Below are 108,640 nucleotides of genomic sequence, written 5' to 3' on the forward strand. Positions count from 1 at the left end.
GACATTCAAATTCGGCCACGCCTGACGAAATGCAGGGATGAGCGGTTCGATGACATGGGGTAATGCTAAGCGTTCAACAATCAGCTTCAACGTCCCCGATGGCTTTTTTGCCGATTGCGCGACATCTTCAAAACCTGCCGCGATGGCCTGTGCCGCGGGGCCAATTCTCAGTAACAGGTCTTCTCCTGCTTCTGTCAGTGCCATCTTGCGCGTCGTGCGGTGGAAAAGTAGCACGCCGAGGCGATGCTCCAGTCGCTGGAGCGACAAGCTCACCGAACCCGGCGTCTTGCCCAGATCGATCGCCGCTTTGCGAATGCTCAATCGCTTCGCTATCGCCAGAAATTCTGCAAGTCCATCAAAACTGTCGGATTGCCCCATCAGGGTTCCTTATCGTCATGCAATACAGGGATTATCAAACCCAATTTATGACAATTTATCACGCTAATACAACAGCATTACATCGATTTTTTAAACAACGCATTCCGTTTTTACCACCTATTTTCAATCAGTTATCCCAGATATAGTCGGCAAACACCACCTGCTGAAGGAATTTGCTATGTCAATAATAAAGCGTTGTACGGGTCTTATCGCCGCGATTGCTGTGTTTGCCGCAGCCTCCCCTGTTTTTGCCCAGGACAATCAGAAAGAAGAGAAAGTATTAATTGTCGTCTCCAGTCTGGATAAAAAGACGCCAGAACTTGTTGGCGGCTTCTGGTTTCCAGAACTCACCCATCCGGTCGAAGTCTTCGATAAAGCAGGGCTGGATTACGATATTGCCAGCCCCAAAGGAGGATTACCGCCCTTCGACGGGTTCGATCTCAAAGATCGGGCGAGTCTGGATTTTTGGACTAACCCAGAACACCGCAACAAACTGGCCAATTCAATCCCACTAGCCAAGGTTGATCCTGCTAAGTACACCGCGATCCTGCTCGTCGGCGGACACGGGCCAATGTGGGATTTCGCCAACAATCCTCAGTTGATCAACCTTGTACGTACGATGTATGAGAACAATAAGATCATCAGCGCAGTCTGCCACGGTCCAGCTGGTCTGTTGAATGTGAAACTCAGCAATGGCGAGTTGTTAATTAAAGGGCGTCACCTCACTGGATTTACCGCAGAAGAAGAGGCGTTTCGCCATTACGATAAGATTGTGCCTTTTGAACTTGAAGCCGCGCTGAAAAAGGATGGCGCAACGTTCGAAGAAGCGCCAATCTTTGAAAATAAAGTCGTCGTTGACGGACGACTGATCACCGGCCAAAACCCAGCATCCGCTAAAGCACTCGGTGAAGCTGTCGTCAGCGCGCTGAAAGCGAAAGCATAATCACCACATCATAAGTTGCGTTAGGTGGTAAAACACCTAACGCTGGCAACAACACATGACACCAGAAGAGATGTCGTGACCGAAGTCACATAACCAGACAGGGGCGTTGCCGCAGAGATTCAGGATTGTATAGTGAGCTAATAAGACGTTACCGCCAATGGCGGGCGAGACTTGGGCAGAAGTGAGTAGTGATACTCTCCTCTGCCCAAGTTTTTTTTTGCCTGTTATCCGGCGGTTCACAGCGTAGAGCCACAGGCCAGCGCAGCGTAATGATGTAGAAAACGATAAGGAGAAATACCATGAAAGCATTCCCCGAAGGATTTTTATGGGGTGGTTCAGTCGCAGCAAACCAGGTTGAAGGGGCATGGAATGAAGACGGTAAAGGTGTGTCAACCTCCGATCTTCAGCTAAAAGGCGTCCATGGCCCGGTGACGGAACGCGATGACAGCATTAGCTGTATCAAAGATCGGGCAATCGACTTTTATCATCAGTATCCGCAGGATATCCAGCTGTTTGCCGAAATGGGGTTCAAGGTCTTGCGTACCTCCATCGCCTGGACCCGCATTTACCCCGAAGGCGATGATGCGGAACCTTGTGAAGCCGGTCTGGCCTTCTACGATCGCCTATTTGACGAAATGGCGAAACATCAGATTCAGCCGCTGATTACGCTGTCGCATTATGAAATGCCGTACGGTCTGGTGAAAAAACTGGGAGGTTGGGGCAATCGCGCCGTCATCGATCATTTTGAGAAATATGCGCGTACCGTTTTCAGCCGCTATCAAGACAAGGTAAAGCACTGGCTGACCTTCAATGAAATCAACATGGCACTGCACTCGCCCTTTACGGGCATCGGGCTGAGCGGCGAACCCTCGAAGCAGGATATTTATCAGGCAATCCACCACCAACTGGTTGCCAGCGCGCGTGCGGTAAAAGCCTGCCACGAGATTATCCCGGATGCTAAAATCGGCAACATGCTGCTGGGCGCGGTACGCTACCCCATGACCTGCCACCCGAAAGATGTACTGGAAGCACAGAACAAGAACCGTGAATGGCTGTTCTTCGGTGATGTTCAGGTTCGCGGCACCTATCCAGCTTGGATTCAGCGCTATTTCCGGGAAAATGACGTCGAACTCACCATTACCGCACAGGACAAAGACGATCTGAGTCACACCGTAGACTTTGTTTCATTCAGCTATTACATGAGCGGCTGTGCAACCTTCGAGCCGGAAAAATACCAGTCTTCACGCGGCAACATCATCCGCCTGATTCCCAACCCGCACCTTGAGGCGTCCGAATGGGGCTGGCAGATCGACCCCGAAGGCCTGCGTTTCCTGCTGAACGAACTGTATGACCGCTATCAGAAGCCACTGTTCATCGTGGAAAACGGATTAGGCGCGCGTGACGTGGTGGAAGAGGATGGCAGCATTCACGACGGCTACCGCATTGATTATCTGCGTCGCCATCTGATTCAGGTACGTGAAGCCATTGATGATGGCGTCGAATTGCTGGGCTACACCAGTTGGGGGCCAATCGATCTGGTCAGCGCAGGCACGGCACAGATGTCAAAACGCTACGGTTTTATTCATGTCGATCGTGATGATGAAGGCAAAGGCACGCTGGAACGTCGGCGCAAAGACAGCTTCTACTGGTATCAAAGTGTAATTGGCAGCAACGGGGAATCGTTGTAGCTATCGAGAAAACCAGACGGCGCACAAACGCGTCGCCGTCTGGTTTATTGCAGTGGATTACTTATCCATCAGTTCTTTTAGCTGCGGCGCACTCTTCTTCACCGCTTCATTCGAGGCTTTTACCTTCGCTTCTTTGCCAACCTGATCGGGGATAAATCCGGCAAGAATATCCTCGTGGTTGTACCCTTTCAGCCATTCACGCGGGAACGGAGCGAGCTGCTCACCGGCACCTTCATGGCGATAAACCTGACCTTGCCCAGTACGTTGGTTATACGGGATCACGTTTTTCCCCTGCCGATCGCCCAGCTCTTCATACAGCTTTTTGCGCAGCGCGATTTTGGTATTGACGATCTTCTCATCGGTAGAATCGATCAGGTTGTGTTTCTCTTCCCGATCGTTCTGCATGTCGTAGAGCTCTTCTTTATCCCAGACGCCGTAGTATTGGATGTATTTGTATTCCGGCGTACGGATCGCAAACGTGGTTGGCGTCTGCGGAAAGCTGTATTCCCAGAAGTATTCATAGACGAAGTAATCTTTCCGCTTCGGCACGTTATAGCCGTCCAGCCCCAGTCGCCAGAAGCTCTGCCCATCGTAATGCTTCGGCGCATCGACACCTGCGGCTTCAAGGATAGTTGGCGCAACATCGATATTTCTGACAATGTCTTCCACTACCTTGTCTTTGGCGAAGCCCGGCCCGGAGGCGATCAATGGCACGCGAATCGATTCTTCATAAGCGTTACGCTTATCGATCAGCCCATGCTCGCCGAACATAAAGCCGTTATCCCCCATCACCATGATGATGGTGTTCTTATCCAGCCCCTGTTTTTGCAGCCAGTCACGCACGCGCCCTACACTGTCATCCACCGAGCGCAGCGTTTCATAGTAATCGCGTTGATACTGCTGAAGATCCATATCCGTGTTATAGGGATAATCCACGCCGTGCCAGCTGTTACGTTGGTTCTTCACCCACATCGGCTTGCCAACATAGTTCTCCGGCGTATCAGCATAGGTATCCGGTACGGGGAAGGTCACCTCTTTCATGCTGCCACGGTGGCGCTTGGCGGGCAGGAAGTCAGAGTGCACGCCTTTGTGCGACAGATACATCATGAACGGCTTTTTCTTATCGAGCGTGTTCAGCCAGTCTACGGCGTAGTCCGTCAGTTCATCGGTGATATATCCTTTTTGCGGCACCATCTTGCCATCGACATTGAGCATGGTCGGCTTGCCGTAGCTATCAATCGGATAATAGCTGCCTTGCCCCAGCAACCCGACCCAGCGATCGAAACCGGCGAAGCCTTTTGTGGCCGTTTTATCTGCGCCACCAAAGTGCCATTTGCCAAAGAAACCGGTTTGGTAGCCGTTGTCACGCAGCAGCTCAGGGAAGTAGTTCAAATGAGAGAGGTCGGACGGGTTATTATCCGAGACGCCATGATTATGCACGTACATCCCCGTCAGAATACTGGCACGGCTGGGCGAGCACAGCGAGGTCGTCACGAACGCATTCTTAAAATACGTCCCCTCTTTGGCGATGCTATCCATATTTGGCGTGTGAATAGCTGAATTCAGGAAGCCGAACGCATCGTAACGCTGATCGTCAAGAATGATGTAAACCACGTTAGGTTGCTTTCCATCAGCCGACTGCACCGTCGCTGAAGGGGAAGCCGCCGCTGCGGTATGCGCCCCCGCCGCTTGCATACAGGCCAGCGTAATCGCAGCCAGGAGTCTGTTTTTTTTCATATCCGTTCCTTTTTTTATGCCATCCCTCCCCAGAGCACATGGAGACTATTCGGCATCTGTTAATAGAACTCTGCTTTTATATTCCTTCTTATTTTTTTCATCGATTCCTGACGTCCCAGTTGAGAGAGCAGAGCATTCATACGAGGTAAAACATGGAATAGGTGGGTTTTAAATCCATCACAGAAATAGTTTTTATTCGGCCGCCCATCGCTGGAAATATCAAACCGATGCTTCGGGCAACCGCCGTGGCAAACCGCTTTGACTTCACAGTTAAGGCAATCTTTACTGATGTTTTTTTGTTTGCTTTCACCAAAGGCGAGGTTTTGTGGCGAATTTACCAGCGCGACCAGATCGTCCTGATTAATATTGCCGAGCTTATTTTCGGGATAAACAAAATGATCGCAGGAATACACGTCACCATTTGCTTCAACAATCAGGTTGCCGCCACAGGTTTCATTAATGACGCAGGCACTAAGCTGTCCGGTCATTTTGGTCAGCGTTTGCTCGAAGTTCATGACAAACACATTGCCCAGATCGTGTTGAACCCAATAGTCAAAAATCGTATTCAGAAAGCGACCATAGGCTTTTGCGGGTACTGACCACTCCGTCACGCTGCACTGACCCGAAAAGTCCGGCTGAATCAGCACCAGTCCGTTGTCATCCGGTTGGGCGGCACGGCGCTCCACCAGCGGAATAAACTGCATATAGCGACTGCCAATACGTTTGAGAAACTGGTAAACATCCAGCGGACGTCGCACGTTTTCCGCATTCACCACCGTCAGCGTATTAAACTCGACCTTGTGACGCTTCAGTGCCTCCAGCCCTTTCATCACGTCATCAAAGGTGCTTTTCCCCGCCCGCGTGAGGCGATGTGCATCATTGCTGATACGGTCACCGTCAATCGACAGCCCCACTAGAAACTGGTTCTCTTTTAAAAAACGCGCCCAGTCGTCATCAATGTTGGTGCCATTGGTCTGAAAGAAGTTATTGATCTGCTTTGTGCCACGGTATTGGTTCTGCAACCGCACCGCTTCGCGGAAGAAATCGATGCCCAGTAGCGTCGGTTCACCGCCTTGCCATGGGAAATCGACGACAGGTGCCTGCTGGCTGCTGATGTTCTTGCGCACATAGTTTTCCAGCGTATCGCCATCCATTTTCCAGCGACTTTTCCGTTCTGGGTAAAGGTGTTCCTTCTCAAGATAAAAACAATATGAGCAATCGATATTGCACACAGACCCTGAAGGCTTGGCCATCAACTGAAAATTAGCAATGGATTGACTCATTGGCACCTCGATTTAGCTTACCGACAACACACTATTTCCGTCCCAGAGAAAGCGAACGGATTCCCTCATTTTCACGGTTGAATGGGCAACGTACCGACCGGGCTTTCCTGCCAGCCATAGCGAATAGCCTTGAATTGCAGCTGCGATGCGCTCTTCAGCGGCGTAATACTCCCCGTGTACAGTTCCCACTCTTTGCCATCCCAGCTATAGCCGATGGACGCGTCCTGCGTGCGGTTAGCCAGATAAATTTTGTGGCTGAGCGCATCCCACTGCGCCACTGGCGTCAGCGTTGTACGCTGCTTGCCCTGCTCATCCAGCAAATCGGCAACCATCTGATCTTCCGCAATCAGATTCATATCGTTCGCACTATTTCGCCAGCGATCCATCTCCTCACGCATCCGCACCAGTACAGCGTGTTGGGCAGGATCGGCCGCCAAATTATGCAACTGCAAAGGATCGCGTTGCAGATCGTAAAGCTCTTCCGCCGGACGATCGGCAAACCAGCTTTGCTGATCCTCACTCAGTTGGTGCTGATCATGTGCCGCATTCAAATCTTTCATTGACCCGAGCGCGTTGCGGAAAGCGATACCGATGCCCCCCGGTGTAGTCGCCAAATTGCGGACATACTGATAGTCACGGTCCCGAACAAAATAGGCGCGCATATCATATTCATCCATCCGCCCGCGCACGCCGTAGACAAACTGTCGCGGCGGCGCAAAATCCTGTGCCAGGCTGATGCCGCGCATATAATCAGGCTGTTTGATGTCGGCAAACCCCAGAATGGTCGGTGCCAGATCCTCAAACGATACCAGCCGTTCATTCTGGCTCCCCTCCGTCGACCAGCCTGCCGGACGATATTTCTCTGGAATATGAACGATCAGCGGGACATGCGTACCGGAGTCATAGCCCTCACGCTTATGACGCGGAATCCCATCACCGTTATCCGCCGTAAAAATCACGATGGTGTTATCCCACAGCCCGTCCTTTTTCAGCCCATCCAACAGCTTACCAACCTGCATATCCATAATATGAATATTGTCATAATGCTGTGCCAGTTCCTGCCGCGTTTGCGGCGTATCCCGCAGATAAGGTTCCAGTTTCAGGCTTTGTGGGTCCGTTGGCGTATAGCGGTATTGCTGGCGGAAGGTATCCCACTGCTTAACAAAGCGCGACTGACCCGCTGGGTGGTTTTCCGCCGTAAAGAGCGCTGACTCGTGCGTAATCTGGGGATTGAAATTCATGAAAAATGGCTTGCCCTTCAGATCGTAATTACGCCAGGCCAGTTGAATATGCAGATCGTCCATGCTGCTGTATTCCCCATGGCGCGTCCACAGGGTAAAAGGACCGACATCGGCATGCCCTTTGGTAAACTGGTAATCCGTCTTGGTGTCGTTATAGGTAAAATAACCGCTGCGGCGTAGCAGTTCGGGATAGCCTTTCACATAGGAAGGCGGCACTCCCAGATAGCCGCCTGCGGGTCGGGTCGCCGTGCGCATGTGCTGCAACCCAGTGGTATGTTGAAATACGCCAGTAATCAGCCCTGCTCGTGACGGCGCGGATACCCCCGCCATGGTGAAAGCTTGCGTAAAGACAACGGACTCTTTTGCCAGCGCATCCAGATTCGGCGTTCGCGCTTGTGTATCGCCGTATGCGCCTAGACGCGGGTTCATGTCCTCCGCGACAATCAGCACCACGTTCGGACGCGGGCTGGCGATCTGGGCGGAAAAATCGCTACTCATTGCCTGACCGGACAGCGAGAATGCGGCCAACATGGCCGCCACCAGAGGGGTTTTCTTCATCATTTATGTTTCCTCAGACGTCTTGATCCGCATGCCGCCACGCGTTATGTGGCGGCAATGCTCTATCATTCACAGCGCTACCAGCCCTTTCATAACGCCATCAATGAAATAGTCGCGCCTAAAAACGCTCTCACTTTTCTGAAGGGACAACTGTCACAATTGCACGTCGGTAAGATGTTAATGCTGGCGATCCGCTATCTGTTCCTTCCAGAATAATGTGGAACGGTGTCGGAACCTTAACGGCTGGCGCGACAAAGCGGGTTTCTCCCCCCTCAGGCTGAGATAGCGTGATACCTGGGCCAAAGTGCACGCCCATCGCTGTAGCGGTCGGCTCTTTATATTGCCACCAGCGATAGGTCACCGCGTGACCATCGACATCACCTGAACCTTGCGCCGATAGCGTGACCGACTCACCCGCTTTCACCTGCCAGGAAACGATCTCCGTTCCCGGCTTACCATTCAGCACCAGATGCGGGTTATGATTTGTTTTCTTCACATCCCCCGTCAACGTCCAGTCCATACGCGCAGCGAAGTCGTTCTGATACGCATCACGCCACCGCCAGATAGTCGCAGGTGCGGTGCGGTATTTCTTACCATCGATGCCAACGACCTCATCTGAAGTGCTGACACGCAAACCAAGTTCACTCCCTGGAGAAATCTCGCCATAACGTCCACCCCAACTGCCATATTCTGGATGCTCAGGATCGCCAAGACCCGTACGGAGCAAATATAAGAATGATGGAGAATCGCCTTCCATGGAGTACTCCAAAGGAGGATAGACTGCGCCCAACGGACCTTTGCGCCGTATGTTTTCTGCCAGCCACTCGTTATTCACTTTACTCATGTCACCACCGGCCGCGCGTGATGAAGACATGCCAACCCACGTAGAGAGAAAATACTCATTCCAGGCATGAATACTGGTGATATAACGCAATTGTGGGAAATTGCCTCGAATCCAGGCCCCCGTATTATCTTGATCGGAAATAGCATAAACACGGATTTTACTAACGAACGCATCGACCTCTTTCGGCGTTCTCTCTGCTTTCACATCATGCAGAGCCTGAGCTAAATCCACCCCACCACCCCATAGGGTGATCCACAATGGGCGATCGTCACGTTTATCAACCGCCTGAATAATCAATTTCGATGCGTCGGTGGATTTCCCTTCGCCAACATACGCCATCCCGAAGCCTGCCCGCCCACTGCGAACAACATCACGTAACGCTTTAGCGGAAGGATAACCTTGTGCATGCTTTTGCAGATTAGGCAGAACACGCTCATAAGCATCAATACGCTCATGGATCATGGGAGTATTGACCTTGTCACGCAGCCAGGTTGAGGTTGTCGCCACAATCCCTTCAACATCAAACTCATTGCTATACAGTAAGAACCGGACCAGCGATTGTGAGTCATCCGGCTCATTACCTATGTCACTCAGAATCAAGATGCGTGTTTTCTCTGCACTGACGACGTTTTTCTGCTCAACGCGCTCTCCTGCCGTGGAAGAAGCCGCGGCAATCGCGAATACTGGAACACAAGTCGTTGCCAAACAAATGCTTAGCGAAATCGATTTAATACCTTTAGTCGATAAAAACATAGTTATTCCTCATCAGAAAACAACCTCAGCCTGGACACCAAAACTGATTTGATAATCTTTCTTATCATTAAAGCTGTGTTTATCTATTTCATTGTCCAGCGCTTTAAGATAACTGGTGTAGAAACGAATTTCTGGTCGAGATTTTAGAAGGCTGGTATCCACTTTGAGGATATGAGCCAGAGTTACCTTATAACCGGATTCATCATAGCTACTATTGTTATTGGTATTTTCCTGCACAAAATAACCAAGTTCTATCGCGGTCTGGTTCGTTCTGTCCCAAATATAGGAGGGACGGATCACCGCACGCATGGTCTCAAAATCCGTGTGCGCGCCATTATTGATCGAGTAAAGATCATTACCGCGGCCATAGACCAGAGAGTGCGCCATGATGACATTATCACGCAGGTATATCTCACCTTGGTTGATTAACCGCCAGCCAATGCCTTCACTGTGAATACCGTAATAAGCACTCTTATAGTCAAAATCGGGATTTGGGCCAGAAATATTCATAAACTGGCTAGCAAAAGAGTTATTAGCAACTTGCGCGGTTAATTCATTAAAACCGCCTAACACAGGGTGACGTAAAATGGCCTGACCTAACCAAGCGGATTTCACTTTATAGTCATTACCGGCAGATTGTGCCGCTTTTTGCTCATCAGTCTGGTTAGCAAAAGCATGTTTCGCCCCCAATTCAAGAGACAAATCTTTGCTCAATGGAATATCTTTATACCTAACTTCAGCAATATTCACATTAACTTGGGTGGTTTTATTACATGTTGCCGTTGTACAGGTCGTGCTGTAATTATCGATATCATTGCGCGTCAATGCCATGCTTAATGATCCAACAGGCATTTCCCAATTCTCAATTCCCAGACCTGCACCAGAAAGTGTCCGACTCCCTTTCCAATCCAGCATTTGGATTTCATATTGTGGCAGCGTGTGTTTACCGATCCAGAATGTCGCTTCTGGTGCAAATGGCAGGAAGCCCTTCGTTTCAACAAATAACTTGCTGAGTTTTCCCATTCCACCGCCAGCCATGCCTTTCTCAAAGGATTCATCACTCTGAGATAATCCTAAATCGCCTTCAAACTGTACGTTCGCCCAAATTGATTTATTGCCTTCCTGCCAGGCACGTTTTTTAAATGACAGGTTATACCAGCCGTCATATTCATTGCCTAAGCGCCCCAGCGAGCCTGCGGCCCAGGATTGAGGCCCACCATTAGTTGTTGATGCATAGCCAGTACGGAAATAACCCGAATATTTAAAGCCGTGTCTTCCTGAACATATTTGCTAATTTTTTTCAGTGCCGAGTCTGATAATACCGGATCGCTCTCCACTGCCGTGGATTTGGCTTGTAATGCTGCCGCTGGTTGCGCCGCGTTTTCATGCCCAGCAACCGGATTCACAGGGGAAGAACTAACTAATGAATTTTGTTTTTTTTCTTTATCTTCATAAGCCTGTAGCTTTTCCTGCGTCTGTTTTAATTGTGTTTCCAGCAACTCCATCCGTTGCTCAAGCGTTAATTTTTGTGCCATCGCATCCGGTGCCAGACCGTAACAAGATAACAACATCAACACAGCGGCTTTTTTTCTGAATGTCAGCCTTTTATTTCTCATTTTTTTATTATTCATCATATTACCCCTCATTTTTCTTGACTGTTATCACAGAGTAAACATCACCGTGATATATCCCTGGTGTGGCGAAGTAGTCACTTTCTAACTTGTTATCCTTCAAGTAGTCTGTAGGTTTTCCATTCCCCCATTTTTATTAGGCAAAAAAAAAAACCTATCCAGCCAGATGAAAAAATTCATCTAACAAGACAGGTTTCGCCTGAATTTAATCAGTTACGTCCTAATTAGAAATAAGTATAATTAGCTAAGATCATCATTTCAATTTTTACAATTTAGAAACGTGAGCAACATCACCTGAAAAATTCAGATCAATTTATTTAGGATGATGACTAAGACGATTAATGTGAATCGTTAAAAACATGATTTCATCTGTCGTTAATTTATATTCACAATGCTTCTCGACATAATAAAAAATGCGCATTGCACAAGCATAAGCCACTTGCATTAACTCTTTGATACCGTCATAAATGCTATCATCAGCATGGCTCACAGGTGTTCGATTGAATAAACGCAATGAAAAAAACTTTAAATGCGTGATAAAACGCTGATAATCAATCGCATTTTCATCATAGTTAATATTAAGGTCATATTTTACAATCGTCAAAATATCCTTAATAAGGGTAGCACTTTGCATCGTGCTTTCCATATTGCTATTGTTTGCTGCATTCGCCAAATGGAAAGCAATAAAACCTGCTTCATCTTCTGGCAAACGCACTTGCAATTTTTCTTCAATAATATCAAGCGCTCTTAATCCGACTGAAAACTCTCGCGGATAGAAAAGCTTAACTTCCCAGAGTAACTGGTTATTTATTTTGATCCCTTCATTATGACGTTTTACCGAAAAATTAATATGATCATTCAATGCCAAAAACAGCGTGTCCTGTAATTTGATATCTAGCACTTCCCGCGCAAGCATAATAATTTTCTCGGTAATACTCAGATAAACAGGCGGAATATCAGCCAGTATTTCAGCGAAGAACGCATTCAGCCCATTACTGGTTTTGAGAAATCGACTGTCTATTCGATCTTCATTTACGCTGTCACCATCCTTTTTGCCAAATCCAATACCCCGCCCCAGTGCGACGCATTCTTCCCCCTTATCAGTCACTGCCAATACCGCATTATTGCTTAATATTCTTATTATTTTCATCACTACGCCCGTATGGTTGTGCCGCCAAGGGGATGGCCAATCCGCCATTCCCTTGTTCGTTGACTGCCGCCCTCCCTGCGTATTGATACCCGATGACAGCCTCCACACTTGTCGCCTGTCATTCGTCATGCCATTCGCGTGTTACGCCAGCGCGATGATCGTGTCGCCAGCCTGCGGGTGACGAACAGAACTCAGGCCAAATACGCGATAGTCTTCAGGATTTGTTACCACCATCGGCGTCACGATGTCATAACCCGCTTTCTTGATCGCTTCCAGATCGAATTCCAGCAGCAGTTGGCCTTTCTTCACTTCATCACCTTCTTCAATACGCATTTGATAGTGCTGCCCTTCCAGTTGAACCGTATTGATACCCACATGGATCAGGATTTCCGCACCATTTTGCGAGCGAATGCCGACGGCGTGGCCACTGGCAAACGTGCTGGCAACCACGCCATCTACCGGTGAATAAATGCAACCTTCATTCGGCACAATGGCAACGCCTTGTCCAACCACACCAGAAGAGAACACCTTGTCATTTACCTCTTCCAATGGGATGAGTTCACCTTTTGCGGGCGAGCCCAGCTGTTCTGCCGTGGCAGGCGCCTCTGCCAACGGTATTGTCGATGGCATCACGTTCGCGCCAGCAGCCGGGGCTGTCGATGCACTGGATGTAGTGGATGCTGTCGTTGAAGTGGAAGGCGCTGCCGGCGCAGTGGCTGGTGCTGGCACTTTCCCGGCTGGCGGGATTGGATCATCAAACCCAACCACAATAGTCAGCACAAAACTTGCGACAAATGCGATAGCACAGCCAATGAGGAAGCCAACGAAGCCTTCACCATAGAAAATCGGCAGTGTCAGCAACCCGGGCATCCCCATGGAAATCGCCGAGCTTTTCGCATAGCCTGCGATAGCCCCGCCCATTGCCGCGGCGATCACTGCACAGATAAACGGTTTTTTCAGCTTCAGCGTTACACCGTAGACACCGGGTTCTGTGATACCAAACAGTGACGCAATGAACGAACTCCCCGCCAACGCTTTGAGTTTCTTATCTTTGGTTCGCACCATCACGCCCAATAACGCACCGGATTGAGCAAAGACAGACGGGCTAGATGCCGCTTTCAGGTAACTGTGCCCCATAACGGAAATATCATTGATAAAGACGGTCACGAAACCCCAGTGAATACCGAAAATCACTAAGATCTGCCATGAAGCCGCAATCAACGCACCAGCGATGATCGGGTTAAAGCTATAGATGCTAACAAACAGTGAAGCGACGAGTTTACTGGCCGTGATACCGATTGGGCCAATGGTCATCAGCGTTAACGGCACCATCAGCGTTAATAGGAAGAACGGCGTTAAAATGTTACGCACGCTTTCGTGAATATGACGATTCAGGAAACGTTCGAGATAGGACATCAACCATATGCTGAAAATAATCGGGAGTACCGAGGAGGTGTATTTCATCATCACGACCGGCAACCCTAAGAATGTTACAGGCTGGCCCGCCTCAAACAGCCCTTGTATTGAGGGATAAACCAGCGCGCCCGCAATCGATACTGCCACGAAAATATTGGTGTCAAACTTACGCGCGGATGTAATAGCCAACAGCATAGGCAGGAAGTAGAACAAGCTGTCAGAGGCCGCATGCAGTATCACATAAGTACTTTCTTTTGGACCTAACCACCCACAGGCAATAACAATTGCCAGCGCACCTTTCAGTACACCCGCTGCCGCCATTGCTCCTAGCAGCGGGGTGAAAATACCCGCGACCAGATCAATCAATCGTCCCATCATAGAAACCGATTTTTCATTTTCTATTGGCTTCTGTTTATTCGTGCCATCTTCCAGTAAACCAGAGATGGAACCAAAGGCACGGTACACTTCCGGCACTCGATTCCCAATAACGACCTGCAACTGCCCTGAAGCGTTCAGAACCGTAATGACACCGTCCTCTGCCTCCAGTGCTTCTATGTCCACTTTGCTGTGATCAACGATCTTAAAGCGCAAGCGTGTTGCACAATGAACCAGAGTGGAGACATTCGCCTCTCCCCCGACCAACCTCAAAATATTTTCAGCTAGCACTTTGCTATTCATAATGACTTCCCGTTTCGTCAATGGCTGCAACTGCCCAATACACGTCATCCCGCTTGTTATCCGCTGGCCAGCTGGAAAATAAGCAAAAAAAAACCTGGATAAAAACGCGTGCTATACGCGGCTTTATCCAGGTCTCGCCCAGAATATTCTGGTGACGTCCTTTGCCTGCTTTCTAACAAGTTAATGCTAAGAAAGCTATCTCTCCGTTTTATTCTGTGAAAACTGTCACTAAATTTCGTCTAATTAGCTAAAAACCTCTCAGGCTCTGCTCAAAAATTAGCAGATGGATAGCGCTACCGATCTGGCAACTCGACACATCGGTAGCGTGGTTCGGACACGAATGGATAGTGCCTGATTAAGGCTTGCCCTGCTTCTTCAGCCAGGCTTCCATTTGGTCGATCTCCGGCTGCTGGGCTTTGATAATCGCTTCCGCCAGCTTGCGCAATTCCGGGTCTTTACCGTATTGCAGCTCCGTTTTTGCCATATCAATCGCGCCGCGGTGGTGCGCAATCATCCCCTTAGCAAAGGCAATATCAGGATCGCTGGACTGCATGCCTTCCATCATCTCAGTATGCATCGCATCCATCCCTTTCGCATACGCCTGCTGGGAGGACGACACATTGTTCGTTGCACCATGGCCGCTATGGGCGCTGTCGGCCGCCAGCGAGAAAAACGGAACCAGCAAGGTCGCCGTTAATAAAAAATGGACACGCTTCATCACCACCTCTCAATCAGTCACAGTACTTTTTTGAGGGTAGACGTTCCTGTAAGGGGAAGGTCAAGAAAAGATTCAGACTCCCTCGGCCAGGCGTATGCAAACGCGGTTACGTCCCTGCGCCTTCGCCTTATACAACTGCTCGTCTGCCAGACCGATCAGATCGTAAATATTGCCGCCTTCATACTGGGAAAAAATGGCAACGCCAATGCTGGTCGTAAAATGGATTGCCCGGCCATCGGACAGCGTAAGCGGAGTTAATTCCGTAAGACGCCGTAGCACTTCGGCCATGGCCTCAGACTGCTCAACCGTGAGATCATAAGCCGCAATCACAAACTCTTCTCCGCCCCAGCGGCAAAGAATGTCGCTCGGGCGAATATTTGCGCTCAGCATACGGGCAAAGCTGGCGATCAATTCATCACCGCTGGCGTGCCCATAGGTATCGTTGACCTGCTTAAAATAATCGATATCCAGAAATAGCAGCGTTAATTGGCGCTTTTTCTTATTCATCAACATGCCCTGCCTTCCGTTCAGCATGCTGAGGAAAGCGCGGCGATTGAAGGTATTGGTCAGCGCATCCTTCAGGCTATTGCTTTCGATGATTTTAATCAGTCGCCGGTTCATCGAGACAAAATGAGAGACGCTTAACATCGCCATAATTAACATCGCAATATTCAGCCGCGCCGTGGTGAGAAACGAATTAATGTACGCTTCAGAGTTTGAATTAATGAGGATACCGACTTGATTAATATAGAGATAATTTAGTATTACCCCCGTTATCGCACAGAGTAACGACATCACCGGGAAAGAGTAGTTGAATGCACATAGCGTGAGCGGAATAACGGACAGCGTAATCAGGCTGGCATCCAGAAAAAATAGGCTAACTAATAAGAAAATAATAAAGACCAGAAAGGGAAAAACATTGTCTCTGACGTGCTTAGGACATAGCGGAATATTCCGCAGCACCCGCAGAATGTCTTTACCCCGCAGGAAAAAGAACGCGAGGATAATGCCGGTGCCCAGTTGCTCACTGAACCAGTCCATAAACTCGTCATAGCGGTTGCCCGTATCGTAGACATAGGCGTAAAAGCCATATGCAACACCGGATGAGAAGGCGCCTAAAAACGTCGAAGCGAAAATAATATAGACGTAATATTTGCTGAATTTTTCAAATGTGGACCACTTTCCGGTAAACCGACACATCAGGCAAAAGGCGCACCAGGCCGTCACGACAAAAACCATATTACACAAGCACAATAGCACCTTGGTTTTTAACGGTGAGTTATTGTCCATCAGTAACGCCGCTAGCAGCATCGCTGCATAACTCACTAAAAACCCCATGCAGATAGAGAGCGTTTTAGCTTTTATCGTCCCTTTTCTGACCCTGAAGCTAACCATGAGACAAAAAACTAAAATATTCGCGGGCCAAAACAGCGATAACTCATCCAGCACTCGAAATCGAAATCCCATACAGCTCACGATTAGGGTGGTCAGAAATAAAAACGGCATGAACTTTTTAGTTTTCAACATCAAATCGTTATTCATCTGCCCTTTGCCGCCCGCTACCCAATAAATCCACCCGCTTCATCTACGGGAGAATAGCATTAATCATTTCCCTACTCAGCACGATGCTTAAGGGAAAAAATAAAAAAACCACCGGGCTGATGTACTGCTTGTTGGCAGCCCATCAGTCCGGTGGTCTTGGCTCATTTATTTCAGGTCTAGCGCGGACTCATGAATAATGAGGTTGCTGACAAAGTCCGCAGAGCGGGGGTAACGGATAGATCGTAAAGACGCTGTAAACACGTCCTTGTGCGCTCGGCTTGCGCCATCCATGGCGCAAACGCTTTACTCTTCTATTCCGTTACGCCCGTTTTCATTCGGCAAATAGCTTTGTCAACGGTCTGATAAATAATGCGTTATTCCGCAGGCGTTGGCTTGCCATCAGGTTTTTGCGGTTGAGTCAGTCGCTTTTCAAAGCTGTCGTTGTACTGTTTCTTCTGCTCTGGCGTCAGAACGTTGTAAATTTTGTTTTTGGTTTCCAGTCCATTAAGCATTCTGGCCTTGTGTGCGGCGTCAGCTTTATCCAATTGCGCCTGCGCTTTTGCGGCATCAAAAGTCTCTGATGCGACCAGGCTATGCATCTCACGACGATCGTCCTGCATCGCTTTATGCATTTTCTCGCGTGAATCTTTCATGATGTCTTTAATTTGCTGCTTCTGCGCTTCCGTTAAATTCAGCTCCTTAAACATCGCATCCGGCCCCATCATGCCACGGTGCTCACGACCCTCTTTCATCATCATCTTGTGTTCTGATGCCGGGCCTTTCGGTGCGTCATTAGCATGCGCGAGGCCTGCCGCGCCCAATGCCAAAGAAGAAGCAACCAGCATTGCAGTGAGTTTACGCATATTCTATTCCTCTCTCTGAATTAACTTATCGACGGCGAGTGCCGTGCTACGAGAGAAAGTATAGGCTCGACACCTTCAGTTAATTAGAACAAGGGTAAATCTCTGCAAGTGTCAGCTCCACATTTGCGGCAATTGTGGAGAATGAGGAGGAATTGTGTAAGAAAGCGGAAGCATTGCGTTAATCAAACTTTGTGTTAATCAAACCCGTGTTAATAAAACCTGTGTTAACACCGCGACACGGCTTTGCTACTCTACCCTTGATGCTTTTTTACAGCACCACGGGTAATCGCTGAAAAATACCAGCCGTGAAATTATCGCAGCGAGCGCCTAAAGGCAGTGGCCTCTTGTGCCAACACATCAAGATGGGCATGAATGACTTTCATTTTCTGAATCAGCGGATTTCGCTCCGGTGAGCTATCCATCGAGCTCAACTGCGCAGAGAGCCTTTCAATCTGCGTGCAAAGGTAAGCGTCACGCTCTCTCGCCTGAAGCAGTTGCTGATGAAGGGAGTGATGTTCCTGTCGCCACGTCTGCTGCTGACGCTGAACGCTTTGCTCTAACGCCCGAAGCGCGCTATCCAGCCGATATTCCAACTCTTCCACCCGCATAACGATACCTTTGCCCAATAAACCCGCGGATTATAATGTCACACGCCCCTGACAACAAACACTCCGGCACGCGATCCCTTGCTGACTCGCGCTTCTCCCTACGATTAGCAATGACTTCACTCACAATAAACAAACATAAATTTCACAACTCACTCAATTACCGCTAGATTGAACATCATGACTCATCAGACCAGTTAACTTCACCGGAGAGTGCAATGACTGCCTACCCCATGCTGCTTACTCCACTCGATCTTGGCTTCACCACGTTAAAGAACCGCGTAGTCATGGGTTCGATGCATACGGGTTTGGAAGAACACCCGGACGGCGCAGAAAGGCTGGCAGCATTTTATCGTGAGCGGGCGCTGGGCGGCGTAGGTTTGATTGTTACAGGCGGTATTGCGCCAAACGCAAAAGGAGCCGTCGCCAAAGGAGGCGCGACCCTACATGACGAGACACAGGTGGCGCATCATCAGGTACTCACGCAGGCGGTACACGAGGCAGGCGGAAAAATTGCGCTGCAAATTCTCCACGCGGGGCGCTACAGCTATCAGCCCGATCCGGTCGCGCCCTCCGCCATTCAGGCTCCGATTAACCGCTTTGCGCCACGGGCAATGAGCACGCAGGATATTATGCAAACCATCAACGACTTTGCTCATTGCGCCGTGCTGGCGCAGCAGGCAGGTTACGATGGCGTGGAAATCATGGGCTCGGAAGGCTATCTGATTAATCAGTTTCTGGTGGCACACACGAATCATCGTGACGATGAATGGGGTGGTGATTTTCAACGCCGCTGCCGTTTTGCACTTGAGATTGTCCGCGCCGTGCGGGAGCGTACAGGGGCTGACTTCATCCTGATTTACCGTTTATCCATGCTCGACCTGATAGAAGAAGGCTCAAGCTGGCAGGAAATTGTGCAACTGGCGCAGGCTATTGAGCAGGCGGGCGCCACTCTCATCAATACCGGCATTGGCTGGCATGAAGCGCGTATTCCCACTATTGCTACACTGGTGCCGCGCGGTGCCTTCGGCTGGGTGACAAAGAAGTTGATGGGGAAAGTTCGTATCCCACTGATTACCACCAATCGTATCAACGATCCCGGCGTGGCGGAACAACTGCTGGCCGAGGGCTGTGCCGATATGGTATCGATGGCTCGCCCTTTTCTCGCCGATGCTGAACTGGTGGCAAAAGCGCAGTCGGGGCGTGCTGATGAAATCAATACCTGCATCGGCTGCAATCAGGCCTGCCTCGATCAGATTTTCGCTGGTAAGGTCACTTCTTGTCTGGTCAACCCACGCGCCTGTCACGAAACTGAACTACCTATCCAGCTTGCGCGGGTCAGTAAACGCTTTGCAGTGGTCGGCGCAGGGCCTGCTGGCATGGCCTTTGCCGTCAACGCCGCCGCACGCGGCCATCAGGTCACACTGTTTGAAGCGTCTTCCTATATTGGCGGACAGTTCAATATTGCCAAACAGATCCCTGGTAAAGCGGAATTTTATGAAACGCTGCGCTACTACCGTCGCCAGTTAGAACTGCACGGCGTCACGCTGCGCCTGAGCACGCAGGCAACGGCGACGGATTTGCTCGGTTTTGATGATGTGATACTGGCATCTGGCATTGTGCCACGTATCCCCGCGATTGCAGGCATCGATCACCCCAGTGTGCTGAGTTATCTGGACGTACTGCGCGATAAAAAACCCGTCGGTAAGCGAGTGGCCATTATCGGTGCAGGCGGCATCGGTTTTGATACTGCACACTACCTTTTAACTGAAAAGCGCATTCCCAGCAGCCATCATCACCTTAATTCCCCTTCTTCTCAGCCTGAACACAATGATTTTTATGCGGAATGGGGCATCGATAAACAGCTACAGCACCGGGGCGGCCTGCTGCCCCATCAATCTGGCGAGCTTCCCCACCTGCGGGACATTACCTTATTACAGCGGAAGGCAGGCAAACCCGGCGAAAATCTGGGCAAAACGACAGGTTGGATACACCGCACTACCCTGCTGCGCCACGGCGTGACGATGCTGGGCGGCGTGGAATATCACCGTATTGATGATGAAGGGCTGCATATTATCCATGACCAGCAAATGCGCTGCCTGCCAGTGGATAACATCATTATTTGCGCAGGTCAGGGGCCCAACCGAAAACTGTATGACCCCTTGCAGGCTGCCGGGTGCCATGTTCATCTGATTGGCGGTGCTGATGTGGCACAGGAATTAGACGCTCGCCGGGCAATCGATCAGGCTACCCGGCTGGCGTTAACGCTATAATTTAGGCAAGGTGGCTTAGCGGGACGAGCCCGTTTTAACCGCACGCAGCACGGCAAACTTGGTGTTGCTGGCAATGGTTTCACAGTTACCGAACAGGCGCTTCAGCTTGTGGAAGTAATCCAGATGGCGATTGCCCACAATACGTAGTTCACCACCAACCTGAAGGCAACGACGGGCATCCATAAACATCTGCCAGGCGATTTCGTCCGTCACCGCCTGCTGCTGGTGGAACGGCGGGTTACACAGCACCGCCTGCAACGTATCGCGCCTAACGCGGGACAATCCGTTGTTCACCGTGAAGCTACAGCGCTCGATATCCTGCGGACAGTTAACCTCAACGTTCATCTGGCTTGAGGCCACCGCCATGTAGGATTCGTCAAAGAATCCGACGGTAGCCTCCGGGTTGGCTTTCAGCGCGGCCAGCCCAATGACACCGTTGCCACAGCCGAGATCGACGATCTTGCCATCTATCTGTTCCGGCAAATGCTGCATAAAGAAACGTGCGCCGATATCCAACCCATTACGCGAATACACGTTAGCGTGGTTTTGAATACGATAGCCGTAACCATCCAGCTCCCACTCAGTAGTAAGTGACTGCTCACTGACTTTTAATTCTGCCCACTCACAGTGAACCAGACGCGCTTTTTTCCAGGCCAGCGAGGTTTTCGTCGGCCCCATCACACGCTCAAACAATTGCAGCGTAGAGGTATGAATATCCCGCGCCTTCGCCCCGGCAATAATACGCGTTTGCGGCGTGACGACCTTACGCAACATTCTCAACTGGTGTTCCAGCAGCGCGATCGTTTTGGGTATCTTCATCACCACCAGCGCAGGCGCATCGGGTAGCTCCGCCATGCTATCCAACAGCGTTACCGCATCGGCATCATAGCCGTTCAGTTCCAGATTATGTCGCGTCGCCAGTTGGCTGAGATAAGAGTCACTGATACTGACAGGTGATTGCGCCTGCAAGCCGCAGGCCAGCGCACCAAACGTATCATTGAAAATCAGGCGCGGCCCCGGCGCGATCTCCATGCTAGCCAGCTCACGCAGCAGATATTCATCTGCGGCATCCCACGCCTGTAGCGCCGAGTTTTCAGCGACCTGAGGGTAACGCACCAACGTCAGGTTGCACGTTTCCAATTCGAGTTGGCTCATTAGCCTCTCCTACATCATAAAATTTGCGCTGTTTATCCCTTAAAATAGCCCATCAGTAAATGCTTTTCTCTGCCAGAAAAGTAAATGATTGACGTTGCCTTGTCATTTCACCGTGATAATCTGCCTATTCATCACCGATGCCTCAGGATACCAAACATTTATGATTCGCTTCGCTATTGTAGGAACCAGTTGGATCACCCGTCAGTTTGTTGATGCCGCCCATGAAACCGGCAAACTGAAGCTTACCGCCATCTATTCACGCACGGCAGAAAAAGCGCAGCCGTTTCAAGCTGATTATATGGTGGATACGCGCTTTGATTCACTGGACGCCATGGCGAAATCCGATCTTATCGACGCCGTGTATCTGGCAAGCCCTAACTCACTGCATTGCGAGCAGGCTCTGCTCTTCCTGAGCCACGGCAAGCATGTCATCTGTGAAAAACCGCTGGCTTCCAACCGCTATGAAGTCGAACAGATGATCGCCTGTGCCAGAGAAAATCAGGTCGTGCTCTTTGAAGCGTTCAAAACCGCCAGCCTGCCCAATTTTAGCGTGATCCAGCAGGCGCTGCCAAAAGTCGGCCGGCTGCGTAAAGTGGTGCTGAATTACTGCCAGTATTCCTCACGCTACCCGCGCTATCTGGCAGGCGAGAACCCAAATACGTTCAATCCGGCGTTTTCCAACGGTTCCATTATGGATATCGGCTACTACTGTCTGGCCTTCGCCGTGGCACTGTGGGGAGAACCGTGTACCACGCAGGCCAGCGCAACATTGTTGGAAAGCGGCGTGGATGCACATGGCAGCATTACCCTGAATTACGGCGACTTCGATGTAACCATCATTCATTCCAAAGTCAGCCACTCCGCCATCCCCAGTGAAATTCAGGGGGAAGACGGCTCGCTGGTGATTGAAAAAGTTTCCGAATGCCATAACGTGAAATTCATCCCGCGTGAAGGCAAGCAGTTGGATCTCAGCCAGCCGCAGCATATCAACAGCATGCTGTACGAAGCCGACATCTTTGCCGCGTTGGTGAACGACGGCGATATTAACCATGCGGAATTGGCGCGCTCACGTACCGTCGCTGGGCTGCTGACAGAAATTCGCCGCCAAACAGGTGTCGTATTTCCAGCCGATGCCGCAGCGCCGGGAAGTGCAGAGTAAGATGGTGATAATTATTTGACCAAGATCATCTTTTCACCTATCTTCTGTCAGGCAAAGGGGAGTAACTTTTCCGCCAGCTAATCGTCATTACGATGCGTTCCGCATCCGGTTACTGGGCAACCTTGATGAAACAGCTTCATTAATGTTGTAAGTGAGACCTTGCCGGAAGGCGAGGTGCATTTGCAGCTTTAATTATGAGCGGCCAGCGTCCTTCCGATGTTGGCCGTTTTTGTTTCTATACCCCAAATAATTCGAGTTGCAGGAAGGCGGCGACACAGTGAATCCCCAGGAGCTTACATCAGTAAGTGACTGGGGTGAGCGAGGACAAATCGGCTTAGCCGATTTGAACGCCGCTTGCGGTGGCCCTTCAGGGCGAGGCTCAGTGATGAGCCGAGTATTGCCAACGTACATGCAGCTTGAAGTATGACGGGGATATTTAAGGATCTTGCTATGCACACCATTGGCACTCCGTGGTTATGGGGCAGCTTCGCTGCCATTGTTATTGTGATGCTGGCCATCGACCTGCTCTACCAAGGGCGCAAAGGGTCAACGGTCATGACGTTTAAACAGGCTGCCGTCTGGTCTATCATCTGGGTCACACTTTCTCTACTGTTCAATGCCGGTTTCTGGTGGTATCTGGACGGCACGTTGGGTCGCGACGTTGCCAACGCCCAGTCGTTGGCATTCTTGACCGGTTATTTGATTGAGAAAGCTCTCGCCGTTGATAACGTCTTCGTCTGGTTGATGCTCTTCGGCTACTTCGCTGTTCCGCCACAATATCAACGTCGCGTGCTGATTTATGGCGTGCTGGGTGCCATCGTTCTCAGAACGCTGATGGTGTTTGGCGGTAGTTGGCTGGTCACACAGTTCCAGTGGCTGCTCTATGTGTTTGGCGCATTTCTGCTGTTCACCGGCATTAAAATGGCGCTGGCTAAAGACGGGGATGGCGCGATCGGTGACAAGCCGCTGGTGCGCTGGCTGCGTAGCCATCTGCGTATGACGGACAGCATCGAGAATGAACGATTCTTCGTACGCCGTAACGGCCTGCTGTACGCCACACCGCTGTTTCTGGTGCTGATTATGGTTGAAATCAGCGACGTGATTTTCGCCGTCGACAGCATCCCAGCGATTTTCGCCGTCACGACCGATCCCTTCATTGTCCTAACGTCTAACCTGTTCGCTATTCTGGGCCTGCGTGCCATGTACTTCCTGCTGGCAGGCGTGGCTGAACGCTTCTCGCTGCTGAAATACGGTCTGGCCGTCATCCTGATTTTCATCGGTATCAAGATGCTGCTCATCGATATCTTCCATATTCCGGTGGCCGTTTCTCTGGGCGTCGTCGCCAGCATTCTGGTCATCACCATGCTGATCAACGTCTGGGTGAACAAACGCGCCGAGCGTTAATCCTTATCCCTCCAAAGGGTGACGGACACGGATGTCCGTCATAAAAAAACGTCAGGAACGTTTTTCAACGTTGCACAGCAACGGCCCGAAGGGTGACGGACACGGATGTCCGTCATAAAAAACGTCGGGAACGTTTTTCAACGTTGCACAGCAACGGCCCGCAGGGTGATGGACAAGGACGTCCGTCATAAAAAAGCGTCGGGAGCGTTTTTTAACGTTGCGCAGCAACGGCCCGCAGGGTGATGGGCAAGGATGTCCATCATAAAAAATCACATCACCGCTTTTCTCAAAAGTAAATTTTCATATACTGATACACGTAAACACATATCGTTACGGAAAGAAAAAGTCACCCGACACACGTCAGAGGTGCCAGATCCGTACAGACAACCACTTAGCGGAACGGTTATCCCGTCAAAATTATGGCAACTCAACACTCTCGTTTTTTGCAGTACGTTACCCACGGCAGCCTGGTTAAACAGATTCTTCTGGGGCTTGCGGCTGGTATTATTCTGGCTTCGCTGTCTACGCAGGCTGCACTGGCGGCTGGCTTATTGGGAACGCTGTTCGTCGGCGCATTGAAAGCCGTCGCCCCCATTCTGGTTTTGATGCTGGTAATGGCATCGGTTGCCAATCATCAGCAAGGGCAGAAAACCAATATTCGCCCGATCCTGTTTCTGTACCTCATCGGTACCTTCTCTGCGGCGCTGATTGCCGTTGTACTCAGTGTCCTCTTCCCTTCCACGCTGGCGCTCAACGCGCAGGCCGCCGACATCACGCCACCATCGGGTATTGTCGAAGTATTAAAAGGCCTGTTGATGAGTATTGTCGCTAACCCGATTCACGCTCTGCTCAATGCCAACTACATCGGTATTCTGGTGTGGGCTGTAGGTCTGGGATTAGCTTTCCGTCATGGATCAGCTTCCACAAAGAACCTGATCAGCGATGCATCTCACGCAGTAACGGCTATCGTGCGTGTCGTGATTCGTTTCGCACCGCTGGGGATTTTCGGTCTGGTCGCCTCAACGCTGGCAGAAACCGGCTTCGGCGCACTGTGGGGCTACGCTCATCTGCTAATGGTACTGCTCGGCGGCATGCTGCTGGTGGCATTCGTCGTTAACCCGCTGATCGTCTACTGGAAGATTCGCCGCAACCCTTATCCGCTGGTGCTACGCTGCCTGCGTGAGAGCGGCGTGACAGCCTTCTTTACCCGTAGCTCTGCCGCCAACATTCCGGTGAATATGGAACTGTGCCGCAAGCTGAATCTTAATGAAGATAGCTATTCAGTGGCTATACCGTTGGGCGCTACCATCAATATGGCGGGCGCAGCAATTACCATTACGGTACTGGCGCTGGCGGCCGTTCATACACTAGGGATTGAAGTTGATATCGCTACCGCATTATTACTGAGCGTGGTGGCAGCTATCTGTGCCTGTGGTGCATCAGGTGTGGCGGGTGGTTCACTGTTACTGATTCCACTGGCGTGCAGCATGTTCGGTATTTCCAACGATATCGCCATGCAGGTGGTCGCGGTTGGCTTCATCATCGGCGTATTGCAGGACTCCGCAGAAACGGCACTAAACTCATCAACGGACGTGATTTTTACCGCCGCCGTGTGTCAGGCAGAAGATGCCAAACTAGCGGAAAAAGAGCGTTTGAATCTGCTGTAACGGATTAGGGATTGATTATCCTCTTTCCTATAACGCCGTTCGCGTCAAAACGAACGGCGTTAGATTACGAGAAATACCTGAAGTTACGCTTTATTCTCTACGCTGAAAGGATCGATGCCGCGCTGCTGCATACGCCAGAAGCGGATGATGTTAAAGCCGTTCATCAGCAGAAAGCAGCCTTCGATCAGTGAGCCGCCAATCGACCCCAACCAGATATTGTGTACAACCCAGCAGGCGGTTGAGCACCACATCACGCAGCGCGTCGTTAACCCAGAGGTGCGGAACAGCGCCCAGGTACTGGCGACCGTCCCTGCTATCGGCAGCAGTTCCATCGCATGGTGCATACCCGACAAACCAAATCCGAGCGTTAATGCAATAAAGACAAACATCACAATGATGTTATGTGTTTTGAGTGAGATTAGCGTACGTGCCGAGTTCAACAAGGCGCTGGCACCTGCCGCATTTGCCCCCATCAAGAAGAAATGTAGGCCAATCACCGCGCTGTATGCCGAGAGCTGTATTTTAAATTTTTTATCGTTACGGTTGAAAAACATGGTGATACCGACCAGAAAAGCCAATACACCAACAGACTGGGCAACCCAATAGTGTGTCATGATCCCTGCCTCTAAAAAGTTGTGGCGAAAAAAAACGGCGCCATTATAAAAATGAAACGCCGTTTTATTTTAATTGGAATGCATGAGATTTACAACGTCACACCGCTCTTAAATATGGCTAATTCGCGGAAGTCGTTCACTTCATTCTTCGTACGCTTACCGTCAGCAATCTCGACAATCAGCTCGACGAACTGGCTCAGCAGTTCATCCATCGGCATGTCGTGGATCAGACGACCCGCATCGAAATCAATCCAGTGCGGTTTCTTCTTCGCCAGCTCACTATTGGTTGCCAGTTTTACGGTAGGAACAAATCCGCCGTAAGGGGTGCCACGTCCGGTACTGAACAGCACCATATGACAACCCGCTCCCGCCAGTGCGCTGGTTGCTACCGCATCATTTCCCGGTGCGCTGAGCAGGTTGAGCCCCGGAGTATGTAAGCGCTCACCATATTTCAGCACGTCCACCACTTTGCTCTGCCCGGCTTTTTGCGTACAGCCCAGTGATTTCTCTTCCAGCGTCGTGATCCCACCCGCTTTGTTCCCCGGCGATGGGTTCTCGTAAATCGGCTGGTTGTGCGCAATGAAGTACTGTTTGAAGTCATTCACCATGTGCACCGTTTTCTCAAACGTGGCTTCATCACGGCAACGGCTCATCAGAATACGTTCCGCACCGAACATCTCCGGCACTTCGGTCAGCACGGTGGTGCCGCCGTTGGCAATCAGATAGTCGGAGAAACGGCCTAGCAGTGGGTTGGCCGTAATACCAGACAATCCATCGGAGCCACCACATTCCAGACCAAACTTCAGTTCACTCAGCTTGCCTGGCTCACGCTTGTCATGGCGCATTGCTTCATACAGCGTGTGCAGACGCTCCAGACCCGCTTCAACTTCATCGTCCTGCTGCTGGCAGACCATGAACGTGACACGATCAGAATCAAAGCCGCCCAGCGTGCTGCGGAATGCGTCAACCTGGTTGTTCTCACAGCCCAGACCGATCACCAACACCGCGCCCGCATTCGGGTGACGCACCATGTTTTGCAGCATCGTGCGGGTGTTCTCATGATCCTGACCCAGCTGTGAACAGCCGAAGGTATGGCTGAACAGGTAAACGCCGTCGATACCTTCCGCATCGTTGGTTTCTTTCAGGAAACGCTGCTGAATCTGACGAGCAATACCATTTACACAGCCGACGGTTGGCAGAATCCATAACTCATTACGGATACCGACATCGCCATTTTTGCGGCGGTAAAGCTGCACCTCTCGGTCGCCCATCTGTGCAGGCAGTTCGAGAAACTCAGGTTGGTACTGGTATTCATCCAAATCGCTCAGATTAGTCTTCGCATTCTGGGAGTGAATATGTTCTCCGGGAGCAATGGAAACCAGCGCATGGCCGATCGGCAGGCCATACTTGGTAATCATTTCTCCCGGTGCGATGGTTTCCAGCGCGAACTTATGCCCGCGCACGACAGGTTGCTGAAGTGTCACCGTATAGCTATCCACCGACACCGTTTCACCTTGCTCCACATCACGCAAGGCGACAGCCACATTGTCCAGAGAATGAATTTTTATAATACTTTGCATGGATAACCCTTCTTGCTGATTAGCAATAACCTTCCACGGCTGCGCGCATACCGCGCTCAACGATGGTTTGTAACTGTTCTGTCACCTGCGCAGCAAGCCCAGGAACCTGCGTTAAATCCTGTTCCCAATGGTCCGCATCGCGCAGCACTACATTCACCAACTCAGCCAGGCTGACGGTGTTTTCTTTTACGCCCGCCCACAGCGAGGAATAACGCTCCAGCCAGTGTGCGTCGTCCTGCAACGGATAAGTTTGCAACGCATCGCCTTCACCGCTGCGCTCACCGCGATAGAAGGCAATCAAGGCCGCCAACGCAAACGTCAAGCGCGCAGGCAGTTCACCGTGACGTTCACGGTAAGTCAGCAACTGCGGCAGAATGCGGGTACGGAATTTGGTCATGCCATTCAGCGAGATAGACAGCAGTTGATGCTGAATGAACGGGTTACGGAAGCGGCTTAACACGGCCTGAGCAAATGAGGTCAGTTCGTCATGCGGTAAATCCAATACCGGTACAATCTCTTCGGCAATGGTCTTTTCCACGAATTTGCCAATCAGGGCATCATCCATCGATTCGCCAACGGTATCCAGACCCGCCAGAAATGCGACTGGCACCAGCGCAGTATGCGCGCCGTTGAGGATCGCCACTTTACGTTCTTTATATGGCTTGATGTCATCAACGATACGAACGTTCAGATCCAGCTTGTTCAGACGTAACTCTTCCGCCAGCCACTGTGGTCCCTGAATCACGAACAGATAGAAGTGCTCCGCCGTATCCCAGAAGGTATCCTGATAGCCCATTTCCTGCTGGAGCGCCTCAACTTCGGCACGCGGATAGCCCGTAACAATGCGGTCAACCAGCGTTGAGCAGAACGTGTTGTGATCGTTCAACCACGCGGTAAATGTTGGTGTCAGTTCCCACTGTGCAGCATAGCGCAGCACCAGTTCTTTCAACGCCACGCCGTTGTAATCAATCAATTCACACGGTAGCAACACCCAGCCTTTATCTGCCGCACCGTCAAAATGACAGAAACGCTCATACAGCAGACGCGTTAATTTCGCCGGGAAGCTGACTGGCGGCGCGTCGCTCAGGCGATCTTCCGCGTGATAGCTGATACCGGCTTCGGTGGTATTGGAGAAGACGAAACGGATGTTCGGATCGTGCGCTAACGCCAGATAGTCATCGAACTGACGGTATACGTTGATTTCACGGTTTACCGAACGGATCAGACGGGGCTCGCGAACGGCCTCACCTTGCTCATTCAGGCCACGAATAATGGTGGTGTACAACCCATCCTGAGTGTCCAGTGCGGGCGGGAAATCGGAATCGATCGGGCGAACAATGACAATACCCGCATCCAAATCGGTGTGCTCATTCAGCAAATCCAACTGCCAGTCAACAAAGGCACGCAGGAAGTTACCTTCACCAAACTGGATAACACGATCCGGGTGTTGACGACCGGGGAAATTACGACGATTTAACGTTTGCATTAACAGGCTACCTCAGGACGAATCTCACATTCAGGGCATGACCGATAAACCGTCATCCTTGCCCTATATTCATATTCACCAGCACCCAATCACCACGCGCGCTGATGACAAAAGACCGAGACGCTGAGAGCCGCGGCGTAAGCCCCTTTGGGAATCTTACTGCCGCGCCTCTCGTGCAATTCACGCGCTACGACGCGGTGGAATTACAGCTCGATGGCAAAATAGTTTTTAGCGTTATCGAAACTGATGTTTTTCACCATTTCGCCCAGCAGCGGCAGATCGGCTGGCGCTTCGCCATCTTCCACCCAGCGGCCAATCATCTGGCACAGAATGCGGCGGAAATATTCATGACGGGTATAAGACAGGAAGCTACGGCTATCGGTCAGCATACCGACAAAGCGGCTCAGCAAACCAAGCTGCGCGAGCTGTGTCATCTGGCGTTGCATACCGTCTTTCTGATCGTTGAACCACCAGCCAGAACCGAACTGCATCTTGCCCGGCATCCCTTCCCCCTGGAAGTTGCCGATCATGGTGCCGAGCACTTCGTTATCGCGCGGGTTCAGGCAATAAAGGATGGTTTTCGGCAGCAGGTTTTCTTCATTCTGCTTGCTGAGCAGGCGAGACAATTCCTGAGCCAGCGGACGGTCATTGATGGAGTCGAAACCGACATCTGGCCCCAGCAGCTTGAACTGACGCAGGTTATTGTTGCGCAGCGCACCAATGTGATACTGCTGAACCCAGCCACGACGGGCATATTCTGCACCCAGCCAAACCAGAACGCCGGTTTTGAACTGTGCCACTTCATGCTCGCTTAGCGTTTCGCCAGCCAAGCGACGCGCCAGAATGTTGTCCAGCGTTGCGTCATCCGCTTCAGCGAATAGCACCACATCCAGCGCATGGTCAGAAACTTTGCAACCGTGCGCCGCGAAGTGATCCAGACGCTTGGTCAGTGCCGTTTGCAGATCGCTGAAACGACGAATGTCGGTGTCAGAAACTTCACCCAATTTCGCCATATAGTCGTTGAAGGTCGCCAACTCGATGTTGAACGCTTTATCTGGACGCCAGCTCGGCAGCACCTTGATGGAGAAGCTTGAATCCTGAGCAACGGTTTTGTGGTGGCGCAGATCGTCAATCGGATCGTCTGTCGTACCCACCATTTTCACGTTCATCTGCTGCATGATGCCGCGCGCGGTAAAGTCATCGCGTTCCAACATCGCATTACAACGATCCCAAATATCTTTTGCCGTGTCTGGCGACAGCAGCGTACCGGTTACGCCAAACGGACGACGCAGTTCCAGATGTGTCCAGTGATAAAGCGGGTTGCCGATGGTGTGCGGCACGGTAGCGGCCCAGGCTTCAAATTTTTCCCAATCGCTGGCATCACCCGTACACAAACGCTCAGGCACACCGTTGGTGCGCATCGCACGCCACTTGTAGTGATCGCCCTTCAACCAGATGTCATACAAATTTTTAAAGCGATAGTTTTCCGCAATCTGCTCAGGCGGTAAATGGCAGTGGTAGTCAAATATCGGTTGGTCGACGGCATACTCATGATAAAGGCGGCGGGCAAATTCAGTGTCTAACAGAAAATCTTCACTCAGAAACTGGGGCATGTTTTCTTCCTTACCGTGCTTCTTGTGCACCAAATGGGTTGGTCGTTAAAAGATATCACACCAATTATGCGCAATATCTCACAGCATTTGTGAGGTCATGATCGCAAAAATGTAACAAAGCAGTACAATAACTCAGCATTCATGGCCCTGTACGACTGGCTCTTCTCTATTTAAACAAATAATTCGTTATTCCGCATAAAAATAATGGTTTTGTGATATCACTCAACTTTTAAAGTTGTATGACAAATTATTGTAGCGCTGCCTTAAGCAGGGATTCAATCGCTATCTCACAAAGAGAAGGGTTTTCCTGTTCAGCACAACAAAAAAACGTGTCGCATTACATCACAAGACACCTCACACCGTGACGCTACTCAAGAGCCACCACTGTGTTTTTTATTGACTCGGAGAGAAAGTTAAATGCGTAAAATCAAAGGATATACGCTGGTATATGATCGGCTTGGTGACCATTGGCACCGTGCTGGGATATCTGACGCGTAATGCAATTTCTGTCGCTGCCCCGACGCTACAGGATCAATTGCATATCACCACACAGCAGTATTCTTACATCGTTGCTGCCTATTCAGCTTGTTATACCATTATGCAGCCCATCGCCGGCTACGTACTGGATTTGCTCGGCACAAAAATAGGCTATGCCATGTTTGCCATTCTGTGGGCGATCTTCTGTATGGGAACGGCGCTGGCAAACAGTTGGGGTGGCCTGGCTATCGCCCGCGGCGCGGTCGGTATGGCCGAAGCGGCCATGATCCCTGCGGGTCTGAAAGCCAGTAGCGAGTGGTTCCCGGCAAAAGAGCGTTCAGTCGCGGTCGGTTACTTCAATGTGGGATCATCTATCGGCGCGATGATTGCTCCACCGCTGGTGGTGTGGGCCATTGTGGCGCACAGCTGGGAAATGGCCTTTATCATTACTGGCGCCCTGAGCATGATCTGGGCCATTTGCTGGCTCGTTTTCTATAAGCACCCGAAAGATCAGAAAAAACTTAGCGACGAAGAGCGCGACTATATTCTTAGCGGGCAGGAAGCACAGCACCAAACCAATAACGCGAAAAAAATGTCTGCCTGGCAGATCCTGCGTAACCGCCAATTCTGGGGTATCGCCCTGCCGCGTTTTCTGGCTGAACCCGCGTGGGGCACGTTCAACGCATGGATACCGCTATTCATGTTTAAGGCCTACGGCTTTAACCTGAAAGAAATTGCCATGTTCGCCTGGATGCCAATGCTGTTCGCCGATATCGGCTGCATCCTGGGTGGCTACTTGCCAATGCTGTTCCAAAAGCATTTCAAAGTGAACCTGATCGTTTCGCGTAAGCTGGTCGTTACCATGGGTGCGGTACTGATGATTGGCCCCGGTATGATCGGGCTGTTCTCCAGTCCTTATGTTGCCATCGCACTGCTGTGCGTCGGTGGCTTCGCACACCAGTCGCTGTCTGGCGCGCTGATTACCCTGTCATCCGACGTATTTGGCCGTAATGAAGTCGCAACGGCAAATGGTTTGACCGGTATGGCGGCCTGGATGGCAAGCACCATGTTTGCATTAGTGGTCGGTGCATTGGCCGATACTATGGGCTTCAGCCCGCTGTTTGCTGCACTGGCAGTCTTTGATCTGTTGGGCGCTGTCGTCATCTGGACAGTGTTGAAAAACCAACCTGCGTCAGAAGTCGCCGCCGCCGCTGAAACATTGAAAGAAGCTAACCAGCACTGATAATCCCTGCATTATCCTGACTCATCCGGTATGATCGGATACCGGGTGAGCCACCTCCCCAGTCACACATTGTAATAACTGTGACCACAATATTGGTTACTGCCATTATTAAGTGGTATAACAAATCATCCCTCAAAGATTAACGAGATAGACACTCAGGCCCTGACGTGGCACATGGACCGTCATCTATCGAGAGTAGACATCATCATGGCACTCACTGAACCCAGACGGCTATACCAGCAGTTAGCCGCAGAATTAAAACAGCGTATCGAAAGCGGTATGTATCAGGTCGGCGAAAAATTACCGGCAGAACGTTATATTTCTGAAGAAATGAACGTCAGTCGCACCGTAGTGCGTGAAGCTATCATCATGCTGGAAGTCGAAGGGTACGTTGAAGTACGCAAGGGTTCAGGTATTCACGTTATTTCCAACCAGCAGAAGAATCCATTCATTAATAGTGGCGATATTGAATTCGTTGCGGCTGGTCCATTTGAGCTACTTCAGGCTCGTCAGCTCATTGAAAGTAACATTGCTGAATTTGCGGCCACGCAGGTGACCCGTCAGGACATCATTCAACTGATGGAGATTCAGGAATATGCGCGTCAGGAAGATCGCTTCCGTGATTCTCAGTGGGATCTCAAATTCCACGTTCAGGTTGCGCTGGCGACGCAAAACTCCGCGATGGCAACCATCGTCGAGAAAATGTGGAGCCAGCGGATTCACAATCCCTACTGGCGTAAGCTGCATGAGCACATCGACGACAAATCCATTGAAAGCTGGTGCGAAGAGCACGATCGCATCCTTAAAGCGCTGATTCGCAAAGATCCATACGCGGCAAAACTGGCAATGTGGCAACATCTGGAAAATACCAAACAGATGCTATTTCGCGCCACAACGGATGATTTCGAGTTTAATGTCGATCGCTACATGTTCGCCGAAAATCCTGTCGTTCACCTCGACCAGATACACACAGGTAAACCCTAAAACGCTTTCCGCCCCTTGTTTTAAACGAGGGGTCATATTTTTGAACCCGCGAGAAAAGGTCAGAAAACGTTGATTTCTGTCAGCGAGTGTAAAATATCGTAGAAACCCCAACTCTTCCTCGAAAAATCCCCCTAAATCGCCTCGGTTGTCGTAATATTTCCCTGTCTCAGTAACACCTATTTTGTTACAGTTAACGCGTCTTTCTTACGCTTAATCCATCGCTTCGGGCGTAAAGTCTGCCAAGGCCAAACAATCCCTAAGCCACCTGTTTATCAGGTTCGCAGCGAGAAGCGAGCATCAAGTCAGACACCAGCGTCACTATCGGCGGAAGCAAACAGAGATCATCAAAAAAACTATAATCCTGTGCCCCGATATACCCTAAATAACGTGAAATATGACGGGTATAAAACTGTATTCACTCTTGTCATGTCCAGAAGCGTGATTGTCGCCAAGGCTAAAATGAAACAGCAGTATTAGGAATACCGGATGGAATTAATCAAAGAACTGTTAAACGCGCTCTGGCATCAGGATTTCGATATTTTAGCCGACCCGAAGCTGGTGTGGACCATCTACATCTTGTTGTTTTTAATTATATTTCTGGAAAATGGTCTGCTTCCCGCCGCGTTCTTGCCCGGTGATAGCTTACTCATTTTGGTCGGCGTCCTCGTCGCCAAAGGTACGATGAATTACCCTTTTACGATATTTCTACTGACGACGGCCGCCAGCCTCGGCTGCTGGGCTAGCTATGTACAAGGGAAATGGCTTGGTAACACAGGAGTTGTGCAAGGCTGGCTATCACACTTACCCGCACACTATCACCAACGTGCCCATCAACTCTTCCACCGTCATGGCCTGTCCGCACTTTTAGTTGGCCGTTTTCTGGCTTTTGTGAGAACGCTGCTACCGACCATTGCAGGTTTGTCTGGCTTGAACAACGCGCGCTTTCAGTTCTTCAACTGGATGAGCGGGTTCCTGTGGGTGTTTATTCTGGTTACGCTGGGCTTTGCCTTGGGGAAAACGACGATCTTCCAAAAGTACGAAGACGAACTGATGTTTTTCCTTATGATGCTGCCCCTCGCACTACTGTTTATCGGCCTATTTGGATCGCTCTTTGTACTTTGGCGTAAAAAACGTGATGCTAACGCCAATAATGCAGAAAAAGGAAGCTAACTGTGTCAATTCATTGGCTATTCCCTAAGCTTTCCCCCAAGAAAGTAGGACGCATACTGCTCTTACTTGCCCTGCCACTTATTGCCTTAACGCAGTCCCAATCGCTACGTCTTTCCCAAGACGATGCTATGCTACACATCAAGCCTTATGAAGGTGCCGCATTGCCAGATGGCTTTTACGTGTATCAGCGTCTTAATGAAAAAGGGATTGCGATCAAAAGTATTACGCCAGAACAAGATAGCCTGATCGTCCGTCTTGCTTCACCAGAGCAAAGTATCGCTGCCAGAGATGTTCTGCGTTTGTCCCTGCCTAAGGTCACCATTACTGCACAGCAAGCGACAACCCCAACACCATTCTGGCAGCAGAAACTGACACAGAAACAATCCAAACTGGGGTGACGAATATGAAATTGTCTCCATCCATAATTGCATTATCTGTCCTGTTTTCCGGCCATACGCTGGCCAACACCGCCAATCAAGTAGAAACTTGTCAACAGAAAGCGCAGGATATTCAGCGCCAAATCGATGAAGCGCACAAGCACGGTAACCAGAACCGCATCAATGGGTTAGAGAAGGCGCTGGACGGCGTAAGAACCCATTGTACGGACGCCGGGCTAGCAGAGAAACGTCAAGAAGCTATTGAGGAAAAACGCAAAGACGTCGCTGAACGGCAGCAGGAACTGAATGAAAGCCGTCAGAAACGGGATGACGCAGAAAAGATCCTTAAACGTGAAAGAAAACTAGCTGAAGCCGAGCAGGAGTTGCGCGCGGCGGAAAGCGGCTCATCGCACTAACACCTCACCACACGGCTCCGATAAAATAGTGCCCATACAAAACGCCGACAATTGTTCATTTTGTATTCAAAAACCAAATCACTAAAATTTACAGCGAGTTATCAGAATTGTCCGTACCCGTTTGGGGCGGCATAAATCTCAGCTTCAGCTATAGTTAACGTTCAGGTTTATAACATGAAGGGTTATTAATATGGCTAAAGATCAAAATTCTGAGTACCTACGCGCCGAATTGAAATCACTGGCGGACACGCTGGAAGAAGTATTAAGCACCTCTAGCGATAAGTCTAAAGCGGAACTGGACAAGCTGCGCAATAAGGCAGAGAGCGCGCTGAAAGAAACCCGCAGCCGCCTGAGCGATACCGGTGAGCGCATCGCATCCCAAACCAAAGAAGCGGTTGAATCAGCGGATGACTATGTGCGTCAGAATCCGTGGACGGGTGTCGGCATTGGTGCCGCAGTCGGCGTCGTGCTTGGCGTCCTGCTGTCTCGCCGCTAATTAGCAGATTGTTATGACAGATAAACTACAACAAGGCCCCGCAAGCGGGGTCATGGCTTCTGCTCAGCGCATCATCTCCATTATTGTCAGCATGGTGGAAAGCCGTGTCCGATTGGCTGTGATTGAATTAGAGGAAGAGAAAGCCAATCTCATTCAGTTGCTGATTATGGTCGGTTTGACGCTGCTTTTTGCCGCTTTTGGCATTATGAGCCTGATTGCGCTGATCATCTGGGGCATTGACCCACAATATCGTCTCTTTGCGCTGGGGTGTATTACTGCCACATTACTTGGGCTGGCGCTGATAGGCGGCATATGGACACTTCTGAAAGTACGTCGTTCTACCTTGCTCAAAGCGACACGCAAGGAGCTGGCGACCGACAGATCGCTGTTGGAGGAGGAAACTAAGTGAACCAGCGCCAACAGCGAGACAGAGAAAAAGCCCAGCTACTGCGCCGGATACAGCAACAGCGGCTGGATTTATCGGCCGGTAAGAAACACTGGCTGGATACCACAGCCCGTTACGATCGCGGCTGGCAAAGCCTGATGCAGTGGCGTAAATACTGGATCGTGGGCTCCAGCCTCGTGGCACTCTATGGCGTGCGCCATCCCAGCCGCATGATTCGTTGGGGACGCCGCCTCGTCGGGCTTTGGGGGACATTCCGACTCGTGCGCAAGACATTTGACCAACGTCCATGATTCTCTCTGTTTTATCGATTATTTGCCTTCCCCACATTAGACACTTTTCATCTCACTTTTTGCCTAACGCGCTCACGTTATTACAGCGCGTTCTTGACAATTTAACCGAACATCAATTTTTCTGAAATAAAACAACAATTATACTCGCTGGTAGCGTAAATCATCTCCCTATACTATCTGCCCATAACCTGATGGCGGGCCAAATTTTCAGACAACACCTGCTGCAACAAACACAACAGGGCCATATAGCCCACAACAAAATTAATTGGAGAGATGATGAAAAATTTAGAAAGCACTGCACTGCTGGTTGCACGTATCTTAATGCCAATTCTGTTTATCGTTGCAGGTTACGGTAAGCTGGGTGATGCCTATGCAGGCACACAGCAATATATGCAGGCAATGGGTGTACCGACCTTCCTGCTGCCGCTGACGATTCTGCTGGAACTGGGTGGTGGTCTGGCAGTTCTGTTCGGGCTGCTGACACGTACTGTCGCGCTGTTCACTGCTGGCTTTACGCTGCTGACCGCACTGATTTTCCACTCTAACTTTGCAGAAGGCATGAACCAACTGATGTTCATGAAAAACCTGACCATCGCGGGTGGTTACCTCCTGCTGGCTGTAACTGGCCCAGGCGCATTCAGCATCGACCGTCTGCTGGGCAAAAAGTGGTAAGACGAGCCTTTTCCGGCCTGTACTACACTTAATCATCGAATAATGAATTAGACGGCAAGCTCACAAAGCTTGCCGTCGTCTTATCATCACTCACTAACGGGAGGATTTATGGGACAACTGGTTGATGGCGTATGGCACGATACCTGGTATGAAACCAAATCTACCGGCGGTCACTTTAAACGTTCAGAATCCGTATTCCGCAATTGGGTAACGCCTGATGGTTCCCCTGGCCTCACCGGTAAAGGTGGTTTTCCCGCTCAATCTGGCCGTTATCATCTGTATGTTTCACTCGCCTGTCCGTGGGCACATCGCACTCTGCTAATGCGACAGTTGAAAGGATTGGAAAATCACATCGCGGTTTCGGTAGTTCATCCACTCATGCTCGATCACGGTTGGACGTTCGGTACAGATTTTGAGGCCGCGACGGGCGACTTGCTCTATCAGCACGAATTTCTCTACCAACTCTACCTTCACGCCAAACCGGGCTACAGCGGTCGTGTAACGGTTCCTGTCCTGTGGGACACCGAGCAGCACACTATCGTCAGTAATGAATCTGCAGATATCATCCGTATGCTGAACAGCGCTTTTGATGGTGTGGGCGCAACAGCCGGAGACTACTACCCGGAAGCGCTACGAACTCAGATTGACGAATTGAACGGCTGGATTTACGACAAGGTCAACAACGGTGTTTACAAAGCGGGTTTTGCGACGAGCCAATCAGCCTACGATGAGTCTGCCACCACCGTTTTCGCCGCGCTATCCGATCTGGAAACCATTCTGGCAAAACAGCGTTATCTGACTGGTGAGCAGTTAACCGAGGCCGATTTGCGGCTGTGGACGACATTGATCCGTTTCGATCCTGTCTATCATACGCATTTTAAATGCGATAAATATCGCCTGAGCGATTATCCCAATCTGTTCGGTTTTTTACGTGATATTTATCAGATGCCTGGCATCGCTGATACCGTCGATATGGCGCATATTCGCCACCATTACTATCGTAGCCACGGCACGATTAATCCACATGGTGTGATTTCTCTGGGCCCAGAGCAAGATCTGAACCAGCCTCACCAGCGTGATAAGACGTTTGTCAGTTTATACTGAAGTAATAAATGTAGCGGCAAGGTGTGATACCACACCTTGCCGCAGAAAAGCGTAAAATTTAAGGCTGGTTCAGCAGTTTGGGAATTTCCCGCAGGAACCAGGATTTCGCTTCGCCCATGCTGTCTCGCCGCCACGCCATAATAATCTGGCTTTCCATCTGATGTTCCGGCCCAATCACCAGTAAGCGCCCTTCGGCAATATCCTGCGCTACCATTGGATAAGGCATGGTTGCGACACCTAATCCAGCCAGCAGTGCACGCCGTTTATCATCTAGCGAACTCACCGTCAGACGCTGCTGCTTATCCAATAGTTGCACCGTCAGCACCGGGCGTTCACGCGCGGTATCCGCGACTGCAATCCCGCGATATTTCACACGGGTCGCATCTGACAGCGGCTCAGGCTCCTGATGGATGGGGTGCTCTGGGCTAGCGACGTAAACGTTATTCATCGTATACAGTTTGCGGGTATTCATTTCGGACGACGCACGAAAATGCATGTCCGGCGCAATCACGATATCGGCACGCCCTTGTTCAAGACGCTCCCACGCCCCTGCCAGCACTTCAGTCAGAATCGATACCTGCGTATTCGCTTTGAGCGCCAGTTTATCGATTAGGGGAAAAATCCGCTGAGTTGGAATCAGGGCTTCCGTCACAATCGTCAGGTGCGTTTCCCAACCGCGAGCCAGCGCCTCCGCATCCGTGGTGAGTTTATCTGCGGCTTCCAGCAGAATACGCCCGCGTTCCAACAACATTCGTCCAACATTCGTGAATTTAGTACGATGCCCGGAACGATCGAACAGCACCACATCTAACTCTTCTTCCAGTTTCTGCATGGTATAGCTCAGTGCCGAAGGCACCCTACCCAATTCGTCTGCCGCAGCGGCAAAGCTGCCACGACGATCGATCGCATCCATCACCCTCAGGGCTTCCAGCGTCAATGCTCGTTCTCTCGCCATCTTCGTACTCATTCAGGAATTTTGAATATACCGACCAGATTAACTAGCTAACAATCCAACGTCCACACAATTACTATCGGTTTAAGAAATAATTATCTGGGGGATAAAAATTATGATCACACGAAGAGCAGCCGGGCAATGCGGCCAGGCCGATTATGGCTGGTTGCAGGCACGCTATACTTTCTCTTTCGGTCACTATTTTGACCCACAGTTACTGGGCTATGCTTCTCTTCGCGTGCTCAATCAGGAAGTACTGGCACCGGGGGCATCATTCCAGCCGCGAACTTACCCACGGGTTGATATCCTGAACATTATTCTTCAGGGCGAAGCAGAATACCGTGACAGCAACGGCGGCCATATTCAGGCTAAAGCTGGCGATGTTTTGTTGCTTGCCACTCAACCAAACGTCAGCTATAGCGAACATAATACCAACCCCAGCAGCCCGTTGACGCGCCTACAATTATGGTTGAATGCCTGCCAAACCAGAGAGAACAGCCCGCTGCAACGCATGGGGCTCAATTCATCAAGTCATACTCTGCTCGCGTCACCGGAAGGCGAGCAGGATAGTCTACAACTGCGCCAACAGGTCTGGATTCACCATGTCGATCTCCAGCCGAATGAACAAAGCACGATAGTGCTACAAGGGAATCAGGCATATCTCCAACTGATTCACGGTTCAATGACGGTGAAAAGCGATCGGCACAGTGAAACATTACACTGCGGCGATGGTGCTTTCATCAAGGAAGAAACAGCGTTGACGCTACAGGCAGAATCTCCTTTGCGAGCGCTGCTCATCGATCTGGTCGTGTAGTTCCTCTTCCCATCGTCTTCGCAGGAAAGCGCCACTCGCTCGGCGTTTTTATTCAGCCGTGGTAAGATATCTGTCTTGTTCCTCAATGTGTCAGGGTGATATGACAATGGATTCAACCAAACAGGACAAACTTCTTGCCCAGGCTGAACAGATTTGTCAGCAGCGCGCTGTGCGTCTAACGCCACAGCGGTTGGAGGTTCTACGCCTTATGGCACAGCAAACGGGAGCTATCAGCGCTTATGACCTGCTGGATCTTCTACGACTCACAGAACCTCAGGCTAAACCGCCCACTGTATATCGCGCACTGGACTTCCTGCTGGAACAGGGCTTTATCCACCGCGTTGAATCAAACAACAGCTATGTGCTGTGTCACCATATCGAAGATCACAGTCATACGTCTGCCCTTTTCATCTGCGACCGCTGCGGGCAAGTCACTGAACGTCAAACCGAAGGTGTAGAAGAAACGCTACGCAGTCTGGCGCAGCAGTCAGGGTTTACGCTGCGTCACAGCGTTGTGGAAGCACATGGGTTGTGTGGAGACTGTCAGGAAGTGGCATCATGCAAACAGCCGGATCATTGCGATCACGACCATACTATTCCTATTAAAAAACGATAGCCCTTGGGCTATCGTTTTTTACGAACGGCTAGCTCCAGTCGCTGTTACGAATAACGCCAACCGCTAAACCTTCTATCGAAAAACTTTGCTGACGCAGGTCGACAACGATAGGGGCGAACTCTTCATTTTCAGCGAGAAGATGCACTGTATTACCCTGCTTCTTCAGACGTTTCACCGTTACTTCATCGTCAATACGCGCCACCACAATCTGACCGTTGCGCACATCTTCTGTTTTATGTACGGCCAGCAAATCGCCATCCATAATACCAATATTTTTCATCGACATACCGCTAACACGCAACAAAAAGTCGGCGCTAGGTTTAAACATAGCGGGGTCAACCTGATAGCGGCATTCGATATGTTCCTGTGCCAACAGAGGTTCACCTGCGGCGACACGACCAACCAGAGGAATTCCCGTCTCTTCTTCCATGAGCAGACGAATACCACGAGACGCGCCCGAAACAATTTCAATCACGCCTTTACGCGCCAGCGCTTTCAAATGTTCTTCAGCCGCATTTGGAGAGCGGAACCCCAGCTGTTGGGCAATTTCCGCCCGCGTTGGCGGCATTCCGGTTTGCGCAATATGATCGCGGATCAGGTCATAAACCTGCTGCTGCCTTGCTGTTAATACTTTCATTCCGCCCCCTGGTTGTTTATACAGTCTTGCTGTGAGTATATACAGGTAAGGCACAATTGGGAATCGAGATATAGGCAAAGCCCCTGACTTTTATTCATTTATGCGGAGCGTCAGGCAAAATGTTGCCAGAGGATACTGCCCCATACGACAGCAGCTAACAAGATGGCAACAAAGACGGCCGCTGACCCAATATCTTTCGCCCGACCGGACAATTCGTGGTGCTCTAAACCAATGCGATCGACGACGGCTTCAATGGCGCTGTTAGCCAGTTCAAACAGCATAATCAACACAACAGATCCGATAAGCAGCAGTTTTTCAACCAGCGTCACCGGTAGTAAACACGCAATAATAATACCGACAACCGTCAGTATCGTTTCCTGACGAAACGCCGCCTCGTGCTGCCAGGCCTGCTTCAGCCCCTTAAAGGAATAACCGGTAGCCTTAATAATCCGGGTCATCCCCGTTGCTTTATTCATTTATCCTCCATTTTTAGACTCTAAATAATTCGAGTTTCAGGCAGGCGGCAAGAGAGGGAGTCCCGATGAGCTTACTCAAGTAAGTGATTCGGGTGACTGAACGCTGCCAACGCACATGCAACTTGAAGTATGACGAGTATATGCAAAATAGTTCGCATTTTAACGCGCTTACGTTGTCTCATCACCACAGATCTCTGGCGCAGTTTCTGGTATCCTTGCGGCGCGTTGCTAACAAGAGGCTCCATGTTGTTATGTCAGGTTGGCGTAAAATTTACTATAAACTATTGAATCTCCCACTGAAACTGTTGGTGAAAAGCAAAGTTATTCCCGCAGATCCGGTGGTCGAGTTGGGGTTAGATCCCTCACGTCCTATACTCTATGTTCTGCCTTATAACTCTCAGGCGGACCTATTGACGCTACGTGCGAAATGTCTGGCATTGGGGTTACCCGATCCCTCGCAGCCGTTCGAATTCAATGGCGTCGAACTCCCCAGCCATGTCTTTATTAATGACGGGCCGCGCGTTTTCCGCTACTACGTTCCCAAGCAGAAATCCGTCAAACTGTTCCACGACTATCTGGACTTGCACCGTGCCAATCCAGATTTAGATGTGCAGATGGTGCCGGTTTCCGTGATGTTTGGGCGTTCTCCAGGTCGGGAAGGCCATTCTCAGGCCACACCACACCTGCGATTGCTCAACGGCATCGAGAAATTCTTCGCCGTACTGTGGCTAGGCCGTGACAGCTTTGTCCGCTTCTCCAGCCCGGTGTCGCTGCGCTATATGGCGACCGAGCATGGTACTGACAAAACCATAGCCCACAAACTGGCGCGTGTCGCGCGTATGCATTTCTCCCGTCAGCGTTTGGCGGCAGTTGGCCCACGCTTACCCGTACGTCAGGAGCTATTTAACAAGCTGCTGGACTCCAAAGCGATCAAGAAAGCCGTAGACGATGAGGCGCGCAGTAAGAAGATTTCCCACGAGAAAGCGCAGCAAAATGCAATCGCGCTGATGGAGGAAATCGCTGCCGACTTCTCTTACGAAGCGGTGCGTCTGTCAGATCGCGTATTGAGCTGGACGTGGAACCGTCTTTATCAGGGGATTAACGTCCATAACGCCGAACGCGTGCGACAACTGGCGCAGGATGGTCATGGTATTGTCTATGTGCCCTGCCACCGCAGCCATATGGATTACCTGCTGCTGTCCTACGTTCTGTATCATCAAGGCTTAGTTCCGCCGCACATCGCCGCAGGTATCAATCTTAATTTCTGGCCGGCGGGTCCCATCTTCCGCCGTCTTGGTGCGTTCTTTATTCGCCGGACCTTCAAAGGTAACAAGCTCTATTCCACAATTTTCCGCGAGTACTTGGGCGAGCTATTTGCCCGTGGTTATTCCGTTGAATACTTCATGGAAGGCGGGCGTTCGCGCACGGGACGTCTGTTAGAGCCCAAAACCGGTACGCTGGCGATGACCATTCAGGCTATGCTAAGAGGCGGCACGCGCCCTATCACACTGGTGCCGATTTATGTCGGCTACGAGCACGTGATGGAAGTCGGCACCTATGCGAAAGAGCTGCGCGGCGCGGTGAAGGAAAAAGAAGGCTTTATGCAGATGGTGCGCGGTTTGCGCAAGCTGCGTAATCTGGGTCAGGGCTATGTGAACTTCGGCGAACCTCTGCCGCTGACCACCTATCTGAACCAGCATGTGCCGCAATGGCGTGACGCGATTGACCCGATTGAGGCACAGCGCCCAAGCTGGCTAACGCCGACAGTGCAGGATATCTCCATGGATATCATGGTGCGCATCAATAACTCTGCGGCAGCGAACGCAATGAACCTGTGCTCTACCGCCCTGTTAGCATCGCGCCAGCGTTCTCTGACCCGTGAGCAAATGCATGAACAGCTAGACTGCTACCTGCAACTACTGCGCCAAGTGCCTTACCACAAAGATATTACAGCGCCTAAGAAGACAGCGGATGAACTGTTGGAACACGCGCTGGGCATGAACAAGTTTGAAGTAGAGAAGGACAGTATTGGTGACATCATCATTCTGCCGCGCGAGCAAGCGGTTCTGATGACGTATTATCGCAATAATATCCAGCACCTGTTGGTCTTGCCGTCGCTGATCGCCAGTATCGTCATTCATCATCGTCGGATTACTCTCGCCGACGTCGTGCAACAAATCACGCTAATCTATCCGCTGCTGCAAGCCGAGTTGTTCCTGCATTATTCCAAAGAGCAATTACCGGGCGTGCTGGAAACACTAGCTAATGAACTGGTTCGACAACAGTTGCTGTGTAGCCGTGGCGGCGAACTCGCCATTAATCCACCACGCATCCGTACGCTGCAACTGTTATCAGCCGGTGTGCGTGAGACGCTGCAACGTTATGCGATTACGCTGTCTTTGCTGTGCGCGAACCCAGAAATCAACCGTGGCACGCTGGAGAAAGAAAGCCGAAATATGGCACAGCGTCTGTCTGTTCTGCACGGTATTAATGCGCCGGAGTTTTTCGATAAAGCGGTGTTCTCAACGCTGGTCGCGACGTTACGCACAGCCGGATATATCACCGACAGTGCGGAAGCAGCGCAAGGTGATATCGTGGCAATCTACAACATCCTTGGCGATTTGATCACCCCGGAAGTTAGGTTGACTATCGAAAGTGCCAGTTCGTCTGCCGAAATGGAAACAGCCGGTCAGACGGTGGAAGAGGTAAAGCAGGAATAGTCAGGCAGGAACCACGGTAAAATGGTGGATAACACGCCGCCATCAAGCCGTGGACGCATTTAGCGTGACGAGCCGTCAATAAAAAAAGCAGCGAGAAATCGCTGCTTTTTTGTCTCTACTTCTACCTTACAGCCCAAACAGTACGCCAATAAATATCGCCATACCCGCATATTTATTATTGTGGAATGCCTTAAAACAGGCATCGCGCTCGCGCCCGGCAGTCAGTATTTGCTGATAGATAAACATCCCGCCAGCGACCAACAGCGAGATATAGTAGGGGGTTCCCAGCCCGGTGATCTTTCCTAAAATCAGCAGCAAGGCCAGCATACTCAACTGCAATAGCCCGATAATGAGATTATCAAAACGACCAAATAAGATCGCAGTAGACTTCACACCGATCTTCAGATCGTCATCACGATCCACCATCGCATATTGCGTATCGTAAGCCACCGTCCAGCAAATATACGCCAAAAACATCATCCAGCAGGTCACGGGCAAGCTTTCACTGACCGCGGCGTAGGCCATCGGAATCGACCAGCCAAACGCCGCCCCCAGCACGAACTGAGGCAGATGGCTAATTCGTTTCATAAACGGATAAACCCATGCCAGCGCCAGCCCGGCGACAGACAATAGAATAGTCATCTTATTCAGCGTCAACACCAGACCAAACGCCAACAAGACCAGAACCACGAACAGAATTTTGGCTGATTGCTCGCTCACCTCGCCGCTGGGCAAGGGGCGAGAAGCCGTACGTTTTACATGGCCGTCAAAATGCCTGTCGGCATAATCATTGATAACGCAACCCGCCGCACGCATAAGGAAAACGCCAGCGACAAAAACAAAGAGCGTCCACGGTGCAGGTGTTCCCCCTCCCGCCAGCCACAGCGCCCATAGCGTTGGCCACAGCAGTAACAGAGAACCTATCGGTTTATCAATTCGCATCAAGCGACAATAAGCCAGCCATTTCCCTGCTGTAACACTTCTTTCCAAGGATTTATCTCCTCAAATTACCTGCCAACCTTCATCACCAGGTGTGTAATAAACGGGTGATTCCGGTAAGAAAAGCTCAGTCAACAGTAACGGATACCCCGAAAGACACAGGCGGGAACGCCGCGCCCATAAACCTTCGCAACATCCGGTATGAATATAATCACGCGTCAGCGATTTTTGCTCAAACAGATAACGGCCTAACGGCTGATTGCCTATTTTGGTCAACGCTGAGCCTGAACCATCGAGCGTCTGTTGTGGGACAATCGTTCTGCCGAAAAGCCAAGGGCGATCGTCACCATACAGCACGACTTCACGCAGCCAGTAACGTTCATCAAGAGGGAGTTGATCGCGCTCTTCGCCCAATACCTGTGGCGTAATGAAACCCTCACGACAAAGCGTGACCCTCAGTTGGGCACAGTATTTTTCAAGCCGCTGCGTCATGGAACTGGTTTCCATCAACCAGTCACCAATGTGTTCAGGCAATACCGAAGGGGGTTCAGTAAACCAGGATATGGTGCGCAAAAGCGTTGACGCATCGTCAGACATTGTCCCTACTCCAGACAGGGTTGCTTATCGATAAAGCATTCGTAAATAAAGTAAGCGCCCCTATTGTAGCGCAGAATGCTTCCCCCGATAACACGCTATAAACCAATTCATCCCCGATGTGGCAACATTTTGGCAATGTGGCTGGTTACGCGCCAGCCATCGCGATACCTCTTTAGTCATTCACACAGCAGTTTGGTGGGAAATCAACAAGCACAAGTATGCTTATCTCAATAATGCATTGAATTGATTGATAGAAAAGAGGCGCATAAAAAAAGCACCACCCGGTATCGCGACCGGATAGTGCTCTTTAAAGGACAGAAAGACGAGCTTCTGTAACCTGACCGCCAGTCACCGGAAAATGGCTTCCGGTGGCAGGAGTGTCACATGTCGGGTAGCAGCGGCGCATTACTGCGCCGCCGCCCCCTAAGAACCGTACGTGCGAGTTTCCCCGCATACGGCTCAAGCCTTTATAAGCCCGCACTAATGTTTGGGCCGACAACGTTTTGTTTGCTGTTAAATAGAGTATAAATCAGCACAACGAGCGGTTTACCTTAACTACCGGTATAACCGTTACGTTGTGCATTTGCTACGCAGTCAACACGATTTACATAACCCTGACTTGATGCTCCAACGATACGACCGTTGGAAGCAGTGCGACGCCAGCGCCATTCATTTGAGCTATCTTTGTAGATTTCCCATGTATCATTCATATTATTTCTCCAGAGTAACTCCCACTTATTAACGCACTATCCCCGGGAGTCGCAGGAGACTTAGCTGTCTAGTGTATCTCCCATTGAGCTGGAGACATTCATAACATGGTGACACATGGTTATATTTCAACCCCATTCATAAGAAATTTTACTGTGAATTTTTCGATGGCAATTAGGATGTAACATCATTAAATTTTCGATTTCGTCACCACCGCCGTCTACCCGTCTGATTATGTGATGGAGATCCCAATCATCATTATCTCTGAATATCTGGTGGCAGATCGGACACCGATGGCCTTGCCGCTCCCAAATCAATCTCAGTTTTCCACGCTGCATTTTACCTTCTTTCCAGCGCTTAACTTGCCGCTGTTCGAAGTACAACTCGTCAACCGGATCGTATGGATTAGCCTCAGACCTGATTTTAATGTGACGTTTAATCGGGATATCTTTGCAAGACACCAACCTTTGCAGGCCGTTATCCGCATCGATACTCTGGAATACCCAGTTCTCGCTCCCAACCGAGTGAAAATACTTCTGCTTCACCCAGTACTTGTTGCGATTACCGTGTCGACGGCATGACCAGCGCCAGAGCAACTTCCAGACGCGATAGTCGATATAGCTAAACGTTTCTTTGGCAACAATATGACGATGATAATTTGCCCAACCCCGTAGTACCGGATTAAGTTGCCTTATCAGGTCACCCTGTTTTGACGCCGCATTACGCTTCACTATTTGCCGGACTTTCTGGAGGTGATTGCGCAATCCCTTAGCCGCAGGCTTTATCAGCATTTTGCCGTGGTACTTGCGCACGTTCTGCCCCAGAAAATCAAACCCTTCGGAAATATGCGTCAACACCGTTTTTTCTGGTGATAATTGCAGTCCTCGTTCCGCCATAAAGGCCTCGACAAGGGGTTTGACTTCATTTTCCAGCAACTCCTGAGAAATGCCAGTGATGATGAAATCATCTGCATAACGCACATAATTGACCTTGGTTTTGTAACTGGCTTTGGTGTTTTTCTTCCCAAAATGGGTTTCTAACACCGCTTCCAGCCCATCCAGTGCCATATTCGCCAGTACGGGGGAAATAATGCCTCCCTGTGGTGTACCAGCCTCCGTCGGGTGTAACCGACCGGATTCCATAAATCCCGCTTTCAGCCATTTTCCGAGTACCTGTTTATCCAACGGAATGTTGGCAAGTAACCAGTCATGGCTGATATTGTCAAAACACCCTTTTATATCGCCTTCCAGTACCCATTCAGCAGAGCTTTTACGACTGAGATTAACAAAACATTGCTCAATCGCATCTGCCGCCGAACGTGCCGGACGGAATCCATAGCTGTTGCGGTCTGCCGTTGTTTCCGAGACGGGGTCAAGTGCCAGCAGATATAATGCCTGCATCGCTCTGTCTTTCATCGTCGGTATACCCAGAGGACGGAGTTTGCCGTTGCTCTTGGGAATGTAAACACGCCTTAACGGATAGGGTTTGTAACCTGTCCGTTTTAGCTGGTCGATCGCCTGCCACTTACTTCCGGGAGTGTCCCACAACTGGCGATCCACTCCGGCTGTTTTTTTGCCTCGATTTTCGGTAACTCGCCTGACAGCCAATGCTTTAGCTGCAAACGAGCGCGTCAGCATCCTTTGCAGGGCTTTCACCCTACGCCAGCGCTTCTGCTCCGTTGCCTTTGCGATTCGTATCTGTAGCCCTCTGACCTGACGGTGTATCTGATGCCAGTTAATCTGGTGCCAGTCTTCCGCCCTGCCGGAAAGCGCAGATACTTTTATTAACGTACTCATCTTGCTACTCTCCTCAGTGCTTTTGGTTAGAAAGCCCCGAGCGAAAGCAGACGGACAGCCCCCTTGCAGGAGTTATCTTTTGCTCCCGCAAGGGTCTGGTTAAGGTGGGTATGAACCACCTTAACCAACTTTCTGTCACGTTAGATTTGCTTTACAGTACTGCACACAATTAAAGACCAGCCAGAAGTCTGCCCCGTTTCCGGTAGGGGAACATTTAACCCCTTATCCACTCGATTAAAGAATGGCATTCGCTTCTTCCAACCTCCTCTACCCGCACTCTCAACAGTTTGTCTTACGACTCCCCTGCCACAAGGGCAAAAATACGGGCTTACCGAGTTCCGTACTCATGACACGAATCACTTAGGTTCTGCCTATACACCGAAGGTCTGATGGCAACGTATTCCCAGATGTAAAAGGAATAACCGACCCTGTACCTTTTGGTCACAGCATATCAGTAGCTTTTGCTGCTTGCGGCTGACGGTGCTTACAACAGTTCACTTAACGTTAACCCTATGATCCAGCCTAGCCTCTCATCCGCCTGCTACTGGCAAAATCCATTGCTTACCTCACGGTAACGCAATGCCCACACATCGAGGAGTACATTGTCAGAACGCTCTCACACCTCACCATTACTGGTAACGCGCTGCTCCTAGGCTACTGTTAGTTACATAACAGGTCTGGCTCTGCATCAAACAGCGATACAGTCAGACAATCATCAGTACAGCTTCACACCGGTAGGCGCTAGTACACATAGTGTTGATAAAGACGATAGTTACCCCGCTACATCACAAGTCAAACCTCAACTTACTTCAGCGTGAATCTTTTGGACGTTACAATAGTTATAATCGTTACTATATTTGATAAATTTCAAATAGTTATAACAGTTAATACATTTGTAAGTTTTAGGGGATTCTGACTTTAAAGCCATATCCAGAAGTTAGTTCTTCGCTTAGCGAAGAGCCGATGTTCCGGAGGCACTTAAAGTCCGGAACATCGGACATTTATCATATTTGTGCTAATTTAGCGGGAAATAGTGAGCATAACATCCGTTAATACTCACTATGGAAGTAGTCCGCCAGGCTAGCTACCTACACGACTCTCGTCGCACTACATCATGCCGCCCATACCACCCATACCGCCCATGCCACCAGCAGCACCTAAATCAGGCGCATCGCCTTTCGGCAGGTCGGTGACCATACATTCGGTGGTGATCATCAGACCAGCAACGGAAGCGGCAAATTGCAGCGCAGAACGGGTAACTTTGGTCGGGTCCAGGATACCGAAATCGATCATGTTGCCGTATTCTTCAGTTGCTGCGTTGTAACCGTAGTTACCTTCGCCCGCTTTAACAGAATTCGCAACCACAGACGGCTCTTCACCGGCATTGGAAACGATCTGACGCAGTGGAGCTTCCATCGCGCGCAGCGCAACTTTGATACCCACGTTCTGATCTTCGTTCTGAGCAGTCAGAGAAGCCAGTTTAGCGGCAACGCGAACCAGCGCCACGCCACCACCCGCAACCACGCCTTCTTCTACCGCGGCGCGAGTCGCAGCCAGGGCATCTTCAACACGTGCTTTCTTCTCTTTCATTTCAACTTCAGTTGCTGCGCCAACTTTGATAACGGCTACGCCGCCAGCCAGTTTAGCCACACGCTCTTGCAGTTTTTCTTTGTCGTAATCTGAGGTCGCTTCTTCAACCTGCTGACGGATCTGAGCAACACGGCCCTGGATCGCAGCTTCTTCACCCGTACCATCGATGATAGTAGTCGTGTCTTTGTTGATAACAACGCGTTTTGCCTGACCCAGATCTTCCAACGTCGCTTTTTCCAGCTCTAGACCGATCTCTTCAGAGATAACGGTACCGCCAGTCAGCGTAGCGATGTCTTGCAGCATTGCTTTACGACGGTCGCCGAAGCCAGGTGCTTTCACCGCAGCCACTTTCACGATGCCGCGCATGGTGTTAACTACCAGCGTTGCCAGCGCTTCACCTTCAACGTCTTCAGCAACGATAACCAGTGGTTTGCCCGCTTTCGCTACGGCTTCCAGAACTGGCAGCATTTCGCGGATGTTGGAGATTTTTTTGTCAGCCAGCAGGATGAACGGGCTTTCCAGTTCTACCGCACCGGTTTCTGGCTTGTTGATGAAGTACGGAGACAGGTAGCCACGGTCGAACTGCATACCTTCAACCACGTCCAGCTCGTCTTGCAGACCAGTACCTTCTTCAACGGTGATAACACCTTCTTTACCGACTTTGTCCATTGCTTCGGCAATCATTTTGCCTACGGTTTCGTCGGAGTTAGCAGAGATGGTACCCACCTGAGCAATAGCTTTAGAGTCAGAGCACGGTACAGACAGTGCTTTCAGCTCTTCAACAGCAGCGATAACAGCTTTATCGATACCGCGCTTCAGATCCATCGGGTTCATGCCCGCTGCAACAGCTTTCAGGCCTTCAGTGATGATAGCCTGCGCCAATACGGTTGCGGTCGTGGTGCCGTCGCCTGCTGCGTCATTCGCTTTAGAGGCAACTTCTTTCACCATCTGTGCGCCCATGTTTTCGAACTTGTCTTCCAGCTCGATTTCGCGCGCAACAGATACGCCGTCTTTAGTAATGGTCGGTGCACCGAAGGATTTATCCAAAACTACGTTACGGCCTTTCGGGCCCAGGGTAACCTTCACTGCATCAGCCAGTACATTCACGCCGCGCAGCATTTTTACGCGAGCGTCATTACCGAATTTTACGTCTTTAGCTGCCATGGTGTATTTCCCTTAAATTCGTTCAGTTCAGATGATTACGCGCAATTACGCTTCAACAATTGCCAGAATGTCGCTTTCAGACATGATCAACACTTCTTCGTTATCGATCTTCTCTGCTTTCACGCCATAGCCATCATTGAAAATAACGATGTCGCCCACTTTCACATCCAGCGGCTTCACTTCGCCATTTTCCAGGATACGTCCGTGACCTACGGCCAGAACTTCACCACGGGTAGATTTACCAGCAGCGGAACCAGTCAGTACGATACCGCCAGCAGATTTTGACTCAACTTCTTTGCGCTTGACGATCACGCGGTCATGCAATGGACGAATATTCATTGATAGCTCTCCTTTGAGAAAGTCCATATCGGTTTAGGATAAACGCCGACGATGTCTTCATAACAACTATGTTTTCATAACGATTATGCTTTTCATAATCGGCCTTGTGGTTTTCTAAGTGGGGGCGTTTAATCGCCCTTCAAGGGAGACAATTCATTTTTTTTGCGTTAGGCGGCTATGTATTACCGATAGCAGATAAAAAATAAGGATTATCAACATGATAATCCTTAGCGATTTTTCAAACTGTCGCAACGTTAGCGGTCATCTCGATCGTCGCGATGTTCAATATTTCCGCGCCCACCGTCCTTACGCTGGTATTCACCTTCAAAGGTGTTCCCGCCAGAAGACGACGCACCGGGGCCTGCTCCAGGACCAGAACGCCAGATGTGTAAGTGAGGCATCAGCTTGAGCGTCAGGCTTTTCTGTACTGGCGGCAGTAACAGCAACAGCCCCAGAAAGTCGGTCAGGAAGCCCGGAATCAGCAGCAGGAAGCCAGCCAGCACCAGTGAAACGCTTTTTACCATTTCAGCCGCAGGGCTTTCACCTGCCGCCATTTTCTGCTGCATCTGCACCAGCGTTTTCATCCCCTGATTGCGCACCAGTGAGACGCCCACGCAGGACGTGAAGACCACCAGCAGCAGGGTCATGGCGACGCCCAGCACTTCAGCCACTTGAATAAACAGCGATATCTCGATGTAAGCTAAAAGAAAAATCAGTAATAACGGTAACCAGCGCACCCGGTTCTCCTGTGTTTTTTAACGCGTACTGTCGTTAATAAGAACGTGTGTTAATGAAAACGTGTTAAGCCATCGCGATTGAAAATCCAGATACGCTTTACTCCTAATGGATTAGGTAAGGCACACGCTCTGCTCTGCGATCTGGCACATCATGATTTAGTTAAATGGGTACGCCTTTGCACGTTTTCAAGCCGCCACTCCACGATTATTGTTCTAAAATAATGACTCGTGACTACAATCACAGTTCATTTACCGTAACGGTAGAGAACGCCAGTATAGTGATCTAAACACCTATTTTTCACTGTCACAACGACATATCCTCACGGCAATGGATATATGGTTGGTCAAACATCCCAATACTATTGCCGAGAGAAGACGGTTTATCCGTAGTCGCGCTATTTTCCGAAGTAAGGCCATCTGAAAAACCAGCCCACAACGTCTAGCCACCTCACTAGTCGTACAACAGGATAGGAATTTTCATGTCAGAAAACATCCGTATTGAAGAAGACCTGTTAGGCACCCGAGAAGTTCCCGCAGACGCGTATTATGGCGTTCATACTCTGCGCGCCGTCGAAAACTTCTATATCAGTAACAATAAAGTCAGCGACATTCCTGAGTTCGTGCGCGGCATGGTCATGGTGAAAAAAGCCGCCGCGCTGGCGAACAGAGAGCTGCAAACTATCCCGAAAAAAATTGCCGATGTCATCATCCGCGCCTGTGATGAAGTACTGAATAACGGCAAATGCATGGATCAGTTTCCGGTGGATGTGTATCAGGGGGGCGCTGGCACGTCGGTCAACATGAATACCAACGAAGTATTAGCCAATATTGGTCTGGAACTGATGGGCCACCAGAAAGGCGAATACCAGTATCTGAACCCCAACGATCACCTGAATAAATGCCAATCCACCAATGACGCCTACCCTACCGGATTCCGTATCGCAGTCTACGCAGCCATACTCAAATTGACGGATGCGATAGCGAAGTTGAGCGCTGGCTTCGAGCGTAAAGCCAGCGAGTTCGAAGACGTTCTGAAGATGGGGCGGACCCAGTTGCAGGACGCCGTACCAATGACGCTCGGCCAGGAATTTCATGCATTTCACGTACTGCTGCAAGAGGAAATCAAAAACCTACTGCGCACGGCGGAACTGCTGCTTGAGGTCAATCTAGGGGCTACCGCAATCGGTACGCGTCTGAACACGCCGGACGGCTACCAACAGCTGGCGGTGCAGCGTCTGGCAGAAGTCAGTGGCCTGCCGTGCGTACCAGCAGAAGACTTGATCGAAGCCACGTCAGACTGCGGTGCCTATGTCATGGTCCACAGTTCTCTGAAGCGTCTGGCGGTGAAACTATCGAAGATCTGCAATGACTTACGTCTGCTCTCTTCAGGTCCTCGCGCTGGCCTGAATGAAATCAACCTGCCGGAATTACAGGCGGGCTCTTCGATCATGCCCGCAAAAGTGAATCCCGTGGTGCCGGAGGTCGTCAATCAGGTGTGCTTCAAGGTCATCGGTAACGACACCTGCGTCACCATGGCATCAGAAGCCGGGCAATTACAGTTGAACGTGATGGAGCCGGTTATCGGTCAGGCGATGTTTGAATCGACTCATATCCTGACCAACGCCTGCTACAACCTGCTGGAGAAATGCGTCAACGGCATCACCGCCAATAAGGACGTTTGCGAAGCCTATGTTTTCAACTCTATCGGAATCGTGACGTATCTGAACCCGTTCATCGGCCACCACAACGGCGATATCGTCGGCAGAATCTGTGCGGAAACGGGCAAGAGCGTGCGTGAAGTCGTACTGGAGCGAGGTCTGCTAACAGAAGCGGAGCTGGATGACATTTTCTCCATCCAGAACCTGATGCATCCGGCTTACAAAGCCAAACGCTATACCGATGAAAACGAGCTTCCTTAACACCAACGTTTAATTTTTATCAGGCACGTCCGTTCACGAAGAACCGCGTGCCTTTATTTTTTGCTGCATACAGCCATAAGAATAAGTTATGAAATTTTTGTTATTAATTAAGGAGCATAGTCATGCTTGGTCTTGAGTTACTGATCGTTCTGCTCGCCATCTATTTGGGGGCACGACTGGGAGGTATCGGCATTGGTTTCGCCGGTGGCCTGGGAGTGCTTGTTCTTACGCTGGGGTTTCAGATAAAACCTGGCGTAATCCCTTTTGATGTCATTGAAATTATCATGGCCGTTATCGCCGCCATCGCCGCAATGCAGGTGGCGGGCGGAATGGATTATCTGGTCAGTCTGGCGGAGAAACTGCTGCGTAAGCACCCGAAATACGTCACCTTTCTCGCGCCGCTGGTCACCTACTTTATGACGATTCTGGCTGGAACCGGGCACACCGCGTTTTCCACCCTGCCGGTTATCGCCGAAGTCGCCAAAGAGCAGGGAATTCGCCCTTCTCGCCCGCTTTCGATTGCCGTTGTCGCCTCGCAAATCGCGATTACCGCGTCGCCAATCTCAGCGGCGGTGGTGTTTGTCGCCGGTATTCTTGAACCACACGGGGTTAGCTACCTGCTGCTGCTGGGGATCTGTATTCCTACCACGCTGGCTGCGATCATGCTGACGGCGATAGTGACTAACTTCTTGGGTAAAGAGCTGAAAGACGACCCAATTTATCAGGAACGTCTGAAAAAAGGTGAAACCACGCTACGCGGTAATAGCCAGCATGAGATCAAACCGGGCGCCAAACTTTCCGTGGTGCTATTTCTGATCGGCATCGTTGCGGTCGTTCTGTATGCGACAGCGATCAGCGGCACGGTTGGGCTGATTCAAAACCCCGTTCTGCCACGTAATGAAGCGATCGTGGTCTTCATGCTGACCATCGCTACGCTGATTTGCATCACCTGCAAAATCGACACCGCGCGTATCCTCTCTGCCAGCACATTTAAATCCGGCATGAGCGCCTGTATCTGCGTAATGGGTGTTGCCTGGCTAGGCGATACCTTTGTTAAAGCGCATATTTCCGATATTCAGGACACCGCAGGCGCACTGCTGCAAAGCTACCCGTGGATGCTGGCCGTTGTACTGTTCTTCGCTGCCACGCTGCTTTATTCGCAGGCGGCAACAGCGAAAGCGCTGATGCCTGCGGCGTTGCTGCTGGGCGTATCACCAGTCACGGCGGTGGCGTCTTTTGCTGCTGTTTCCGCCCTATTCGTTCTGCCAACCTATCCAACCCTGCTGGCAGCGGTGGAGATGGACGATACCGGCTCAACGCGCATCGGCAAGTTTGTGTTTAACCACTCCTTCCTGATTCCCGGCGTAATGGCGATTACACTGTCGGTGATATTTGGCTTTATCCTCGGCAGCATCCTGATCTAAAAATTATCCTTCGAATAGCCCCTCGCGGATCGGCCTGACAGGTCGATCCGTATCATTTCCTCGCGCAAATAAAGCAAGGTATAGTGTGGCTCTGGTTGTCTGGAATTTGTTCATCTGACACGGAGGATATGATGTCTGACCGCCCGCTTTGCGATGCCGTCGTCATATTATGTACCGCACCTGACGAGGCCTGTGCACAACAGCTTGCCCATTCGCTGCTGGAAACGCGGCTTGCCGCCTGCGTCACCTTGCTGCCCGGTGCTCGTTCGCTCTACTATTGGGACGGCAAGCTTGAGCAGCAATCAGAAGTACAAATACTGATAAAAAGCGATATCTCACATCAGCAAGCCCTGCTGACTCATCTGAAACAACAACACCCTTATGATACGCCAGAGCTATTAGCCCTGCCGGTATCTGGGGGCGATGGCGATTATCTGACATGGCTCAACGCATCTTTACGCTGATTTTCCTGTTATGGACAGCTGTCGGCACATCCAATGTGGCCGCCTCTTCTTTCGGTCAGAAACTGTTTGGCAACAGCGCGACGTCGCGCTTTCTGCCGGTCGATGGGGCTTTCGCCTTTGAGTTTCAGCAGCAGGGGAACCAGCTTAATCTGCGCTGGGATATCCATCCCGATTACTACCTGTACCGTGCACAAATCAAGATCGAAGGAAACGGTGCCGCACTCGGCAAGATAGCGTTGCCACAAGGCGAAAGCCATAACGACGAGTTTTTCGGTCAGGTCTTTATTCTGCGGGATCGCTTGGCGCTAGCGGTTCCCATTGAACAGGCAGAGAGCGGTGCAACCGTCAAAGTGACCTATCAAGGTTGCGCCGATGCAGGTTTCTGCTATCCGCCAGAAACGCGAACCGTACCGCTCAATCAGGTGCTGGCTAACGCAGGCGCGGATACATCGAATACCGCATCAGCCCAGACGCCGCAGGCCACGCCGATGCCGTTCTCGCCGTGGTGGGCGCTGCTGATTGGCATCGGCGTCGCCTTTACCCCCTGCGTCCTGCCAATGTACCCGCTAATTGCCAGTCTGGTACTGGGCAGAAAAGAACAGCTAACACCGCGCCGCACGCTGCTACTATCGATGACTTATGTTCAGGGTATGGCGCTAACCTACACGCTACTTGGGCTGGTTGTTGCCGCGGCCGGATTGCGTTTTCAGGCTGCGCTCCAGCATCCGTACATTCTGATTGGCCTGTCGGTGATGTTTGCCGCGTTGGCGCTCTCTATGTTTGGCCTGTATACGCTCCAACTCCCATCATCGGTACAAACCCGGCTGACAGAGTGGAGTAACCGTCAGCAAGGCGGCTCCGTTACGAGCGTATTCTGCATGGGCGCGCTGGCAGGTCTGATTTGTTCCCCCTGCACCACCGCGCCGCTCAGCGCCATCCTGCTTTATATCGCCCAGAGCGGCAACATGCTGGCAGGCGGTGGCACGCTTTATCTCTACGCGCTCGGGATGGGCTTACCGCTCATTCTGGTCACGCTGTTCGGCAATAAACTGCTGCCACGCAGCGGCCCGTGGATGCAGTACGTTAAGGAAGCGTTTGGTTTCATTATTTTGGCACTGCCCGTCTTCCTGCTGGAACGCATTCTCGGTGAGACGTGGGGAGTGCGACTGTGGGGCGCACTGGGTATCGCCTTCTTCGGCTGGGCACTTATGCTGACGCTGCGCAGCAACAAAGGCTGGATGCGTGGCGCACAGCTACTGCTGCTGGCAGGCGTGGTGATCAGCGCCAAGCCGCTGCAAGACTGGGTATTTCCTCCGGCTGGCGTGGCACAAGCCCACACATCAGCACTGAACTTCGCCCCTGTCGCCAATATTGCCGATCTCAACAGCGCGCTGGCAAAGAGCGCTCAGCCTGTTATGCTCGATCTTTACGCTGACTGGTGCGTTGCCTGCAAAGAGTTCGAGAAATACACGTTCAGCGACCCGGCTGTGCAAAACCATCTGTCGCGCATCACGCTGCTACAGGCGGACGTCACCGCTAACCGCGAAGAACAAAATGCGCTGCTGAAAAAGCTACAGGTTTTAGGGCTGCCGACCATCGTATTCTTTGACGCTCAGGGGAAAGAAATCCCCGGCTCGCGCGTCACCGGTTTTATGAATGCTGAACAATTTCAGGCACATTTACAGAAGTTCAGCCCATAAACGACTATATACTCTAAATAATTCGAGTTTCAGGCAGGCGGCAAGCGAAGGCATCCCGATGAGCTTACATCGGTAAGTGATTCGGGTGACAAATCTGCCGGGAGCAGATTTGAACGCTGCTTGCAGCGGCCCTTCAGGGCGAGGCCCACGACGGGCCGAGTATTTGAGCGAAGCCAACGCACATGCAACTTGAAGTATGACGGGTATACCTATATGTGCTTCTGGAGGAGACCTAATGCAACGGGAAGATGTTCTTGAACATGCGCTTACTCTGCTGGAGCAGCACGGCTTTGCCATGACGACGCTGGATATGCTGGCGGAGAGACTAGGCGTTCCGGTAGAGGAACTGACGCCATTCTGGCCAGATCGTGAAGCACTGCTGTACGACGGCCTGCGTCACCACAGCCAGCAAGTCGATACCTGGCGGCGTCAGCTACTATTGGATGACGAGAAAAGCATTGAGCAAAAGCTACTGGCACGCTATCAGGTGTTACACGAATCGGTGAACAAACAGCGTTATCCGGGCTGCTTGTTTATTGCGGCGTGCAGCTTTTTCCCTGATATCAATCACCCTATCCACCAGATTGCGGAACAGCAGAAGCTAGCGTCTTACCAGTACACTCGCGATTTGCTGGAAGAACTGGAAACCGACGATCCCGAAATGGTGGCACAGCAGATGGAACTGATTCTGGAAGGCTGCCTGAGCAACCTGCTGGTCAAGCATCAGGCCGCCAGCATCGCCACCGCTCAACGCTTAGCAGAGGATGTACTACGCTTTGCACTGTGCCGCAAAAACGGTGCACTCACCTGATTTCAGGCACAAAATGCGGTAAAGCCCGCATTTTGGCTGAAAAGTCGGCAGTCAGTAGGGTTTTCCATGCTTTCATTGATAAACCCGTTGACGACACGCGGCCAATACGGTTTAATGCGCCCCGTTGCCCGGATAGCTCAGTCGGTAGAGCAGAGGATTGAAAATCCTCGTGTCCTTGGTTCGATTCCGAGTCCGGGCACCACCTTTCCTTTTTTATGCTTCCTTATAAATCCCTATATTGTTGTGATTCAATAAGTTGGCGTGAAAATCTTTTCCGATGCGCTTTGATTTATCCCTTCGTATCGGGGAATTTGTGGGTCAGATTGTGGGTCATTCAGTTCGATGAACGGGAGTGACCCTCACATGTTAACTGACAGCAAAGTCCGATCCGCGAAACCTCTCGCAAAATCTTACAAACTCACTGACTCGCAAGGCCTGTACCTCACGGTATCCACCAGCGGCGCTAAGCTATGGTATTTCCGCTATCGCTTCGGCGGTAAAGAAAGCCGTCTGGCCTTTGGCCCCTACCCTCAAATCACACTGGCAGAAGCTCGCGAAAAGCGCGATGCAGCACGTAAGTTGCTGGCGTCTGGACTCAGCCCTTCTCAGCTTCGTAAATCGAACAACCCCGCCGTTGATGAATCCCACACTTTTCAGTATGTCGCGACAGCATGGCACACCAGCAACCTCAAGCTCTGGTCAGACGCGCACGCCGATAAAATCCTCATCTGCATGAAACGCTACGTTTTCCCCGCGATTGGCACGATGGATATCACGCAGGTTGAAACCCGCCATCTTGCGCAGTTGGTTAAGGCGATTGACGATAAAGGCGTGCATGACGTCGCCGGACGGGTGCGCCAGCATCTGACTAAAATCATGCGCCACGCCGTGCAGCAGGGCGTCATCAAATACAATCCGGCTTACGATTTAGATGGCGTCGTGACCCCGGTCGTGACCCAACATCACCCCGCCCTGCCGCTAAAACGCCTGCCTGAACTGCTGGAGAAGATGGAGAACTACAAAGGCCGGATGCTGACCCGTCTTGCGCTGGAGCTGAATCTGCATGTTTTTCTGCGCTCCAGTGAACTCCGCTTTGCCCGCTGGGATGAATTCAATCTGAAAGCGCATATCTGGAGCGTACCCGCCCAGCGTGAAGCGGTAGACGGCGTGCGATTCTCAGGGCGTGGCGCAAAAATGAAGGATGAACATCTGGTGCCACTGTCACGGCAGGCGGTCGCCCTGCTGAAACAGATTCAGGCGCATTCCGGCGAATCGGTCTTCGTTTTTCCCGGCGCACATACGCTAAACAAGCCGATGAGTGAAAACACCATCAACAAAGCGCTGCGCGTGATTGGCTATGACACAAAAACTGAGGTGTGCGGCCACGGTTTCAGAACCATGGCTTGTAGCGCCCTGAACGAGTCCGGACGCTGGTCAAAGGATGCGATTGAGCGACAGATGAGCCACAAAGAGCGCAACGGCGTGCGGGCGGCTTATGTGCATAAAGCCGAACATCTGGAAGCCAGAATCGAAATGATGCAATGGTGGTCGGATTATCTGGACGTAAACCGCGAGGGCTACGTCGCGCCGTATATTTATGCGCGAAGTTATACGGTTGGCTAACGCGCTGCGCTTGTTGGCTCCTGACGGGCTTTCTATGTGATAGAAAACCCGTCAGGAGCGTTGTCATAAAACCATTCGAGCATTCTGCTAAACGTATCTTACACGTTAGGATTTGCTACATCGACTGGCTCAAACCACCGTTCAGCCTTTTGGTTCAATACCGCGAGTCTGGAGTTCCTTACGCAGAACACGCTTGATCCACGTAGCCAATGTCTTATCGCCATCCTTACGGGCTTGTTCTTCTAACTGCGCACGAAACTCGTGGGACAGCCGAATTTGATACTGGTCTGTTTTTGATTTTTCACTTGACATTGTAATTACAAATTCCATAGCATGGTATAGTTGTAATTACACCGCAATTACATGGCGTTTTGCAACAGTAAAGAACGAAGCCCGGCAGTGCTAGGAACACTAACCGGGCCTCTGACCACAACATTATGAGGACTAATGCTATGGCTGACACCAATAGTAACACGGGCTCGTCTTATCAATCACTGCCGGATTATGAGAACCGTTACTCCGCCATGAGTGCCGCTCTGGCGCGTCTGGACTTTTCAAACATGGACAATGACGAACTCTCGCAGGTGACAGAGTATTGCGCCGAAACACAGGCCGGGCTTTGCCATTGCCTGAATTTCATTGGCGATGCGCTGATTACCTTTGCCGATAATGACGTGTGCGAATCGACGCCGGAAAGCTTGTGCCAGTTGGGTCATGGGTTAACCGCAATCAGTTTACTCATCCCTGCCCTTACCACGATGCACAAACGCGCACACTCACTCACCGCCAGATAACCATCTGAATATGTTCTGCCTGATTAAAGCTCTGCCGTGGGTGACTCACGGTCAGGGCTTTTTTACTGCCATAACTGAGCACCCATAATTCTTGATATTAAATATTGAGTTGTTTGCAGGCAACACCGCCCTTTCCCGATAGCCTTCCCTACTGGCTGGTTCCAGCGGGGGGAAGACATGCCAGCACGTTTTATTTTCACAACGCTGACAGCGCTCAACAGGCCATTCAGCCACGACGCAGAACGCGACTGGGCTAGGCGGTTGAATGCCTGCGCCTCGCAGGCATTCAACCGTGGCGTGAGGCGAGTAAATTCAATTTCGCAGAAATTGCTAATTTGCGTCGCCCGAGCCCACCAGCGAGCGTTTCCCCCAAGGGAAACCGAGCAGGCCGGGGGGAGCCGAATAAATTTTGTCGCCCCAGCGAGCAAAAAGACGCGCCCACGCGTCGGTTTATTTGGGGGGCTTCAGCCCCGCACACCGTCGTGGCTAAGTCTCCGGCCACAAGCCGGTAGCGAGGCGCGACTACCCACTTTGAAGGCGTTTTCCCATTTTTTCGCTGACCGGAACGGGCAAAAGAAAAAGTGGGCTAAAAACGGCGTCTCAAAGGGGGTAGTCGCGCGTAGCGTGCGACGGTGTGCCGCCGTTGACTGATGCTAGGCGCGATAAATGAAGACAAAAAAGCGCGATAAATTCACCGCGCTTTTTTTTCAATATGTGAAAAGGAATTACACATATGAGATGTTACCCAATACTGAAACCAGCTTTCTTCGCCTCAGTTAGTAATTCATCTGCACGCTGATTCAATTCTTCCAGTTCAGTATTAATCACTGAGATACGCGCCACTGCTTCTTCAGCAGAGATGCTACTTTTAGGCTTCCACTCATCATCGGGCAGGCCATTAATGATTTCTGTTGCTACTTCCTTCAACTTTTCATGAGCAAAAAGAAAAGCAAATTGAAAAGCGTTATCAAATCCAAAACTACCCAGTGCTCTTGTAACCCACGATATGTTGGAGTCGTTACTGGATAATGAGTAGTAAAAATTATCAATTTTCGCACCATTTCTATCTTTTCTAACCGTCTCATATCCTAGATAGGAAAAGCATTCTTTTGAGCGTTCAATCGCCTCACAATGAGCCCGATCAATATTTAACAAAACGATCTTAAGCACATCGTCCTTACTCAAATGGTAGGAAAATAGTTTATCCCTTTCGTTTTCCAACTGTTCGGTTTTCTTGCGTATATCAGCAAGCTCTTTCTTCATGCTTGTTTTGATATCACCCAATTGTGACATCACTTTACTCAGGTTAAATATTCCCGGCATTTTCATGTTAATCACCTTTATAAAAAATAAACCATTACACTTCGGGGAGGTAAAGCAATTTGCCGCGCCACATAAACGCCTGCTTTGTTGAACCATCTGGCTGAGGAACAGCAAAAGAAGCGGATGTGTCACAGTCGTTGATACCAGCGAAACAAACCGGTGTGGATGTGCTGGCAAAATCAGCGCATCCAGAACCCTGTACAGACGCTGCGAAATTGAGTGGGGATAACCCTGTCACTGCTGGCGGTACAGAACCCAAAAAGCCGATATGCCTTAAATAGAGTCTGCCCGGCGTTGGGTTGCCCGGACTATCTGGCATGTAAAAGGATGCTGACCTGTTCTTATAGCTGCCAGATTTTATCCCCTCCAGCAGAGGCTCTGCGAACTCGGCTTCAACATGGAGGCTACGATTACGCATGTAGACAACCTTAGTATCGCCAAGATGGGGCTGATTATCGCGGGGATGTCCGATTGTCAGCGGTGCAGACCATAGCGCGGGGTTATACGTTTGAGCCACTTCATTAAGCATTGACTCTGTGAACGTGATTGCACGTCCATCCATTGCGGTAAACGTTCCCGGCCTAAATATTTCAAAATTACGCACTTGCGCCATGATTGATTACTCCATTCTGTTTTTTGGATTTCAGGTCTTCACACCTAGCATCTGTTTAAGCGTCGGTGCGTTCGCCTGAACAAAGGTGAAGAATTCGCGCTTGCCGCGCAGAGATTTAAAGCCGGAACTGATTAGCTCACCGCTATCCAGTACCAGTGTTTGCTGGAACGGAACTCCCGCACCGTCACTGTCTACTGCTGACTGTCTCTGCGCAGGTTCGGGAATAGTTGCAGGCATGTTGAAAGCAGGTGCAGGGATGCCCGCTACACCACCCGTTGCATGACGAACGCGGGGCGCCCAGTCATCCAGTGCGGCAATACCGCGTTGGTTAAAGTCATGGAGGAATGGCAACGCGCCAGGCTGCTGAACCACCGCCGCACGGGTAACGAATTCGTAATCGGATAGCATTGCATGGATGGAGTCGCTGGTTGTCGTTCCGGGGCCTCGGACGTGACCACCATCGGCAGCGAAAACGCTGGCAAACATGCCTGAAAGACCACCGCCAGCGCCGCCGCCTGTACCCATCAGGCTGGACATGGCCATCATCGCCAGTTGCTGTGCCGCTATCTGCGCCATGCTGTTCACAATCGATAACGCCAGATTCCCGACCGCGTCACCCAGTGACATGGTGCCTTTCGCCAATCCCATTATCGAGCTTTGCAGCCCGGACTGGAGACCGTCTTTAAACGCCACCGTCAGCTCGTTGCCACTTTCCTTCAGCTTGCCCAGCTCACCTTCCAGCGTGCTGATTAACCCGCGAATGTTCTCGCCCGCTTCGCCTGGCTGCGTCGCCAATTCGCGCATTTTCGGCAGGTACGCTTCAATCTTCGCGCCGACCTGCGTGTGCAGCTCAATCAGTCGCTGACGACCGTCCAGTTCGGTCAACAATCCGCCCTGCACCTGTGCCTGAATACTGGTTTCCTGCTGGCTGCGCCATGTCAACAGGTCTTCGATTTCCTTTTTCAGTGCATCGGTGCGGATTTTGGCTTCCTGCATCGGCAGCAGTTTATCCAGCCAGTTCAGCCCTTCGGTATTGCCGCTGGACGTAAATTCTGCACGCATCTGTTGGTACTGATTGCGAACGTCTAACAGACTGGCTCCAGCACTGTTTCCTGACGCCCGCATATATTCCATCTGAAGTTGTAGGTTCTTATCGCCGAATTCACGGGCATTCAGTGCTGCATGTGCGACTTCAGCCAGCTTGCGTTGTTCGGCGGTCAGATTACGGGTGGCGATTTCCTGTGCGCGAGTAGCAGCGGTTCCCTGCGTTTGTTTCGCGGCTTGTTGAACCAGCGAGTCAACAAAACGCTGATTCTCGGCGGCACTGCGTTTAGTCTCTGCGGCGGCATCTCGTGCGGCTTTAATCTGCGCATCCTGCGCATCGGCTTGACGAGCCAGGGCGCGGGCTTCGTTCTGCCGCGCTATCGTGGCGTCTTTCAGTGTGCCGGAGCGGATCTCTGCTTCGACTCTATCCAGTTGCGTCAGTGCGCTTTTCTGCGCAATCGTCTGGCGCAATGTATCGTTGTACTGCTGGGCTTTCTTGTTTGAGGTATCCAGTGCCGCAACATCAACATCCCACTGACCACCAGAGAAATTCTGCCCATCAGTTGATTCTACGCCACGGCTGCGTAACGTATCTCGGCCACCTTCTGAGGCCCACATTGCTTTGTATTGTTTTTTCAGATCATCAATAGCATCGGCTTTTTTCTGAAGCTCAGTACGGTTATTCGCCCAAGCCTTACCCAATGATTTTGATGCAGCGATAGACTCATCTTCTACCTTTTGATTCTCGCTCTCCATTTTTGCATTCTGTTGTCTTACTGCTAGCTCTGCTTTCAGGATAGCCAGACGTTCTTTTTCCTCTGAACTGACAGGGATGAAAACATTGCCTGCGAGAACTCCTCCTCGTGAAATGCGTTTTTCTAGCGTAGCAACCTGCTGTTCAAGATCAGCAATACCCAAACTCTCAGCAATTGCATTCTTAGTACCATCCAGAGCTTCTTGCGTTGCCTGCTTGACGTTACGCCACGCTTTAGCAACCCAGTTCAGCTCTCCTTCCAATGTCTGCAATCGCTCACTGGCTGCTTTTTTATATTCAGACGATGCTAATTCAATAGATTCTTCTGTTTTTCCTTGCTCCTCCAACGCCTTAATGCGTTCGTATGTCGCAGCATCCAGCCAGTGATATTTTTCGTTACTGCCAACCGCCCAGTCGCTGACGCTGTCAGACATTTTTACAAACTCACTGACAACCTGATCGGCAGACTGACCTGTTAACTCCGCCATCATTGACGCCGCAGTTGATACACTATCAATAGTGTCAGCTGTGAACTTACCGCTGCTTACCAAACCCGTGAGTATGTCGCGAACCTGAGAATAGTTATGATTGAGTGCACCGCCGCTCTGCGCCATCTGTTCGAGTTGGCCAGCAGTTACCCCCGCATAGTTTCCGGTTTGAGCGATTGCGCGGTTAAATTCATCCTGATCGTTCATCACGCTGACGACAGCGACGCCAGCCGCAATCACCGCAGCGGCCAGCCCGATATATCCCATTCGAGATAATGTCAGCCCGCCCGACATGGAATGCAGTTTCTCTCCAGCCTCTGCTGCGTCATTGGCCGTTTCCGCCAGGGAATCACCGGTGTCGTCCGACGAGCCAGTCAGTTCTGACATCTTGTTCGCAATCAGCTCGAAAATATTGCCGAGACCACCAAACGAATCTTTGATTTGCCCGCCCTGCTGGATGGCAACCATCCAAAACGGCATCCCGCTGGCCAGTGACGTCACGGCATCCGTGAGTTGCATCGGCAGATAACGCATCGCCTGCGCGTACTGGCCTGCGCTGATACTGCCTTTATTCATCGCTGACGTTTGTTCTGTCAGTTTTTGAATAAACGGGGCCGCTTCTTTCTCCACACCCAACTGCGCCGCTTTGTACTTCAGCAGTTCGGCGGTGGACATATTCATGGTGTCGGCTTGCTCACGCAGCCGACTGACAAATGCCGCTTTCGTCGTCGCTGCTTGCGCTTCTTCCTGTGCGGCCAGGCGTGATGCTTGCGCTTCCCGACGTCCCGCTTCGCTGGCCGCATACGCATTTTTCTCGACCTGCTCACGCATCGCGTTCAGCCGCGCCGTGTACTCATCCAGATCGTCGCCGCCGATTAACCCTGCGCTGTTGAATTCGCTGAGTTGCCGCTCCATTTCATCGAGCCGCTCATACGCGCCGACGACGGGATCAATACGCCCCAGCAGTCCCGCCAACGCGGCCTGTTGCGCGACCAAATCCGTATTCACATCACTAGTGGCGTTTTTGAGGGCTTCAGCGGCGGCATACGCCTGGGACACCGCATTCTGATAATTGGTGGTACTGGAGGTGGTTTGCTGGGTGGTTGCTCCCGCGCTGGCCATGTCGGTGGCCAGTGCCGATTGCGCCTGCCCATGTTGTTTGGCGGCAGCGGCAGCGGCATTTTGCGCTGCGACGGTCTCTGACCACTGCGCATTACTGGCGTTCGCCGCCGCACCGGCATTGCGGACATCACTGGTTAGCGACTCAACGGCACTTTTGGCGTCGTTGAGATCGGCAGTGATGCGTAACGCTAAATTCAAATCATTACCCACAGCCATAACGCCCCCAATCCCTATTTTTTGCCCGCGAGATCTTTTCTAACCCGGGATATGATTTTGTAGATCGAGCGTTCGCTCATGCCGTATTTTTTAGCCAGTTCCCAACAATTCATGCTTCCGCAGAATTCTTGGTAAATAAGGCGATCTCTTTTTTTCAGGTCGTAATTGATATCGAGAGGAAAGGTGATGTTCTGACCACCGAAAAGGCTGGCAAGTGTTTTGATAAGGTCACTGCTGAGTTCGCCAGCATCTTCATCTGAGAACCCTTTTCCCTTGGCAAAGGTAATAATATGGGAACCCAGTTCCTCATAGAGTTTATGCCGTTTAACTGCCATCGGAGATTTATACATGAGGTCACCGCGATGTTGAGTGAGAAAATTAATCCGTCCTAGGACAGATTATGCTTCAACACGCAACAAAGGGTCGTTTGCCCTCGGACACATAAAAAAATGAGGCTGGATAGTTTTATAGAGGTGGGCTGAGGAGCGAAAGTGCCCCGATAGGCTTATTAAAAACTATTATAATACTGTCTTAGCTACTCAGGTGATGGGTTGCCGCCATAATACGGGTAAAGGCCGCTCCGGGCGTTTTAAAGAAAAAGGGCATATCACGATGGATATACCCTTTATTGAATCGATGTTCGTGCCAGTATCAATTTTCTTTTTTCACGCAGTCGTACATTGATTGTATTATCGATATTACGTCAGACACCAATATAAGGGCAGAGTCATTGACGTTATAGGGTTTACTCCCGCTTACCTTACTGGTCGCGTCAAGACCATACTCCAGTAAACCTTGGACAGCCATAAGGCGGGAAACCGACGCTTCATATAGTCCCTCAAATCCGACAGATGGTTTCACATACAATACATCTTCGGAATAGCCCTGTGAAAACGTGCCTAACGGTTTGAACTCAACCTTACCGTCAGAGATAGTGTTGGATTTACTCATGGTCATGACCTCCGGTACGGGGTTCATAACGAGTCGCGTTAGGTTTTGACATCTGGTCTATCTGGCCTGCAACAATATCGTTAATTGCCTTTTCGCGCAGAACGTACTCATTGTAGACCTCATAGGCAACTGAGTTCAGACCGGTGCGGTAGTTGTTGGCCAGCATCTTAGCAACAAAAACTTCGATGACAATCCGTAGCTTGATCAGTTCGTTTGGTGTGGCATGCCGAGTGACAACCTTACAACCGTGGATGCAATACTCCCGCCGTTTCTCTGGTGTCAGCATAGGAGCGATGCCAAAGTTACGGTTAACCATCAACGAGCCGATTTCTTCAAATCCGCTAGCCAGTTCCAACACTTCGGCATCATCGGCATAACACAGCACTACCTTGCATAACTGACGGCAGTACAGTTTCAGGTTCTCAGGGGTCATAACAAAACGGCAAGCGCCTGCCGTTTCAGGTTTTGGGTGGTTTAGGTTAGAATCTTTGTTATCCATTATCGTTACTCTTCTTAACGGTGGTGGTTAGAAGCCCGGCTTGTGTTCCCGCACAGCCGGGCTTTGCTTTACTTGATGCTATGCACTGATGTACATTTGCAATCACAAGGGTTAATATATACCGGAGAACACCAATGTCAACCAAAGAAAACCAAAGGGAGCGACATGTTGTACAGTTACGGCTTGACGCTGAACTGTCAGAGCGCTTAGCCATGGCAATGAAAGAAGATGGGGACGATAACAAGGCCGGATGGATAAAAAGATTGTTGCGCCGAGAATTGGATAAACGAGGCATAACAGCAATAGACTGATTTTACTAATTAATGATAGAGGTTCACTTCATGGCTAGAAAAAAATCGCAATTGACTGAATTAGTGGAAGATATTCAGTTAAACCCTGATTTAGCGACAACAACAAAACTAATGGCTGAAGTAAGTAGCCAATTTAGTGAAGAACGTGACTTCATAAATCAGTTGCTAGGCCAAGTGCAAATGGCACGTTCATTTGCAAAATTTGCTGACGTCGTCAGTTTGAGTAAATTAAAATATATAAAGGAAAACAAAATATATCATGCACTTAAAGGAAAGAAAGGTGTTGATCTTGATGGTAAGGAAATTGCTGACGTCGGCACTTGGGATGGTTTCTGTCAGGCTTTAGGTTTATCTCGTGGGAAAGTGGATGAAGACCTGTCAAATCTAACCGCGTTCGGGGAAGATGCGTTAAAGCATCTCTCTGCCGTTGGCGCTGGCTACCGTGAACTTAGACAGTTCCGCCGTTTACCAGAAGACCAAAAAAGCGCCTTGATTGAAGTTGCTAAAGAGGGCGACAAAACCGCACTGCTAGAATTGGCAGAGGAAATGATTGCTAGGCACATTAAAGAAAAAGAAGAACTCAAAACAGATTTAGAAATTAGCCGTCAAGCTCTAGCAGAAAAGAACTCAGCTTTTCATCGGGTGATAGATGAAAATTCAGAGCTAAGGGACAAAATAACTCGGGTTAAATATCAGCCTGCTGATGAGAAAATATCTAGAATCAAACAGGAAATAAATGCAGATCAATCCATAACAATTGTAACACTTCTAAGAATGAAAAATGAGTTTTCCGAGTTAATTAAAAGTTCTGACAATGTCAGTTTAGGCTATATTTCTGGAGTGCTGGAAGATATACAAACCCATATTGAGATTATCCGACAAGAGCTAGACTTACCTAATTATAGAGAGCACAACCCAGCTTCAGAATGGATTAATGGAAATGTAGACGATAATATAATTAACTAATGCCGTTTTTTCCCTGCTCTAGATTACCGCTATTTAGTTAATTATGGGGCAGATTACTTTATCATATCGAGGGTATAATGGGGCGGGTTAATAATATTGATAAGCTTCCCGAGAACATTCGTGAGGAGCTACATAAGGAACTATTGCGTACCAACTTTACTGATTATGAATACCTATCGTTTTGGATGTCAGAGAAAGGATATGATATTTCTAAATCAGGGATTCACCGCTACGCGATTAAGCATAAAGATGAGATTCTCGGCATCGGTCAGGAAAGTAAGTTTCATAAAGCACAACTGCGTTTGGCTTCCTTACATGTAGCAGCAACACTTTCTCCAGATAAAGAGCTGGAAAGTCTGAAGACCGATGCAGAAGATATTTTGAAATGGGCTCTTTTGGGGGCTGAGTGACTGGGGTGGCAACACCCTTTAACGTTTCACATACGGTAAAATATTTTCATATTTTTATCCCAATAAATCCCCGAAACCTACGCTAAATCCCATTTATCTCAGATTCTCTTAGTTGTTTATCTCACTTCTAATCAGTTGACGTTGGGGGTTTTGGCGTGGCGTCCAGCCGCGACATTACCCCCATGTGCCAGGCAATAAGGGCGTCCAGCCCGCATGAACTGGCACACGCCGTTCTGTGCCGGGAAATATATTTTTCGGCACATGACCGCATCGCGGTCACCTCTTTATCCCCACAAGATCGCCTCATGACGTCGACTCATGCCAGTGGGCGAAGGTATTCCCCATGCGATGAGGCGATAAAACCGAAAAAGCGAACACCCCAGTACAAAGCGAAGGAGGAACCATGCTGATTTCTGATTACCGTGAACGCCGGGCGCGTAGTCACGAAAAAATGCGACTTCTGCTCACCTTTCTGAAAGAAGAAACCTACAGCGATTTTAAAACCCTGATGCTGCTTTTTGATTTTAAAAATCACAAGCCGCTTTATTTGCTGCTGGCGAAAGCTATTAGCATGGGATTCATTCAAAAACAGACGTTTTGCACAAGAATGGAAAAAATCTCACTATGGGGTATCACCAACGACGGATTATCCGTTGTCGTCACACCCCATGAGGATAGTTTTCCTGCACGGTTTGAGCCCTCGAAAGTCACTGGCTGGACGCTGATGCAGCGCCTTGATCGTCAACTAGCACGGCTCCTTCTTGAGAAGAAAGGCGCTTATGGGTGGATCAGCGGCGCAGATTCAACATTCCGCAGCCGCTATGAGGTATATCATCGCCCGGCCGGGGTGATAACGTTACCAGACGGAACCGTCATCGCTGTTGAGACTGAGCGCCATCTGAAAACCAAGGCCCGTTATCAGGCGATTATCACCCAGCATTTGATAACTCGTACTCAACAACTTTGGATGTACGTCTTCTATGTCGTGCCAGATCCACAGAAAAAACTGGCTCTCGAACTGCTATTCAATAACATCAAACACGCCATCGTGAATCATCAGCGTATCCCGCTGGAAGCGAAGCACCGCAATGTCTTCCGGGTTTATACGTTTGAGGAGTTGAAGGGGTTGGAGTTGAATCTTGGCTAATTGCTGAACAACCATGTGAAGTATATACTCAAAGTATGCACAGAGAGGAGCACTATCATGAAACACCGCGTCAGCGTTACCGTGGACAAAGACAATTATCAGGTTCTGACTACCGCCGGAGTCAATATTTCCGGGCTAGTGAATGATGCTATTGGCAAAGAAGCCCGCCGCATCAAAGCTGAGGAGTGGAAGAAGGAAAACCGCGAAGGGATGGAAGAAATCGCCCGATTTATCGCGCAGAATGGCTCGTTTGCGGATGAAAACAGGAACTGGTGATCATGCAATTCATTGTTTATCAATACAGACGCGCCAGCCGCTACAAAATGTTTGTCGATGTGCAAAGCGATATTGTCGAGACACCTAAGCGACGCATGGTCATTCCGCTAATCGAAGCGCATCACCTGTCTGAGAAAGTGAATAAAACGCTGTTTCCTCTGATTCGCATCGATGGTGAGGATTATCGGCTGATGACAACTGAACTATCGAGCGTTCCCGTTGAAGTCATTGGTGAAGTGATTACGGATCTTGGCGAGTACGCGGATGAGATCAAGGATGCCATTAATCTTATGTTCTGGGGGATTTGAAAGGAGTTCAGCGTGTTCGCATTGAGCTTTACGTTTAGCCCCCCTCGACTGAACATTACTAGGGTGTGTCCCGTAACTGTTTTTTGTACAGATCAGCGTTGTTATAACTGTGCAAAAAACACTTTTAAGCGATAAAAATAGTCCTAAAAATGCTCAATATTCAACCAAAAATCACATTCCGGAAATGATTACTACATCACTTTTTGGTGTGCGAGGAGGTTAAGGGACACACCCTAGCATTCCAGAAATTCTCTGAAATTGAATGAATTGCCTATGAGCTAACACATTACCCCGCGCTTTTGATGGACGCCGCCTTATTGAGGTATTTACTCATGGATATGTGGATAAAAACCAACTTTCTATTCAATCCGGTGCGTGACGTCATTCCACTTCCAGCCAGCCCCTCAGCCAGCTATGTGATAAACAGTATGATTTTAACACTTCTCGGAGGCATTCAACCACACCGATTAAATATCATTTAAATACAATAACTTAAAATAAATCCCTCACATAAAAGACGCACCGGATTGAATATCCGCTGACTGGTATTACACGACCTAACTCCTGCCCTCAGCATAATAAAATTGGACAGGATCCTGACTAATGCCAACGTTAAATTGGATCGGCAAAGAAGCCGTTATTAAACATCACAAAGATGTTCCCTTTCGTTTGCTTGAGCATGATGCTGATTTATCTCATGGACAAGACGATAGTGGGAATATTATTGTTCAAGGTGATAACTTACAGGCACTAAAAGCATTGTTACCACGTTATGCAGGCCAAGTTAAATGTATTTATATCGACCCACCTTATAATACTGGAAATGAAGGTTGGGTATACAACGATAACGTCAATAGCCATGAAATTAGAAAATGGTTAGGGGAAGTTGTTGGTAAAGAAGGTGAAACTTTAGATCGTCATGATCGCTGGCTGTGTATGATGTATCCTCGATTAGTATTATTGAAGCAATTTATGACTAATGATGGAATCATATTCGTTTCCATTGATGATAATGAAATTCATTATTTAAGATCATTAATGGATGAAATTTTCGGAATAAAAAAAAGAGTAGCCACCTTAGTATGGAGAACAGATGGTAATTTTGACAACCAAGCAAAAATAAAAAACTGCCATGAATATATACTTATTTATGCATCAAATCCTGATAAATTACCTCATCCAAAAGTAATCGACCCATCTGTTACTAAAGATAGCAAGCTAAATCGTGATTTTATTCAAAACACGATAATAAAAAATGGACCTAAGAACCCTATTAGTAAAATCGTTCTTCCTGCTGGATTTCCTGCATCAGTTCAAGAGGCTAACATATCTAAAAGATATAATTCATGGCCACATATTTATAACGACATCATCATAAAAAATGGAAAGCTAACACATGATGTAACTGTTGAAAGCGGTTGGGCATCTAAGAATCTATTATTAGAATTTATAGCATCTGAATTTAAACCCGTATTAGACACAAAAAATCAAAACACTATTTTCTTCCTTACAGCCACAGGAGCTATTGAGTCAAAAAAAGAAAGAGAGAGTGCTAGCCATGTTATCACTGTTATTAGTGGAGTAGGGAGTACACAAGCACAATCACAAAAACTTTCTGACATGGGATTTAAATTTCCATTTCCAAAACCTGTCGAGCTCGTCAAATACTTGATTTCAATGATCGATGATAAAGATTTTATCGTATTAGATAGTTTTGCTGGCTCAGGTACAACAGCACATGCAGTTCTGCAACAGAACCAAGATGATAATGGGAACCGTAAGTTTATACTTATAGAAATGAATGAGAATATAGCGAAAAATCTGACAACTGAAAGAATTAAAAAAATTTGCAATGGGTACAAAAACAATAAAGGTGATGAATTTTCAGGTCTGGGGAAAGGTTTCAAATTTTTTAATCTTTCCGCTGAACCTTTATTTCAACCTGAAGGTCCTATTCGTAAAAATGTTACTTTCAATGAGTTAAGCGAATTCGTTTGGTTTATGGAAACCGGATCAGGCTTAACGGTATCACCTTTAACCAAGGAACAGCCAGCCACACCATTCCTCGGTGTACATCAGGAAAAAGCCGTGTTTCTTCTGTACAACGGCATATTGAAAGATCGCTCAGATATTGGCGGTAATGTTCTTAATCATCGTTCCCTGAAGTTTCTTGATGAAATCACCCCACCACATTTTTCCGGTACGCGAGTCGTATATGGCGCTCGCTCCCGGTTTGATAAGAAGAAACTCAATCAGTTAGGCATTACCTTCCATCAACTTCCTTATGAACTGGCGGTGAAAACATGGCTCTGAACAGTCTGAAATCATATCAGGAACAACTTCTTGATGATTTCTCTTCGTACCTTTCCCGCTGTAGAGAATTGCAAGATCCAGCAGAGGCTTTCCGCGAATCAACACTCAAAGGTTTCGGCCGAGCACTACCTTATTACCCCTTACCTGGCGCAGAAGAGATACCTTATATTTGTTTACGGGTTCCAACCGGTGGAGGGAAAACCCGTATCGCCGGTCAGTCAATAAAACGCGTTAACGACTATTTTCTTGGTATAGAGCACGCCCTAATCTTATGGCTGGTTCCATCAGATCCCATTCGTGAACAAACACTTCACTCACTGAAAACGCCGGGGGAACTACTATACCAAGATATGCGTGATCTGTTCGGTTCAGTACATGTGTTGGATATTCAAGAAGCTTTATATATACAACCAGCCACGTTAAATACCGGAAACACAATTATCGTCGCCACGATGCAGAGTTTTAAGCGAGATACTGACGATGGTTTGAGAGTCTATCGTCAAAACGGCAGCCTAATGCCGCATTTCTCTGGTACTTCGTCAGAACAAAAAGGGGAACATTCACTCATGGATGTCATCCGGCTACGCCACCCTTTTGTTATTGTTGATGAAGCGCATAATCAGGGAACACCCTTGGCTGTCGACACGCTTGTCCGCTTTAACCCCGCGTGCATACTTGAGTTGACCGCAACCCCTGACCGTGCGAATCAACCATCCAATGTCCTCAGGAGTGTCTCCGCTGCAACCTTGCAAGCGGAAGATATGCTGAAGTTACCTTTGGAACTCACTGTTCATCCAGAATGGCAGCGGTCTATGGCCGAAGCTATTAGCCGACTACGGCAGTTGGAAGAAGAGGCTGCTCAGGAATTTCTACAAACCGGTGAAGTAATCAAACCAGTTGTGATGTTGATACAAGCCGAGCGCCAGGTAAAAGGGCAAGAGACGTTTACACCGGAGCGTGTTAAACAGCATCTGATTAATGATTTCAACATACCCGCTGATACCATCGCTGTAGCGACAGGAGCTCAAGATGAATTATCGGGTAAAAAACTGGGGGCTCCTGACTATCCTCAGTTCATCATTACTGTCGATAAACTACGTGAAGGATGGGATTGCCCTTTTGCGTATGTGCTGTTCTCTTTCCGCAATACAACTTCCGCTACGGCGGTAGAACAAATCCTCGGCCGAATATTACGTATGCCGCATGTTAAAAGAAAACAGCATGAGGCGCTTAACCGTTGTTATGCCTACGTCGTATCGTCAGAATTTGCGGCAACAGTTCAGGGATTGCGTGATGGATTAGTTCAAAGTGGCTTTGAACGGCTCGAAACACAAAGTTTGATTCAAACCCACGGAGAACCGCCATCAACAGGAGATCTCTTCGCGCCCCAAGGCGATTTGGTTATTCCTTTACCCGAATCCGATAATAGTCTCGTCCTTCCAGATGAAAGCGCTCTGGAAACCTTACCGAAATCACTTCGTGACAAGCTAGAGATCTCACCAGAGAGCGGTACTCTGACATTAAAAGGTGGCGCTAATAATAAACAGATCCAACAATTGGCCGACACATTCAAGCATCCAGAAATTGCTAAAGACGTTCTCAACCGGCTTGAAATGGCGTCATCCAGACAAAATGCGTCACTACAAAAGGAAATAACACCCGCGGATCGGGGACATACTGCGCATATACCTTTACTCACATACCGGCAATCTGGGTTCTTTGATGTATTTGATGAAACTCCACTTTTAGATGCTGACTGGGAAATAGAGGATTTTGACCCAGTGCTTTCTGATAGCGAATTCACCCATGATGTAGAAACCATGTATCGCGCTGCATTAAATATTTCTCAACTAGAGAAAATCGAATGTAGTGTTTATGAACGATTAGATAATCAACTGGCATTATTCGGTAAAGAACATGGCTGGGAAGCTACTGATCTGATCTATTGGCTGGACCGCAATCTACCTTTCCCTTATTCCGAACGGGACAAAAAGGTCGCATGGATCAATGTAGTGGTTGATTATTTGTTGGAAAAAAGAGAGTTCTCTCTGGACGAATTGGCCTACCGAAAGTTTCGTTTGCGCGGTGCGTTGGAACGAAAAATGGCAGCAGGGCTAGTGCTCGCCAAGCAACGCATCTTCAACGACTTGTTTGATGACGAATCACAATTCGCAGTGCTAGACGAGCATGCCGTGTCGTTGGAACCTGGACGATATGCTTACGATTTTCGTTATGCAGGGTTTATTCAGCTCAAACGTCATTTCTATCCCGTTATCGGTAATCTGAAAGATGTTGGAGAAGAATTTGAATGTGCTGAATTTATTGCCAACAGGCTCGAAGGTGTCGATTGGTGGTTACGTAATGTAGAGAAAAAACCAACCTCTTTCTGGTTGCAAACGGCCTCAGACCGATTCTATCCTGATTTTTTGATACAAATGAGCAATGGCCCACTCGTTGCTGTTGAGTATAAAGGATCGCATATCAGTGATACCCGAGATAGCCGAGAAAAGAAACGAATCGGAGAACTGTGGGCCAGACGCAGTGAGGGTCGGAGCCTCTTTGTCTGGGTTGAAAATAAAGACTGGTCAATAATTCGTGAGGCTGTATCTCATGTAGTCTCCTGATACAAAAATCTGGTAAACCTGCCGTCAAAGAGGCAGGTTTACCACACTGATTATCCAGCCTATTCCTCACAGGCCCATGCCGCTATAGCCGACAGTCAGATATTCCACTGTTCAGGTACTGAAACCGCATACTCGATGCCAATTTCTCTGAAGTGTGCCTCGGCAGACTTGATTTTGGCATTTTCGGAGGGTCTCCTTTTTTGTTCATCCATGGTGCTCTTGGTTTCACGCACCATATAGATTCGATCCTCGCCTTCTTCGGATTTGATGATGGCCCAGTCCGGGTTATAAGGGCCAACTGGCGTGTCAATCTGGAATCTTGGCGGCAGCTTCATAAACAGCCTGATATCCTCGCGGTGATCGAGAAACTCAGCAAACTTTCGCTCCGGGCTATCCGGCCCGCCATCAAACACGACATAATCAAAATCAGTTTTCTCGGGGTGTTCAACGCGGTACAGATGCTCTTTGAAGAAATCCTTTTCAGCAAGACCGTCGGCTTGCAACTCACGGAGTTCATAGACGGAGCCGCCAATCTTTTCATACTGAACACCTTCCACAATGACACGCTGTAGCTCGCCCTCTACGCAACGGCGAATCATCGCAATAAAGTCGTTCGGATTGGCAATGAACTCGTCCAGCCTGCCGCTACCGATGAGAATATCCACCAGAGTCTTGCGCGTAAGAGACGTACCTTGCTGCAACTCACCGATAATGTTCGGCAAATCATAGCTGCCTTTGAAGTCGACAGTCCGCGCGCCCAGCTCTTGCCCTCGCGTGCCACCACGCAGCACTTTGACACCCGCACGGGTGACATCAATACGTAACGGCTGGATTTTGGGTTCAGACTTGATTGCCTTTATGCACGCCCCAACCAGCCTAGGATGCTTAACTGTCACCCGATAAGTCGTTTTCTGGCTGATAGCGCTCCAAAGCCTCTCAAAATCCGGCGAGGCATAGAGCTCTTTATTGAATTTACGCTTAGCCCGCGCACTTATAGGCTTCACATATTTCTCAATACCCGCATTAAGGATGCACCGGATAATATCTGATTCGTAGGGCCTGAGCTCATCAGGTAGATGTAATGAGAATCCTTCTGCATCCGGCAGAAACATGGAAGTTGTCTTACCATCCTTGATGAATCCCGCGTTTTCCAGATGTTTGAAGATGGCAGAAGATGTCTTGAAACCTAGCATATCATCGGTCATCACGCCATGAATATCCCGTTTCATCAGTTTGGCAAATTCATTGGGGCGCACCTGTCCAATGGCAACACCCGCATCTTTGTATTCAGCTTGCAGATTCTGAGCGAACGTAGCATAAGATTCGTTAGCAACCACGGTGAGCAATGCAATGCTGCGGTCGGCAACACGCTCATAGCCTTTTACTGTTTTCGCTACCGGCAGGCGAAGGCCACGTCCCAACGTTTGCCGACGTTCCGTTTCCGCACCCATTTCACGCAGCGTACAAATCTGAAACACGTTGGGGTTGTCCCAGCCTTCACGCAATGCGGAATGGCTAAAGATGAAGCGTACGGGTTCATCGCTGTCCAACAGGCGTTGCTTGTCCTGCATAATGAGTTTGTAGGCATCATCATCTTTGGCCGTTGTGCCTGACGAATCCACAAAGGTCGCGCCAGCACGCGTTTTCAGTTGGGAAAAATACGCTCGCCGTAATTCGCAAGGATCCTGCGGCAGCAATATCTGGTAGACGTCAGACTTGCTACGCTCTTCCCTGAACACCTCATCGAACCACTTGGTGAACTCGCCGTTTGCGTCTTCGTTGTTCACCCCGTCGCCGAGAAAACTCGCCACCTTGTCGACGAAAAATAGACTCAATACTTTAATCCCCTTCGGGCGCAACATCGCTTCCTTGCGCAAATGCTCACGCACGGTTTCCCTAATCATTTCCTTGTAAATCGCGCCCGTTGCGCCCCCCAGGGATTCACCTTCGTGCAGCAGATTCCCATTCGGCGTCAGTTCAATACTGGCAGGCTCACCGAAAGCGGCGATGCTCAACGCATTAATACGCCAGCCTGCGTAAGCCGGATTTCCAGTAACATCGGACAATTCCTGATGCGGCTTGACCTTTTTGCTACGACGCGCGATAGAGCCATCGGCCTTGCGGCAAGCCAGTTCAAGTTTCGCGGCTTTTGTGTCTTTCACTTCGAGCAATTTGACGTAAGGTGCAACGTCCGCACCGTGCTGTGCGACTTCAGCCACGACGATCTGTTTCACCAGACCGAGATCGTGTGCGTCAACCGGATCGAGCCGATAGACAAGATTGCGCCGCTGCTTATGCGTGGCCGAGTAGCGCAGCGTAAATACGGGATCGAGCTCGCCCACTGCGGACTGCGATAACAGTGATTCCATATTCTGTGGTTCATCCATGATAACCACGGGATGCGTGCCTTTCAGGTAATCCAATGGACGCAAGCCATTGAGCTTGTCGCGCGGTTTGTGAATGATGCGCGTATTCTTATCACCGCGTATCGCGTCGATCGTCATCACCAGTATTTGCACGTTAGTCGCGGTAGCAAAAGCTTGCACTTCCTCAGACCTGTCGCCACTGTAGACAGTGGCATCGAAAGGCTGCGCCGGATAGAGGCTGCGGAAGTGCTCGCGCATCAGGCGAATACTGGTGTTCACGCCTTCACGGATGGCGACGCTGGGAACCAGAACGATAAACTTGGTGAAACCGTACTTATTTGCCAGTTCGAAAACGGTACGCAGATAAACGTAAGTTTTACCCGTACCGGTCTCCATTTCGATGTCGAAATCCAGTTTGTCATCAACCAGTTTTTCGCTGACCTCCAGTCCGTTGCGATCCTGTACCGTTTGTAAATTAGCAAGGGTAGTGCCTTCATCCAGCACCAGATTATTGCCGATAGCGCCGATCTCCTGTTCAATGCCTAAATCCAGCTCACCTTCCCGGCTGGCAACGCTGCCACGCAAGGCAATCGCGATCTTGTCGGCATCCTTTGGCTGACCATCGAACAAATCCACCACGGCATTGATGGCATCAAGCTGATACTGCTGCTGCGAATCAAATTGAAAGCCCGTATTTTGAGAATGATGGTTCATCACGCCGTCCTCAGCTCAATACCTTTACTCTTGGCATATTGAGCAATATTGGTTTTCAGTTCGTCGTCGCCTTGGAAGGCATCCTCCAGAACGATCAGGCGCATAGGCTCGGCATTCACTAATTCCCGCAATTGTTCCAGTGTGGGTTTAGTTCTCTCGTTCAAATACGCCAGCAGACGCGGCTTGTCGGCATCACCAGCAATGTTACATACATCTAACCCAGCGATAGCTTTAGTACTGAGGTGCTCGCTCAACGAATAGCCGAGCTTCAGCAGCAGCTCAGTAAGCAGGCCGTCTGGGCTGGCATCATCAGTGCTGCTGTCGCGCAAGTCGAGCAAATGCTGGGTTAGCTTGTCAGGTTCGATATCACTGGTGACGCGCCATTTGGTGAAGTGGGTGTCCGCCAGCTTATAGGCGCGGAAACCGGTATCTACATGGCTTTCTACAACATCGGATTTTATTTTCTCGCCCGCCAGTTCGATGCGCTTGCGCGAGATATCGGCGATAGTGGCAAAGCCTGCCTTACGTGCTTCAGATCCTTCAGGTGTGGGTTCCGGCAGTTGCACCATGATAAAGCGGCGCTTGCCTTTGTCTTCAGCATTGAGCTGCATTACAGCGTGGGCAGAGGTGGCACTGCCGGCGAAGAAATCGAGAACGATGCAATCAGGATCATAGCGGCTTGCAGCAAGGAATAGTTTTGCCAATAGCTTTGTTGGCTTCGGAAAACTCATTACATTTTGAAGCCCAAAGATAGCATGCAGCTCATCAAAGGCATCTTCATTCGTCCCCCAACCATCCGAAAATAAATCGTCCGAAATTGAAAAATTTGCTCCAGAGGAAGAAGTCCCCCTCATAGGAAGTAGATCTTTCAGTTTTTTCTCTCTAGGTTCACTGACAATACGACGAAAATAAAGATCTTGCGTAACATACAAGCTCTTCTCATCAGCATAGCTATCCAAGAGTTTTTGGGAATAAATCCAATTACTATCAACTTTGACGTCCTCAGCCAAAAAACCGTCTTTGATAATAAGGTCTGATAGTAAAATCATCTCCATATTGCCGGAGCTAATCCGGCTTCCGCTTGGAAGAATATGATTTTTTGATTTGAATCTACTCGGTATCCCTTTTTTGATAAGGCGTACACCACGAGAATTCGTAGTTTTAATCACAGGATATGTTTCTACATTTCGTGCAATTTCACCAATAAGTCCATTGAAATTAGAAACGCTCCTAGAATATACAAAAACATACTCCTTTATATTTGTTGAACTCTCAGATAAAAAGGCTCCTTTCTTTTTCTTTTCCCATACAAGTTGGGCAATAAAATTCCTTTCGCCGAATACTTCATTACATAGTTTCTTCAGGTTGTCCTGTTCATGGTCATCAATCGAAATAAAAATCACACCATCATCAGTAAGCAGATTGCGTGCTAACTTCAGACGCGGATACATCATGTTCAGCCAGTTGGAGTGGTAACGTCCTTCGGTATCACTATTAGTGGAAACCTTCTTGCCTTCCTCGTTCACCTGCCGCGTCCACTCAAGGTAAGTATCCAGCCCCTCTCTGTAGTTGTCAGGGTAAACAAAATCGTTGCCGGTGTTGTAAGGGGGATCGATATAAATCAGCTTGACCTTGTTGTGATAGTGTCGTTGCAGGATCTTCAGTACTTCAAGGTTGTCTCCCTCAATAAACACATTCTGCGTCGCGTCCCAGTCTTTTGAGTTAGCAAAGTCTGGTTTCAGTGTTGCAGTTGTCGGGGCTTGTGCGGCACGCAAAGCCCGTTTTTTCCCCGGCCAAAACAGGCCAAAGCGTTCGTTACTGTCAACCACATCATCAGCCAGCAGCTCACGGAGCTTTTCAACATCGAGCTTGCCATCAGCAACAGCCTCTGGAATTAGCTCAGCAAGCTGACCAGCCAGTTCGGTGCGAAAATTAGGGGTACTGCTTGGGATATCGAAAAGATCGTTGTGCAGTGGTGAACAAGACTCATCCTGTCTGCGCTCGGCCAGAACATCAATACTGCAACTCGATTCAGCATTTTCTTTCTGTTTAGCGCTATGTTCAGTAATACGTTCATTTGCCATACTGATAATCCGGTGTGTTTTAGTGATTGTTGTACATAACATAGGGATGTTACGGGTCATTGAGTCGATAGCAATAATTAATTTAGCACCTCAGAAAGATGATGCCTGCTGATTTTGCCTGATGCCACACCGGATTATCAGTGTGATATGTAAAACACGTCGTCTGGATAGACAGTCTGGTTAGTTGAGATTCTCGACATAAAAAATGACGATATTTAGCTCAACATCGTCATATAAAAGTTATCTACACTGCTAAAGTGGGCTGATAAGAACCCTATCAACTGAATTGACTGAGATAGCTCCGGGTGGCGGAAGTCTCTTCCCATTTTTCGCTGCTATAGCCTGAAATCGAAGTAATTCCACAGAGGCAATTTTCAGAGCATCATCATGCGTTGAAGCCGTCACAGACAGGTTATCAAGATCGGAGAATTTCAGCGTAACCGTTGTATCATCGATATCAATATCCGCTGGGTAAGGAACAAAGATGGAGGCTAGTTTTTTAGCCTGTTTCTTATGTGCATCCAGTTTGCTCACGAGGTGTGTTGCACGAAGGTGGGTATAGCGTTTCAACATATTCATTGATTTATGACCTGATATCGCAGCCACTTCCATAACATTTAACGTTCCCAGTTCAAAGAATCGGCTGATTGCCTCATGTCTGAGATCGTGAAAATGTAGATCGTCGATAGCCAGAGCCTTCAAAGCCACACGCCATGCGCTTTTAAACCCACTCGACGTGTAACTAAAAATATAGCCATTCTCATGATGTGGCCGTTCACTCAGGCCACACAGAATTTGCCGTGCTTTTGATGACAATGGAACATCTCGTGATGTACCATTTTTCGTCAAAGGCAAATGGGCAACGCCGAGGCGAAGATCGGTATATTCCCATCTCAACGACAAAATTTCGCCTTGCCGCATTCCCGTCTCCAACGCGATCTGAAAAATAGCCAATAATTCAGGATTTTTATCTTTGAAGTATCTGGTTAGCTGCCGTTCTTCCTGAGTCGTTAGCCTCCGGGTACGGCCTGACGATACGGTAGGTTTGCGAACATTTTCAACGGGGTTTATAGAGCATGTGCCCCACTCAACTTTTGCCAGATTATAAAGCGCCGATAACAATGCTAATTCCAGTCGCACAGTATTCGCACTTATCGGCTTTTGCGTTCTTGCGTTAAATTCCGATAACCTATTATCTCTATATTCTGCGATGTCTATTGATGATATTTCATCCATATTTCTGTTAGCCAAACGCGAACGCTTGATAACGTTGATTCGATAGAACTCCTGCAATTGTCCTCGTTTATGTCGTGAAACCGTGGAAAAATACTTATCCAATGCTTTACTTAACAGTATGTTTTTTATGCGTTTTTTCACTATTATTCCCTTCCCTATTGGTCAAAGGGAAAGACAATACAACAAATTGGATTCCGTATTCAGACCTCTAGTTGACATAGGTCTTAACAATCAAGCGTGAGATGACTTAGGAGAGGAGGTCATTCCTCCTGTTCCCACGGTGCAGGTGTTTGCATGGTTTTGCAAAGCGCGGCATTTGGTGCAGGAGGCTGATCCAAACGAGCAAGGAATTCCAGATAAACATCTGAACCTGTCATGATAATCGGCTGATCGATCAACGTCTCCTCAGTAACAGCTTGTTCATCGGGCTCGGTACGTAAATTTAATGCCACGCGTTTAGCAGAAACGTCTTTTGCTGCCGACATAATGTCATCCCTCATGGTTCCCTCTGGAGAGTAATTATACAGTTTGCATAAGGCTTATATCATTACGATTTGCAGATACCATGGGAATCGAACCAAAGGAACGAACCGGATATTTCTTTATCGCATGTGACCCATCATTCTGATCTATCAATGAAAATACGGGTCACACCACGGGTCTTGACAACAGCTATGATTAAAATTTATGCTGTATTTCAACTTAATAGAAAGCTGAATGATCCCGAGTCCGGGCACCACTAATTTAAAGAAACCAGCCTAACGGCTGGTTTTTTGCTTTTGGGGATTGGGTTCTGAACGGGGTTCGGTTCTCTACGAGAGTGCTATCCCGCCTCCCCTTCCCCATGATTCGGGCTCATGCTCGATAGCGTGACGGCCAGATCTCCTCAGGCCGCTTTCCCAATGCGCAGGCAATTAACCTTTCACCTTTGGGCCAATGTCTTGTTAATGCGTTAGCAAGTGTTGAAGACGCTAATCCTGATGCCCTTGATACCGCCGCCAACGTTGTTCCTTTCTTCCTTAAGCCAGCAATAATGTCTGCCGGGTGCCAATCGTAATTATCCATTTATCGACCTCTCCCTGTGGTGAATTGATTCAATTATCCCATTTTGGGATAAAGCAGTGAGCGACTGCTATTTGATCCCAAATTTTATGGGGTTGAATCGATAGCTTCTGTTTACTCTGATGAACATCAAATCGTTATCAAGGCATTACGTGAAGCACGCATTGCCAAAGGGATCACGCAGGGAAACCTGGCGCTAGCGTTGGAGCGCCCCCAATCGTTTATCGCCAAAGTTGAGAATGGGGAAAGAAGGTTAGACATCGTAGATGTTTATCCACATCGCCCGTTTACTTTCTCTAGATCCCGCCAGCATTATCGCTACGATCCCTGCAAAATATAAAGCGCTTGGTTAAAGAGGAACACGGCAATGAAACGCCGGATGAGTATTGCCGTGGACAAAAACGATAATCAGATTCCCAATGCTGCCGAGATACCTGTCTCTAGTATGGTGAATGATACCATTGGCAGAGAAGCCCACCGTATAAAAACTGAGATGTGGAAGCAGGAAAACCGCGAAGGGGCGGAAGACGTCGCCAGGTTTATAACCCAGCATGGTTCTTTTGCTGATGAAAACAGAAACTAGTGATCCTGCAATCTATTACTTCTCAATATAAAAGGGCCAGCCATTAAAAAATGTTTGTCGATGTACAAAATGATATTGTCGAGACACTAAAACAGCGTATGGCTATTTCATTTATCGATCACATTACCTGTCAGAGAAAGTGAATAATATACTGTTTACTAAGATTCGCATCAACGGCGAAGACTATCAACTGATGACCATTGAACTATCGAACGTTCCCGTTGAAGTCATGGGTGAAAATATCGCGGATCTCGGCAAGTATGCAGATGAGATTAGGGATACGATTAATCTTATGCTTTAGAGGATCTGAGAGGGATTCAGAGTATTAGAATCGAAACTTACCCATAGCGCTCATGTCAGAAGATATCTAAAAGTGAATGGTTGATTTGCTGGGATATTTACACCACATCTTGTCAGAATTTCACGATTTTCCATCGACTAGACAATTGCGGGACATAGCCTAGTTTAGGCTGATACTGTTTTCAGGGAGAAGGTCAAGTTGGATTAACAAAATTTTAGCGGATTCCGGTTACAACCCCAACAGTCTTATTGACTGACAATAGCGAATAATGCGACACGATTCACACTACCATGAAATCAACTGTAATAATTTGCTAAAAAGAAATTTAGTACTATTGTTTATTCGAGTGAAACACTCTAACTGTAAAATAGGAGATTAAAATGGGAAGGTCTAATACTATAGCTAGTGAAGCGAGAAAGAATAAAGAGTTCAATGAGTTTTTGGAGCAAAAAGATAAAGAGTTAGATGAAAGGCTTAGACAGTTGAAAGAAGGAGTTAATTCATCTGTAGATAAATATTACTCACAAAACAAATGGGATAATAGCCCAATCCTTACATATGCGAAAAAAGATTGGCAAACCACATCTACTTGGAGTATGGATAATGTAGTTAATATAGTTAGAGAAATTGGCAAGGCGATCTCTGGAGGAGGAGCATCAGATTTACCAAGCGGGAACGAAACACCTCCTGATGCAGCAACCGCTGAAAAAATGAAAGAAAATCAACCAGCTATAAAATCCAGCATTTCAAATATAGAAGAGACAGCAATTTCTCTTGTTTGTGGTATTATGCAGTCGTTTAAAGAAGTAAACTCTATCACTTCAACTCAAGTAGTTAGAGACTTGCCTCTAGGATATGGTTTACATTTATTCTTTGGCATGGAAGTATCTGTTTATTCAAGAAAACAGTTCTTCAAAAACGACTTTATCCAACAGTACTCCATGTTCTTTACTGTGAGATATTCTTTTGATGAACAACTATCTCAAACTAAGATGGATATTGCTAAAACACTTCAGTTTCAGATTGAGATCAACAATTCATTGAAAATTAAAAATTCTGAAGCTTTCGAAAAAAATGCTGCTAAAGCGATTGAAGAGTCGAACATTGACATGTATGAATCTGCCGAGCGATTCCAAAAACTTGTCAATAAAAAGCTAGATGAAAGTAACGCTGAACTTCTCATTCAAATGAATGAATTGATTAAACTTCATGTTGCTCAAATGAAACTTGAGATGAACAGGAAATTAAAAATAGCATCCTCTTGATATTATTTCATAGATATATAAATAAGGCCTATTGGGAGCCAAGTTGTGGTTTGATGACATTTGACTATGTATGTAACTGGGCAGTTACGCCTATGGTATTTTGGAGTATAAAAACTGTGTTGAATTAATTTTGGATACTGAAATTGTATCGAAAATAATTTTCGCACACGCTTCAAAAGCGTTACCAACCAGATGATAAATCGGTAATTAATGTAAATATCATCGCATCAGAACTTGGCTTCCAATAGCTCTACCCATAAGAAATTATGGCAATGCCGCAAGTAGCTAATAAATACAATATAGCTTATTAATTATTTTTTGCAATATTAACACGCGGAGTATTAATCCATATTTAATAATTTAAAGTGAAATATCTTCAGTAGTAAAAGAAATTTTAATTTTCTGTGCTAATGAAATGGACTCCTTCGCATATCTACTTCAGTGAACCATGCTGCAAGTGCAAACCAACAGCAAAACGAAGAGGTGTCCCATGGAAAAAATTATCGAAATTTGATCCTACCCATCATTAGTGGACACGCGACGAAGTTGTAAGTATCACGATGAGCTTACTGAAGTAAGTGATTCGGATAAGTAAACATAGCCAACGTACATCTAATGTGAGGTACGGCGAATATATCTCAGCCATCAACCGATGGCACGATGTCCAACAAAACCACAACCAGCAATAAAAACTGGGTTATACGGTAGCTAACCAAGACAATGCAGCATATATACCTCAAGCATAATTAGCTGCATAACCCCTTATGAAATTCAGGTAGTTACTACTGCTGAGGGATTTTATTCGATCATTACGCGACCTCATTTTCTTGTTCGAAGATAGCCTCTGTCAGAAAAGTGTAGAGTAATGCCTCCTCCTACAATCCCAACTCCCCGTCGTCATAGGCAACATGAACATTCTCAGGCAGCAGCGTTTGCGTTTGTAGCCAGTGATCCAGTTCGTGGCCGATGTGGGTCAGGTATAGCTGTTTGGGGTTAAGCTGAGTAAAAATCTCCAGCGCACGAGTGATGTCATTGTGGTTGCGTGGAGGTGTCGCTTGGGGAGGATGGCTGCAATCGACAACGGCATAATCCAGCGTGTGTGATGCAAGAAACTGAGCCGTTTCGGGCGGTAGACCGACGGTGTCGGTCAGGTAGGCCAGCGTGTGCGTCGGTGTCTGAATGAGGTAGCCATAGGTTAATTTGGAATGGATTAAGGGCACCGGCGTGATCCTGATACCGTCCAGTTCGAAGGACTGGAAAGCCATCAGCGGTTTTTGAAAATGCAGAATCCCTGGGTGTTTGAAGAGGTCGTCGCAGCCCGCTTCATCTGGGGGGCCAAAAACCGGAATGGGATCGCCGTAACCCCAACGCAGGGGAAATAATCCCTGAACGTGATCCATGTGGTAGTGGGTCAGCAAAATATACCGATGCGAATAAGGGAGTAGATACGGCGCTAGCTCGGGCAATCCCGCATCAATCAGGATAATCCGGTCTTTGGTTGTGATCGCCGCGCAGCAGGCGCGACGCCGTTTTCTTTTATCTCGCTGCGCCTGCTGACAGATCTCGCATTCGCAACCAAATGCGGGAACCTGCTGCGCGCCGCCGGTTCCCAGAAAGTGAAAAGCGATCCCGTCATTGCCCGCAGCCATCAACTTTCTCCTGATATACGGTATACCTGACATGTCGTTATTATTCGCGGTGCACCGCGCAAGCCCTGTCGAACGGCAGCAGCGACTGAAAGACAGATAAGGTATGTTGCAGATCGCCGTCGTTATTCAATAAAACGCAGTCATTTTGTAAGCGGCTTTGCTCTTCCCCGGCACGCTGTAAGCGAGTGGCAATCTGCTGTTCGCTTTCCCGCCCTCTGGCGCGTAGCCGCTGACGCAGTGCCGATTCAGAGACGGTCAAACATATCGGAAACAGCGTATTGCCATAGCGTTCACGCGCCTGAGCCAGATAAGCTCGCGAGCCGTTGACGATGACGTCACTTCCTCGCCGTAGCCAGTCATCAATCTCTATCCCGATGCCGTAATGGCACTGATGCGCCTGCCAATTGAGCGCGAAAATACCAAGCTGCTGACGGATCGCAAACTCTTCAGGAGTCAACGCAATGTGGTTCTCTCCTTGAATTTCTGCGGGACGGGTAATGTACCGATGCGCGACCAGCAGACGTGGCAGCGGTAATTGTCGGATCGCCCGGAGCAGGCTGTCTTTGCCTGCTCCAGAAGCACCAATCAGGTAGATGAGTTTTGTCATGATCAGAATACCCGAACACCCTGACGCCACACGCGCATCAACTTCATGTGCGGCACATGCCGTTTGACGAGCAGCAGGTCAGCTCGCCGTCCTTCTTCAATACAGCCGCGATCGTCAAATTTCAGTACCTGAGCGGGATTGCTGCTAACCAGTGCGATAGCACGCGACAGATCGTAATCATTACGCTCATCCTCTGCGATCATGAACGCCGCCTCCAGCAGACTGGCCGGATAGTAGTCTGAAGACAAGATGTGAAGTACGCCCAGCGTCGCCAACTGGTGTGCCGACACATTGCCGGAATGCGAGCCGCCGCAGATAACATTTGGCGCTCCCATCAGTACGTCCATTCCAACGCGATGTGCCTGCTGCGCCGCGATCGCGGTAGTGGGAAATTCGGCAATGCTCACACGATGCTGGTGGGATTCGGTTATATGCTCCGACGTCGCATCGTCATGGCTGGCCAACGTGATACCTTTTTCGTGGCAAAGGCGCACGATAGCCTCGCGGTTAGGCTGCGACCAACGGCGTGAACCGACCAGTTGATCCTCCTCAAACGCGGCCATTTGTTCATCATTCAGGTGATACTTGCCTTTGTAGTACTGATGATATTTCTCCTGAGAGGAAAATTGCCGCTGCCCCGGAGAGTGATCCATCAATGATACGAGCGCGACCAGCGGAATATCCGCCAGTTGTTCAAAGAGGGGGAACGTATCCTGATGCGGCAGCTCGCAGCGCAGGTGCAAATGATGATCCGCCCGATTGGTGCCGTGTTGCTGACTATGCAGTACCGCATCCGTCATGCGCCGCAGGTTCTCAAGCCGATGCCCGCCATCACGTACGTCCCCTACTGCAACGGCATCCAGCACGGTGGTGATCCCACTAGAGATAATCAACGCATCGTGGTTGCGCATCGCCGCTTCAGACGGCCAGTTAACACCGGGGCGCGGGGTGAAACACTTATCGAGATTATCCGTATGTAGCTCGACCAACCCCGGCAGGAGCCAGGCCTGTTCACCATCCAGCGCACCGGGATGGCGGCTCGGTCTATCGCTGATGTGATGGATCACACCGTTGCGCACTTCCAGTGAGCCATGAATGATTTCCCGTGAGAGCACCATATTGACATTATTAATGATCATTTATGTTCTCCTGCATGCGGGAAGCCATTGCCATTGAATAAAGGCGATCGGCGACGTGTTGGCGCACTTCGTCATCATGAAAGATGCCGACGATGGCACACCCTTTGTCTTTCGCATTGTTAATGAGCTGTGTGACAGCCAGTCGATTTTTAGCATCCAGCGAGGCCGTTGGTTCGTCTAACAGCAAAATCGGGTAATCACCAATAAACCCACGGGCAATATTGATGCGCTGCTGTTCACCGCCGGAAAAGGTGGCGGGCGCGAGCGACCACAGCCGCTCAGGGACGTTCAGATGCGTCAGTAATTCACCAGCGCGAATCTCGCTTTCCTGACGTGACATACCGCGTTCGAGCAAAGGCTGGATGACCACATTCAATGTGCTAATACGTGGGATGACACGCAGGAATTGGCTTACCCAGCCCAACGTTTCGCGGCGGATTTCCAGCACATGGCGGGCATCCGCGTTGACGATATCGACCCAGCGCTCGCGATGACGTACCCAGATATGGCCACCGTCAGGCTGATAGTTGCCGTACAGAGAGCGCAGCAGCGTGGATTTCCCGCTCCCGGAATGCCCGTGCAGCGCCACGCATTCACCGCTCTTCACCGACAGACTAATATCGTGGAAAACTGGCAGCCGCGCGCCCTGCTGGTTATATAACACGAACGTTTTATCAACGTTCTCGATGCGTAATTGCGTATCCATCAAGCGTCCTTTTGGCTGGATTTACAGAATGGAAGAAACGAGCAATTGGGTATAAGGATGCTTCGGATCGTCGAGCACCCTGTCCGTTAATCCCTGTTCGACAACCCGACCGTGCTGCATCACCAGAAGGCGGTGTGACAGTAGCCGGGCAACCCCAAGATCGTGCGTCACGATGACGACTGAAAGCTGCATCTCCACCACCAGCGTCCTGAGCAGATCGAGCAACCGTGCTTGCACCGATACATCTAACCCACCCGTCGGTTCATCCATAAATATCAACCGCGGTGCGGTGACCAGATTGCGGGCAATCTGAAGGCGCTGCTGCATCCCACCAGAAAAGGTGGTCGGCAGATCGTCCAGACGGTTTTCGGGCAGTTCGACGTTTGCCATCCACTGTGCCGCCTTACTGCGAATATCACCGTAGTGTCGATGACCGATAGCCATAAGTCGTTCGCCAATATTGCCGCCCGCAGAAACGGTGGGGCGCAGCCCTGCCAACGGGTGCTGCCAGACGATTCCCCACTCGGTACGCACCAGCGCACGCCGTTGCCGCTCGCTAATGTCATAGACCGAGAGCCTCTGTTGCTCGGCGTTGCGGTAGATCACCTCGCCTTCCTGCGGTGCCAGACGGGCAGAGATCGCATTCAGCAGCGTCGTCTTCCCCGAGCCGGATTCACCGACAATCCCTAACACCTCCCCCGGCCACAGCTGAAACGACACATCGCGAAAGCCTTTTTCCGGCGCATACAGGTGCGTGAGATGCCGTACATCGAGCAACGGGCTGTCGGATACATGATGCTCTGTCGTCATGACGTTTCTCCTCTCTGGCTTTGACGCTGCTGACAATAGTCAGTGTCGGAGCAGACAAACATGCGTGTACCGTCATCATCCATTACCACTTCATCCAGGAAACTGTCGCGCGCGCCACACAGTTCACAGGGCTTGTCCCACTGCTGTATTCTGAACGGGTGATCGTCAAAATCGAGGCTTTCCACCACGGTATACGGCGGAACGGCATAGATCCGCTTTTCACGGCCGGCACCAAACAGTTGCAGCGCAGGGCTCATGTTCATCTTCGGGTTATCAAATTTCGGGATCGGCGAAGGGTCCATAACATAGCGATGGTTGACTTTCACCGGGTAGGCGTAGGTCGTGGCGATGTGCCCAAACCGTGCAATATCTTCATAGAGCTTCACCTGCATAACGCCATATTCTTCCAACGCATGCATTTTTCTCGTCTCGGTTTCACGCGGCTCAATAAAGCGCAGCGGCTCAGGGATCGGTACCTGAAAGATCAGGATCTGATCCTCTTTAAGCGGCGTTTCAGGAATGCGGTGCCGCGTTTGGATCAGCGTCGCGTCGCTGGTTTTTTCCGTGGTTGGCACATTCGCGACCTTACGGAAAAAAGCGCGGATCGATACCGCATTGGTCGTATCATCGGAACCCTGATCGATCACTTTGAGCGTATCGTCCGGCCCAATAATACTGGCAGTAATTTGAATGCCGCCAGTACCCCAGCCATAGGGCATCGGCATTTCCCGGCTACCAAACGGCACCTGATGGCCGGGTATGGCGATCGCTTTCAGAATAGCGCGCCGTATCATGCCCTTCGTGTTTTCATCCAGATAGGCGTAGTTGTATTCTGTTTCTGAATAGCCGTATTCCGTTTCTGGCTGATTGCCTTTCTGGCGAGAGATCGTTGTCTGGCCCATCACGCTTTACTCCTTGGCACAGAAGCGAGGTATTCCTCACGTAGTCGTTTTAATAGCTCCAGCTCTGACTGAAAATCGACGTAATGCGGGAGTTTCAGGTGTGAGACAAAGCCAGCAGCCTCCACATTGTCAGCATGGGAGAGGACAAACTCCTCATCCTGAGCCGGGCCGCGCACCTCTTCTTGATAGTCAACGGCCTGAAGTGCGCGATCGGCTAATGCCACCGTGATAGCCTTACGTTCCGAGCGGCCAAATGCCAGCCCGTAACCACGGGTGAAATGGGGCGCGTCGTTAGCAGGTTTAACAAACCCGTTCACGGTTTCGCATTCGGTGAGCAGAATCTCGCCAATATCGATAGCAAATCCCACCTCTTCAGCAACAAGACTGACGGTGATATACCCCGTGCGGATCTCACCAACAAACGGATGATTACGGCCATAGCCGCGCTGGGTTGAATACCCCAGCGATAGAAGGAACCCCTCATCGCCACGGAACAACTGCTGGAGACGCGCCGCACGCGTGCCGGGATAACTCGGTGGTTCCATTGTGATATCTGGCGGATCGCTATCGTTGCTGATATTCCGCTCAGGAATGAGGTGTTGTTGAGAAAGGAATTGAAACGCATGGGGAATAGACTCACGCGTTTCTTCATCTTCATCAGAATCGCCTGACTGCGGTGCGATAGGGTCGTCACCGTCGGCCAACAGAGAAAAATCCAGCAGACGATGGGTATAGTCGTAGGTCGGGCCAAGTAGTTGCCCACCGGGTAAATCTTTGAAAATGGCCGAAACACGACGTTCAAGCCGCATGTTGGGCGTGTTAAGCGGCTGACTGATTCCCCAGCGTGGCAGCGTGGAACGGTAGGCTCGTAAAAGAAAAATACTTTCCACCAGATCGCCACTGGCCTGTTTGATGGCCAGCGCAGCGAGTTGGCGGTCATAAATATTACCTTCGGTCATAACGCGGTCGACGGCTAAATTAAGTTGCTGTTCTATTTGTGAGCAGTCTAGCTCTGGTATATCCGTACATCCGCGGCGGCGACAGGATTGTAGCTGGTGGGCGGCCTCAATAGCCTTTTCCCCCCCTTTGACGGCAACGTACATTAGCATTCCTCCACGTGGGTACTTCTGGGGATTGCAAAGAGCTTTTTCCCAGAGGTAAAGAGAAAATCCAACCCTGTCGGGAAGGTATGAGGGCGGTTACACAGATAGTCCCTGACACTACCGGGCAAACGGGGAGAAATAATGCGGTGGGTCTTGATACCCGGCCCGGTCAGCTTTAAACACGGCCCGTCATGCATGCCTTCCACCTCGACAATAACGGTGGTCGATTTCTCCGGTTCAACTTCGCTGCCGCAGGAGAGCGCCATCAGGTCATAAGAAAAGCGGTTTCCACTCAACAGCACGAAATAGGCCTCTTCGAATGTCGTGGCGAACGGCACATTCGTATGCAGGCAAAGCGTACGCAGCAGCAGTGGATTACCGATCTTGGGATCGATAAACAACGGTGTCGTGTGGCTGGTCAGCGTAAGCAGCGTGGCTGCCGTTGCAGACGACATCGATTCCAGACCGGAAACATTGGGAACCGTAACCAGAGCACCCGGCTCACTCATTGCCTTCACGATTTTTCGAAAGCAGAGCTGTGTGCCAAATACAGGGTGGGCGAAGCCCGTCATCGTTGTCATGACAAATCATTCTCCCCTGACCAAAGTAAAGAAATTCACCCGGCTGGCAGCCACTTCCTGCTGTTGCTGTTCCCGGTGAGCACGCTGTTGGTCTGCCAACGGTGTGATGATTCGCTCCCATATCTCATGGAAATAGGATCGGGTTTGCAGCAGTGCATCGATCCAGGCGCAGAGCTCGGCATGCGGCTTATTTCTGCCTGCGATATAGCTGTAACCGCACGTCCCATCCTCCAGTTGCACCGCAGCACGGGTCACTGTCATGTCACCCACAATAAAACGCGGACCATCAACTTCCATTCTTCCCTGTAGCTGGATCAAACCAATCTGCGTAGGACGTAAGAGCTGGTAGTCCGCGGAAAAGTGCAGCGTGTTCCAGTGTTCTTCCAGCTCGGCAGGGTCGGAGTGAGCGAGGATAGACATCCAGCGTTGTCGCTGTGTTAACTCAGGCATTTAGTCCCTCCCCGTCGGCGAGGTACGTGAGAGATACGAAAAGCAGGCGGTTTGATCCTGAGGAACGGCAGAGAGATCGGCCGTGTTTTGATAGAGCTGGCGCGCCGTATCAAAGAATTCACTGTGGATCGCAGAGCGCTGGAAAAGCGTGTTGGCGAGGTCGAGATCTTTCAGGCGGATGGATAACGGGACAGACACGGTTTCACGCGGGTTCAGATAGCGATCCAGCATCACCTCCATGTAAGTCGAACGCCCGCGTCCCAACGTTAGCGCCTTTGCCAGCACATCGGAGGCAATGCCGTGACCTTCCGCCACCAATAGCGCTTCTGCCGCCACCAGTAGATGTACCGCTTCACAATAGTTATTAATCACCTTCATGGTCTGCGCACTGTGGTTGTTCGCCATCAGCACATAGCGATCTGACAGGCTGGTAATGACATCATTAACCACGCTGGCAAAGCTATCCACACAAGGCCCCACCCAGGCGGCAAGTTTGCCCTGTCGCGCACCTTCTGGCCCGCCCGAGACGGGGCACTCCACATAATGCGCACCGTGCTGGTGAAAAAAGGTTTCCATCCAGCGGCTCTCTTCCGGCCCTATTGTGCTGATATTGAGTAACAGAGGACGATAGCGAGCCAGTTTCTGTGTGACTTCCTCCGACTGAAAAACCTCACGTATCGCTCCTGCATCCTTCAGGCAGATCAGCACAATTTGTTTTTCCTGCGTGAACAACTGGTGCAGTTCAGGGACGGCGTGCGCGCCTTCAGCGGCAACCTCGTTCGTTTTGCTGCGAGTCCGGTTGAACACGCTGAGCGAAAAATGACGCTGTAATAGTCTGAGCGAGATAGCTTTTCCTAATACACCAACGCCAACTAAAGAAACAGAATGAGTCATATCGGCAATCCTTGTCGCTGAGGTCATCAAGAGGACTGAGGTGATGTAGTAAGAAATTGCATAAACGCATCACGGTTTTGCGCGGGAGACGTCGCTGGTCGACCCAGATCGCTGCGATGGCCCACGCGGCATTGCACTTCAATGAATTGACTGCTTTGTGCCCGCAGTGCCTGTTGCAGCGCAGCCTGTAAAGCGTCTTCTGTCTCCGCGTAGTACGTCGCGCCGTAGCCACTGGCAGCCGCGATAGGGGCTAACGGTAAGCGGGATGCAGCCGTGGGCTGCCCCCCCACGGAATCATGCGCGCCATTGTTGATGACGATGTGTATCAGGTTGCTAGCCTGAGCCGTGTTCGTCAGCCCTCCCATGTGCATCAACAGCGCCCCATCCCCATCCAGACAAACGACTTTTCTCCGCGGCTGCGCATCGCACAAACCCAGTGCGATCTGGCTGGCAAGCCCCATTCCTCCGACCGTCAGAAAATCTCGCTGATGCCCTTCTCCCCGTTGTTCGCGCAATTCATAAAGCTCACGCGACAACATGCCCGTGGTACTGACGATGGGGAGAGTGGATGGCAGCACATTCAAGCATGCGGCGACAATGGCTTCACGCCGCATCAACGCTGACTCGGCAGGTGGGCTGGCAGGAGTGGCTACCGAGGAAAAGGTGTTTTTTCTCACCACCAGCGCCACAGGACTGTGTTCCTCATGCGCGTGCTGGAGCAAAGCCTGAATATCATCCCACGGAGGCGTGTTATGGCTATCCAGCACGATATGCGGAATATCCAGCACATTAAGTTGAGGCAATGTGACTCGCCCCTGCATAACATGCTGTGGCTCATCGTGAAGTTGCTCCCCACTATCGTCGACTTCGCCCCGCCAGCCGATAATCAGTAACAGCGGAATACCATACACATCCGGCGTAGCCAGGGAGCAAAGTGGGTTAATCGCATTGCCTAACCCCGAATTTTGCATATAGACCACGGGCAACGTTCGCGTCGACAGATAATGTCCAATCGCCATCCCCATCGCACAACCTTCATTACTCGCGATACGGTGCGCAAGCCCAATGTTATGGCTTCCGATCGCCAGACAAAATGCTTTTAATAATGAATCAGGAACGCCACTGAAAAAATGTACGCCACGTTGAACCAGAAATTCGATAAGCTTATTAGGGTCAATCATAATAAACCTCCCCTTCGCATCATGTTGTAATTAGCAACAATGATGACGTTTTAGTTTTATCATTATATTGCGCGAATAACTTGGGGCTACGCGATGGCGTTAAATAATAATAATACGCCTACAGCGCCAATTAATAGCGTGATAAAAAATAATTATACTGACGCCCCACTCTATTTCGTTATCGTGTACCCGGTATAAGATCGAGAATATCTTTTATCGACATACATTTATCCTCAACTTCCAGCGTTCGGCCATGTTTGAGAATTTCTGGCAAAATTGATTTCATCGCGGGATACGCCGCGCGTAACATATGGTTTGCGTAAATAACGATATTAAATCCGCCATCAATCAGTTGATCGAAAGTAATATCATTAAAACTGGTCGGGACACAAACCAAAGGCAAATGCGGGTAATGTTCACGAAACTGCTTAGCGAAAGCTAAAATCTCAGCGGGGGTTTTATGCCTACTGTGGATCATAATGCCATCGGCACCCACATCAGCATAGTGCAAGGCGCGGTTTATCGCATCTTCCATACCAACGTCCAGAATAAGGCTCTCAATACGCGCGATCAGCATAAACTCGGGCGTCAGTTGTGCCTTTTTGACCGTCGTGATTTTTTCGCAGAAATCCGTTATGGAAGCCTGCGTTTGCTTTACCTCATTGCCAAATAAAGAGTTCTTTTTCAGGCCAGTTTTATCTTCAATAATCATGGCTGAAATACCCAGGTTTTCGGCAGCGCGAATACGATGGGCTAAGTGTTCCGTTTGCCCACCAGTATCACCGTCAAAAATTAATGGGCGAGTGGTAACATCAAATATTTCCGTAATCGCATGAAAACGATGGCTGATATCCACTAACTCCGTATCAGGCTTTCCGCGCAAAGTGGAATCCGTGAGTGAACTGGACCAAAATGCATCAAATTGATAATGCGTATCGCCATCTTCATAAGCAGCTTGTTCGATTAATAAAGCAGAAAGCGGACTGTGAGCCTCCATCACTCTAATACCTTTTTGCTGCTGCAATAATTCACGGAGCGCACTACGCCGTGAGCCAGGCGTACATCCCATATAAGAATCCGCTGGGGCATGATGAGGTAAAATGACAGACATGGTTATCTCCTATGTACCATAGAGTTGGGGTAAACTTTCCCTAGTAAACCAAGTGCAACAATCCAAAGACCACGCAACGTTATATTTATTTAAATTAAATATACCAACGGAGCAATTCTATTCATTGCAAAAATCACTGCAATAGGGTTGGAAATTTTTCGTTTATTTTTTTATTTCGCCTACCTTATTGAAATAGAATCAATTTAAACGAGAAGAAAATATTAAAAACAGAACGTTAATTACAGTACACATTTTTATTCGTGTTAAAAAACTAAAAATATGGTTTTTTTTGGTTTTTTAATTCAGTACATATCGTCTACATCATGGGGAGGTAGAAAGAAAAACCTGTTGATATGAATATTCACCGTTAAACCTACTATTATTTTCAGGTAAATGATTATACTCCAAATAATTCGAGTTTCAGGAAGGCGGCAAGAGAAGGACAAATTCGTCGGGAACGAATTTGACCAGCCAACGGCTGGCCTCCGGTGAGAGACAGGATGTCTCTCATTTCATCCCGATGAGCTTACTCAAGTAAGTGATTCGGGTGACTGACAAACCTGCCAGAGGCAGGTTTGAACGCTGCTTGCAGCGGCCCCAACGGGGCGAGGTACACGCCAGTGTGCAGAGTAATGCGGCCAACGCACATGCAACTTGAAGTATGACGAGTATAGAATGGAAAAACGAGGACATGGTTAGATTATCATGGACTGATGACAATCCGATTTCAGTTTCACTGATAGCGGTGTAACACGCTCCCCAAACACGCCTCTCTTCGCTATCGATGCCACGTTCAGCGACACAAAAAGGAATTGTTCGACGGCTCTCTGTTGATCTTGTCAGCTTGGTCCATTTTGTACCATGATATCCTCCAAAATTAGCACCGCTAATAAGTGAAAATTCAGAGGGTCATGACTCTTTCGGGCTTGGCACGCATTTCAACAAAATTAAGGCAGGTCAGTGTGGATAGTTTCAATAACTCAGCACTTCGTCGCGCTTTTACGTCACTGGCATTTTGCCTATTGACGTTTAACGCCCATGCCCAAACTAGCGACCCACTGTTGGCAATGCCTTCTCATGATAATCAATCCCCTACCCACGCCGACAATCAGGCACGTGGGATTCTGATCGCTGTCGATCAAGCCACGCTATCCAGCGATCTGGCTGGGCGCATTATCGAAATACCGTTTAGAGAAGGGGAATCCTTCAAAAAAGGCGATCTATTAGTGCGGTTTGACTGTTCAATTTATCAGGCTCAATTAGCCGCAGCCTCAGCCGCTACGCGAGCCGCAGAAGCGGAGCTGAGCCAAAATCAGCAACTGGCACAGATGAAATCAGTGGGAAAACACGCGGTGTCCTTATCCGCAGCGCATTTTGCACAAGCTCAGGCAGAAAGCCAGGTCTATCAAATCCAGGTCAATCGCTGTCGTCTTCTGGCTCCGTTCGATGGGCAAGTGGTAAAACGTCGAGCCCAAACGTACGAAAGCGTCGCGGTTGGCGCACCCGTTTTGGATATCGTCAATAATCGCCATCTGGAGATTAACCTACTCGTGCCATCACGGCTTTTGTCGGTACTAAAACCGGGATTAACCTTTACCTTCACCCCTGATGAAACCGGAAAGCCGTTACAAGCCAAGGTCACACGGCTTGGCGCACGCATTGATGAAAGCAGTCAAACCCTTGGCCTGACCGGTACGCTGGCCCACACGGACGAGACCTTGATGGCCGGAATGAGCGGCACGGCACAGTTTTCGGAGGCGCGGTGAGCATCACGCCAACCTCTGCCAGTACCGCCGCATTTGCCCGCTTTCTTGACGTTGAGCGGCAAGCACGAGCAGCCAACAGCACCGAAGAGCTGGCCTACTGCATCGTCAACGACAGCCAGCCGCTATTTGGTTTTCGCCATGCCGCCCTCGTGATTAACGGTAAGGTGCGAGCCGTAACCGGCGTCACTCAACCCGCGCCCCATGCACCCTTTGTCGCCTTTGTGGAACGCGCCTGCACGCAGTTGCAGAGTAACCAACAGCATGAACAGTGCGCGGTGGTGGCGGCAACCTCACTGGATCAGCAAAACCGCAACGACTGGCAAACGCTATCTGCACCCGAGGTACTATGGTCACCGCTGAAAGATCGCCAAGGGCGCACGTTTGGTGGAATCTGGTATGCCAGAGAACAGATCTGGCAGCCTGCCGATCAGATATTGGCGGAGCAACTCAGCGGCGCTTTTAGCCATGCCTGGCTGGCTCTCGAACCGCAAACTGCCCGTTGGCGTCGTCGACAGGCCCGGTGGAAAATCGTCGTACCTGCACTGCTGCTGCTCGCTTGTCTGTTTATTCCGGTACGTCAATCCGTATTGGCCCCCGCCGAGGTTATTCCCCATCAAGGACGTGTCGTCGCCGCCCCACTGGACGGCGTGATTCAATCCTTTACCGTGTTACCAAACCAGAGTGTGCGCCAAGGAGACGTGTTGGTTCGCTTTGACAGCACAACCCTGAAAGCCCAGGCAGATGTAGCCGAACGTGCATTGAATGTCGCCGAAGCAGAGCACCGCGCCAGTTCTCAACGCGCATTTCAGGATGCGGACTCCAAGGCTCGGCTCGACTTTCTCGCAGCCCAGGTAGCACAAAAACGAGCAGAACGTGATTACGCCAATGCCCTGCTGAGTCGCACAGAAATCCGCGCCGAACGGGATGGCATTGCGGTATTTGCCGACGCTACGCGCTGGATGGGTAAACCAGTACGCACCGGCGAACGTTTGATGGAGTTGGCAGACCCCGCTCTTACCGCATTACGCATTGAGTTGGACGTAGGCGACGCCATCCAGTTGCAGCAAGAGGCACCCATCACACTGTTTCTGGACAGCGATCCACTCACGCCGCACGCGGCCTTGTTAGAACGTATCGCCTATGAGTCGGAACAGACACCAGCCGGCAATCTTGCCTACCGTCTGGATGCACGCTTCACTGACACACCGCCACGTATCGGCCTGCGCGGCACGGCAAAAATTTCCGGCGACTATGTTCCCCTTGCCGTTTATTTGTTCCGTCGACCGCTGGCAGTGATCCGTCAGGCGATTGGGTTATGAATCCGCACCTGCCTCCCCTGCGCACCGATCTTCAATTGGTAGAATCGGCTCCGGGCATCAACGGAGCCCCGCAGTGGGTGCTGTCCGATCCGATAACCGGGCGTTATTTTACCCTGACTCCCTCGGCTATCCGCCTGCTGCGTCATTGGCCACTGCGCCAGCCGCAGCAAATACTGGACGCCGCCAACAAGGAACCCGGCCTGCCGCTGCGAGTGAAAGAGTTGGAGCAACTGCTACAGTTCCTACGCCAGCACGATTTGGTCGCGGCAAGCGATCCAGAACAACGTCGGCGCTATCTGGGCAAAGCTCAGGCGATGCGCACCAGCTTGTGGAAAAGCGTGCTGCATCAGTATCTGTTTTTCCGTATTCCTCTGTGGCGACCCGATCCGGTACTCAACCGCTGTTGGCCGTGGCTACAGCGCTATGGTGCGCCCTTTCTGGTCTGGATCTTTCCATTAATCCTGCTGCTGGGTTTATTTTTAGTCAGTCGAGACTGGGTACGTTACACCCATTCATTTCCACACCTCTTTAGCCTGTCCGGTATGGCCGTGTTCGGTGTCTCTCTGGTGTTCGCCAAATTTATCCATGAGCTAGGCCATGCCTTCATGGCCAAACGGGCGGGCTGCCGTGTGCAAAGCATGGGCGTTGCCTTTATCGTGTTATTTCCCTTGTTTTACACTGACGCTACCGACGCCTGGAAACTGAAGGATCGTCAGGCACGTTTGCTGATCGGCGCAGGCGGCATTCTGGCAGAACTGATGTTGGCGGTTATTGCGCTATTGGCCTGGACATTACTGCCAGATGGCCCGGCACGAACAGCCGCCTTTATGCTTTCCAGCGCGACGTGGCTGACCACATTGGTTGTAAACCTTAATCCTTTGATGCGCTTCGATGGCTACTTTTTACTTAGCGATTTCTGGCGCGTAGAAAATCTGCAAGAACGTGCCTATGCGCTCTGCCGCTGGCGGTTGCGGGAAAGTCTGTTCGGCCATGGTCACCCTGCGCCGGAAAACCTTTCCCCATCCTTGCAGCGCAAACTGCTGGTGTGGGGCTATGCCTCCTGGATATGGCGCTTTTTCCTGTTCTTTGGCATCGCGCTGGTGGTTTACCACTTTTTTATCAAGGTGATCGGCATTGGTTTAATGCTGGTTGAAATCGTCTGGTTTATCGCGCTACCGATAGCCAAAGAAGCCTATGCCTGGTGGTCCATGCGAAAATCAATACACCCCATCGCTTTTTTGCGCAGCGCCCTGCTGTGCTTAGCCCTCTTGTTTATCTTGCTCTATCCATGGAGTGGCAACATCCACATTCCTGCCGTATTGGAAGCCGAGAAGGTCAGTACCCTCTACAGTCCGGTACCGGCACGGGTTAACCAGCTACACGTTACAGATGGTCAGCGGGTGGATATCGGAGACATCCTGCTAGAGCTGACGTCGGTCGATCTGGATTATCGTCTTGATATTGAGCGTCAGCGTATCGCCCAGTTACAACAGCAGCGACAGCGTGGAGCGGCACGACAGGAAACGGCGAGTGAAATTCAGGTCATGGATTGGCAGTTAGCTGAGGCGCTGGCACGCTATCGTGGGTTGGCAGCACAGCGTCAACGCTTAACGATTCGGGCACCGCAAGCGGGTGTGGTACGCGATCTGGCACGTGATATGACAACTGGGCGCTGGCTAACGGCGGATACACCATTATTACGCGTGGTGGAACCCACGCAGGGACGGGTGGTTGGCTATATACCTGAAGAATCACTCATGCGTACTCAAGAGACCATGCAGGGCATCTTCCTTGCCGACGATCCCGCTTTCCCACGCCTTGACGTCACGCTTCATGACATCGCCCCCACGGGCAGCGCTTACCTACAACAAGAAATGCTCGCGTCCGATCGCCATGGCCCGATTGCCGTGCGACGCGACCGCGACCACAATCCTCAACCGGTACAGGCGCAGTACCGCGTTCGTTTTATGGTACAGGAAGAGCAATTTCTGCCGCTGCAACAGCCTCTACGGGGCAGCGTTATTCTGGAAGGAGAAAAGGAATCTATTCTTGGTACGGTGTGGCGTCGGGTAGCGGCATTGGGTATCAGAGAAAGTGGTTTTTAGCGGGCTGGTTATCCTCGATATATACGCCTGTCTTAGCTGGTATCTGGAGCAGGAAATACTCCAGACTCTGTAGAAAAGCGTTACACCTTTTTTTATTTCATCCGTTAATAAGATTACCTAACGTTTTCACGTACCTATTGCGTCGAACATACACTACATTTTATTAACAAATAAATTTCTCTCTGGTTTTTTTATTACGCTGACAACATACACATATCGCAGCAACTTCAGCACATCCGCCCTTTGATAAGACAAATAAATATCAAATAAAATCAATTATTTAAAAAAATAAATCTTTTTATTATCTGCCCACGTAAAAGCTTATTGCTAGTTTCACTTTTTATATGTAATTTTGTTTTTATTGTTTACATAAAATTACATGTTACTTAGCAAGTGAAGTTAGGCATCACAAGACCAAGCATCAAAATCATCAGATATATTTCACCCAGCGTGGAATTATCCCCCATTCCAAGGAGAGATGTTTATGAAATGCGTTCAGCGTCTGTTTGCCAAATCTGCGATCGCAACTGTGTTAGCTGTAGGCCTATCGCAACCAGCTACCGCATCTGCATGCAGTATTGAGCCTTACATTGGCTCTATTTGTTATATGGTCACCAGCTATTGCCCAGAGGGCTATCTGCCTGCAAATGGGCAAACAGTGACTATCAATCAATATCAGGCGCTTTATGCCTTGATCGGAAATATCTGGGGAGGTTCTCCACAGCAGGGGAACTTTATGCTCCCCGACATGCGTGGGCGCGTACCGGTAGGGGCTGGACAAGGAACAGGATTAGCGAATGTCACTCGTGGACAAGTATTTGGGGCAGAGAATGTCTCATTGACGACGAGCAACGTTGCCCCACACATCCATCCGGCCACTGTTGCCTCTTCTGGAAGCGTGAGCGGTACCGCATCTATCGCTATTCCTGTGGTAAATGGTGCGGCAACAGCCAACGTACCAGACAACACGACATCACTGGCGATAACGTCTCCTTCGTTTGATTTAAGTGCCGTTGGTGGGGTTGACTCACCAGCTAAAATTTACAGTAATGCCACACCTACAACAACGTTGAAACCATTTTCAGCCCCGTTTAGTGTGAGCAACCTAACGGGTATAACCATTTCCCCTAATATTGGCGGTACACCTTTTAGTGTTCGTAACCCCAGTGTAGGTCTCACTGCGTGCATCGCTACTATGGGCGTTTATCCTGTAAACCCAAACTAATATAACTACGCGCTTCCCTCATTTTTAGGGGAGCGCGACATCTGTAAGATTTTGAAATTAAAAGCGCAATATGTAATCTAATGATGGACATAGGAGTGGTCTGTTGGTAGTCACGATGGCAAGCGTACCGATAGTCCGTATTTAGTGATGACTTCCCGATATTAGCTGTAGAAAAATTATACGTACTAACACCACTCTGGAGTATGTCTTATGCTGTGGCGCCAATTATTCAGTAAGAAAAATGACCATCCAACTGACCATATTGAGCAGACTTATTCCGCTCCTCTTGGTTTTGCCCTTGAATCCCGCGTCTTATTTGACGGCGCAATAGCCGCAACGGCCACTCAGGCCGAAACCAGTAACTCGAGTGACGCCACGGCTTCTTCTAATCCTAATCCTGCACAGACCGCAAATCATTCTGCTGAGGCCACATCGGAGAACAACACATCATCCGATCAGAATAGTGCCACGCATGACATCACGACTGACGTCGTTGTACAGGCTGTTGCAGGCGAAACAATACGTAAAGAAGCGGTATTTATTGACACAGCGCTGACGGATTACCAAACACTGGTCAACAGTGTCCCCGCTGGGGTTGATGTATTTTTATTGGATAGTAGCAAAGACGGCCTGACGCAGATGGCGGTATGGGCTGAAACTCATACGGGTTACGATGCGATCCATATATTGAGCCATGGCAACGAAGGACAAGTTCGCCTTGGTAATCTGACGCTGGATAGCGCTACGGCGGAAGCACGTTCGGCCGACCTGGCTAAACTCGGCACCGCGCTAACACAGGATGGCGATCTGCTGCTTTATGGCTGTGATATTGCACAGGACACAGGAAAAAGTTTTGTCTCTTTACTATCACAGCTCACTCAGGCAGATATTGCAGCCTCAGATGATTTGACGGGCGCAGCATCCAAAGGTGGCAACTGGCAACTGGAAACAACGGTTGGCAATATAGAGACAACCGGCGCAGCACTGGGAACCATCGCGCAAGAATACAATAGTTTGTTGGCTTCCCCAACGCATGGTACTAACACGTTCTCGCAATTTTCAGGCACGGAAGAATTTGTCAAAACCCAACCGGGTCTCCAAACGTATAACGATCAAAACAACGGTTTTACCTACGTTGCTAACAGTACTGGCAATGTAACCATTCAAACTGTTGCGATAAGCGGTAACCAGGTCCTGAATACGATTGTTACTCCTGGGGGAAATCTTAACTATTTTGCACTTAAATCGACGGATGGCAGCGAATTCAAACTATCGAGTATTGATCTTAGAGGGCTAGGCAATTACGTATCAACGTTCACCATCACGGGGTATAAAGACGGTAGCGCGGTGGCGGGGGCAACGCAAACCATCACCCTCACGGTAGCATTCCAGACGGCGACGCTCTCTAATGCGTTTCAAGATATTGACGAGGTGAGATTAACAACAGCAACAATCGGTAACGGTACTGTTACATGGGATAATATCGTCACTGCATCTCTCGCCGCTCCCACCGATAACGTTCCCAGCATAGCTGGCTCAGCGACCAATCCTACCTACACCGAAAACGGTGCCGACGTCGGCTTATTTACCAACGTAATCGCGAATACCAACGACAGTGGACAAACCTTTACTGGCGCGACATTGACCATCTCCAATGTCGCGGACAGCACAGAATATTTAAACATCAACGGTGTCAAGGTGTCCTTGATCAATGGCAATAGCGTCACACTTGGCAGTGGTTACGGTTCGGCCAGTGTCTCCCTCAGCGCTGGCACGGCAGTCGTCAGCCTAAGCGGAGCGACATTGAGCAATGCCGATATGGGCACCTTGCTATCTGGCATGACCTACGGCAACAGCAGTGAAAATCCCCATACCACCGCACGGGTCGTGACCCTGACTCAGGTCACCGATTCTGGTGCTAGCAACAACAGCTACAGCCCCGGCAATATCGCCAGCACCGTCACCGTGGTTGCCGTCAACGATGCACCACCGGATCTGGCGCTTTCCAACACGACATTCGGCCAGTCTCTGGGCAGCAACGGCATCGTTGGGACGCTGTCGGCAACCGACGTAGACTCCACCACGTTTACCTACAGTCTGGTGAGTGGCGCTGGCAGTACTGATAATGCACTCTTTATCCTCAGCGGCAGCACGCTGAGAGCGGTTAATGCCGCTACCATGGCACCCGGAACCTATTCCGTGCGTCTCCAGGTCTCCGACGGGCAAGCCACCTATGAGAAGGTCATCACCTTAACGGTGGCCGACGATATCGCACCTACGTTTGACGCGACACCCACAATCACTGCACCGACAACCAGCGGTTTTACCCTTAATACTGACCTCAACGAACGGGGCACCATCTATTATGTGGTGCTCCCCGACGGCGCCAGTGCACCGAGCGTCACTCAGGTCATTAACGGGCAGAACGCCTCAGGTAGCCTGGCACTCACTTTCGGCAGTCAGTTAGCCGGCAGCGCGCCCTACAGTCAATCCCTGACCCTGACGGGTTTAGCCGCAGCCACTGCCTATGATGTGTATGTGGTCGCCAGAGACAGCGCCGGTAATGCCACCGTCAGCGTCGTCAAGCTTGATGTCACGACCGCCGCAAGCAGCACCGCACCAACCTTGTCCGCCACGGGCAGCAATCCGATATTTATTGGCGGAATGGCGGGTGCTGTCGATCTGTTCAGCGGCGTCAGCGCAGACACGCGGGACAGCGGGCAGACCTTTAACGCACTGACTCTGACCGTGTCCAACGTCAACGACAGCGGTGAATTTATCAGCGTGGCGGGCAACACCATCAGCCTAGCGAGCAATGGCAGCGGCACACTGACCGGCATCGGCAGTTATACGGTAACGCGTGTCGGCAATACGGTGACGCTACAGTTGAGCGGGATGACCGCCAGCAACACGCAATTTGCCGGTCTGGTGGATGGCTTACGCTACGGCAATAGCAACAGCAGCGTTACGGCGGCAACACGGGATGTGTCCTTAACCGCCGTCAGAGATAGCGGGACCAACAACACCACCACGTCGCTGAACCTTACCTCTTCAGTCAATGTGTTAGCGAGCAACAGCGCGCTGTATGTTACCTCTGGAGACGATACCGGCGACGATGCGTCCTTTGGCAATGGCAATACACTGCAAGATGATATCAATGATGGCGGCGGGCTCAGTCTGCGCGAGGCGATGTATTGGGCCAACATCACCCCCGGCATTGACCGTATCGTATTGCAGACCAACGTGACGCTGGCTGAAGGCCTGCTGGTACCGACCAGTTCCATGCTGATCGACGGGCAAAGCTTTACCCTGAACGGTGGCGGTTATTCCGGCTTCCAAATCAACACCTCGTCAATGACGCTCGCCATCCAGAACCTGACATTGACGAATTTCACCACCAGCACCAACCAGTTCTCAGGTGGTGTGCTGGGGATCAATGCTAGCGCATTAGATATCAACTTCAGGTTGTACAACGTTGATATTACGGGGAACACCGACGATGGCGGGTGGGGCAATGGCATGATTGACCTGAGCAATATTCAACAAGGTGCCTACATCTTCGATCTCGATCAGGTCAATATCCATGATAATACCCAGTCGGGCGGCATGAATGAAGAAGGCGTGATCAAGCTGTTCGTGTCAGCCCAACAAACACTCTCGCTGTCGATCACCAATTCATCCATCTACAACAATATTGGCGCCAATGCGGCCAATGGGTCGATTGGCGTGGCGGGTCTCTATCTGGCGGCAAGCGGCAGCACCAACGCGCCCAACACGCATGTCACCTTAATGAACACCACCATCACCGGTCAGGATGCCGGGATTCAGTTTCACTTCACCAACCATGCCTCTAGCTGGGTTACCAGTGTGCGCAACTCGATTATATCGGGCAATACTGTCGATATGGTCATCCATAACGACACCACCAGTAACGGTTCCTATACCCTAAATGGCGGTAATAACCTGATCGGCAGTAGTGTGGATCTGGTGTCATCGTCAGATCCTCGGCTGGCTGCTACAGCCAGCAATGCCATTAATCAGGGTGATCGTTTCTATGTTACCGGCAATGGTGATGCGCGGGGTCTGGATCGTGTGCGACAAGGGGCTGTCGATATCGGTGCTTACGAATCACAGTTTGCTTCGGGTGTGAGTCCACAAGTGGACCTGAACGGTGCAGGAGCGGGCAGTGACTATAGCGCCACCGTCTCAAGCGGTCTGAGCACGGGCGTCCCCATAACCGATATGCTGGCGACGCTGTCGCAAACCGATGGCGATACTCGTCTGTGGACTCTGACGCTCGCGCTCGCTGGCAGTACTGATGGCGCTAGCGAATACTTGACGTTATCGCAACAGGCATTACTGGCTGCCCATGCTGCGGGCATCAACGTGTCAGGGGATGGCAGCCAAACCCTGACTCTCACAGGCGGCGCTACGTCAGAAGCCTTCCAGACCGCACTACGCGCTATCGTCTATGTCAATGTGGCGACAACGCCTAGCGGCGGTGCACGTACCATTTCGGTTACCGCCAATGACGATGCCAGCCGCAGCGCGACCTCAACGTTGACGGTGGTCGTTGGCAATCCCCCTGTGGTGGCAACGCCAATCCCGGCACAAAGCGTGGTACAAGATGGCAGCCTGAGCTTCACCGTACCGGCAGGCACCTTCACCGATCCGGATGTCAG

92 protein-coding genes, 1 tRNA gene and 3 pseudogenes (1 of these 96 running past the window's edge) are annotated in these 108,640 nt (G+C 49.9%); 44 read left to right on the top strand and 52 right to left on the bottom strand.

The window, feature by feature from the left end:
• Nucleotides 1-378 carry the start of a LysR family transcriptional regulator gene (locus A6301_RS21915; RefSeq protein WP_107170123.1) on the bottom strand. The gene continues 525 nt to the left of window position 1, outside the view, so 378 of the gene's 903 nt are visible here — the first part of the coding sequence; it begins with the start codon at nucleotides 376-378; its stop codon lies off the left edge, out of view.
• A 178-nt stretch (nucleotides 379-556) separates the two neighbouring features.
• Between A6301_RS21915 and A6301_RS21920 the strand changes: the two genes are divergently transcribed.
• Nucleotides 557-1,321, top strand: a complete 765-nt coding sequence (locus A6301_RS21920) for a type 1 glutamine amidotransferase domain-containing protein (protein ID WP_234258750.1) — start codon at nucleotides 557-559, stop codon at nucleotides 1,319-1,321.
• A gap of 299 nt (nucleotides 1,322-1,620) precedes the next feature.
• On the top strand, nucleotides 1,621-3,009 hold the full coding sequence (locus A6301_RS21925; protein ID WP_234258751.1) for a glycoside hydrolase family 1 protein: 1,389 nt from the start codon (nucleotides 1,621-1,623) through the stop codon (nucleotides 3,007-3,009).
• Nucleotides 3,010-3,066: 57 nt separating this feature from the next.
• Here the strand turns inward: A6301_RS21925 and A6301_RS21930 are convergent, their stop codons facing one another.
• The 12 genes from A6301_RS21930 to A6301_RS21985 all read right to left on the bottom strand — a co-directional run bounded on the left by A6301_RS21930 (nucleotide 3,067) and on the right by A6301_RS21985 (nucleotide 18,031).
• Nucleotides 3,067-4,746 carry a sulfatase gene (locus A6301_RS21930; protein ID WP_234258752.1) on the bottom strand — a complete coding sequence of 560 codons (1,680 nt, stop codon included), beginning with the start codon at nucleotides 4,744-4,746 and terminating at the stop codon, nucleotides 3,067-3,069.
• A gap of 59 nt (nucleotides 4,747-4,805) precedes the next feature.
• Complete coding sequence (locus tag A6301_RS21935) at nucleotides 4,806-6,029, bottom strand: anaerobic sulfatase maturase (RefSeq protein ID WP_234258753.1); 1,224 nt, start codon at nucleotides 6,027-6,029, stop codon at nucleotides 4,806-4,808.
• Nucleotides 6,030-6,100: 71 nt separating this feature from the next.
• Nucleotides 6,101-7,831 carry a sulfatase gene (locus A6301_RS21940; protein WP_234258754.1) on the bottom strand — a complete coding sequence of 577 codons (1,731 nt, stop codon included), beginning with the start codon at nucleotides 7,829-7,831 and terminating at the stop codon, nucleotides 6,101-6,103.
• A 127-nt stretch (nucleotides 7,832-7,958) separates the two neighbouring features.
• On the bottom strand, nucleotides 7,959-9,425 hold the full coding sequence (locus tag A6301_RS21945; RefSeq protein ID WP_234258755.1) for a DUF1593 domain-containing protein: 1,467 nt from the start codon (nucleotides 9,423-9,425) through the stop codon (nucleotides 7,959-7,961).
• A gap of 12 nt (nucleotides 9,426-9,437) precedes the next feature.
• A complete protein-coding gene (locus tag A6301_RS21950; RefSeq protein WP_234258801.1) occupies nucleotides 9,438-10,712 on the bottom strand; it encodes a carbohydrate porin in 1,275 nt (424 codons plus the stop codon).
• Nucleotides 10,601-11,059 carry a hypothetical protein gene (locus A6301_RS21955; protein ID WP_234258756.1) on the bottom strand — a complete coding sequence of 153 codons (459 nt, stop codon included), beginning with the start codon at nucleotides 11,057-11,059 and terminating at the stop codon, nucleotides 10,601-10,603. Before A6301_RS21955 ends, A6301_RS21950 begins: the two co-directional genes overlap by 112 nt.
• Before the next feature lie 310 nt (nucleotides 11,060-11,369).
• Nucleotides 11,370-12,206, bottom strand: a complete 837-nt coding sequence (gene licT, locus A6301_RS21960) for a BglG family transcription antiterminator LicT (RefSeq protein WP_234258802.1) — start codon at nucleotides 12,204-12,206, stop codon at nucleotides 11,370-11,372.
• Nucleotides 12,207-12,347: 141 nt separating this feature from the next.
• A complete protein-coding gene (locus A6301_RS21965) occupies nucleotides 12,348-14,300 on the bottom strand; it encodes a beta-glucoside-specific PTS transporter subunit IIABC (protein WP_234258757.1) in 1,953 nt (650 codons plus the stop codon).
• A gap of 355 nt (nucleotides 14,301-14,655) precedes the next feature.
• The gene (locus A6301_RS21970; RefSeq protein WP_107170131.1) at nucleotides 14,656-15,018 is read right to left on the bottom strand and encodes a DUF305 domain-containing protein; all 363 of its coding nucleotides are present in this window, start codon (nucleotides 15,016-15,018) and stop codon (nucleotides 14,656-14,658) included.
• 72 nt (nucleotides 15,019-15,090) lie between these two features.
• Nucleotides 15,091-16,560 carry a GGDEF domain-containing protein gene (locus A6301_RS21975; RefSeq protein ID WP_107170132.1) on the bottom strand — a complete coding sequence of 490 codons (1,470 nt, stop codon included), beginning with the start codon at nucleotides 16,558-16,560 and terminating at the stop codon, nucleotides 15,091-15,093.
• 374 nt (nucleotides 16,561-16,934) lie between these two features.
• Nucleotides 16,935-17,423, bottom strand: a complete 489-nt coding sequence (gene spy, locus A6301_RS21980) for an ATP-independent periplasmic protein-refolding chaperone Spy (RefSeq protein WP_107170133.1) — start codon at nucleotides 17,421-17,423, stop codon at nucleotides 16,935-16,937.
• A 311-nt stretch (nucleotides 17,424-17,734) separates the two neighbouring features.
• The gene (locus A6301_RS21985) at nucleotides 17,735-18,031 is read right to left on the bottom strand and encodes a hypothetical protein (protein WP_107170134.1); all 297 of its coding nucleotides are present in this window, start codon (nucleotides 18,029-18,031) and stop codon (nucleotides 17,735-17,737) included.
• 215 nt (nucleotides 18,032-18,246) lie between these two features.
• On the opposite strand from A6301_RS21985, the gene A6301_RS21990 reads away from it, so the two are divergent.
• Nucleotides 18,247-20,301, top strand: a complete 2,055-nt coding sequence (locus tag A6301_RS21990; RefSeq protein ID WP_234258758.1) for an NADPH-dependent 2,4-dienoyl-CoA reductase — start codon at nucleotides 18,247-18,249, stop codon at nucleotides 20,299-20,301.
• 15 nt (nucleotides 20,302-20,316) lie between these two features.
• Here A6301_RS21990 and rlmG read toward each other — a convergent pair whose 3' ends face one another.
• Nucleotides 20,317-21,456, bottom strand: a complete 1,140-nt coding sequence (gene rlmG, locus A6301_RS21995) for a 23S rRNA (guanine(1835)-N(2))-methyltransferase RlmG (RefSeq protein ID WP_107170136.1) — start codon at nucleotides 21,454-21,456, stop codon at nucleotides 20,317-20,319.
• Between the two features lie 160 nt (nucleotides 21,457-21,616).
• On the opposite strand from rlmG, the gene A6301_RS22000 reads away from it, so the two are divergent.
• The 3 genes from A6301_RS22000 (at nucleotide 21,617) to sstT (ending at nucleotide 25,686) form a co-directional block, all read left to right on the top strand.
• The gene (locus tag A6301_RS22000) at nucleotides 21,617-22,615 is read left to right on the top strand and encodes a Gfo/Idh/MocA family protein (protein ID WP_107170137.1); all 999 of its coding nucleotides are present in this window, start codon (nucleotides 21,617-21,619) and stop codon (nucleotides 22,613-22,615) included.
• A 450-nt stretch (nucleotides 22,616-23,065) separates the two neighbouring features.
• Complete coding sequence (locus tag A6301_RS22005) at nucleotides 23,066-24,019, top strand: TerC family protein (protein WP_215483559.1); 954 nt, start codon at nucleotides 23,066-23,068, stop codon at nucleotides 24,017-24,019.
• Nucleotides 24,020-24,438: 419 nt separating this feature from the next.
• Nucleotides 24,439-25,686, top strand: coding sequence for a serine/threonine transporter SstT (sstT, locus tag A6301_RS22010; protein ID WP_107170139.1), 1,248 nt, complete (start codon nucleotides 24,439-24,441; stop codon nucleotides 25,684-25,686).
• A gap of 83 nt (nucleotides 25,687-25,769) precedes the next feature.
• Here the strand turns inward: sstT and A6301_RS22015 are convergent, their stop codons facing one another.
• The 4 genes from A6301_RS22015 to uxaC all read right to left on the bottom strand — a co-directional run bounded on the left by A6301_RS22015 (nucleotide 25,770) and on the right by uxaC (nucleotide 30,979).
• Nucleotides 25,770-26,300 (bottom strand): YgjV family protein, encoded by a 531-nt coding sequence (locus A6301_RS22015; RefSeq protein WP_234258759.1) that lies wholly within the window; start codon nucleotides 26,298-26,300, stop codon nucleotides 25,770-25,772.
• Nucleotides 26,301-26,389: 89 nt separating this feature from the next.
• Entirely contained in the window at nucleotides 26,390-27,880 is a 1,491-nt protein-coding gene (locus A6301_RS22020; protein WP_107170141.1) for a UxaA family hydrolase, read from the bottom strand.
• Between the two features lie 19 nt (nucleotides 27,881-27,899).
• Nucleotides 27,900-29,366 (bottom strand): tagaturonate reductase, encoded by a 1,467-nt coding sequence (locus tag A6301_RS22025; protein ID WP_107170142.1) that lies wholly within the window; start codon nucleotides 29,364-29,366, stop codon nucleotides 27,900-27,902.
• 203 nt (nucleotides 29,367-29,569) lie between these two features.
• Complete coding sequence (gene uxaC, locus A6301_RS22030; RefSeq protein ID WP_107170143.1) at nucleotides 29,570-30,979, bottom strand: glucuronate isomerase; 1,410 nt, start codon at nucleotides 30,977-30,979, stop codon at nucleotides 29,570-29,572.
• A 417-nt stretch (nucleotides 30,980-31,396) separates the two neighbouring features.
• Here uxaC and A6301_RS22035 point away from each other — a divergent pair.
• The 10 genes and pseudogenes from A6301_RS22035 to A6301_RS22080 all read left to right on the top strand — a co-directional run bounded on the left by A6301_RS22035 (nucleotide 31,397) and on the right by A6301_RS22080 (nucleotide 38,614).
• Nucleotides 31,397-32,699, top strand: a pseudogene (locus A6301_RS22035) (MFS transporter).
• Between the two features lie 207 nt (nucleotides 32,700-32,906).
• Nucleotides 32,907-33,683 (top strand): transcriptional regulator ExuR, encoded by a 777-nt coding sequence (gene exuR, locus A6301_RS22040; protein ID WP_107170145.1) that lies wholly within the window; start codon nucleotides 32,907-32,909, stop codon nucleotides 33,681-33,683.
• 486 nt (nucleotides 33,684-34,169) lie between these two features.
• Nucleotides 34,170-34,853 carry a DedA family protein gene (locus tag A6301_RS22045; RefSeq protein ID WP_107170146.1) on the top strand — a complete coding sequence of 228 codons (684 nt, stop codon included), beginning with the start codon at nucleotides 34,170-34,172 and terminating at the stop codon, nucleotides 34,851-34,853.
• A gap of 2 nt (nucleotides 34,854-34,855) precedes the next feature.
• Nucleotides 34,856-35,251 (top strand): EnvZ/OmpR regulon moderator MzrA, encoded by a 396-nt coding sequence (gene mzrA / locus A6301_RS22050; RefSeq protein WP_107170147.1) that lies wholly within the window; start codon nucleotides 34,856-34,858, stop codon nucleotides 35,249-35,251.
• Nucleotides 35,252-35,256: 5 nt separating this feature from the next.
• On the top strand, nucleotides 35,257-35,646 hold the full coding sequence (locus A6301_RS22055; RefSeq protein ID WP_107170148.1) for a DUF1090 domain-containing protein: 390 nt from the start codon (nucleotides 35,257-35,259) through the stop codon (nucleotides 35,644-35,646).
• A gap of 190 nt (nucleotides 35,647-35,836) precedes the next feature.
• On the top strand, nucleotides 35,837-36,142 hold the full coding sequence (locus tag A6301_RS22060; protein ID WP_005971326.1) for a YqjD family protein: 306 nt from the start codon (nucleotides 35,837-35,839) through the stop codon (nucleotides 36,140-36,142).
• Nucleotides 36,143-36,155: 13 nt separating this feature from the next.
• Complete coding sequence (locus tag A6301_RS22065) at nucleotides 36,156-36,551, top strand: phage holin family protein (protein WP_107170149.1); 396 nt, start codon at nucleotides 36,156-36,158, stop codon at nucleotides 36,549-36,551.
• Complete coding sequence (locus A6301_RS22070; RefSeq protein ID WP_107170150.1) at nucleotides 36,548-36,838, top strand: YqjK-like family protein; 291 nt, start codon at nucleotides 36,548-36,550, stop codon at nucleotides 36,836-36,838. The genes A6301_RS22065 and A6301_RS22070 overlap by 4 nt, the downstream gene beginning before the upstream one ends.
• Before the next feature lie 276 nt (nucleotides 36,839-37,114).
• Entirely contained in the window at nucleotides 37,115-37,510 is a 396-nt protein-coding gene (locus A6301_RS22075; protein ID WP_010298854.1) for a DoxX family protein, read from the top strand.
• Between the two features lie 108 nt (nucleotides 37,511-37,618).
• Complete coding sequence (locus tag A6301_RS22080) at nucleotides 37,619-38,614, top strand: glutathione S-transferase family protein (protein ID WP_234258761.1); 996 nt, start codon at nucleotides 37,619-37,621, stop codon at nucleotides 38,612-38,614.
• Between the two features lie 58 nt (nucleotides 38,615-38,672).
• On the opposite strand, the gene A6301_RS22085 is transcribed toward A6301_RS22080, so the two are convergent.
• Entirely contained in the window at nucleotides 38,673-39,569 is an 897-nt protein-coding gene (locus A6301_RS22085) for a LysR family transcriptional regulator (protein WP_005971317.1), read from the bottom strand.
• Between the two features lie 112 nt (nucleotides 39,570-39,681).
• On the opposite strand from A6301_RS22085, the gene A6301_RS22090 reads away from it, so the two are divergent.
• The gene (locus A6301_RS22090; RefSeq protein WP_205540951.1) at nucleotides 39,682-40,380 is read left to right on the top strand and encodes a pirin family protein; all 699 of its coding nucleotides are present in this window, start codon (nucleotides 39,682-39,684) and stop codon (nucleotides 40,378-40,380) included.
• Between the two features lie 106 nt (nucleotides 40,381-40,486).
• Complete coding sequence (gene zur / locus A6301_RS22095; protein WP_205540949.1) at nucleotides 40,487-40,996, top strand: zinc uptake transcriptional repressor Zur; 510 nt, start codon at nucleotides 40,487-40,489, stop codon at nucleotides 40,994-40,996.
• 28 nt (nucleotides 40,997-41,024) lie between these two features.
• Here zur and lexA read toward each other — a convergent pair whose 3' ends face one another.
• Both lexA and A6301_RS22105 read right to left on the bottom strand, forming a co-directional pair.
• Nucleotides 41,025-41,633 (bottom strand): transcriptional repressor LexA, encoded by a 609-nt coding sequence (lexA, locus tag A6301_RS22100; protein ID WP_005971310.1) that lies wholly within the window; start codon nucleotides 41,631-41,633, stop codon nucleotides 41,025-41,027.
• Nucleotides 41,634-41,743: 110 nt separating this feature from the next.
• Nucleotides 41,744-42,109, bottom strand: a complete 366-nt coding sequence (locus A6301_RS22105; protein WP_107170154.1) for a diacylglycerol kinase — start codon at nucleotides 42,107-42,109, stop codon at nucleotides 41,744-41,746.
• A gap of 251 nt (nucleotides 42,110-42,360) precedes the next feature.
• Here A6301_RS22105 and plsB point away from each other — a divergent pair, with 251 nt between their 5' ends.
• Nucleotides 42,361-44,829, top strand: a complete 2,469-nt coding sequence (plsB, locus tag A6301_RS22110; protein WP_234258762.1) for a glycerol-3-phosphate 1-O-acyltransferase PlsB — start codon at nucleotides 42,361-42,363, stop codon at nucleotides 44,827-44,829.
• Nucleotides 44,830-44,955: 126 nt separating this feature from the next.
• Here the strand turns inward: plsB and ubiA are convergent, their stop codons facing one another.
• From ubiA to A6301_RS22145, 7 genes are all read right to left on the bottom strand, one after another.
• Entirely contained in the window at nucleotides 44,956-45,819 is an 864-nt protein-coding gene (ubiA, locus tag A6301_RS22115) for a 4-hydroxybenzoate octaprenyltransferase (protein WP_205540947.1), read from the bottom strand.
• A gap of 12 nt (nucleotides 45,820-45,831) precedes the next feature.
• On the bottom strand, nucleotides 45,832-46,365 hold the full coding sequence (ubiC, locus tag A6301_RS22120) for a chorismate lyase (protein ID WP_107170157.1): 534 nt from the start codon (nucleotides 46,363-46,365) through the stop codon (nucleotides 45,832-45,834).
• Between the two features lie 551 nt (nucleotides 46,366-46,916).
• Nucleotides 46,917-47,075, bottom strand: coding sequence for a DUF1508 domain-containing protein (locus A6301_RS22125; RefSeq protein WP_110163443.1), 159 nt, complete (start codon nucleotides 47,073-47,075; stop codon nucleotides 46,917-46,919).
• Between the two features lie 126 nt (nucleotides 47,076-47,201).
• Entirely contained in the window at nucleotides 47,202-48,869 is a 1,668-nt protein-coding gene (ltrA, locus tag A6301_RS22130) for a group II intron reverse transcriptase/maturase (protein ID WP_234258763.1), read from the bottom strand.
• Nucleotides 48,870-49,976: 1,107 nt separating this feature from the next.
• Nucleotides 49,977-51,623 (bottom strand): chaperonin GroEL, encoded by a 1,647-nt coding sequence (groL, locus tag A6301_RS22135; RefSeq protein WP_107170159.1) that lies wholly within the window; start codon nucleotides 51,621-51,623, stop codon nucleotides 49,977-49,979.
• A 45-nt stretch (nucleotides 51,624-51,668) separates the two neighbouring features.
• Nucleotides 51,669-51,962, bottom strand: coding sequence for a co-chaperone GroES (locus tag A6301_RS22140; RefSeq protein ID WP_005971295.1), 294 nt, complete (start codon nucleotides 51,960-51,962; stop codon nucleotides 51,669-51,671).
• A 254-nt stretch (nucleotides 51,963-52,216) separates the two neighbouring features.
• A complete protein-coding gene (locus tag A6301_RS22145) occupies nucleotides 52,217-52,699 on the bottom strand; it encodes an FxsA family protein (protein ID WP_205540946.1) in 483 nt (160 codons plus the stop codon).
• Nucleotides 52,700-53,178: 479 nt separating this feature from the next.
• On the opposite strand from A6301_RS22145, the gene aspA reads away from it, so the two are divergent.
• The 7 genes from aspA to A6301_RS22180 all read left to right on the top strand — a co-directional run bounded on the left by aspA (nucleotide 53,179) and on the right by A6301_RS22180 (nucleotide 60,640).
• The gene (aspA, locus tag A6301_RS22150; protein WP_234258764.1) at nucleotides 53,179-54,618 is read left to right on the top strand and encodes an aspartate ammonia-lyase; all 1,440 of its coding nucleotides are present in this window, start codon (nucleotides 53,179-53,181) and stop codon (nucleotides 54,616-54,618) included.
• Between the two features lie 122 nt (nucleotides 54,619-54,740).
• Nucleotides 54,741-56,042 (top strand): anaerobic C4-dicarboxylate transporter, encoded by a 1,302-nt coding sequence (locus tag A6301_RS22155; RefSeq protein WP_107170162.1) that lies wholly within the window; start codon nucleotides 54,741-54,743, stop codon nucleotides 56,040-56,042.
• 131 nt (nucleotides 56,043-56,173) lie between these two features.
• On the top strand, nucleotides 56,174-56,506 hold the full coding sequence (cutA, locus tag A6301_RS22160) for a divalent cation tolerance protein CutA (RefSeq protein ID WP_234258803.1): 333 nt from the start codon (nucleotides 56,174-56,176) through the stop codon (nucleotides 56,504-56,506).
• The gene (locus tag A6301_RS22165) at nucleotides 56,482-58,206 is read left to right on the top strand and encodes a protein-disulfide reductase DsbD (RefSeq protein ID WP_234258765.1); all 1,725 of its coding nucleotides are present in this window, start codon (nucleotides 56,482-56,484) and stop codon (nucleotides 58,204-58,206) included. Before cutA ends, A6301_RS22165 begins: the two co-directional genes overlap by 25 nt.
• 235 nt (nucleotides 58,207-58,441) lie before the next feature.
• Nucleotides 58,442-59,017 carry a transcriptional regulator gene (locus A6301_RS22170; RefSeq protein WP_014914059.1) on the top strand — a complete coding sequence of 192 codons (576 nt, stop codon included), beginning with the start codon at nucleotides 58,442-58,444 and terminating at the stop codon, nucleotides 59,015-59,017.
• 126 nt (nucleotides 59,018-59,143) lie between these two features.
• Nucleotides 59,144-59,219, top strand: a tRNA-Phe gene (locus A6301_RS22175).
• A gap of 161 nt (nucleotides 59,220-59,380) precedes the next feature.
• Entirely contained in the window at nucleotides 59,381-60,640 is a 1,260-nt protein-coding gene (locus A6301_RS22180; protein WP_234258766.1) for an integrase arm-type DNA-binding domain-containing protein, read from the top strand.
• A gap of 141 nt (nucleotides 60,641-60,781) precedes the next feature.
• Here the strand turns inward: A6301_RS22180 and A6301_RS22185 are convergent, their stop codons facing one another.
• Complete coding sequence (locus A6301_RS22185; protein WP_234258767.1) at nucleotides 60,782-60,952, bottom strand: hypothetical protein; 171 nt, start codon at nucleotides 60,950-60,952, stop codon at nucleotides 60,782-60,784.
• A gap of 140 nt (nucleotides 60,953-61,092) precedes the next feature.
• Between A6301_RS22185 and A6301_RS22190 the strand changes: the two genes are divergently transcribed.
• Nucleotides 61,093-61,434: a hypothetical protein gene (locus A6301_RS22190; RefSeq protein ID WP_203449935.1), complete on the top strand. Its 342-nt coding sequence runs from the start codon at nucleotides 61,093-61,095 to the stop codon at nucleotides 61,432-61,434.
• Between the two features lie 741 nt (nucleotides 61,435-62,175).
• Here the strand turns inward: A6301_RS22190 and A6301_RS22195 are convergent.
• The 6 genes from A6301_RS22195 to A6301_RS22220 all read right to left on the bottom strand — a co-directional run bounded on the left by A6301_RS22195 (nucleotide 62,176) and on the right by A6301_RS22220 (nucleotide 68,378).
• Complete coding sequence (locus A6301_RS22195; protein WP_234258768.1) at nucleotides 62,176-62,763, bottom strand: hypothetical protein; 588 nt, start codon at nucleotides 62,761-62,763, stop codon at nucleotides 62,176-62,178.
• A gap of 28 nt (nucleotides 62,764-62,791) precedes the next feature.
• On the bottom strand, nucleotides 62,792-63,370 hold the full coding sequence (locus tag A6301_RS22200) for a hypothetical protein (RefSeq protein WP_234258769.1): 579 nt from the start codon (nucleotides 63,368-63,370) through the stop codon (nucleotides 62,792-62,794).
• Nucleotides 63,371-63,400: 30 nt separating this feature from the next.
• Nucleotides 63,401-66,994, bottom strand: a complete 3,594-nt coding sequence (locus A6301_RS22205) for a phage tail length tape measure family protein (protein WP_234258770.1) — start codon at nucleotides 66,992-66,994, stop codon at nucleotides 63,401-63,403.
• A 14-nt stretch (nucleotides 66,995-67,008) separates the two neighbouring features.
• Nucleotides 67,009-67,344 carry a Mor transcription activator family protein gene (locus tag A6301_RS22210; protein WP_234258771.1) on the bottom strand — a complete coding sequence of 112 codons (336 nt, stop codon included), beginning with the start codon at nucleotides 67,342-67,344 and terminating at the stop codon, nucleotides 67,009-67,011.
• Nucleotides 67,345-67,645: 301 nt separating this feature from the next.
• Nucleotides 67,646-67,945 carry a hypothetical protein gene (locus A6301_RS22215; RefSeq protein ID WP_234258772.1) on the bottom strand — a complete coding sequence of 100 codons (300 nt, stop codon included), beginning with the start codon at nucleotides 67,943-67,945 and terminating at the stop codon, nucleotides 67,646-67,648.
• The gene (locus A6301_RS22220; protein ID WP_234258773.1) at nucleotides 67,938-68,378 is read right to left on the bottom strand and encodes a hypothetical protein; all 441 of its coding nucleotides are present in this window, start codon (nucleotides 68,376-68,378) and stop codon (nucleotides 67,938-67,940) included. The genes A6301_RS22215 and A6301_RS22220 overlap by 8 nt, the downstream gene beginning before the upstream one ends.
• A 200-nt stretch (nucleotides 68,379-68,578) precedes the next feature.
• On the opposite strand from A6301_RS22220, the gene A6301_RS22225 reads away from it, so the two are divergent.
• The 8 genes from A6301_RS22225 (at nucleotide 68,579) to A6301_RS22260 (ending at nucleotide 76,799) form a co-directional block, all read left to right on the top strand.
• The gene (locus A6301_RS22225) at nucleotides 68,579-68,755 is read left to right on the top strand and encodes a hypothetical protein (RefSeq protein ID WP_234258774.1); all 177 of its coding nucleotides are present in this window, start codon (nucleotides 68,579-68,581) and stop codon (nucleotides 68,753-68,755) included.
• 30 nt (nucleotides 68,756-68,785) lie between these two features.
• A complete protein-coding gene (locus tag A6301_RS22230) occupies nucleotides 68,786-69,721 on the top strand; it encodes a hypothetical protein (protein ID WP_234258775.1) in 936 nt (311 codons plus the stop codon).
• Between the two features lie 77 nt (nucleotides 69,722-69,798).
• Complete coding sequence (locus tag A6301_RS22235; RefSeq protein WP_234258776.1) at nucleotides 69,799-70,131, top strand: phage protein Gp27 family protein; 333 nt, start codon at nucleotides 69,799-69,801, stop codon at nucleotides 70,129-70,131.
• A 403-nt stretch (nucleotides 70,132-70,534) separates the two neighbouring features.
• Entirely contained in the window at nucleotides 70,535-71,278 is a 744-nt protein-coding gene (mobC, locus tag A6301_RS22240) for a MobC family replication-relaxation protein (RefSeq protein WP_234258777.1), read from the top strand.
• Between the two features lie 57 nt (nucleotides 71,279-71,335).
• The gene (ccdA, locus tag A6301_RS22245; protein WP_234258778.1) at nucleotides 71,336-71,554 is read left to right on the top strand and encodes a type II toxin-antitoxin system antitoxin CcdA; all 219 of its coding nucleotides are present in this window, start codon (nucleotides 71,336-71,338) and stop codon (nucleotides 71,552-71,554) included.
• Nucleotides 71,555-71,556: 2 nt separating this feature from the next.
• The gene (ccdB, locus tag A6301_RS22250) at nucleotides 71,557-71,862 is read left to right on the top strand and encodes a type II toxin-antitoxin system toxin CcdB (protein WP_234258779.1); all 306 of its coding nucleotides are present in this window, start codon (nucleotides 71,557-71,559) and stop codon (nucleotides 71,860-71,862) included.
• A 603-nt stretch (nucleotides 71,863-72,465) separates the two neighbouring features.
• Nucleotides 72,466-74,175 carry a site-specific DNA-methyltransferase gene (locus tag A6301_RS22255; protein WP_205605002.1) on the top strand — a complete coding sequence of 570 codons (1,710 nt, stop codon included), beginning with the start codon at nucleotides 72,466-72,468 and terminating at the stop codon, nucleotides 74,173-74,175.
• Nucleotides 74,166-76,799 carry a DEAD/DEAH box helicase gene (locus A6301_RS22260; RefSeq protein WP_234258780.1) on the top strand — a complete coding sequence of 878 codons (2,634 nt, stop codon included), beginning with the start codon at nucleotides 74,166-74,168 and terminating at the stop codon, nucleotides 76,797-76,799. The genes A6301_RS22255 and A6301_RS22260 overlap by 10 nt, the downstream gene beginning before the upstream one ends.
• A gap of 95 nt (nucleotides 76,800-76,894) precedes the next feature.
• Here A6301_RS22260 and A6301_RS22265 read toward each other — a convergent pair whose 3' ends face one another.
• From A6301_RS22265 to A6301_RS22285, 5 genes and pseudogenes are all read right to left on the bottom strand, one after another.
• Nucleotides 76,895-79,879: a DEAD/DEAH box helicase family protein gene (locus A6301_RS22265; protein ID WP_234258781.1), complete on the bottom strand. Its 2,985-nt coding sequence runs from the start codon at nucleotides 79,877-79,879 to the stop codon at nucleotides 76,895-76,897.
• Nucleotides 79,879-81,963 (bottom strand): site-specific DNA-methyltransferase, encoded by a 2,085-nt coding sequence (locus A6301_RS22270; RefSeq protein ID WP_081923431.1) that lies wholly within the window; start codon nucleotides 81,961-81,963, stop codon nucleotides 79,879-79,881. Before A6301_RS22270 ends, A6301_RS22265 begins: the two co-directional genes overlap by 1 nt.
• 252 nt (nucleotides 81,964-82,215) lie before the next feature.
• The gene (locus tag A6301_RS22275) at nucleotides 82,216-83,340 is read right to left on the bottom strand and encodes a site-specific integrase (protein ID WP_234258782.1); all 1,125 of its coding nucleotides are present in this window, start codon (nucleotides 83,338-83,340) and stop codon (nucleotides 82,216-82,218) included.
• A gap of 119 nt (nucleotides 83,341-83,459) precedes the next feature.
• A complete protein-coding gene (locus A6301_RS22280; RefSeq protein ID WP_205535810.1) occupies nucleotides 83,460-83,684 on the bottom strand; it encodes a DUF1778 domain-containing protein in 225 nt (74 codons plus the stop codon).
• Nucleotides 83,685-84,022: 338 nt separating this feature from the next.
• Nucleotides 84,023-84,264: pseudogene (locus A6301_RS22285) on the bottom strand (helix-turn-helix domain-containing protein).
• Nucleotides 84,265-84,364: 100 nt separating this feature from the next.
• Here A6301_RS22285 and A6301_RS22290 point away from each other — a divergent pair.
• From A6301_RS22290 to A6301_RS22305, 4 genes and pseudogenes are all read left to right on the top strand, one after another.
• Nucleotides 84,365-84,614 (top strand): annotated as a pseudogene (locus A6301_RS22290) (helix-turn-helix domain-containing protein).
• Between the two features lie 14 nt (nucleotides 84,615-84,628).
• Nucleotides 84,629-84,844 (top strand): type II toxin-antitoxin system antitoxin CcdA, encoded by a 216-nt coding sequence (gene ccdA, locus A6301_RS22295; RefSeq protein WP_234258784.1) that lies wholly within the window; start codon nucleotides 84,629-84,631, stop codon nucleotides 84,842-84,844.
• A gap of 193 nt (nucleotides 84,845-85,037) precedes the next feature.
• Nucleotides 85,038-85,145 (top strand): hypothetical protein, encoded by a 108-nt coding sequence (locus A6301_RS22300; protein WP_234258785.1) that lies wholly within the window; start codon nucleotides 85,038-85,040, stop codon nucleotides 85,143-85,145.
• 380 nt (nucleotides 85,146-85,525) lie between these two features.
• Complete coding sequence (locus A6301_RS22305; RefSeq protein WP_234258786.1) at nucleotides 85,526-86,410, top strand: hypothetical protein; 885 nt, start codon at nucleotides 85,526-85,528, stop codon at nucleotides 86,408-86,410.
• An 875-nt stretch (nucleotides 86,411-87,285) separates the two neighbouring features.
• Here A6301_RS22305 and phnP read toward each other — a convergent pair.
• The 12 genes from phnP to aepX all read right to left on the bottom strand — a co-directional run bounded on the left by phnP (nucleotide 87,286) and on the right by aepX (nucleotide 97,543).
• On the bottom strand, nucleotides 87,286-88,038 hold the full coding sequence (gene phnP, locus A6301_RS22310; RefSeq protein WP_370642270.1) for a phosphonate metabolism protein PhnP: 753 nt from the start codon (nucleotides 88,036-88,038) through the stop codon (nucleotides 87,286-87,288).
• Nucleotides 88,039-88,099: 61 nt separating this feature from the next.
• Entirely contained in the window at nucleotides 88,100-88,666 is a 567-nt protein-coding gene (gene phnN, locus A6301_RS22315; protein ID WP_234258788.1) for a ribose 1,5-bisphosphokinase, read from the bottom strand.
• Nucleotides 88,667-88,668: 2 nt separating this feature from the next.
• The gene (phnM, locus tag A6301_RS22320) at nucleotides 88,669-89,805 is read right to left on the bottom strand and encodes an alpha-D-ribose 1-methylphosphonate 5-triphosphate diphosphatase (RefSeq protein ID WP_234258789.1); all 1,137 of its coding nucleotides are present in this window, start codon (nucleotides 89,803-89,805) and stop codon (nucleotides 88,669-88,671) included.
• Nucleotides 89,795-90,511, bottom strand: a complete 717-nt coding sequence (gene phnL / locus A6301_RS22325) for a phosphonate C-P lyase system protein PhnL (RefSeq protein ID WP_234258790.1) — start codon at nucleotides 90,509-90,511, stop codon at nucleotides 89,795-89,797. Before phnL ends, phnM begins: the two co-directional genes overlap by 11 nt.
• Before the next feature lie 21 nt (nucleotides 90,512-90,532).
• A complete protein-coding gene (gene phnK, locus A6301_RS22330; protein WP_234258791.1) occupies nucleotides 90,533-91,321 on the bottom strand; it encodes a phosphonate C-P lyase system protein PhnK in 789 nt (262 codons plus the stop codon).
• Nucleotides 91,318-92,115, bottom strand: a complete 798-nt coding sequence (locus tag A6301_RS22335; protein ID WP_234258804.1) for an alpha-D-ribose 1-methylphosphonate 5-phosphate C-P-lyase PhnJ — start codon at nucleotides 92,113-92,115, stop codon at nucleotides 91,318-91,320. Before A6301_RS22335 ends, phnK begins: the two co-directional genes overlap by 4 nt.
• 107 nt (nucleotides 92,116-92,222) lie before the next feature.
• Nucleotides 92,223-93,326, bottom strand: a complete 1,104-nt coding sequence (locus tag A6301_RS22340; protein ID WP_234258792.1) for a carbon-phosphorus lyase complex subunit PhnI — start codon at nucleotides 93,324-93,326, stop codon at nucleotides 92,223-92,225.
• Nucleotides 93,326-93,907, bottom strand: a complete 582-nt coding sequence (gene phnH, locus A6301_RS22345; RefSeq protein ID WP_234258793.1) for a phosphonate C-P lyase system protein PhnH — start codon at nucleotides 93,905-93,907, stop codon at nucleotides 93,326-93,328. The genes A6301_RS22340 and phnH overlap by 1 nt, the downstream gene beginning before the upstream one ends.
• A gap of 6 nt (nucleotides 93,908-93,913) precedes the next feature.
• Nucleotides 93,914-94,357 (bottom strand): phosphonate C-P lyase system protein PhnG, encoded by a 444-nt coding sequence (gene phnG, locus A6301_RS22350; protein ID WP_107170182.1) that lies wholly within the window; start codon nucleotides 94,355-94,357, stop codon nucleotides 93,914-93,916.
• Entirely contained in the window at nucleotides 94,358-95,251 is an 894-nt protein-coding gene (locus A6301_RS22355) for an NAD(P)-dependent oxidoreductase (RefSeq protein WP_234258794.1), read from the bottom strand. It lies immediately after the preceding gene.
• A gap of 26 nt (nucleotides 95,252-95,277) precedes the next feature.
• Nucleotides 95,278-96,432 carry a phosphonopyruvate decarboxylase gene (aepY, locus tag A6301_RS22360; protein WP_234258795.1) on the bottom strand — a complete coding sequence of 385 codons (1,155 nt, stop codon included), beginning with the start codon at nucleotides 96,430-96,432 and terminating at the stop codon, nucleotides 95,278-95,280.
• 178 nt (nucleotides 96,433-96,610) lie between these two features.
• Entirely contained in the window at nucleotides 96,611-97,543 is a 933-nt protein-coding gene (aepX, locus tag A6301_RS22365; RefSeq protein ID WP_234258796.1) for a phosphoenolpyruvate mutase, read from the bottom strand.
• Nucleotides 97,544-98,505: 962 nt separating this feature from the next.
• Between aepX and A6301_RS22370 the strand changes: the two genes are divergently transcribed.
• From A6301_RS22370 to A6301_RS22390, 5 genes are all read left to right on the top strand, one after another.
• Nucleotides 98,506-99,309 (top strand): efflux RND transporter periplasmic adaptor subunit, encoded by an 804-nt coding sequence (locus tag A6301_RS22370; protein WP_205540930.1) that lies wholly within the window; start codon nucleotides 98,506-98,508, stop codon nucleotides 99,307-99,309.
• Nucleotides 99,306-100,628 carry an efflux RND transporter periplasmic adaptor subunit gene (locus tag A6301_RS22375; protein ID WP_107170187.1) on the top strand — a complete coding sequence of 441 codons (1,323 nt, stop codon included), beginning with the start codon at nucleotides 99,306-99,308 and terminating at the stop codon, nucleotides 100,626-100,628. The genes A6301_RS22370 and A6301_RS22375 overlap by 4 nt, the downstream gene beginning before the upstream one ends.
• Nucleotides 100,625-102,733 (top strand): HlyD family efflux transporter periplasmic adaptor subunit, encoded by a 2,109-nt coding sequence (locus tag A6301_RS22380; protein ID WP_234258797.1) that lies wholly within the window; start codon nucleotides 100,625-100,627, stop codon nucleotides 102,731-102,733. The genes A6301_RS22375 and A6301_RS22380 overlap by 4 nt, the downstream gene beginning before the upstream one ends.
• 484 nt (nucleotides 102,734-103,217) lie before the next feature.
• Nucleotides 103,218-103,958 (top strand): phage tail protein, encoded by a 741-nt coding sequence (locus A6301_RS22385; protein ID WP_234258798.1) that lies wholly within the window; start codon nucleotides 103,218-103,220, stop codon nucleotides 103,956-103,958.
• Between the two features lie 210 nt (nucleotides 103,959-104,168).
• Nucleotides 104,169-108,640 (top strand): DUF4347 domain-containing protein (locus A6301_RS22390; protein WP_234258799.1); only part of this gene is annotated, 4,472 nt, incomplete at its 3' end.

This window comes from Pectobacterium sp. IFB5596 (assembly GCF_021432585.1).
GTDB classification, from domain to species: domain Bacteria; phylum Pseudomonadota; class Gammaproteobacteria; order Enterobacterales; family Enterobacteriaceae; genus Pectobacterium; species Pectobacterium punjabense.

Excerpts from the sequence above, each read along its gene's own strand:
- A6301_RS21985 (WP_107170134.1), bottom strand. The coding sequence starts at position 18,031 with ATGCGGGTGGAAGAGTTGGAATATCGGCTGGATAGCGCGCTTCGGGCG.
- A6301_RS22230 (WP_234258775.1), top strand. The coding sequence starts at position 68,786 with ATGGCTAGAAAAAAATCGCAATTGACTGAATTAGTGGAAGATATTCAG.
- A6301_RS22280 (WP_205535810.1), bottom strand. The coding sequence starts at position 83,684 with ATGTCGGCAGCAAAAGACGTTTCTGCTAAACGCGTGGCATTAAATTTA.
- A6301_RS22300 (WP_234258785.1), top strand. The coding sequence starts at position 85,038 with ATGACCATTGAACTATCGAACGTTCCCGTTGAAGTCATGGGTGAAAAT.
- A6301_RS22020 (WP_107170141.1), bottom strand. The coding sequence starts at position 27,880 with ATGCAAAGTATTATAAAAATTCATTCTCTGGACAATGTGGCTGTCGCC.
- zur (WP_205540949.1), top strand. The coding sequence starts at position 40,487 with ATGGATTCAACCAAACAGGACAAACTTCTTGCCCAGGCTGAACAGATT.
- ccdA (WP_234258778.1), top strand. The coding sequence starts at position 71,336 with ATGAAACACCGCGTCAGCGTTACCGTGGACAAAGACAATTATCAGGTT.
- aspA (WP_234258764.1), top strand. The coding sequence starts at position 53,179 with ATGTCAGAAAACATCCGTATTGAAGAAGACCTGTTAGGCACCCGAGAA.
- ccdA (WP_234258784.1), top strand. The coding sequence starts at position 84,629 with ATGAAACGCCGGATGAGTATTGCCGTGGACAAAAACGATAATCAGATT.
- A6301_RS22305 (WP_234258786.1), top strand. The coding sequence starts at position 85,526 with ATGGGAAGGTCTAATACTATAGCTAGTGAAGCGAGAAAGAATAAAGAG.
- exuR (WP_107170145.1), top strand. The coding sequence starts at position 32,907 with ATGGCACTCACTGAACCCAGACGGCTATACCAGCAGTTAGCCGCAGAA.
- A6301_RS22205 (WP_234258770.1), bottom strand. The coding sequence starts at position 66,994 with ATGGCTGTGGGTAATGATTTGAATTTAGCGTTACGCATCACTGCCGAT.
- A6301_RS22220 (WP_234258773.1), bottom strand. The coding sequence starts at position 68,378 with ATGACCCCTGAGAACCTGAAACTGTACTGCCGTCAGTTATGCAAGGTA.
- mobC (WP_234258777.1), top strand. The coding sequence starts at position 70,535 with ATGCTGATTTCTGATTACCGTGAACGCCGGGCGCGTAGTCACGAAAAA.
- phnL (WP_234258790.1), bottom strand. The coding sequence starts at position 90,511 with ATGGATACGCAATTACGCATCGAGAACGTTGATAAAACGTTCGTGTTA.
- A6301_RS22235 (WP_234258776.1), top strand. The coding sequence starts at position 69,799 with ATGGGGCGGGTTAATAATATTGATAAGCTTCCCGAGAACATTCGTGAG.
- uxaC (WP_107170143.1), bottom strand. The coding sequence starts at position 30,979 with ATGCCCCAGTTTCTGAGTGAAGATTTTCTGTTAGACACTGAATTTGCC.
- A6301_RS22190 (WP_203449935.1), top strand. The coding sequence starts at position 61,093 with ATGGCTGACACCAATAGTAACACGGGCTCGTCTTATCAATCACTGCCG.
- ccdB (WP_234258779.1), top strand. The coding sequence starts at position 71,557 with ATGCAATTCATTGTTTATCAATACAGACGCGCCAGCCGCTACAAAATG.
- A6301_RS22005 (WP_215483559.1), top strand. The coding sequence starts at position 23,066 with ATGCACACCATTGGCACTCCGTGGTTATGGGGCAGCTTCGCTGCCATT.
- A6301_RS21955 (WP_234258756.1), bottom strand. The coding sequence starts at position 11,059 with ATGATGAATAATAAAAAAATGAGAAATAAAAGGCTGACATTCAGAAAA.
- A6301_RS22255 (WP_205605002.1), top strand. The coding sequence starts at position 72,466 with ATGCCAACGTTAAATTGGATCGGCAAAGAAGCCGTTATTAAACATCAC.
- A6301_RS22075 (WP_010298854.1), top strand. The coding sequence starts at position 37,115 with ATGAAAAATTTAGAAAGCACTGCACTGCTGGTTGCACGTATCTTAATG.
- A6301_RS21970 (WP_107170131.1), bottom strand. The coding sequence starts at position 15,018 with ATGAAGCGTGTCCATTTTTTATTAACGGCGACCTTGCTGGTTCCGTTT.
- aepX (WP_234258796.1), bottom strand. The coding sequence starts at position 97,543 with ATGTCTGTCATTTTACCTCATCATGCCCCAGCGGATTCTTATATGGGA.
- plsB (WP_234258762.1), top strand. The coding sequence starts at position 42,361 with ATGTCAGGTTGGCGTAAAATTTACTATAAACTATTGAATCTCCCACTG.
- A6301_RS22080 (WP_234258761.1), top strand. The coding sequence starts at position 37,619 with ATGGGACAACTGGTTGATGGCGTATGGCACGATACCTGGTATGAAACC.
- A6301_RS22265 (WP_234258781.1), bottom strand. The coding sequence starts at position 79,879 with ATGAACCATCATTCTCAAAATACGGGCTTTCAATTTGATTCGCAGCAG.
- phnH (WP_234258793.1), bottom strand. The coding sequence starts at position 93,907 with ATGACAACGATGACGGGCTTCGCCCACCCTGTATTTGGCACACAGCTC.
- ubiC (WP_107170157.1), bottom strand. The coding sequence starts at position 46,365 with ATGTCTGACGATGCGTCAACGCTTTTGCGCACCATATCCTGGTTTACT.
- spy (WP_107170133.1), bottom strand. The coding sequence starts at position 17,423 with ATGCGTAAACTCACTGCAATGCTGGTTGCTTCTTCTTTGGCATTGGGC.
- phnG (WP_107170182.1), bottom strand. The coding sequence starts at position 94,357 with ATGCCTGAGTTAACACAGCGACAACGCTGGATGTCTATCCTCGCTCAC.
- phnM (WP_234258789.1), bottom strand. The coding sequence starts at position 89,805 with ATGATCATTAATAATGTCAATATGGTGCTCTCACGGGAAATCATTCAT.
- A6301_RS22355 (WP_234258794.1), bottom strand. The coding sequence starts at position 95,251 with ATGACTCATTCTGTTTCTTTAGTTGGCGTTGGTGTATTAGGAAAAGCT.
- A6301_RS22180 (WP_234258766.1), top strand. The coding sequence starts at position 59,381 with ATGTTAACTGACAGCAAAGTCCGATCCGCGAAACCTCTCGCAAAATCT.
- A6301_RS22105 (WP_107170154.1), bottom strand. The coding sequence starts at position 42,109 with ATGAATAAAGCAACGGGGATGACCCGGATTATTAAGGCTACCGGTTAT.
- A6301_RS22185 (WP_234258767.1), bottom strand. The coding sequence starts at position 60,952 with ATGTCAAGTGAAAAATCAAAAACAGACCAGTATCAAATTCGGCTGTCC.
- A6301_RS21940 (WP_234258754.1), bottom strand. The coding sequence starts at position 7,831 with ATGATGAAGAAAACCCCTCTGGTGGCGGCCATGTTGGCCGCATTCTCG.
- A6301_RS22210 (WP_234258771.1), bottom strand. The coding sequence starts at position 67,344 with ATGTATAAATCTCCGATGGCAGTTAAACGGCATAAACTCTATGAGGAA.
- A6301_RS22335 (WP_234258804.1), bottom strand. The coding sequence starts at position 92,115 with ATGATACGGCGCGCTATTCTGAAAGCGATCGCCATACCCGGCCATCAG.
- A6301_RS21990 (WP_234258758.1), top strand. The coding sequence starts at position 18,247 with ATGACTGCCTACCCCATGCTGCTTACTCCACTCGATCTTGGCTTCACC.
- A6301_RS22015 (WP_234258759.1), bottom strand. The coding sequence starts at position 26,300 with ATGACACACTATTGGGTTGCCCAGTCTGTTGGTGTATTGGCTTTTCTG.
- aepY (WP_234258795.1), bottom strand. The coding sequence starts at position 96,432 with ATGATTGACCCTAATAAGCTTATCGAATTTCTGGTTCAACGTGGCGTA.
- A6301_RS21965 (WP_234258757.1), bottom strand. The coding sequence starts at position 14,300 with ATGAATAGCAAAGTGCTAGCTGAAAATATTTTGAGGTTGGTCGGGGGA.
- A6301_RS22270 (WP_081923431.1), bottom strand. The coding sequence starts at position 81,963 with ATGGCAAATGAACGTATTACTGAACATAGCGCTAAACAGAAAGAAAAT.
- cutA (WP_234258803.1), top strand. The coding sequence starts at position 56,174 with ATGTCTGACCGCCCGCTTTGCGATGCCGTCGTCATATTATGTACCGCA.
- sstT (WP_107170139.1), top strand. The coding sequence starts at position 24,439 with ATGGCAACTCAACACTCTCGTTTTTTGCAGTACGTTACCCACGGCAGC.
- A6301_RS22140 (WP_005971295.1), bottom strand. The coding sequence starts at position 51,962 with ATGAATATTCGTCCATTGCATGACCGCGTGATCGTCAAGCGCAAAGAA.
- A6301_RS22170 (WP_014914059.1), top strand. The coding sequence starts at position 58,442 with ATGCAACGGGAAGATGTTCTTGAACATGCGCTTACTCTGCTGGAGCAG.
- rlmG (WP_107170136.1), bottom strand. The coding sequence starts at position 21,456 with ATGAGCCAACTCGAATTGGAAACGTGCAACCTGACGTTGGTGCGTTAC.
- A6301_RS21935 (WP_234258753.1), bottom strand. The coding sequence starts at position 6,029 with ATGAGTCAATCCATTGCTAATTTTCAGTTGATGGCCAAGCCTTCAGGG.
- A6301_RS22200 (WP_234258769.1), bottom strand. The coding sequence starts at position 63,370 with ATGGCGCAAGTGCGTAATTTTGAAATATTTAGGCCGGGAACGTTTACC.
- A6301_RS22155 (WP_107170162.1), top strand. The coding sequence starts at position 54,741 with ATGCTTGGTCTTGAGTTACTGATCGTTCTGCTCGCCATCTATTTGGGG.
- lexA (WP_005971310.1), bottom strand. The coding sequence starts at position 41,633 with ATGAAAGTATTAACAGCAAGGCAGCAGCAGGTTTATGACCTGATCCGC.
- A6301_RS22045 (WP_107170146.1), top strand. The coding sequence starts at position 34,170 with ATGGAATTAATCAAAGAACTGTTAAACGCGCTCTGGCATCAGGATTTC.
- licT (WP_234258802.1), bottom strand. The coding sequence starts at position 12,206 with ATGAAAATAATAAGAATATTAAGCAATAATGCGGTATTGGCAGTGACT.
- phnN (WP_234258788.1), bottom strand. The coding sequence starts at position 88,666 with ATGACAAAACTCATCTACCTGATTGGTGCTTCTGGAGCAGGCAAAGAC.
- A6301_RS21945 (WP_234258755.1), bottom strand. The coding sequence starts at position 9,425 with ATGTTTTTATCGACTAAAGGTATTAAATCGATTTCGCTAAGCATTTGT.
- A6301_RS22125 (WP_110163443.1), bottom strand. The coding sequence starts at position 47,075 with ATGAATGATACATGGGAAATCTACAAAGATAGCTCAAATGAATGGCGC.
- A6301_RS22260 (WP_234258780.1), top strand. The coding sequence starts at position 74,166 with ATGGCTCTGAACAGTCTGAAATCATATCAGGAACAACTTCTTGATGAT.
- A6301_RS22215 (WP_234258772.1), bottom strand. The coding sequence starts at position 67,945 with ATGAGTAAATCCAACACTATCTCTGACGGTAAGGTTGAGTTCAAACCG.
- A6301_RS22065 (WP_107170149.1), top strand. The coding sequence starts at position 36,156 with ATGACAGATAAACTACAACAAGGCCCCGCAAGCGGGGTCATGGCTTCT.
- A6301_RS22385 (WP_234258798.1), top strand. The coding sequence starts at position 103,218 with ATGAAATGCGTTCAGCGTCTGTTTGCCAAATCTGCGATCGCAACTGTG.
- ltrA (WP_234258763.1), bottom strand. The coding sequence starts at position 48,869 with ATGAGTACGTTAATAAAAGTATCTGCGCTTTCCGGCAGGGCGGAAGAC.
- A6301_RS22060 (WP_005971326.1), top strand. The coding sequence starts at position 35,837 with ATGGCTAAAGATCAAAATTCTGAGTACCTACGCGCCGAATTGAAATCA.
- A6301_RS22340 (WP_234258792.1), bottom strand. The coding sequence starts at position 93,326 with ATGTACGTTGCCGTCAAAGGGGGGGAAAAGGCTATTGAGGCCGCCCAC.
- A6301_RS22225 (WP_234258774.1), top strand. The coding sequence starts at position 68,579 with ATGTCAACCAAAGAAAACCAAAGGGAGCGACATGTTGTACAGTTACGG.
- phnK (WP_234258791.1), bottom strand. The coding sequence starts at position 91,321 with ATGACGACAGAGCATCATGTATCCGACAGCCCGTTGCTCGATGTACGG.
- A6301_RS21975 (WP_107170132.1), bottom strand. The coding sequence starts at position 16,560 with ATGAATAACGATTTGATGTTGAAAACTAAAAAGTTCATGCCGTTTTTA.
- A6301_RS22195 (WP_234258768.1), bottom strand. The coding sequence starts at position 62,763 with ATGAAAATGCCGGGAATATTTAACCTGAGTAAAGTGATGTCACAATTG.
- A6301_RS22025 (WP_107170142.1), bottom strand. The coding sequence starts at position 29,366 with ATGCAAACGTTAAATCGTCGTAATTTCCCCGGTCGTCAACACCCGGAT.
- A6301_RS21925 (WP_234258751.1), top strand. The coding sequence starts at position 1,621 with ATGAAAGCATTCCCCGAAGGATTTTTATGGGGTGGTTCAGTCGCAGCA.
- A6301_RS21920 (WP_234258750.1), top strand. The coding sequence starts at position 557 with ATGTCAATAATAAAGCGTTGTACGGGTCTTATCGCCGCGATTGCTGTG.
- A6301_RS22090 (WP_205540951.1), top strand. The coding sequence starts at position 39,682 with ATGATCACACGAAGAGCAGCCGGGCAATGCGGCCAGGCCGATTATGGC.
- groL (WP_107170159.1), bottom strand. The coding sequence starts at position 51,623 with ATGGCAGCTAAAGACGTAAAATTCGGTAATGACGCTCGCGTAAAAATG.
- A6301_RS22085 (WP_005971317.1), bottom strand. The coding sequence starts at position 39,569 with ATGGCGAGAGAACGAGCATTGACGCTGGAAGCCCTGAGGGTGATGGAT.
- A6301_RS22055 (WP_107170148.1), top strand. The coding sequence starts at position 35,257 with ATGAAATTGTCTCCATCCATAATTGCATTATCTGTCCTGTTTTCCGGC.
- A6301_RS22000 (WP_107170137.1), top strand. The coding sequence starts at position 21,617 with ATGATTCGCTTCGCTATTGTAGGAACCAGTTGGATCACCCGTCAGTTT.
- A6301_RS22165 (WP_234258765.1), top strand. The coding sequence starts at position 56,482 with ATGGCTCAACGCATCTTTACGCTGATTTTCCTGTTATGGACAGCTGTC.
- A6301_RS22380 (WP_234258797.1), top strand. The coding sequence starts at position 100,625 with ATGAATCCGCACCTGCCTCCCCTGCGCACCGATCTTCAATTGGTAGAA.
- A6301_RS21930 (WP_234258752.1), bottom strand. The coding sequence starts at position 4,746 with ATGAAAAAAAACAGACTCCTGGCTGCGATTACGCTGGCCTGTATGCAA.